This is a genomic window from Providencia huaxiensis (assembly GCF_002843235.3).
In the GTDB taxonomy this organism is placed as follows: Bacteria; Pseudomonadota; Gammaproteobacteria; order Enterobacterales; family Enterobacteriaceae; genus Providencia; species Providencia huaxiensis.
The window spans coordinates 4,266,955-4,382,297 of sequence record NZ_CP031123.2; the positions used below are offsets into that span (position 1 = coordinate 4,266,955).

84 protein-coding genes, 1 tRNA gene and 3 rRNA genes (2 of these 88 only partly in view) are annotated in these 115,343 nt (G+C 40.6%); 54 read left to right on the top strand and 34 right to left on the bottom strand.

The window, feature by feature from the left end; translation table 11 throughout:
* The 8 genes from CYG50_RS21485 to aceK all read left to right on the top strand — a co-directional run.
* Positions 1-767 (top strand): 16S ribosomal RNA (locus CYG50_RS21485) (it extends 773 nt beyond the left edge of the window).
* A gap of 133 nt (positions 768-900) precedes the next feature.
* Positions 901-976 (top strand) — tRNA-Glu (locus CYG50_RS21490).
* A 244-nt stretch (positions 977-1,220) separates the two neighbouring features.
* Positions 1,221-4,238: ribosomal RNA gene (locus tag CYG50_RS21495) — 23S ribosomal RNA — on the top strand.
* 144 nt (positions 4,239-4,382) lie between these two features.
* Positions 4,383-4,498, top strand: a 5S ribosomal RNA gene (gene rrf / locus CYG50_RS21500).
* The 16S, 23S and 5S rRNA genes sit together here with 1 tRNA gene alongside, the layout of an rRNA operon.
* 1,627 nt (positions 4,499-6,125) lie before the next feature.
* The gene (gene metA, locus CYG50_RS21505; protein WP_102140242.1) at positions 6,126-7,055 is read left to right on the top strand and encodes a homoserine O-acetyltransferase MetA; all 930 of its coding nucleotides are present in this window, start codon (positions 6,126-6,128) and stop codon (positions 7,053-7,055) included.
* Between the two features lie 365 nt (positions 7,056-7,420).
* The gene (gene aceB, locus CYG50_RS21510; protein ID WP_102140208.1) at positions 7,421-9,019 is read left to right on the top strand and encodes a malate synthase A; all 1,599 of its coding nucleotides are present in this window, start codon (positions 7,421-7,423) and stop codon (positions 9,017-9,019) included.
* Between the two features lie 56 nt (positions 9,020-9,075).
* Positions 9,076-10,383 carry an isocitrate lyase gene (gene aceA, locus CYG50_RS21515; RefSeq protein ID WP_102140209.1) on the top strand — a complete coding sequence of 436 codons (1,308 nt, stop codon included), beginning with the start codon at positions 9,076-9,078 and terminating at the stop codon, positions 10,381-10,383.
* Positions 10,384-10,510: 127 nt separating this feature from the next.
* Positions 10,511-12,244: a bifunctional isocitrate dehydrogenase kinase/phosphatase gene (aceK, locus tag CYG50_RS21520; protein ID WP_102140210.1), complete on the top strand. Its 1,734-nt coding sequence runs from the start codon at positions 10,511-10,513 to the stop codon at positions 12,242-12,244.
* 82 nt (positions 12,245-12,326) lie between these two features.
* Here the strand turns inward: aceK and CYG50_RS21525 are convergent, their stop codons facing one another.
* The gene (locus CYG50_RS21525) at positions 12,327-12,968 is read right to left on the bottom strand and encodes a bifunctional 4-hydroxy-2-oxoglutarate aldolase/2-dehydro-3-deoxy-phosphogluconate aldolase (protein ID WP_102140211.1); all 642 of its coding nucleotides are present in this window, start codon (positions 12,966-12,968) and stop codon (positions 12,327-12,329) included.
* Positions 12,969-12,995: 27 nt separating this feature from the next.
* Positions 12,996-14,840, bottom strand: a complete 1,845-nt coding sequence (gene edd / locus CYG50_RS21530) for a phosphogluconate dehydratase (protein WP_375373128.1) — start codon at positions 14,838-14,840, stop codon at positions 12,996-12,998.
* A gap of 318 nt (positions 14,841-15,158) precedes the next feature.
* On the opposite strand from edd, the gene CYG50_RS21535 reads away from it, so the two are divergent.
* From CYG50_RS21535 to CYG50_RS21545, 3 genes are all read left to right on the top strand, one after another.
* Positions 15,159-15,950: an N-acetylmuramoyl-L-alanine amidase-like domain-containing protein gene (locus CYG50_RS21535; protein WP_102140212.1), complete on the top strand. Its 792-nt coding sequence runs from the start codon at positions 15,159-15,161 to the stop codon at positions 15,948-15,950.
* 421 nt (positions 15,951-16,371) lie between these two features.
* On the top strand, positions 16,372-16,629 hold the full coding sequence (locus CYG50_RS21540; protein ID WP_232368222.1) for a helix-turn-helix domain-containing protein: 258 nt from the start codon (positions 16,372-16,374) through the stop codon (positions 16,627-16,629).
* 538 nt (positions 16,630-17,167) lie between these two features.
* Positions 17,168-18,055, top strand: a complete 888-nt coding sequence (locus CYG50_RS21545; protein WP_102140213.1) for an N-acetylmuramoyl-L-alanine amidase — start codon at positions 17,168-17,170, stop codon at positions 18,053-18,055.
* Positions 18,056-18,131: 76 nt separating this feature from the next.
* On the opposite strand, the gene iclR is transcribed toward CYG50_RS21545, so the two are convergent.
* Positions 18,132-18,962, bottom strand: coding sequence for a glyoxylate bypass operon transcriptional repressor IclR (iclR, locus tag CYG50_RS21550; protein ID WP_102140214.1), 831 nt, complete (start codon positions 18,960-18,962; stop codon positions 18,132-18,134).
* Between the two features lie 203 nt (positions 18,963-19,165).
* Here iclR and metH point away from each other — a divergent pair, with 203 nt between their 5' ends.
* From metH to CYG50_RS21565, 3 genes are all read left to right on the top strand, one after another.
* Positions 19,166-22,849, top strand: a complete 3,684-nt coding sequence (gene metH / locus CYG50_RS21555) for a methionine synthase (protein WP_102140215.1) — start codon at positions 19,166-19,168, stop codon at positions 22,847-22,849.
* 72 nt (positions 22,850-22,921) lie between these two features.
* Positions 22,922-23,509 carry a hypothetical protein gene (locus CYG50_RS21560; protein ID WP_102140216.1) on the top strand — a complete coding sequence of 196 codons (588 nt, stop codon included), beginning with the start codon at positions 22,922-22,924 and terminating at the stop codon, positions 23,507-23,509.
* Positions 23,510-23,673: 164 nt separating this feature from the next.
* Positions 23,674-25,149, top strand: a complete 1,476-nt coding sequence (locus CYG50_RS21565; RefSeq protein WP_102140217.1) for an SEL1-like repeat protein — start codon at positions 23,674-23,676, stop codon at positions 25,147-25,149.
* Between the two features lie 61 nt (positions 25,150-25,210).
* Here the strand turns inward: CYG50_RS21565 and lysC are convergent, their stop codons facing one another.
* Positions 25,211-26,587 (bottom strand): lysine-sensitive aspartokinase 3, encoded by a 1,377-nt coding sequence (gene lysC, locus CYG50_RS21570; protein WP_102140218.1) that lies wholly within the window; start codon positions 26,585-26,587, stop codon positions 25,211-25,213.
* 495 nt (positions 26,588-27,082) lie between these two features.
* Between lysC and pgi the strand changes: the two genes are divergently transcribed.
* The 3 genes from pgi to ubiA all read left to right on the top strand — a co-directional run bounded on the left by pgi (position 27,083) and on the right by ubiA (position 30,566).
* On the top strand, positions 27,083-28,729 hold the full coding sequence (gene pgi, locus CYG50_RS21575) for a glucose-6-phosphate isomerase (RefSeq protein WP_102140219.1): 1,647 nt from the start codon (positions 27,083-27,085) through the stop codon (positions 28,727-28,729).
* Positions 28,730-29,047: 318 nt separating this feature from the next.
* Complete coding sequence (ubiC, locus tag CYG50_RS21580; protein WP_102140220.1) at positions 29,048-29,560, top strand: chorismate lyase; 513 nt, start codon at positions 29,048-29,050, stop codon at positions 29,558-29,560.
* A 151-nt stretch (positions 29,561-29,711) separates the two neighbouring features.
* Positions 29,712-30,566: a 4-hydroxybenzoate octaprenyltransferase gene (ubiA, locus tag CYG50_RS21585; protein ID WP_102140221.1), complete on the top strand. Its 855-nt coding sequence runs from the start codon at positions 29,712-29,714 to the stop codon at positions 30,564-30,566.
* Positions 30,567-30,647: 81 nt separating this feature from the next.
* Here ubiA and plsB read toward each other — a convergent pair whose 3' ends face one another.
* The gene (gene plsB, locus CYG50_RS21590) at positions 30,648-33,137 is read right to left on the bottom strand and encodes a glycerol-3-phosphate 1-O-acyltransferase PlsB (RefSeq protein ID WP_102140222.1); all 2,490 of its coding nucleotides are present in this window, start codon (positions 33,135-33,137) and stop codon (positions 30,648-30,650) included.
* A 126-nt stretch (positions 33,138-33,263) separates the two neighbouring features.
* On the opposite strand from plsB, the gene CYG50_RS21595 reads away from it, so the two are divergent.
* Together CYG50_RS21595 and lexA are read left to right on the top strand one after the other, a co-directional pair.
* The gene (locus tag CYG50_RS21595) at positions 33,264-33,638 is read left to right on the top strand and encodes a diacylglycerol kinase (RefSeq protein WP_102140223.1); all 375 of its coding nucleotides are present in this window, start codon (positions 33,264-33,266) and stop codon (positions 33,636-33,638) included.
* Between the two features lie 136 nt (positions 33,639-33,774).
* Positions 33,775-34,392: a transcriptional repressor LexA gene (gene lexA, locus CYG50_RS21600; protein WP_004915217.1), complete on the top strand. Its 618-nt coding sequence runs from the start codon at positions 33,775-33,777 to the stop codon at positions 34,390-34,392.
* Positions 34,393-34,566: 174 nt separating this feature from the next.
* Here the strand turns inward: lexA and zur are convergent, their stop codons facing one another.
* A complete protein-coding gene (zur, locus tag CYG50_RS21605; protein WP_102140224.1) occupies positions 34,567-35,082 on the bottom strand; it encodes a zinc uptake transcriptional repressor Zur in 516 nt (171 codons plus the stop codon).
* Positions 35,083-36,034: 952 nt separating this feature from the next.
* Here zur and CYG50_RS21610 point away from each other — a divergent pair.
* The 7 genes from CYG50_RS21610 (at position 36,035) to CYG50_RS21640 (ending at position 42,478) form a co-directional block, all read left to right on the top strand.
* Positions 36,035-36,628, top strand: coding sequence for a fimbrial protein (locus CYG50_RS21610; protein WP_102140225.1), 594 nt, complete (start codon positions 36,035-36,037; stop codon positions 36,626-36,628).
* Positions 36,629-36,724: 96 nt separating this feature from the next.
* A complete protein-coding gene (locus CYG50_RS21615; RefSeq protein ID WP_102140226.1) occupies positions 36,725-39,214 on the top strand; it encodes a fimbria/pilus outer membrane usher protein in 2,490 nt (829 codons plus the stop codon).
* A 33-nt stretch (positions 39,215-39,247) separates the two neighbouring features.
* Complete coding sequence (locus CYG50_RS21620) at positions 39,248-39,985, top strand: fimbria/pilus periplasmic chaperone (protein WP_102140227.1); 738 nt, start codon at positions 39,248-39,250, stop codon at positions 39,983-39,985.
* 11 nt (positions 39,986-39,996) lie between these two features.
* Positions 39,997-40,488 carry a fimbrial protein gene (locus CYG50_RS21625; protein ID WP_102140228.1) on the top strand — a complete coding sequence of 164 codons (492 nt, stop codon included), beginning with the start codon at positions 39,997-39,999 and terminating at the stop codon, positions 40,486-40,488.
* Positions 40,489-40,499: 11 nt separating this feature from the next.
* Positions 40,500-40,994 carry a fimbrial protein gene (locus tag CYG50_RS21630; RefSeq protein WP_102140229.1) on the top strand — a complete coding sequence of 165 codons (495 nt, stop codon included), beginning with the start codon at positions 40,500-40,502 and terminating at the stop codon, positions 40,992-40,994.
* Positions 40,994-41,548: a fimbrial protein gene (locus tag CYG50_RS21635; protein WP_102140230.1), complete on the top strand. Its 555-nt coding sequence runs from the start codon at positions 40,994-40,996 to the stop codon at positions 41,546-41,548. Before CYG50_RS21630 ends, CYG50_RS21635 begins: the two co-directional genes overlap by 1 nt.
* 66 nt (positions 41,549-41,614) lie before the next feature.
* A complete protein-coding gene (locus tag CYG50_RS21640; protein WP_102140231.1) occupies positions 41,615-42,478 on the top strand; it encodes an MrpH family fimbial adhesin in 864 nt (287 codons plus the stop codon).
* 79 nt (positions 42,479-42,557) lie between these two features.
* Here CYG50_RS21640 and CYG50_RS21645 read toward each other — a convergent pair whose 3' ends face one another.
* The 8 genes from CYG50_RS21645 to CYG50_RS21680 all read right to left on the bottom strand — a co-directional run bounded on the left by CYG50_RS21645 (position 42,558) and on the right by CYG50_RS21680 (position 51,041).
* The gene (locus CYG50_RS21645; protein ID WP_102140232.1) at positions 42,558-43,034 is read right to left on the bottom strand and encodes a FidL-like protein; all 477 of its coding nucleotides are present in this window, start codon (positions 43,032-43,034) and stop codon (positions 42,558-42,560) included.
* On the bottom strand, positions 43,035-44,003 hold the full coding sequence (locus CYG50_RS21650) for a winged helix-turn-helix domain-containing protein (protein ID WP_102140233.1): 969 nt from the start codon (positions 44,001-44,003) through the stop codon (positions 43,035-43,037).
* A 424-nt stretch (positions 44,004-44,427) separates the two neighbouring features.
* Positions 44,428-46,422 carry a TonB-dependent receptor plug domain-containing protein gene (locus CYG50_RS21655; protein ID WP_102140234.1) on the bottom strand — a complete coding sequence of 665 codons (1,995 nt, stop codon included), beginning with the start codon at positions 46,420-46,422 and terminating at the stop codon, positions 44,428-44,430.
* A 132-nt stretch (positions 46,423-46,554) separates the two neighbouring features.
* Positions 46,555-47,400 carry a ModD protein gene (gene modD, locus CYG50_RS21660; protein WP_102140235.1) on the bottom strand — a complete coding sequence of 282 codons (846 nt, stop codon included), beginning with the start codon at positions 47,398-47,400 and terminating at the stop codon, positions 46,555-46,557.
* Entirely contained in the window at positions 47,397-48,215 is an 819-nt protein-coding gene (locus CYG50_RS21665; RefSeq protein ID WP_102140236.1) for a class I SAM-dependent methyltransferase, read from the bottom strand. The genes modD and CYG50_RS21665 overlap by 4 nt, the downstream gene beginning before the upstream one ends.
* 11 nt (positions 48,216-48,226) lie before the next feature.
* Complete coding sequence (locus CYG50_RS21670; protein ID WP_102140237.1) at positions 48,227-48,994, bottom strand: ABC transporter ATP-binding protein; 768 nt, start codon at positions 48,992-48,994, stop codon at positions 48,227-48,229.
* A complete protein-coding gene (locus CYG50_RS21675; protein WP_231068852.1) occupies positions 48,991-50,007 on the bottom strand; it encodes a FecCD family ABC transporter permease in 1,017 nt (338 codons plus the stop codon). The genes CYG50_RS21670 and CYG50_RS21675 overlap by 4 nt, the downstream gene beginning before the upstream one ends.
* Positions 50,004-51,041: an ABC transporter substrate-binding protein gene (locus CYG50_RS21680; protein WP_102140238.1), complete on the bottom strand. Its 1,038-nt coding sequence runs from the start codon at positions 51,039-51,041 to the stop codon at positions 50,004-50,006. Before CYG50_RS21680 ends, CYG50_RS21675 begins: the two co-directional genes overlap by 4 nt.
* Positions 51,042-51,241: 200 nt before the next feature.
* Between CYG50_RS21680 and gntR the strand changes: the two genes are divergently transcribed.
* The 4 genes from gntR to tnpA all read left to right on the top strand — a co-directional run bounded on the left by gntR (position 51,242) and on the right by tnpA (position 55,279).
* The gene (gene gntR, locus CYG50_RS21685) at positions 51,242-52,237 is read left to right on the top strand and encodes a gluconate operon transcriptional repressor GntR (protein ID WP_102140239.1); all 996 of its coding nucleotides are present in this window, start codon (positions 51,242-51,244) and stop codon (positions 52,235-52,237) included.
* 491 nt (positions 52,238-52,728) lie between these two features.
* Entirely contained in the window at positions 52,729-53,268 is a 540-nt protein-coding gene (gene gntK, locus CYG50_RS21690) for a gluconokinase (protein WP_102140240.1), read from the top strand.
* Positions 53,268-54,623 (top strand): gluconate transporter, encoded by a 1,356-nt coding sequence (gene gntU / locus CYG50_RS21695; protein ID WP_102140241.1) that lies wholly within the window; start codon positions 53,268-53,270, stop codon positions 54,621-54,623. Before gntK ends, gntU begins: the two co-directional genes overlap by 1 nt.
* A gap of 197 nt (positions 54,624-54,820) precedes the next feature.
* Complete coding sequence (gene tnpA / locus CYG50_RS21700; protein ID WP_114365413.1) at positions 54,821-55,279, top strand: IS200/IS605 family transposase; 459 nt, start codon at positions 54,821-54,823, stop codon at positions 55,277-55,279.
* A 108-nt stretch (positions 55,280-55,387) separates the two neighbouring features.
* On the opposite strand, the gene CYG50_RS21705 is transcribed toward tnpA, so the two are convergent.
* From CYG50_RS21705 to CYG50_RS21730, 6 genes are read right to left on the bottom strand one after another with little or no spacing between them, the layout of a single operon-like run.
* The gene (locus CYG50_RS21705) at positions 55,388-57,373 is read right to left on the bottom strand and encodes an ATP-binding cassette domain-containing protein (protein ID WP_102139187.1); all 1,986 of its coding nucleotides are present in this window, start codon (positions 57,371-57,373) and stop codon (positions 55,388-55,390) included.
* Complete coding sequence (locus CYG50_RS23585; RefSeq protein WP_102139186.1) at positions 57,360-57,812, bottom strand: hypothetical protein; 453 nt, start codon at positions 57,810-57,812, stop codon at positions 57,360-57,362. The genes CYG50_RS21705 and CYG50_RS23585 overlap by 14 nt, the downstream gene beginning before the upstream one ends.
* Positions 57,813-57,815: 3 nt before the next feature.
* Positions 57,816-59,066 carry an HlyD family secretion protein gene (locus CYG50_RS23590; RefSeq protein ID WP_102139185.1) on the bottom strand — a complete coding sequence of 417 codons (1,251 nt, stop codon included), beginning with the start codon at positions 59,064-59,066 and terminating at the stop codon, positions 57,816-57,818.
* A complete protein-coding gene (locus tag CYG50_RS21720) occupies positions 59,047-60,273 on the bottom strand; it encodes a TolC family protein (RefSeq protein WP_102139184.1) in 1,227 nt (408 codons plus the stop codon). Before CYG50_RS21720 ends, CYG50_RS23590 begins: the two co-directional genes overlap by 20 nt.
* Before the next feature lie 5 nt (positions 60,274-60,278).
* On the bottom strand, positions 60,279-61,199 hold the full coding sequence (locus CYG50_RS21725) for a hypothetical protein (RefSeq protein WP_232368223.1): 921 nt from the start codon (positions 61,197-61,199) through the stop codon (positions 60,279-60,281).
* Positions 61,156-61,605 (bottom strand): hypothetical protein, encoded by a 450-nt coding sequence (locus CYG50_RS21730; RefSeq protein WP_102139182.1) that lies wholly within the window; start codon positions 61,603-61,605, stop codon positions 61,156-61,158. Before CYG50_RS21730 ends, CYG50_RS21725 begins: the two co-directional genes overlap by 44 nt.
* A 264-nt stretch (positions 61,606-61,869) precedes the next feature.
* Between CYG50_RS21730 and CYG50_RS21735 the strand changes: the two genes are divergently transcribed.
* Positions 61,870-68,526: an Ig-like domain-containing protein gene (locus CYG50_RS21735; protein WP_102139181.1), complete on the top strand. Its 6,657-nt coding sequence runs from the start codon at positions 61,870-61,872 to the stop codon at positions 68,524-68,526.
* Positions 68,527-68,600: 74 nt separating this feature from the next.
* Here the strand turns inward: CYG50_RS21735 and CYG50_RS21740 are convergent, their stop codons facing one another.
* The 9 genes from CYG50_RS21740 to CYG50_RS21780 all read right to left on the bottom strand — a co-directional run bounded on the left by CYG50_RS21740 (position 68,601) and on the right by CYG50_RS21780 (position 79,067).
* Positions 68,601-69,311: a helix-turn-helix domain-containing protein gene (locus CYG50_RS21740; RefSeq protein ID WP_229597518.1), complete on the bottom strand. Its 711-nt coding sequence runs from the start codon at positions 69,309-69,311 to the stop codon at positions 68,601-68,603.
* Positions 69,312-69,938: 627 nt separating this feature from the next.
* Entirely contained in the window at positions 69,939-71,165 is a 1,227-nt protein-coding gene (locus CYG50_RS21745; protein ID WP_102139179.1) for an SGNH/GDSL hydrolase family protein, read from the bottom strand.
* Positions 71,137-72,306 carry an SGNH/GDSL hydrolase family protein gene (locus tag CYG50_RS21750; protein ID WP_102139178.1) on the bottom strand — a complete coding sequence of 390 codons (1,170 nt, stop codon included), beginning with the start codon at positions 72,304-72,306 and terminating at the stop codon, positions 71,137-71,139. Before CYG50_RS21750 ends, CYG50_RS21745 begins: the two co-directional genes overlap by 29 nt.
* A complete protein-coding gene (locus tag CYG50_RS21755) occupies positions 72,293-73,711 on the bottom strand; it encodes an MBOAT family O-acyltransferase (RefSeq protein WP_102139195.1) in 1,419 nt (472 codons plus the stop codon). Before CYG50_RS21755 ends, CYG50_RS21750 begins: the two co-directional genes overlap by 14 nt.
* Before the next feature lie 342 nt (positions 73,712-74,053).
* Positions 74,054-74,863, bottom strand: coding sequence for a protein bax (locus tag CYG50_RS21760; protein ID WP_102139177.1), 810 nt, complete (start codon positions 74,861-74,863; stop codon positions 74,054-74,056).
* A gap of 492 nt (positions 74,864-75,355) precedes the next feature.
* Positions 75,356-76,501 (bottom strand): DUF4056 domain-containing protein, encoded by a 1,146-nt coding sequence (locus CYG50_RS21765; RefSeq protein WP_102139176.1) that lies wholly within the window; start codon positions 76,499-76,501, stop codon positions 75,356-75,358.
* Positions 76,501-77,646: a BamA/TamA family outer membrane protein gene (locus CYG50_RS21770; protein WP_102139175.1), complete on the bottom strand. Its 1,146-nt coding sequence runs from the start codon at positions 77,644-77,646 to the stop codon at positions 76,501-76,503. Before CYG50_RS21770 ends, CYG50_RS21765 begins: the two co-directional genes overlap by 1 nt.
* On the bottom strand, positions 77,646-78,647 hold the full coding sequence (locus tag CYG50_RS21775) for a hypothetical protein (RefSeq protein ID WP_102139174.1): 1,002 nt from the start codon (positions 78,645-78,647) through the stop codon (positions 77,646-77,648). The genes CYG50_RS21770 and CYG50_RS21775 overlap by 1 nt, the downstream gene beginning before the upstream one ends.
* Positions 78,648-78,884: 237 nt before the next feature.
* The gene (locus tag CYG50_RS21780; RefSeq protein WP_102139173.1) at positions 78,885-79,067 is read right to left on the bottom strand and encodes a hypothetical protein; all 183 of its coding nucleotides are present in this window, start codon (positions 79,065-79,067) and stop codon (positions 78,885-78,887) included.
* A 253-nt stretch (positions 79,068-79,320) separates the two neighbouring features.
* Here CYG50_RS21780 and CYG50_RS21785 point away from each other — a divergent pair, with 253 nt between their 5' ends.
* The 6 genes from CYG50_RS21785 to arnT all read left to right on the top strand — a co-directional run bounded on the left by CYG50_RS21785 (position 79,321) and on the right by arnT (position 88,597).
* Complete coding sequence (locus CYG50_RS21785) at positions 79,321-80,778, top strand: DUF4026 domain-containing protein (protein ID WP_102139172.1); 1,458 nt, start codon at positions 79,321-79,323, stop codon at positions 80,776-80,778.
* 645 nt (positions 80,779-81,423) lie between these two features.
* Positions 81,424-81,879, top strand: a complete 456-nt coding sequence (locus CYG50_RS21790; protein ID WP_102139171.1) for a regulatory protein RecX — start codon at positions 81,424-81,426, stop codon at positions 81,877-81,879.
* Between the two features lie 251 nt (positions 81,880-82,130).
* Positions 82,131-83,489, top strand: coding sequence for an anaerobic C4-dicarboxylate transporter DcuC (gene dcuC, locus CYG50_RS21795; protein ID WP_102139170.1), 1,359 nt, complete (start codon positions 82,131-82,133; stop codon positions 83,487-83,489).
* 276 nt (positions 83,490-83,765) lie between these two features.
* Positions 83,766-85,025 carry an aromatic amino acid transport family protein gene (locus tag CYG50_RS21800; RefSeq protein ID WP_102139169.1) on the top strand — a complete coding sequence of 420 codons (1,260 nt, stop codon included), beginning with the start codon at positions 83,766-83,768 and terminating at the stop codon, positions 85,023-85,025.
* A gap of 286 nt (positions 85,026-85,311) precedes the next feature.
* The gene (locus CYG50_RS21805) at positions 85,312-86,586 is read left to right on the top strand and encodes a bifunctional O-acetylhomoserine aminocarboxypropyltransferase/cysteine synthase (RefSeq protein WP_102139168.1); all 1,275 of its coding nucleotides are present in this window, start codon (positions 85,312-85,314) and stop codon (positions 86,584-86,586) included.
* Between the two features lie 364 nt (positions 86,587-86,950).
* Positions 86,951-88,597, top strand: coding sequence for a lipid IV(A) 4-amino-4-deoxy-L-arabinosyltransferase (gene arnT, locus CYG50_RS21810; RefSeq protein WP_102139167.1), 1,647 nt, complete (start codon positions 86,951-86,953; stop codon positions 88,595-88,597).
* Between the two features lie 67 nt (positions 88,598-88,664).
* Here the strand turns inward: arnT and CYG50_RS22945 are convergent, their stop codons facing one another.
* Genes CYG50_RS22945 through CYG50_RS21825 form a run of 4 tightly spaced genes read right to left on the bottom strand, consistent with a single transcriptional unit; the run spans position 88,665 to position 93,503 of the window.
* Positions 88,665-88,841: a hypothetical protein gene (locus tag CYG50_RS22945; RefSeq protein ID WP_166267225.1), complete on the bottom strand. Its 177-nt coding sequence runs from the start codon at positions 88,839-88,841 to the stop codon at positions 88,665-88,667.
* On the bottom strand, positions 88,838-91,942 hold the full coding sequence (locus CYG50_RS21815; protein ID WP_102139166.1) for a MexW/MexI family multidrug efflux RND transporter permease subunit: 3,105 nt from the start codon (positions 91,940-91,942) through the stop codon (positions 88,838-88,840). The genes CYG50_RS22945 and CYG50_RS21815 overlap by 4 nt, the downstream gene beginning before the upstream one ends.
* 10 nt (positions 91,943-91,952) lie before the next feature.
* Complete coding sequence (locus CYG50_RS21820; RefSeq protein ID WP_102139165.1) at positions 91,953-93,062, bottom strand: efflux RND transporter periplasmic adaptor subunit; 1,110 nt, start codon at positions 93,060-93,062, stop codon at positions 91,953-91,955.
* Positions 93,063-93,074: 12 nt separating this feature from the next.
* Positions 93,075-93,503 carry a DoxX family protein gene (locus CYG50_RS21825; protein WP_102139164.1) on the bottom strand — a complete coding sequence of 143 codons (429 nt, stop codon included), beginning with the start codon at positions 93,501-93,503 and terminating at the stop codon, positions 93,075-93,077.
* A 98-nt stretch (positions 93,504-93,601) separates the two neighbouring features.
* On the opposite strand from CYG50_RS21825, the gene soxR reads away from it, so the two are divergent.
* From soxR to CYG50_RS21885, 12 genes are all read left to right on the top strand, one after another.
* Entirely contained in the window at positions 93,602-94,099 is a 498-nt protein-coding gene (gene soxR, locus CYG50_RS21830; protein ID WP_102139163.1) for a redox-sensitive transcriptional activator SoxR, read from the top strand.
* Between the two features lie 232 nt (positions 94,100-94,331).
* Positions 94,332-95,117: an SDR family oxidoreductase gene (locus CYG50_RS21835; protein WP_102139162.1), complete on the top strand. Its 786-nt coding sequence runs from the start codon at positions 94,332-94,334 to the stop codon at positions 95,115-95,117.
* A 35-nt stretch (positions 95,118-95,152) separates the two neighbouring features.
* Entirely contained in the window at positions 95,153-96,397 is a 1,245-nt protein-coding gene (locus CYG50_RS21840; protein ID WP_102139161.1) for a styrene monooxygenase/indole monooxygenase family protein, read from the top strand.
* A gap of 14 nt (positions 96,398-96,411) precedes the next feature.
* Positions 96,412-96,948 (top strand): flavin reductase family protein, encoded by a 537-nt coding sequence (locus tag CYG50_RS21845; RefSeq protein WP_229597520.1) that lies wholly within the window; start codon positions 96,412-96,414, stop codon positions 96,946-96,948.
* Positions 96,949-96,962: 14 nt separating this feature from the next.
* Positions 96,963-97,745, top strand: a complete 783-nt coding sequence (locus CYG50_RS21850) for a cyclase family protein (protein ID WP_102139160.1) — start codon at positions 96,963-96,965, stop codon at positions 97,743-97,745.
* A 3-nt stretch (positions 97,746-97,748) separates the two neighbouring features.
* Positions 97,749-99,362, top strand: coding sequence for a phytoene desaturase family protein (locus CYG50_RS21855; RefSeq protein ID WP_102139159.1), 1,614 nt, complete (start codon positions 97,749-97,751; stop codon positions 99,360-99,362).
* 74 nt (positions 99,363-99,436) lie between these two features.
* Positions 99,437-100,330, top strand: a complete 894-nt coding sequence (locus CYG50_RS21860; RefSeq protein WP_231068994.1) for a SphA family protein — start codon at positions 99,437-99,439, stop codon at positions 100,328-100,330.
* A 536-nt stretch (positions 100,331-100,866) separates the two neighbouring features.
* On the top strand, positions 100,867-101,493 hold the full coding sequence (locus tag CYG50_RS21865; RefSeq protein WP_102139157.1) for a fimbrial protein: 627 nt from the start codon (positions 100,867-100,869) through the stop codon (positions 101,491-101,493).
* 68 nt (positions 101,494-101,561) lie between these two features.
* Positions 101,562-102,257, top strand: a complete 696-nt coding sequence (locus CYG50_RS21870; protein WP_181490137.1) for a fimbrial biogenesis chaperone — start codon at positions 101,562-101,564, stop codon at positions 102,255-102,257.
* Between the two features lie 18 nt (positions 102,258-102,275).
* Positions 102,276-104,759 (top strand): fimbria/pilus outer membrane usher protein, encoded by a 2,484-nt coding sequence (locus CYG50_RS21875; RefSeq protein WP_102139155.1) that lies wholly within the window; start codon positions 102,276-102,278, stop codon positions 104,757-104,759.
* Entirely contained in the window at positions 104,750-105,745 is a 996-nt protein-coding gene (locus CYG50_RS21880; protein ID WP_102139154.1) for a fimbrial protein, read from the top strand. Before CYG50_RS21875 ends, CYG50_RS21880 begins: the two co-directional genes overlap by 10 nt.
* A 425-nt stretch (positions 105,746-106,170) precedes the next feature.
* Positions 106,171-106,467, top strand: a complete 297-nt coding sequence (locus CYG50_RS21885) for a YmdA family protein (RefSeq protein WP_102139153.1) — start codon at positions 106,171-106,173, stop codon at positions 106,465-106,467.
* A 193-nt stretch (positions 106,468-106,660) separates the two neighbouring features.
* Here the strand turns inward: CYG50_RS21885 and CYG50_RS21890 are convergent, their stop codons facing one another.
* Positions 106,661-107,668, bottom strand: a complete 1,008-nt coding sequence (locus CYG50_RS21890; protein WP_102139152.1) for an AraC family transcriptional regulator — start codon at positions 107,666-107,668, stop codon at positions 106,661-106,663.
* A gap of 747 nt (positions 107,669-108,415) precedes the next feature.
* On the opposite strand from CYG50_RS21890, the gene CYG50_RS21895 reads away from it, so the two are divergent.
* The 5 genes in view from CYG50_RS21895 to CYG50_RS21915 are tightly spaced (at most 29 nt apart) and all read left to right on the top strand, a layout consistent with a single transcriptional unit that may run on beyond the window.
* A complete protein-coding gene (locus CYG50_RS21895; RefSeq protein WP_102139193.1) occupies positions 108,416-110,614 on the top strand; it encodes a thiamine pyrophosphate-dependent enzyme in 2,199 nt (732 codons plus the stop codon).
* A gap of 9 nt (positions 110,615-110,623) precedes the next feature.
* The gene (locus tag CYG50_RS21900; RefSeq protein WP_102139151.1) at positions 110,624-112,153 is read left to right on the top strand and encodes an indolepyruvate oxidoreductase subunit beta family protein; all 1,530 of its coding nucleotides are present in this window, start codon (positions 110,624-110,626) and stop codon (positions 112,151-112,153) included.
* A 10-nt stretch (positions 112,154-112,163) separates the two neighbouring features.
* Positions 112,164-112,586: an acyl-CoA thioesterase gene (locus tag CYG50_RS21905; protein WP_102139150.1), complete on the top strand. Its 423-nt coding sequence runs from the start codon at positions 112,164-112,166 to the stop codon at positions 112,584-112,586.
* A gap of 16 nt (positions 112,587-112,602) precedes the next feature.
* Entirely contained in the window at positions 112,603-114,900 is a 2,298-nt protein-coding gene (locus CYG50_RS21910) for a bifunctional salicylyl-CoA 5-hydroxylase/oxidoreductase (protein WP_102139149.1), read from the top strand.
* A gap of 29 nt (positions 114,901-114,929) precedes the next feature.
* Positions 114,930-115,343 carry the 5' portion of a cupin domain-containing protein gene (locus CYG50_RS21915; RefSeq protein ID WP_102139148.1) on the top strand. It continues 714 nt past the right edge of the window, so 414 of the gene's 1,128 nt are visible here — the first part of the coding sequence; its start codon is at positions 114,930-114,932; the stop codon falls past the right edge of the window.

Here is a 115,343-nt window from a genome sequence, read left to right on the forward strand (position 1 = left end):
GAGCAAACAGGATTAGATACCCTGGTAGTCCACGCTGTAAACGATGTCGATTTGAAGGTTGTTCCCTAGAGGAGTGGCTTTCGGAGCTAACGCGTTAAATCGACCGCCTGGGGAGTACGGCCGCAAGGTTAAAACTCAAATGAATTGACGGGGGCCCGCACAAGCGGTGGAGCATGTGGTTTAATTCGATGCAACGCGAAGAACCTTACCTACTCTTGACATCCAGAGAACTTAGCAGAGATGCTTTGGTGCCTTCGGGAACTCTGAGACAGGTGCTGCATGGCTGTCGTCAGCTCGTGTTGTGAAATGTTGGGTTAAGTCCCGCAACGAGCGCAACCCTTATCCTTTGTTGCCAGCGATTCGGTCGGGAACTCAAAGGAGACTGCCGGTGATAAACCGGAGGAAGGTGGGGATGACGTCAAGTCATCATGGCCCTTACGAGTAGGGCTACACACGTGCTACAATGGCGTATACAAAGAGAAGCGACCTCGCGAGAGCAAGCGGAACTCATAAAGTACGTCGTAGTCCGGATTGGAGTCTGCAACTCGACTCCATGAAGTCGGAATCGCTAGTAATCGTAGATCAGAATGCTACGGTGAATACGTTCCCGGGCCTTGTACACACCGCCCGTCACACCATGGGAGTGGGTTGCAAAAGAAGTAGGTAGCTTAACCTTCGGGAGGGCGCTTACCACTTTGTGATTCATGACTGGGGTGAAGTCGTAACAAGGTAACCGTAGGGGAACCTGCGGTTGGATCACCTCCTTACCATTGAAGTGTTTTTGTGAAGTGCTCACACAGATTGTCTGATAGAAAGTAGAGCAATAGGCTATACGTGGGAGACTTATTCGAGAGAATAGGACTTACATGAGATACCGCAGCAGTATGTGCAATATCTTGTGTCCCCTTCGTCTAGAGGCCTAGGACACCGCCCTTTCACGGCGGTAACAGGGGTTCGAATCCCCTAGGGGACGCCAATTGCGCCGATATCGAGTGAAAGACGATGTCCCCAATAATGATTAAGCCAATTATTTCGATAGTTGGTTTAACAATTATGCTCTTTAACAATCTGGAACAAGCTGAAAATTGAAAACAACGCACATTGTTTATCGCTTAAACAATGTGAGAGTCTCTCAAAAATCTCAACTTGAAGATGTCGTCAACAGACAGAAGCCGTCGGGTTTTGTGTCGAGTGACAAAAAAGACACCTTCGGGTTGTGAGGTTAAGCGACTAAGCGTACACGGTGGATGCCTAGGCAATCAGAGGCGATGAAGGACGTGCTAATCTGCGATAAGCGTCGGTAAGGTGATATGAACCGTTACAACCGACGATTTCCGAATGGGGAAACCCAGTGCAATTCGTTGCACTATCGTTTGATGAATACATAGTCAAACGAAGCGAACCGGGGGAACTGAAACATCTCAGTACCCCGAGGAAAAGAAATCAACCGAGATTCCCCTAGTAGCGGCGAGCGAACGGGGAGCAGCCCAGAGTCTTAATCAGCATTAGCATCAGGAGAACGGTCTGGAAAGTCCGGCAGTAAAGGGTGATAGCCCCGTATCCGAAGGTGTTAGTGTTGTGAACTCGACGAGTAGGGCGGGACACGTGTTATCCTGTCTGAATATGGGGGGACCATCCTCCAAGGCTAAATACTCCTGATTGACCGATAGTGAACCAGTACCGTGAGGGAAAGGCGAAAAGAACCCCGGCGAGGGGAGTGAAATAGAACCTGAAACCGTGTACGTACAAGCAGTGGGAGCCCCACCACCAAAGCATTTTCTGGTGTTGAGGACAACTTTGAAGTGGCATTCAACACGCGTTGACGGAGCGCTTTTTGCGACGTCCAACACACAAAACAAGCAGTGAATGTGCTTTGGGGTGGGGTGACTGCGTACCTTTTGTATAATGGGTCAGCGACTTATATTCTGTAGCAAGGTTAACCGTATAGGGGAGCCGTAGGGAAACCGAGTCTTAACTGGGCGAATGAGTTGCAGGGTATAGACCCGAAACCCGGTGATCTAGCCATGGGCAGGTTGAAGGTTGGGTAACACTAACTGGAGGACCGAACCGACTAATGTTGAAAAATTAGCGGATGACTTGTGGCTGGGGGTGAAAGGCCAATCAAACCGGGAGATAGCTGGTTCTCCCCGAAAGCTATTTAGGTAGCGCCTCGTGAACTCATCTTCGGGGGTAGAGCACTGTTTCGACTAGGGGGTCATCCCGACTTACCAACTCGATGCAAACTACGAATACCGAAGAATGTTATCACGGGAGACACACGGCGGGTGCTAACGTTCGTCGTGAAGAGGGAAACAACCCAGACCGCCAGCTAAGGTCCCAAAGTCATAGTTAAGTGGGAAACGAAGTGGGAAGGCTCAGACAGCCAGGATGTTGGCTTAGAAGCAGCCATCATTTAAAGAAAGCGTAATAGCTCACTGGTCGAGTCGGCCTGCGCGGAAGATGTAACGGGGCTAAACTATGCACCGAAGCTGCGGCAGCGATATTTAGATATTGTTGGGTAGGGGAGCGTTCTGTAAGCCTGTGAAGGTGTACTGTGAGGTATGCTGGAGGTATCAGAAGTGCGAATGCTGACATAAGTAACGATAATGCGGGTGAAAAACCCGCACGCCGGAAGACCAAGGGTTCCTGTCCAACGTTAATCGGGGCAGGGTGAGTCGACCCCTAAGGCGAGGCAGAAATGCGTAGTCGATGGGAAACGGGTTAATATTCCCGTACTGGTGATAATTGCGATGGGGGGACGGAGAAGGCTAGGCTATCCGGGCGACGGTTGTCCCGGTTTAAGAATGTAGGCAGGTGAATTAGGCAAATCCGGTTCACTACATGCTGAGGTTCGATGACGAGTCACTACGGTGATGAAGTAGCTCATGCCCCGCTTCCAGGAAAAGCCTCTAAGCTCTAGATTATCATTAATCGTACCCCAAACCGACACAGGTGGTCAGGTAGAGAATACTCAGGCGCTTGAGAGAACTCGGGTGAAGGAACTAGGCAAAATGGTGCCGTAACTTCGGGAGAAGGCACGCTGGCGCTAGGTGAAGTCCCTCGCGGATGGAGCTGAAGCCAGTCGCAGATACCAGCTGGCTGCAACTGTTTATTAAAAACACAGCACTGTGCAAACACGAAAGTGGACGTATACGGTGTGACGCCTGCCCGGTGCTGGAAGGTTAATTGATGGGGTTATCCGTAAGGAGAAGCTCTTGATCGAAGCCCCAGTAAACGGCGGCCGTAACTATAACGGTCCTAAGGTAGCGAAATTCCTTGTCGGGTAAGTTCCGACCTGCACGAATGGCGTAATGATGGCCAGGCTGTCTCCACCCGAGACTCAGTGAAATTGAACTCGCTGTGAAGATGCAGTGTACCCGCGGCAAGACGGAAAGACCCCGTGAACCTTTACTATAGCTTGACACTGAACATTGAGCCTTGATGTGTAGGATAGGTGGGAGGCTTCGAAGCGTGGACGCCAGTCTGCGTGGAGCCAACCTTGAAATACCACCCTTTAATGTTTGATGTTCTAACGTTGCCCCATTATCTGGGGTGCGGACAGTGTCTGGTGGGTAGTTTGACTGGGGCGGTCTCCTCCCAAAGAGTAACGGAGGAGCACGAAGGTTGGCTAAGCATGGTCGGACATCATGCGGTTAGTGCAAAGGCATAAGCCAGCTTGACTGCGAGAGTGACGGCTCGAGCAGGTACGAAAGTAGGTCTTAGTGATCCGGTGGTTCTGAATGGAAGGGCCATCGCTCAACGGATAAAAGGTACTCCGGGGATAACAGGCTGATACCGCCCAAGAGTTCATATCGACGGCGGTGTTTGGCACCTCGATGTCGGCTCATCACATCCTGGGGCTGAAGTAGGTCCCAAGGGTACGGCTGTTCGCCGTTTAAAGTGGTACGCGAGCTGGGTTTAGAACGTCGTGAGACAGTTCGGTCCCTATCTGCCGTGGGCGTTGGAAGATTGAAAGGGGCTGCTCCTAGTACGAGAGGACCGGAGTGGACGCACCACTGGTGTTCGGGTTGTCATGCCAATGGCATTGCCCGGTAGCTAAGTGCGGAAGAGATAACCGCTGAAAGCATCTAAGCGGGAAACTTGCCTTGAGATGAGTCTTCCCTGACCCTTTAAGGGTCCTAAAGGAACGTTTAAGACTAAGACGTTGATAGGTTGGGTGTGTAAGCATAGCGATATGTTGAGCTAACCAATACTAATGAACCGTGAGGCTTAACCTGACAACACCGAAGGTGTTTTAGAGAGATTAAGTTGTTTTCGATAGAGAGTGAGAAGCCGAGAGGTGAAGGACACACAGCTTGTTTGAGATTGATGTTCTGGTTTAGTGCACGAAAGTGACATTAAACGGGAACAAATAGAATTTGTCTGGCGGCAATAGCGCGGTGGTCCCACCTGACCCCATGCCGAACTCAGCAGTGAAACGCCGTAGCGCCGATGGTAGTGTGGGGTCTCCCCATGTGAGAGTAGGGAACTGCCAGACATTAAATTAGTGAAGAAGCCACCCATTGGGTGGCTTTTTTGCGTTTAGGGATATCCTCGGTATTGTGCTAATGTGTTAACTATCTTATGTTTTTTCTCTTTTCTCTTTTCTCTTTTCTCTTTTCTCTTTTCTCTTTTCTCTTTTCTCTTTTTTATTTCTTTATTCCTGTATTTCTTACGCTATTCCTCCCATTTTCATCTCTTTGGCTTATGGGAAGCCATTAATATATCTTTACCGCTGATCGTGGTGAATAGAATTGTTGGAACTAAAGTAGTGAGTAACAGCTCACGTATTTTTTAATTAAGTGCAGGTAAGTCAATAAAATCAAATGGATATAGTTTGTTGATAATTATCTATTACTCCAGAGAATGTAACTGCTTGAGCTAAAGTAGTAAGTAACAGCTCACGTATTTCTTAATTAAGCGTGAGTAAGTTAATAAAATCAAATGGGTATAGTGAGTTGATAATTATTTATTACTCCAGAGAATGTAATCACTTGAGCCAAAGTAGTAAGTAACAGCTCACGTATTTCTTAATTAAGCGTAAGTAAGTCAATAAAATTAGATGGATATAGTGAGTTGATAATTATCTATTACTCCAGGGAATGTAATCACTTGAGCTAAAGTAGTAAGTAACAGCTCACGTGTTGAAGAGCGCGCGGAGATATAAGTGATGGCTGTGGGGTAAAAAGAGTTAAGAGAGTTAGGTTAGGCAATCGATAGGTGACTCTTAGTGGCATTGGCTCTGTGAATGAAAATTTTGGATATAAAGTAGTGTGTAACAGCTCACATGTTGAAGGGGATAGTGGTTGCTGTTGATGGTGATGGGTTGACGGGAGTTAGGAGGAGCAATGGAAGAAAAGCGTTTGTATTGGCGTGATGAATGGATGTTTTAGATACAAAGTAGTAAGTAACAACTCACTTGTTGAGGTGGGACTGTGACTGCCGGTGATGGTCGTGGGGTGACGGGAGCTAGGAGGAGCAATGGAAGAAAAGCGGTTGTATTGGCGCGATGAATGGATGTTTTAGATACAAAGTAGTAAGTAACAACTCACTTGTTGAGGTGGGACTGTGGTTGCTGGTGATGGTGGTGGGTTGACGGGAGTTAGGAAGAGCAATGGAAGAAAAGCGGTTGTATTGGCGTGATGAATGGATGTTTTAGATACAAAGTAGTAAGTAACAACTCACTTGTTGAGGTGGGACTGTGACTGCCGGTGATGGTCGTGGGGTGACGGGAGCTAGGAGGAGCAATGGAAGAAAAGCGGTTGTATTGGCGCGATGAATGGATGTTTTAGATGCAAAGTAGTGAGTAACAACTTACTGGCACTACAGAATGAATTGAAATAATTGGGATAATGTAGAGATAGATTTTAAAGCTAATTATTGAGTATAAATTATGTAAAAGCCTTCTTATTATTTGTAGATAATAAAAATGAGTAACTCTCAATATAAAATATGGGAAATCAATGAGTTGATTGTTGGATATACTCATTGAGAATAAGTAATAAGTTCTAGTGCTTGAAATTATTTCATTTAACCTTGAAACACTCGACAAGACGAATAACATTAGTTAGATTATTTAGCATTCTAGAAGTCTAAACGTATAAACGGAAAAAGGGGGATGAATGATGCCTATTCGTTTACCAGATGAACTACCGGCAGTTAATTTCTTGAAAGAAGAAAATGTTTTTGTTATGACAACAACAAGAGCTAGTCATCAAGAGATCCGCCCCTTGAAAGTGTTGATACTCAATTTGATGCCGAAAAAGATAGAAACTGAAAATCAGTTTCTTCGTTTACTGTCAAACACACCATTACAGGTTGATATTCAACTATTACGAATTGATCAACGAGAGTCAAAAAATACTCCGACAGAGCACTTGAATACCTTTTATTGTGATTTTGAAGACATACAGGATCAGAATTTTGATGGCTTAATTGTAACGGGTGCTCCGCTAGGACTGGTTGAGTTTGATGACGTACTATACTGGCAGCAAATAGAAAAGGTGATAGCTTGGGCAAAGCAACATGTAACATCAACCCTTTTTGTTTGTTGGGCTGTACAAGCCGCTTTAAAGGTGCTGTATGACTTACCAAAATGGACTAGAGAAGAAAAATTATCTGGTATTTACCAGCATGATACATTAGAGCCATATGCTTTGCTGACAAGAGGGTTTGATGGATCATTTTATGCGCCTCACTCTCGTTATGCCGATTTTCCTGAAGATCTTATCCGTCAGCATACGGATCTGGAGATTTTAGCAAGTTCACAGGAGGCAGGTGCTTATTTATTTGGGTCAAAAGACAAGCGCTTAGCATTTGTGACAGGCCATCCAGAATATGATGGAGATACGCTTGCACAAGAATATTGGCGTGACCTAGATGCTGGAATTTCGCCTCAGATCCCATGCAATTACTTCAAAAATGATGATCCCAATAATCCCCCAATGGTGAGTTGGCGTAGCCATGGTCACTTGTTGTTTTCAAATTGGTTGAATTATTATGTGTATCAGATCACACCTTTTGATCTTACTAATATGGAACCAACACTAGATTAAAAAAAGAAATATAAATTTAGTAATGACAATAAAATAAGTGTTTTCACTGGTTATACCAGTTTAAATTAGGCTTATATCGTAGAAACAGGTGTCACAGTTAGTCTGAAAGCAGCTATTTATTAGCTGCTTTTTTTATTTCCAACGAAAAATTTCAAAAGTACAGCTTTCTATAATTAGTTGATTTAACGACTATTTAACATTTTATTTAAGGTAAAGGAATGGATGGTCAATTCATTAATTCTTTAAAAATATATTATTATTAATAAGTTACATGTTTATTTTAATAAAATGGAAATCGTTTTTGATTTATTTTTGTTTTGATCTTATGCTTAATTCATAGTCAACGATGAATGAGGGATTGGTCGATGGAGCAGCAACTACCTGTATCGGAATTAACATTCACAAAGAATATTGAACAGCTAGAAAATCAAGTTTTATCTATTGATTCTATTGTATTTCTTTCTAAGTTAGTTGAAGAGTTTCTTCCTCGTAGAGAGAGATTATTAAAAGATAGGGTGCTCAGACAGCAAAAGATCGATGCTGGCTCTTTGCCTAATTTTATTTCGGAATTTGATTCCATAAAAAAATCGAATTGGAAGATTCAAAGTATCCCAGCAGATTTGCAAGATCGCCGTGTCGAAATTACTGGTCCGGTCGAGCGTAAAATGGTGATTAATGCTTTGAATGCTAATGTGAAAGTATTTATGGCGGATTTTGAGGATTCTCTGTCTCCTTCATGGGAAAAATTGATCGATGGTCAAGTCAACTTAGGGGATGCGATTCGTGGTGATATTTCTTATACCAATGAAAGTGGAAAGGTCTACCAATTAAAATCTAATCCTGCTGTTTTGATTGCTCGTGTTCGTGGCCTTCATTTAGATGAAAAACACGTTTTATCAGGAGAGAAGCCGATCCCTGGTGGCCTATTTGATTTCGCTATTTACTTCTTTAATAACTATCAAGCGTTATTAAAAAAAGGGAGTGGCCCTTATTTTTACATCCCAAAACTTGAATCTTGGGAGGAAGCAAAATGGTGGAGCGATGTCTTTAGTATGGCTGAAGATTTGGTGGGGATACCTCGGGGCACGATCAAAGCAACCGTACTGATTGAAACATTACCCGCAGTATTCCAAATGGATGAAATCTTGTACCACATGCGCCACCATATCGTGGGGCTGAATTGCGGGCGCTGGGACTACATATTTAGTTATATCAAAACTCTGAAGGAGCACGCAGATCGCGTCTTGCCAGACCGCCAAGTTGTCACAATGACACAATCATTTTTAAGTGCTTATTCGCGCTTATTAATTAAAACGTGTCATCGCCGTGGTGCATTTGCGATGGGGGGAATGTCTGCTTTTATACCGAGTAAAGATCCTCAAGAAAATGAAACTATTTTAGCGAAAGTAAAAGCAGACAAAGAGTTAGAAGCGAAAAATGGGCACGATGGCTCTTGGATTGCACATCCGGGCTTAGCGGATACCGTTATGAGCGTGTTTAATCAAGCTCTTGGTGGGCAGCAAAACCAGCTACATGTATCCCGTGATTTCGACGAAGAAATCTTGGCTGACCAGCTATTAGAGCCTTGTGCCGGTGAGCGAACAGAAGCAGGCATGCGAGCTAATATTCGTGTTGCGGTTCAATACATTGAAGCATGGATCTCAGGGAATGGCTGTGTACCCATCTATGGTTTGATGGAAGATGCTGCGACAGCAGAAATTTCACGGACTTCAATTTGGCAGTGGATCCGTCACGGTAAAACATTGTCCACCGGTGAGAAAGTCACTAAGGCTTTATTTGAAGAAATGCTGGATGAGGAATTACAAGTTATTCAAAAAGAACTTGGTGATAAGCGTTTTCAAAGCGGTCGTTTTCGTGAGGCTGCAGAACTGATGAGGCGCATTACAACACAGGATGAACTTATAGAATTCCTAACTATCCCCGGATACCAATTATTAGATTAAGCATAGTAAATAAAAAATTCGATAAACCCTACATATTCTTATAAAGGAAGTGGATCATGACAACATCGCGCTTAGAACAAATTGCCGAATTAGAAAATGAGTGGAAAAAACCACGTTGGAAAGGCATTACTCGCCCATATACAGCCGAAGAAGTGGTGAAATTACGTGGTTCTGTGAATATTGAACACTCTTTAGCGCGCAAAGGTGCAGAGCGTTTTTGGGATCAGTTACATGGTGGTTCAAAGAAAGGCTATGTAAATGCACTGGGCGCTTTAACGGGTGGGCAAGCGCTACAACAAGCGAAAGCAGGTATTGAAGCTATTTATTTATCAGGTTGGCAGGTTGCTGCGGATGCAAATACGTCATCGAGTATGTATCCAGACCAATCACTTTACCCTGTTGATTCAGTGCCATCAGTAGTTAAGAAAATTAATAATACATTTCGTCGTGCAGACCAAATTCAGTGGGCGAATGGTATTGGCCCTGACAACAAAGAGTATATTGATTATTTTTTACCTATTGTCGCAGATGCGGAGGCGGGTTTTGGTGGTGTATTAAATGCCTTCGAACTCATGAAAAATATGATAGAAGCGGGGGCCGCAGCTGTCCATTTTGAAGACCAATTAGCCGCGGTTAAAAAATGCGGTCATATGGGTGGGAAAGTTCTTGTTCCTACTCAAGAAGCGATTCAAAAACTGGTTGCAGCTCGTTTAGCGGCGGATGTTTCAGGTGTACCAACTATTTTGGTTGCTAGAACGGATGCCGATGCAGCAGACCTTTTAACATCTGACTGCGATGATTATGATGCGGCATTTGTTACTGGGGAACGCACCTCTGAAGGTTTTTTCCGTACTAAAGCAGGAATTGAGCAAGCGATTAGCCGCGGGCTCGCTTATGCACCATATGCAGATCTTGTTTGGTGCGAAACGTCAAAACCTGACCTTGAAGCAGCAAGACAGTTCGCTGAGGCTATTCATGCTAAATATCCAGGTAAGCTATTGGCTTATAACTGTTCTCCATCTTTCAATTGGAAAAAGAATTTAGATGACAGCACGATCGCGCGTTTCCAAGACGAACTTTCAGCGATGGGCTATCGCTTCCAATTCATTACGTTAGCAGGTATTCACAGCATGTGGTTCAACATGTTTGATTTGGCTCACTCTTATGCACAAGGTGAGGGCATGAAACATTATGTTGAAAAAGTTCAAGAATGTGAGTTTGCTGCAATGAATAAAGGTTATACCTTCTCTTCACATCAGCAAGAGGTAGGAACCGGCTATTTTGATAAAGTGACAACCGTTATTCAAGGTGGGGCTTCATCAGTAACGGCTTTAACTGGTTCAACTGAAGAAGAGCAATTTTAGTTAGATTATTTTCCTTTCAATCGGTGTTTCTGGTGTCTTTATTGGTTAGCTATATCTGTTAATTTTTCAGGCACGTTTAGTGCCTGTTTTTTATTCAAAGTGAGTCTGTATTCTTATAGGAGTGGTTATGATATTGACGACAGAACAGATAATAGCGCAAACCATTTTACAGGGTTTTGATGCGCAATATGGCCGCTTCCTTGAAATAACCTCAGGCGCACAAGAAAGGTTTGAACAGGCAGATTGGCATGCCATTCAGCATGCGATGAAAAGACGAATTCAATTGTATGACCATCATGTTGGCTTAGTTGTCGCTCAGCTACAGTTTATGGGGTTAGTGCAATCTTTAACCCCTGATAAATTGGCACAAATAAAAAATATTTATAAAACCTTATTACCGGATTACCCAAGGTTTGAAATAGCAGAAAGCTTTTTTAATTCCGTTTATTGTCGGCTATTTCAGCATCGGGAGCTGACACAAGATAACCTATTTATTTTTACGTCTCAGCCTGCGAGGCGCTTTTCTATTTCGCCTAGGCCGTTATCTCGCGAATATGTTGTTAATAATAATTTAGAGGGATTATTGTTTACAATGTTAAGTGGATTACCACTAAGGCTAAAGTGGCGGAATCTGGATTTCGATATTCATTGTATTATCAATGTATTGGAAACAAGATTTCCCGATATTGAAAACCAAAAAGTCAGCTTCCATATCGCAAATGAGCTATTTTATCGTAATAAGGCAGCTTGGTTGGTCGGTAAAATTTATATTAATGATGAGGTTTATCCATTCTTACTCCCTATTCATCATGATGATTGTCAGTACATTTATATCGATACCTGTTTAACTGAGTTTGATGAAGCCAGTATTGTGTTTGGTTTTGCTCGGTCCTATTTTATGGTGTATGCCCCTTTTCCAGCAGCTCTGGTTTTTTGGTTGAGGGAGATTTTACCCAGTAAGTCAATTGCTGAATTATATATGGCAATTGGCTGTCAAAAACATGGAAAAACAGAGTATTACAGAGAGTATCTCGCCTATATTAATTTTTCACGAGAGCAATTTACTGTCGCTCCAGGCGTGAAAGGAATGGTGATGTTAGTCTTTACATCGCCTTCGTTCGACCGTGTTTTTAAAATTATTAAGGACCAATTTGCCCCACAAAAACAGGTGACACGAGAACGGGTTTTAGAATGCTATCGTTTGGTTAAAGAGCACGATAGAGTTGGTCGCATGGCTGACACCCAAGAGTTTGAAAATTTTGTGATTAGCAAATCTGCTATCAGCGATGAACTAATGACGGAGTTATTGAAAGAAGCTCCATCTCAAATTGAAGATTTAGGCGATAACATATTGATTCGTCATCTGTATATGGAAAGAAAGATGATCCCATTGAATATCTATATGGATAATGCCACTGATGCGCAATTACATCATTCATTGAATGAATATGGTTTGGCGATTAAGCAATTAGCGGCTGCAAATATTTTCCCCGGAGATATGTTGTTTAAAAATTTTGGCGTAACGCGTCATGGCCGTGTTGTCTTTTATGATTATGATGAAATCTGTTATATGACAGAGGTGAATTTTCGTAAAATTCCTGAGCCATTATACCCTGAGCAAGAGTTATCGAGTGAGCCATGGTATAGCATTGGTGAGCAAGATGTTTTTCCTGAAGAGTTTGCTTCTTTTATTTGCCAAAATGAGAAAATTCGTCATTACTTGCAACAATATCATGCAGATTTATTTTCCGCAGATTATTGGCAAAAGTTACAAAATAGGATTTTGGCGGGGTACGTAGAAGATGTTTATGCTTATCGTGAGGAATTACGTTTTTGTCATAAACTCAATGAGGTTGCATAATTTTAATCGTATTAATTAAAGAGGGACAAAAACGACCCAGCAAGTGACTGAGCCGTTTTTCGGGGCACTATCTTTTGGCGCACTATCTTTTGGCGCCTTGTACAGCCTCTTGTGCAAGTTGGGTAATTTTTTCGTAATTACCTGAATTCAGTGCTTCTTCAGGAACGAGCCAAGAACCACCAATGCACAGAACACTATCTAATTCTAAATAGCTAAGGTAATTAGCTAGCGATATTCCACCCGTTGGACAAAATTTGACTTGTGAGAAAGGGCCGGCAATGGCTTTTAACGCTTTAACCCCACCGTTGGCTTCTGCTGGAAAAAATTTAAACGCTTTCAAGCCATATTGCATACCAAGCATAAGTTCAGAAACGGTTGAAATACCTGGAATTAAAGGAATATTTCCTTTAGTGGCGGCATTGAGCAATTCATCCGTCAAGCCGGGGCTGATTGCAAATTGTGCTCCAGCTTCAGTGACTTCAGCAAGTTGTTTTGCATTGATAACAGTGCCTGCGCCAATAATCGCTTCAGGTACTTCTTTCGCAATGAGGCGAATAGCATCAATAGCACATTCAGTGCGTAAAGTGACTTCTAAAACGTTAACACCACCTTTGACTAATGCTTTTGCAAGAGGAACCGCTTGTTCTAATTTTTTAATAACAATAACAGGGACGACAGGGCCTTGTTTTAATACGCTTTCAGCGGTCATTTTCCAATTATTCATTTTCTATTCCTATTCAATGAAAATAGATTAAAAATCAATGCTACAAGCGCCTTCTTCGGCACCTGATAAGTGTCTTCTTAATGCACCGAAAAGTTCCCTTCCACAACCACTACGCTCAGCAGTTAAATCAGCCTCAAAGGGTTGGCGTTTATTGAGTTCTTCTTCTTCAACCAGTAATTGTAGTTCTCCGGTCAATGCATTTACCCTAATAATATCGCCATTTTTTACTTTTGCTAACAGTCCACCATTGTAAGCTTCAGGCGTGACATGAATTGCGGAGGGTACTTTGCCAGACGCTCCAGATAAGCGGCCATCAGTAACGAGTGCGACTTTGTAGCCTTTATCCATAAGTACACCAAGAGGCGGCATTAGCTTATGAAGTTCAGGCATGCCATTTGCAGATGGCCCTTGGAAGCGGACAACGATGATACAATCTTTATTGAGTTCACCTGCTTCAAAGTGTGCGGCAATCTCATTTTGATTGTTAAATACGACTGCTGGAGCCTCAATAATTTGATTTTCTTCAGGAACAGCTGATGTTTTCATCACTGCGCGTCCTAAATTACCAGACAGTAATTTTGTGCCTCCATGAGGAGAGAAAGGGCGGTCTATATCAGCAATAACATCCAGATTGAATGAGGACTCTGGTCCTTCTCGCCATGCAAGTTGGCCATTGTTTAACCAAGGCTCCAAGGTGTAATTTGTTAGACCAAATCCTGCGACGGTATGGACATCGTTGTGCAATAAACCTTTTTGTAATAGCTGGCGGATAAGTAAAGCTACACCACCCGCAGCTTGGAATTGGTTGATATCTGCTTGGCCATTAGGATAGATACGGCAAATGAGTGGAACAATGGCAGAAATATCAGAAAAATCATCCCAATTGATAATGATCCCTGCGGCTCTTGCTATAGCCACAAGATGCATGGTTAAGTTAGTTGAGCCTCCCGTCGCGAGTAATGCGACGATACCGTTAACAATCACTTTTTCGTCAACCAGTTGACCAATAGGTAAATACTGGCCTGACTGCTCAGTTAAACGTGTAATTTGTCGTGCGGCGGCTTCTGTTAATGCATCTCGTAGTGGAGAATCGGGCGGTACAAATGACGCACCGGGTAGATGTAACCCCATCACTTCCATCATCATTTGATTTGAGTTAGCCGTACCATAGAAAGTACAGGTACCTATCCCATGGTAAGACGCAGCCTCAGCCTCTAATAAAGCGAGTCTATCAACCTTGCCTTCAGCATACAGCTGGCGAATGCGAACTTTTTCTTTATTTGGTAAACCCGTAGCCATTGGGCCTGCTGGAACAAATATTGCGGGAAGGTGGCCGAATGAAAGTGCACCAAGCATTAAACCAGGAACAATTTTGTCGCAAATGCCTAAATAGAGTGCGCCATCAAACATATTGTGGGATAGACCAATGGCGGTTGACATGGCAATGACATCTCGACTTAACATCGATAACTCCATCCCATCTTGACCTTGGGTTACACCATCGCACATTGCGGGAACACCTGCAGCGACTTGGCCAATCGAGCCGGCTTCTAATAATGCTTTTTTGAGTTGCTCTGGATACTTATCGTATGGACGATGCGCTGAAAGCATATCATTGTAGGAATTGATGATAGCAATATCAGAGCGAGTCATGCTTTTAAGAATTTGTTTTTCTTCGCTTTGACAGGCTGCAAAACCATGGGCAAGGTTACCACAAGCTAATGATGCTCGATGGACAGTCATACTACGAGCCTGCTCTATTTTCTTGAGGTAAGCGGCTCGAGTTTTCACGGAACGAGAAATGATACGTTGAGTGATGCGATCAAGTTCTTTATTGATCACCGAAGGATTTGTCACTTTAGAGGTGGTCATGCTCATGATAATTGCTCCATAGCGCAGTAAAATGATGAATCAAACTGCAAGTCAATTTGGGGTGTACCTATCGTTATTTGCTCGAGTACTATAGCATCAATGTTACCGGTAACATTGTTCAATGAAAATGGAGGCGTTGCAATATGGAAAATGAATATTCGAAGCTATCTGTGATCTGAATCAAATTTATATTATGGTATGGACAGGGTAGAAAATAGACAAATAAGCATGCTATAGTGGCTTTATTGATGATTTTATCATCAAATTCAATTAGATAATTACAGAAGGTTAGGTCGTATCAATGAGAAGAGCGCAAGAATGTTAAGGCTAGCTATAGCGGCATGTATATTGCTATTGGCAAATTTTGTAAGGGCTGAAGTGATTTTAGTTTCGGGCTCATATAAAGTCTTAAATGAAGTTTTTAATGAGCAAGCAGCAATGCAATTACATAATGCGTCACAAGCAGACAAAATTGATGCAATGACTCAACGTTTTTTAACGACGCCTTATAATAAGCAAACATTGAATATGAGTCCGTTATCAGCCGAAGAATTAGTCATTAATTTGAAAGAAATGGACTGTATGACATTTATAGAGTACACCGAAGCTTTTAAGCGTTCTAAAAACTATGAACAGTTTGTTTTAAATTTAATCAATATTCGTTATATCAGTCAAAATATTACATTTAAACATCGTCGGCATTTTTTTTCTGATTGGGCACAAGAACCTGAAGCAATTGTGGTCGATATTACCAATGAAATAAGTTCACATGCAGTTAAGGTAAATAAACGACTTAATTTTAAAAACCATAATCAGATGTATATATCGGGATTGCCGGTTAAAAATAGGTTAATAACCTATATTCCAACAGAATATGTAGATGATGACTTGGTGTTGAGGTTGAATGCAGGGGATTACATTGGTATTTATTCAAAGGATAATGGGTTAGATGTCAGCCATGTGGGGGTTGTAATACGTAGGGGGAACAAGACAATATTTAGAAATGCTTCTTCACTACGTGGAAATCTTCAGGTCATTGATATTGAATTGAGTGATTATTTAAAAGGAAAGTCTGGTATTGTTGTTTTTAGACCTAAATCAGATAATTAGTCTATTTATTTTTGATATAAAAAATAAGTAAACTCAAGTTTATGTATGCATAAAATCAATACATAAAATAAAATCAATACATGCAATAAAATAGTTTAATAATGAAAATTATACAATTGTTTTTATTGGTTGCTAATCATTGCTAGTTACATTTAAAATGTAAAAATATATTAAAATATCGATTTGATCAAAAAAAATATATATAAATATTATTTTATACCAAAAAGAGAAAAACTTTTATAAAGCAATGGATTACTTTGTAAATATGACTGGGGTCTCTTTTTTTTGTATATAAAGATGATGTTTACCTATTGTTCTTGCCATCTTTGATTGTTCATAACTATTTTAAAAGGTGATAATTAATTTTATAATGAGTAATACTAGCTAAATTATTTGTCTTATTTAAATTTAGGAGATGGTTATGCATATCGCTAAAAATAAAAATGTTTATGCATTATTAGGTAATCATTTACGTAAGGCTAGAGTAAGTAAAGGATTATCAGGGAATGAGTTAGGCGAAATTATTCATTTGAGTCAACAGCAAGTATCACGATATGAGTTAGGTATTAATAAGTTGAGTTTAGATAAACTGATTGAAATTGTGATTTTTTTAGACATCGATATTAATGAAATTACTAAAATTATTGCTAAGCAGGTTGAATATGAAAAAATGAGTTAGTGGTAACCAAAGTAAAATGCTTTTTATTTTCTATTTATGAAATTATTATAAATAATTTATTTTCTTTAAAGGTTTTTAGTATAAGAATGGGGTGTCACTTATACGTATAGGGAACTAGATGATTAATTTTTCAGAACGCTAGAAAAATAAATTTTATGGTAAGTATTTAAAATTGAAAATAATTTGGAATTAAATTATAGAAATAAGAATAATCAATTTCATGTTTTTTTATTTTTAAAGTGAATTTATTAGTGTTCATAATGACAAGTTTTCTGGAGTTTATCTCTGTTTCTTCCAATGTTTCCTACCATTTTAGGTAAGGAGACCGTTCTAGTAAATATTAAAGCCTTTTTTGTTTCTAATATGAGCTAAAAAGGTTTTAACATGATGTATTTAAAGATTTATTTTATTGTCTCTTATCTATATTCTTATGAATAAAAGGCGTCGCAGTGCTGTTGATGCATGAAAATTGATAGTATTGCTGACGACACAATGCTTAAATAAAGCTTAATGAATAATAGATGAAGGTTATGGTTCGATGTTCAAGTATATAGGGATATTATTTGCCTTTTTGCTATTAGGCTGTTCGGCTTCGAACAACGGTTACTATCTTGATAACCGTTACCCATCAAAAAATAGTAGTCAACGTATTCAATATATCATTATTCACTATACAGTCTCTGATGATGCGCATTCTATAACTCTGCTAACACAAGGCAAAGTGAGTTCCCATTACCTTGTTCCGAGTGTACCTGAAACTAAAAATGGTCTGCCTGTTGTGTTACAGCTCGTTCCTGAATCGTTAAAATCATGGCATGCAGGTGAAAGCTATTGGCGACAGCATAATGGTCTGAATGATACTTCTATTGGAATTGAAATCGTCAATGCAGGATTGCAAAAGGATGTAAAAGGAAAACTGCATTGGGCCCCTTATAATGAAGCGCAAATTGTTGCCTTGATCCCTCTCGTCAAAGATATTATGCAGCGGTATAATATTCCCCCAGAGAATATTATTGGCCACAGTGATATTGCTCCACTGCGCAAGCAAGATCCGGGTAAGGCATTTCCATGGCAACGTCTTGCTCAAAATGGAATAGGCGCTTGGCCAGACCCTAACACAGTGACTAAATTTCTAGCGGGGCGTAATGCCAATGAGCCTGCAAACGTGCTACGCGTTCAAAAAGCGCTTAATTATTATGGTTACTCAACAATTCCGTTATCAGGTAAGTTAGATCCACAGACGAAAAAAATATTACGTGCTTTCCAATTGCATTTCCGCCCGCGGGATATTGAAGGACAAGCGGACGCTGAAACAGAGGCTATCGCGTTGGCACTCATTGAAAAGTATCGTGATATGCAAAAATTTAAGTTATTTGAGAAGACCTCGCAGTTGCCTAATGTTTCGACAAATCAGCAAGGCGACTAGCAGGAAGTGAAAATGCTCTATTAGGTTGATTCAAAGTGAAATACAAGTTGTTTCGTATTTCACTTTTACTGTTTGGTTAGCGGTTTGCGCCATATTCATGGCTTATTTCTTTTGCAGCTTTGATAACCATGGCGCCTAATTCAGTAATGCGGTCATCGGTGATACGAGATAATGGGCCTGAAATAGAAATGGCTGCAAAAGCGTCTTTGTGCTCATCATAAATACAAGCTCCAATACAGCGTAACCCTAAAGCATGCTCTTCGTCATCATAAGAAAAGCCTTGTTTTTTAGCCTGTTGTAAATTCTCTTTTAAGGCTGATGGGTTAGTTAATGTATAAGGCGTATAAGCATGTAAACCTTTACGGCTTAAAAGTGGAATTAGTTTATCTTCCGGTAAGTTAGCAATGAATGCTTTACCTGCCCCCGAGGCGTGTAATGGCAGTTTTCCACCGATCGGTGCTGACATTCTCATTAGCGCATTACATTGTACTTGGTCAACAATAACGGCATCGTACTCGGTATGGTCTAGGATCGCTAAGTTGACGGTTTCCCCTGATTCATCCATTAAGCGGCGCAGTATCGGGTGAACAAGGGCTAATAAATTGCGACTTTCTAAGAAGCTACTACCAATGATAAAAGCATGAGAAGCAATAACCCATAGGCCTAAATCACCCGTTTGACGAACAAAACCATGTTGTTCTAATGTCATTAATAGGCGGTGTGTTGTTGAGTTTGGTAAGCCAGCTTGCATCGCAAGGTCTGTGAGGGCGATCCCCCCTGTTGATTCGGAAATATATTCCAACAGTGTTAAGCCACGACTTAATGACTGTACTTGTCCTGCTGCAGCTGCGCCACTCGCCGGCCCTTTTGCTTTTTTAAGTTTCTTAGTAATTGGTGCCGTTGCCATTAAGTCTCTCCTGACTGTCATTTTGCTTCTATTATGAACTATTTCACCTGAAAATACTCATCGGATCAGTGAAAAGTGTGCTCTTGTGCAACCTTGAAAAACTCTCATCATAACAGCGAATTTTCGCATGAGAAGTTGTGATAGGATGTTAAAAGTAAAAATTTGACTTATTTCTCAGTGTTCCATTTCAGGAGGGCAGTGCAGTGTCCGCAAAAGTTAATCAATTAGAACAAGAATTAAAAAAACGTATATTGGTATTAGATGGTGCAATGGGAACAATGATCCAACAACATAAGTTGTCGGAAGCCCAGTTTCGCGGTGAACGATTTGCGGATTGGCCGAGTGATCTAAAGGGAAATAACGACCTATTAGTCTTAACTCAACCAGATATCATTCGTGATATTCATTCTCAATATTTTGAAGCTGGGGCGGATATTGTTGAAACCAATACCTTTAACTCAACATCCATTGCGATGGCTGATTATAAAATGGAATCGCTTTCCGCTGAAATTAACGAAGTTGCTGCGCGCCTTGCCCGTGAGTGTGCCGACGAGTGGACACATAGAGCCCCTGAAAAGCCGCGTTATGTCGCTGGCGTATTAGGCCCGACAAACCGTACCGCGTCTATTTCTCCTGATGTAAATGATCCGGCTTATCGCAATATTACCTTTGATCAACTCGTTGAAGCTTATCGCGAATCTACACGATCCTTAGTGAAAGGCGGTGTGGATCTGATCATGATCGAAACCATTTTTGACACATTGAATGCGAAAGCCGCGATCTTTGCGGTAGAAACCGAACTGGAAGCTTTGGGTGTTTCTCTGCCAATTATGATCTCGGGTACGATCACGGATGCCTCTGGCCGTACATTATCAGGACAAACAACAGAAGCATTTTATAACTCATTGCGCCATGCGCAGCCGATATCATTTGGCTTGAACTGTGCATTAGGCCCTGATGAACTTCGTCAGTACATTTCTGAATTATCGAGGATTGCTGAATGTTATGTTAGCGCGCACCCTAATGCGGGGCTACCAAATGCGTTTGGAGAGTATGACCTTGATGCACAAAATATGGCTGAACAAATTCATGAATGGGCAACCGCAGGGTTCTTGAATATTGTTGGTGGATGTTGTGGAACGACGCCATTACATATCAAAAAAATGGCAGAAGCAGTAAAAGGCATCACGCCACGTCAATTACCGTCACTCCCTGTTGAATGCCGCTTATCCGGTTTAGAACCACTAAATATTGGCGAAAAATCATTATTTGTGAACGTTGGGGAAAGAACCAACGTGACTGGTTCGGCAAAATTTAAGCGGCTGATTAAAGAAGAAAATTACCAAGAAGCCTTAGATGTAGCGCGTCAGCAAGTTGAAAATGGCGCACAAATCATCGACATCAATATGGATGAAGGAATGCTGGACTCCCATGCAGCGATGGTACGTTTCTTGAATCTAATTGCTGGCGAGCCAGATATTGCACGCGTGCCGATTATGATTGACTCCTCAAAATGGGAAGTGATCGAGGCGGGGCTTAAGTGTATACAAGGTAAGGGGATAGTTAACTCAATCTCAATGAAAGAGGGGGTTGAGGCGTTTATTGAGCACGCTAAATTATTGCGTAAATATGGTGCTGCCGTGGTCGTCATGGCATTTGATGAAGTTGGCCAAGCAGATACACGTGAGCGGAAAATTGAAATTTGCCGCCGTGCTTATCAGATCCTTACCGAAGAGGTGGGCTTCCCACCTGAAGATATCATTTTTGACCCGAATATTTTTGCCGTAGCCACCGGAATCGAAGAGCATAATAACTATGCAGTTGATTTTATTGAAGTCTGTAAGGATATCAAGGCTCAGTTACCTCATGCGATGATTTCTGGTGGGGTTTCCAACGTCTCCTTTTCATTTAGAGGGAACGACCCTGTCCGTGAAGCAATTCATGCTGTTTTCTTGTATTACGCCATTCGTAATGGAATGGATATGGGGATCGTTAATGCAGGGCAGCTTGCCATCTATGATGATTTACCCGCGGAATTAAAAGATGCTGTTGAAGATGTGATTTTAAACCGCCGTGATGACAGCACTGAACGCTTACTTGAGCTGGCGGAAAAATACCGTGGAGCAGGGGCTGGAGAGCAACAAGTTCAACAAGCAGAATGGCGTAGTTGGGAAGTGGAAAAGCGCCTTGAGTATGCACTAGTGAAAGGGATTACCGAATTTATCATTGAAGATACGGAAGAAACTCGCCAACGTGCTTCCAGCCCAATCGAAGTGATTGAAGGCCCTTTAATGAACGGTATGAATGTGGTTGGTGACCTATTTGGGGAAGGCAAAATGTTCTTACCTCAAGTGGTGAAATCTGCTCGGGTGATGAAACAAGCTGTAGCCTATTTAGAACCCTATATTCAAGAGCTTAAGCAATCAGGTAGTAGTGCAGGAAAAATCTTGCTTGCTACCGTAAAAGGCGATGTTCATGATATTGGTAAAAATATTGTTGGGGTTGTATTGCAATGTAATAACTATGAAATCATTGACTTAGGTGTGATGGTTCCGTGTGAAACTATTCTAAAAACAGCACGTGAAGAGAACGTTGATATCATTGGTTTGTCTGGGTTGATCACGCCATCGCTTGATGAAATGGTGCATGTGGCAAAAGAGATGGAAAGACAAGGGTTTACCTTGCCATTATTGATAGGTGGAGCAACAACATCAAAGGCACATACCGCTGTAAAAATTGAGCAGAACTATAGTGGGCCAACGACTTATGTGCAAAATGCTTCACGCACCGTGGGAGTGGTGGCTGCATTATTATCAGAAACACAAAAAGCAGATTTTGTGGCGCGAACTCGCCGTGAATATGAAACCGTTCGTCAGCAACATGGCCGTAGAAGGCCAAAAACCCCCCCTGTAGCATTGGATGTGGCGCGAGCGAATGCAGTGAAGATTGATTGGCAAAATTACCAACCTCCGGTACCAAAATTCCTTGGTATTCAAGAAGTCACAGCACCTATTTCAACCTTGAGAGGCTATATAGACTGGACGCCATTTTTTATGACATGGTCTTTAGCAGGTAAATATCCGCGAATTTTAGAAGATGAAGTGGTGGGTTCTGAAGCTCGTAAGCTATTGAAAGACGCTAATAATATGTTAGATAAGCTAGATAAAGACGGCTTATTAACACCAAAAGGTATTTTTGGCTTATTCCCTGCAAACCGGGTTGGGGATGATGTGGAAATTTATACCGATGAGTCGCGAAACCAGGTGCAAGTGATGGGGCTGAATTTACGCCAACAAACCTTAAAAACGGAATTTCCAAACTATTGTTTATCTGACTTTGTCGCGCCAAAGGATAGCGGTAAAGCTGACTATATTGGGGCTTTCGCTGTGACTGGGGGCTTAGAAGAAGATGCGCTTGCTGATGAATATGAACAACAGCATGATGATTATAATAAAATCATGGTTAAAGCGCTGGCGGATAGACTAGCGGAAGCGTTTGCTGAATATCTACACCAACAAGTCCGTATGCGTTATTGGGGTTATGCGGCTGATGAAAACTTGAGTAATGAAGAGCTTATTCGTGAAAATTACCAAGGAACCCGTCCTGCACCGGGGTACCCGGCTTGCCCTGAGCATACAGAAAAGGCAAAAATTTGGCAGTTACTTGATGTGGAAGCAAAAATTGGTATGCAGCTCACCAGTTCTTATGCGATGTGGCCAGGCGCCTCAGTGTCAGGCTGGTATTTTAGTCATCCAGAAAGTAAATATTTTGCGGTAGCTCAGCTACAAAAAGACCAAATTGAGGATTACGCAAAACGCAAAGGGATGTCAGTGACAGAGTTAGAACGTTGGTTAGCGCCAAACTTAGCTTATGATCCTGAAGATTAAAACAAGATCAATATATTGATTTTTCATGTATTCGGCACCATCTTATAGGTAATACATTAGAGGGGTCCAATGATGAGCTATGAATTTATTATTGAAGAAGAACTGCCACGCTCGGCAGTTTTTCCTTATCAGATCCAAAACAGCGCGGCGCCTGAAACCTTTATGATGAGTGAAGATGCGGTGAGTGCCATGATGAGTGTGTTACAGATCATGGACAAGCTTGATACCGATGATTCACTGGGTGAGCACTGTTTTAATCAGATTTGGTTAAGAAGTGAGCTAACGCCTGCGAGAGCAGAAGAGATTTATCTGTTTTTAGAAGAAAATTTAGCGGTGGAACCTATCCCTTCAGAGGAGGAAATCACGGCTTTTCATCAAGCCCAACTCGATGAAAATAAGCTGTTATCCCAAGAAAGCCCTAAAGACGGTATGGTACCCGTGCATAAATTTTCGACCAATGATGGTTGGCTGGTGACTACGAAAGAGTGTGAATGGATTGCCGAAGTCTTTTCACCAGAGCTGGTTAGCGAAAACCACTTTGTGGTTTCTCAGATCTCTGAGCTGTGTAAGATTAGCTATCGCACATTGGAAGCTCTGCTAATTGAGTGGGGTAAATTTAATTTATTTGCCAGCAAACACGGTGGTTACCGCGTTAATTAAGAACTGTAGCTTATTAAGGAGACAAAAGTTTCAGCAAGAAACTGGCGTCTCCTCCGTTTTCTGAATAATTCCTTTGTAATTCTACTTTTTCAGCCAACATCCCTTATGAATTTTTTATTGGAATGATATGTTAATGACATAACGCCAATAAATGGGTCATGGTGATGAAATTACGTTCTTTTCTGTTAGTTCTCTATGTTAGCGGTATTTCCCTTGCGCAAGCTGGCAATATCGTTGAAGCGCCTTCGACGAAAAATAAACCGGATACGCTACAGGCACAGCCTAAAAGTACGCCTATGCCTGATGAGTTCAAAGCCAAATTAAAGCTAGCGAATGCTGGTGATGAAGAGGCGATGGTAGATGTTGGGCTTGCTTATATGGATGGGACTGAATTTCTAGCGGTCAATGAGAAAGAGGCTTACCGCTGGTTTAAAAAAGTGGCTGACCGAGATAATACGGATGGAGACTATTATTTAGGGATGTTGCTGCAAAATCAGGAAAAATACCAACAAGCGGAAAAGTGGTATCGCCGAGGTGCCGAAAAAGGCGATGCTTATTGCCAATATGCGATGGGTTACTTATATGAACATGGTATTGGTGTTGAGCAAAATTTAAAGCAAGCGAAAGCATGGTATGCAGAAGCCGCAGAGCAAGAACACGCTAACGCACAGTTTGCCATGGGGCTATTTTATCATGATGGTTTAGGTGGTGGTATTGACTACCAAAAGGCGCGTGAGTGGTATGAAAGAAGTGCGGGCAATAATATTGCAGCCGCAGTGAATAACTTAGCGGTGATGTATGAAAATGGTGAAGGCGTAGAACTGGATGATGAAATGGCGATTTACTTATATCGCCAAGCCGCCAATATGGGCTCTGCAACAGCGCAAGTAAATATGGGGGACTTTTATCAAGAAGGCCATAGCGCAATAGAAAAAAATAGCTACCAAGCAATGTACTGGTATAAACGCGCGGCGCAACAGAACAATATTGCGGCTCAATTGGCGATTGCGAAAGCCTATGAACAAGGCAATGGCGTTGGCAAAGACCTTGCTGAAGCCTTTATCTGGTATGAACGTGCTGCACAAAATGAATCCCAAGATGCAGGAATGAAGGTAGCTGAATTCTATGAAAAAGGGTTAGGCGGGGTTAAAAAAGACCCCAAAAAGGCTGTTGAGTGGTATATATCACTCGCCAACAGTGATGGTAAAGAGGCTCAAATTAAGTTAGCAGAACTGTATGTGTCTGGAGAGCTGAAAAATGTTGATGTGAATGACATTTTGAGTTGGTTGCTGATTGCTCAAGAAAATAGCATTGAGGCTCAAAACCAGTTAGCTATCTTTTATTTAACGGGAACAGGTGTGGCGAAAAACACACACAGAGCACGGCAATTGCTGGAAAAAGCGGCATTTAAAAAGAATAGCGATGCTCAAAATAACCTTGCGGTGATGTATGCACGAGGCGAGGGCGGTGAAAAAAATATTTTCCGTTCGGTAATGTGGTTTGAACGAGCAGTAGAACTCGGTAATGAAACTGCAAAAGGGAACTTGGCGCTTTTAAAACAGAATAACGGTGTGACGGGCAAGATGCTGCAATACACCAGCAATGTTACACAACCCAGCAAACAGGCTGGAGGGGATTAACTGCATAATATAGAAGGCGATCGTCACGATCGCCTTCTGGTATTTTGATCAAACTTCCACACTATTCAAATAAATTACTGTGCAAGGTACGAACAATCTCTTCAGCATCATTTCCGGGTACCAATAAACAAATATTGTGGCTACTCGCGCCATAGCTGATCATGCGAATATTGAATGACTCAAGTGCGCCAAAAATTTGTCTTCCTAGGCCATTCACTTGCGACAGCTCATTACCAATGATTGCGACGAGCGCTAAATCCTCTTCCACTTCGACACGACATAATGCGGATAACTCAGTCATTAGCGCATTGGTGAGTAAACTGCCGTTAGTTCCTGTTGAGCCTGTTGTGTCTAAGGTTAGTGCCACACTGACTTCTGAAGTCGTAATTAAATCCACTGAAATATTGTGGCGCAGTAAAATGGTGAAAATTTCCGCTAAGAAACCGCGTGCGTGCAGCATTTTTAGGCTGTGCAAGGTGAGTAGCGTTTGTTTACGGCGCAGTGCTAATGCCCTAAATTGCGGTGGATTAGTGGTTTTATCACACACAATGGTGCCGCCAGCTTCGGGCGCTTTACTTGAACCAACAAAAACAGGGATCCCTGCGCGTACTGCAGGAAGGAGTGTCGCAGGATGCAAAATTTTTGCGCCAAAGGTCGCCATTTCAGCCGCTTCATCGAAAGCAATTTCATCAATGCGTTGGGCACTCGGTACGACGCGAGGGTCAGTGGTGTAAATTCCAGGAACATCAGTCCAAATATCGACACGTGATAAATTAAGAACCTCGGCTAACAGGGCAGCGGTGTAGTCACTTCCACCACGACCAAGAGTTGTTGTGCGGCCTTTTTCATCACGGCCAATAAACCCTTGGGTGATCACAACTGACTCGGCAAGGCGTGGCATGAGTTGCTGCTCTGACAATGCTTTTAGCTGAGCAAGTTCTGGTTCAGCACGGCCAAAGCTGTCATTGGTTCTCATTACTTTGCGTACATCAAACCATTGGGAGTTAGCGTTGCGTTGGCGTAGTACTTCAACAAATAGCAAGGTTGACATTAATTCGCCGTGACTCACCATTTCATCGGTTAATGCGTCAGAAGTGGCTAAAGCAGCCGAATCAGCTAAATGAGCAATATTATCGAGTAAGCGATTGATTTCTTCACGAATAACATCAGCAGTTTGTAGGTTATCAATAATTGAGTATTGAATATCCTTCACTTTTTTCAGTAGTTCATTGCGTTTATCTGCATCGCAGCCTTCGGCCAGCTCGATTAATAAATTGGTAATGCCAGCAGAAGCTGAAAGTACCACAACTCGTACATTTGGGTTGGAAAGTACGATATTGGCGCTGTTATTCATTGCTTCAAAGTTAGCAACGCTGGTACCGCCAAATTTGGCGATAACATACTGATGGTTGTCTGCTGAAGACGCTGCGATATTCATGGTGTCAATCCCTTTGGTTAAACCTAATCTTTATATAGATTTATCGGGTAAATAGGATGGCGTCAATCAGGAATCGAAGGAAATCAGTAATTCTAATGATAGGTAATTTATTATCGCTTTTCTCAATGTACCCGTCATACTCGTCATACTTCAAGCTGCATGGGTGTTGACTGCGCTCAGATAACCGAATCACATACTTTTGTATGCTCATCGGTCTATCTTCGCTTGTCGCCTACATGCAACTTGAATTATTTAGGGTATATACTCGCCATACTTCAAGCTGTATGGGTGTTGATTAGCGTTCAGCTAGCTGAATCACATACTTTTGTATGCTCATTGGTCTAGAAAGTGCGTATTTCAATAAAAGGGGCAATTAAGTCTGGAAAAGTGCGGCAGAATTGGGGAATATCAATATAACGCAGAAAACCGATAAGTCTCGTTTTCGTGACGGGGTACAATCTATTTCTATTTAAAATTATTTGGAGAGTGTTATCCATGAGAAGTATTAATCCAAGCCAAACGGCTGCATGGCGGGCGCTAGAGCAACATTTTGCGCAAATGAAAAATGTCCATATGCGTGATTTGTTTGCACAGGATAAAGACCGCTTTACTCATTTTTCGGCGACGTTCGATGGTCAAATCTTAGTGGATTTCTCCAAAAATAGAATTACTCAAGAAACATTGGAACATTTATTGGCTTTAGCAAAAGAAACAGAGCTAGAAAGCGCTATTAACAGTATGTTCCAAGGTGAGAAAATTAACCGTACTGAAGACCGTGCAGTACTACATACCGCTTTGCGTAACCGTGATAACACGCCTATTTATGTTGATGGCAAAGATGTCATGCCAGAAGTGAACGCGGTATTGGATAAAATGCAGCAATTTAGCCAGCGCATTATTAGTGGTGATTGGAAAGGTTATACCGGTAAAGCGATTACGGATGTGGTGAACATCGGTATTGGTGGTTCAGACCTTGGTCCATTCATGGTGACAGAAGCACTGCGTCCATACAAGAACCATCTAAACATGCACTTTGTATCGAACGTGGATGGTACGCAAATTGCGGAAACACTGAAAAAGCTGAACCCAGAAACAACCCTGTTTTTAATTGCGTCAAAAACCTTTACAACCCAAGAAACCATGACTAATGCGCATTCTGCTCGCGATTGGTTCTTGGCTGCGGCAAAAGATGAAAGCCAAGTGGCTAAGCATTTTGTGGCACTTTCCACAAATGGCGAAGAAGTCGCGAAGTTTGGTATTGATACCAACAATATGTTTGAATTTTGGGATTGGGTTGGTGGCCGTTATTCATTATGGTCAGCGATTGGTTTATCCATTATTTTATCGGTCGGCTTTGATAATTTCGTTCAATTATTGAACGGTGCCCATGCGATGGATAAACATTTTACCCAAACGCCGCTAGAAAAGAACATCCCTGTGTTGTTAGGTTTGATTGGCATTTGGTACAACAATTTTTTTGAAGCGGAAACTGAAGCGATTCTGCCATACGACCAATACATGCATCGTTTTGCCGCTTACTTCCAACAAGGCAATATGGAATCGAACGGTAAATATATTGATCGTGATGGAAAACCTGTTACTTATCAAACAGGCCCGATTATTTGGGGGGAGCCGGGAACCAACGGTCAACATGCGTTTTATCAGTTGATCCACCAAGGAACGAAGATGATCCCATGTGATTTTATCGCACCTGCGGTAACCCATAACCCGTTAGGGGATCATCACGAAAAATTATTATCTAATTTCTTTGCGCAAACGGAAGCATTAGCATTTGGTAAAACTCGTGAAGTGGTTGATGCCGAGTTTGCTGCGCAAGGGAAGAATGTCGCAGATATGGAATATGTTGCGCCTTATAAGGTGTTTGAAGGTAACCGCCCAACTAACTCCATCTTATTGAAATCAATCACACCTTATTCGTTAGGTGCATTGATTGCGATGTATGAGCACAAAATTTTCACCCAAGGGGCGATTTTAAACATTTTCACTTTCGACCAATGGGGTGTGGAATTAGGCAAACAGCTCGCAAGCCGTATTCTGCCTGAATTAGAAAATAGTGATACGGTGAGTAGCCATGATAGTTCGACCAATGGTCTGATTAACAGCTATAAAGCTTGGCGATAAGTTAACAACGTATTATTTAAATACTTCAATATAAGGTAGGGAGCTCCTGCCTTATATTGTTCAACTGACTATTGTTAAATTGTTCGTTTTTCAAGCAATTAAATAAAATTTATTATGATATTAATAAATTTTATTATTATCGATAACTCGCTAGTAATTAAAATATTTTTCACTATATTTTTACATTTTGTGTTGAAAATGTGACTTTTTATATAAATTTTTAGCTAACTTTAACCTTGTCGTAAAACAACGTGATATCCTATTGCGTAAGAAATACAGTAAATCATAACCATGTTATTCATGGTGGAATTTTAAGTAATGGATGAAACGCTTTTTACTTCTCAGCCGATTCATTGGCTGGCGGAGAACGATAAAAACGATAAAATAGTGCCTGCTAATATATTAGATTGGCTATTAGAGCTTGGCTCAATGACAAAGCGTTTTGAGCAGCATAGCCAGCAAGTGACCGTGATACCTTATTTAGAGTGCTATGTATCGCAAGATAAGCTGAGTGCAGATGAAGTGCAGTCTTTACCTAAAAGCCAGCGCTATTGGGTCAGAGAAGTTGTCATGTATGGTGATGGTATCCCTTGGTTACTGGGCCGAACTGTAATCCCTGAAGAGACACTGACCGATGATGACCAGCAATTGGTGGATATTGGGAGAATGCCATTAGGACGTTATTTATTTAGCCGCGATAGTTTAACTCGAGATTATATCCATATTGGTTCTTGCGCAAATCGTTGGGTGCGTTGTTCTCGGTTAAGGTTATCGGATAAACCCTTATTATTAACAGAAATATTTTTACCTGAATCACCTGCATATCGTTAACTATCCTAAGTATTTTGAATTTTCAGGTCTCTGCAATGACACTATGCCAACAAATATAAATCAGTAAGTTGTAGAGTTTGGTGGTATTAAAATATACCCAATTTGAAGTATGATGGAATTCGAAAAGGAGCACGACAAAGTGGAGGGAAGTATGACGCTAAGTAAATGGCATGCATACAGCCGTTTAATGCGTATTGATAGACCCATTGGTTCACTGTTGCTACTGTGGCCGACGTATTGGGCATTATGGATTGCGGCTCAAGGTACGCCAAGTTTACATCTTTTAATTGTCTTTACTGCTGGCGTATTTTTTATGCGTGCCGCTGGCTGTGTCATTAATGACTTTGCTGACCGCCATTTTGATGGCCACGTAGAGCGGACTAAACACCGCCCTCTCCCGAGTGGTGACGTGACAGAAAAAGAAGCAAAAATATTGTTTGCAAGCCTTGTTGGCCTTTCTTTCCTGCTGGTTTTAACACTCAATTCAATGACTATTTGGTTGTCAGTTGCCGGTTTGGCCTTGGCATGGGTTTATCCCTTTGTTAAGAGGGTCAGTAACTTACCTCAAGTGGTATTAGGCGCGGCTTTTGGTTGGTCAATCCCAATGTCTTTCTCTGCTGTTGGCGAAACTTTACCTGTTGTTTGTTGGTTACTGTTTTTAGTTAATATTATTTGGTCTGTGATCTACGATACTCAGTATGCGATGGTAGACCGTGATGATGATTTAAAAATTGGTGTGAAATCAACCGCTATTTTATTCGGGCAGTATGACAAATTAATTATTGGGTTACTGCAATTCCTGATGGTTGGCTTCTTATTGGTGATAGGCTCACTGGCGGGTTTAGGTACTCTTTATTATATTTCATTGGTGCTCGTAGCGGGTCTATTTATCTATCAGCAGCAATTAATGGCTAATCGTGAACGTGCGCCTTGCTTTAAAGCTTTTATGAATAATAACTTTGTTGGCTTAATTTTGTTCATTGGTATTCTTGTCAGTTATTTTTAAATTGCCTTTATTGAGCCAAAGTAAAAGGTCATGTTATTTCTAACATGACCTTTTTTGTTTTATTGAGCTGAGAAAACGCGATTAGCTTTTCTCTTGTTCCTGAGACTGCGCGCTTTCACTTGGCTTTTCTTCAGAAAACTCATCATCTTGGCTAACACTTTCAATGGTCAAACGGATTTCCGGTGACATCAAGCGGGCCAGAACGGCATACAGTTTTTGTGCATTGGTAACAAAAATATCATTTTCATTATTATCAATGTAGCCTTCTTCTCTGAGGGTATCGACTAATGTCGAGAATACCGCTTTATCAAAGAATTCAGGTGCGTTAATACCATGCAAGACAGAAAGACGTTGCGCAAGGATACGGCTTTCTTTTTCCAACGTATTACGGCTGATTTCAGGGCTCGCGTTGAGTAATGATAATGTGATTGCATAACGTTGCAAGGTTTCACGTACACCAGCGGCTAAAAGCTGTAATGGACGAATACGGCGAGGATTTAACACCACAATATCGTCTTCTCTTAAGCAAATTAGTTTTTGGTTATTCAGTTCATCGATCAGCGTATCTACCGCTTCATGTAGCTCATCACTGTTATAACGCATAAACAGTTCTGCTTTTAAGAACGGATAAATTTGACCGACTTGATAGTGAATATCTTGGCGACTAATGCGCTCATGGTGTAACACAATGCTAGTTATTAGAGATGGTAATACCAATAAATGATGGATATTGTTGCGGTAATAGGTCATTAAGACGGCATTTTCACGAGGAAGGATAATAATATCCCCCATGCTGTCTTTTTCGACTTCGAATTTATCCATTTGCAAAGCATGTTCTAACAATTGCTCTGCTGTTTTATTTGGGGTTGTTGCATCTGCGGTGTATGGCACGTTGCGTAATAATTGCAGGTAACATTCGACTTGTTCAATCAGTTGCTCACGAGTGAGCGAGCGTTGACGAGATGCCAGCAATGCGGTCGCACAGAGGTTAATCGCATTGGCTGCGGCTGCATTATTAATATTAACCATAATGTTATCAGCTAACGAACTGACCGTTGGGTTTAACCAGGTCGGCCTTTGTGGTTCGATAGGATCGATAGAGTCGCGCCAATCAGGTACACGCTGATTGAGGTAATGAGGTAAAGAAATAGGTTGACCGAAGTTAACATACCCTTGACCTAAGTTGCGCAATTTACGTAACCCGCGAACCATGGAGAAAAAGCCTTCTTTCTCTTTTTCTGCACCACGAAGTTCTTTGGCGTAAGTTCCTACTTCCATGACATGTTCATACCCAATATAGATAGGAACAATAGTGATAGGGCGTGAGTCACCGCGCAACATCGCTTGCAATGTCATTGAGAGAGTACCTGTCTTCGGTTGTAATAAACGACCGGTACGTGAGCGCCCACCTTCCACAAAGTATTCGATGGAGTAACCACGTGCAAACAGTTCACTTAAATATTCGCGGAAAACGGTCGAATACAGTTTATTGCCTTTGAACGTTCGGCGAATAAAAAAGGCCCCTAAGCGACGGAAAATTGGCCCTGCTGGCCAGAAATTAAGATTGATCCCCGCTGCGATATGAGGCGGCACTAGCCCTTGATGGTATAGCACATATGAGAGCAGTAAGTAGTCCATATGGCTGCGGTGAGAGGGGACATAAACGATTTCATGGCCGTCTTGTGCGAGTTGGCGAACCCGTTCAGCGTGCTGAACATTGATACCTTGATAAAGGCGGTTCCAAGTCCAACTAAGAACTCTATCGGTTAAACGTACGGCTTCATAAGAGAAATTGGCCGCAATTTCTTCCATCATCCCAACGGCATTTTGCTGGGCTTTTTTGAGTGGGATTTTTTTACTGCGCGCTTCGTCTTCAACGGCTTTTTCAATCGCTTTTGACGTCAATAGCTTATTAAACAGTTCATAACGTGCAGGAAGTTTTGGCCCAACTGCTGCTAAGCGTTGGCGCGAATAGTGAATACGCGCGACACGAGCGAGTTTGTTGGCAATAATAGTGTCTGTACCGTGGTCTTGTGCCATTTTCCCAATTGAGACAATCGGTGATAAACGCACAAAGCTGTCACGCCCTAACCATAAAACTGCAAAGAACTTTTGGATACCGTTTAACAGCTTCAGTGGCGGTGCTGGAGTATGGCCTTCACGCCCAGGTGAACGCCCAAACATCACGGATGCAGGTAGCATTTGAATATCTAGATTTGGATTGTTTTTGTGCAAATCTAAATAAGCATGGAATGTTTTTACTGAATCCTTACGTGGATTCGGTGAATAATAGCGAAAAACACGTGGGCCATCATCGATAAAAACGTAAGCCGGAAGCTTCGTTCCATTGATATCATTGTCGACTAGCGGGTCTGGCAGACCGATAGCTAAGCATTGATGCCGTAGCGTCAGGAGGTCAGACTTCGAATGATAAGGTAATACGTACAGAGTTGGCCTGTTGACATCAAGCTGCAACTCAGTGACGGGATCCGAAGGAATTAGTTTACTTTTTACCAATAATTTAAGTGGCAAATTCAACGTGTTGTAATATATTTTACGCCATAGTGACATAAATGATTATAGCCTCTTGTTAACAATGCTGTGCAATCATACCAGAAATACCTGGTTAGATCTGTTACTGACAATTCACTTTGACCGTAAAAATCGATTATTGTTTGTATTTTTTAAGGAATAAATATGGCGAGTCAAGTTAAGGGGTTCACGCGAGTGATTAAAGCGGCAGGATATTCCCTTAAAGGTTTGAAAGCTGCTTGGGTTAATGAGGCAGCATTTAGGCAGGAATCAGTTGCAGCAATCATCGCAATTTTTATCGCATTTTATTTAGATATCAGCTATATAGATAGGATTTTGTTAGTGAGCTCAGTTGTGCTGGTGGCAATAGTCGAATTATTGAATAGCGCGGTAGAGGCTGTAGTTGATCGTATTGGTAGTGAGTATCATGAACTTTCAGGAAGAGCTAAAGATATTGGTTCTGCTGCAGTATTTGTGAGTATCGGTTTAGCGCTGTTCATTTGGGCGCTGGTATTATGGCAGCGTTATTTTTCTGGTTAAGGTGTTTGGTTACTTAATCGGGCAAAAAGAGAGTAAATCGATAACAAATGCTTAAATTGCGCGATTTAACTGTTTCAAATCTTCATTTACCTGTATATACTCACAGCTTGACTGTATAAACAAACAGGGGAACGGAATGAAAGCACTGACGGCTCGACAACAGCAGGTTTACGATCTGGTGCGAGATCACATTTCGCAGACAGGTATGCCACCTACACGTGCTGAGATAGCAGCAAGCCTTGGTTTTCGTTCGCCTAATGCGGCAGAAGAACATTTAAAGGCCTTAGCACGTAAAGGGGTTATTGAAATCGTTTCAGGCGCATCCCGAGGTATTCGTCTGCTTCTTGAAGAAGAAACCGAAGATCAGGGGTTACCTCTGATTGGGCGTGTTGCCGCTGGCGAACCATTATTAGCGCAGGAACATATTGAGAGCCACTATCAAGTTGACCCGGAGCTGTTTAAACCACATGCAGATTTTTTATTGCGTGTGAACGGGATGTCCATGAAAGATATTGGCATTATGGATGGCGATCTATTAGCTGTGCATAAAACGCAAAATGTACATAACGGGCAAGTTGTTGTCGCTCGTATCGAAGATGAAGTTACGGTTAAACGTTTTAAGCAACAGGGTAACCGCGTTGAATTAATAGCAGAAAACCCAGAATTCGAACCTATTGTTGTTGATTTACGTCAGCAAAACTTCACTATTGAAGGTTTAGCTGTTGGGGTTATCCGTAACAGTGATTGGTATTAATTTCCGCTAGTAGCCAGCTGTCATGGTAGGTTACACCCGGGAATGACTATTGCAGGCAGATTTCATTGCTTTATTTTGAGGTCTGCCTGTTTTGTTTCCTTCCTTATATTTTTTCTCTTCTCTCTTCTCTCTTCTCTCTTTTGTATTCATCAAACTATTTAGCAATACAGTAATTTATTTCTTTTTTGATGCTATAGGTTGTTCGTGGTTATGATGACAATGTTCATGATCTTGGCAGCTATTCACTTCGTCACAACTTCTGCATAAGCCATGGTTTTCCACCACGGTATGTCTTAAGCGGAATTGGTGTTCGTCGGCTAAATTAATAATGGCAGCTTCTATTGTTGTACAGTCACTTTCCGTTACGCTTCCGCAATGGTCGCAAATCAACATAACAGAGATATGGCTTGGGTTATCAAAATGATGGCAGACGACATAGCTGTTTGTTGATTCAATTTTATGGATAAAACCTTGCTCCATTAAAAACTCAAGGCCACGATAAACCGTAGGGGGTTTAGCTTGAGGTTCAATTTCACGTAGTAAGTCGAGTAAATCATAAGCGCTGATTGCACCATGTTGTTGTGCTATCAAGCGCAATACCGTTTCTCTTTGTGGTGTCAACCTGACGCCTCTTGACTGGCAAATATGTTCAGCCATCGCAAGAACTTTTTTTTCACTCATCTTTTCCATTTTACTGACCCACCCGTTGAAAAATGCAAATGTTTACTGTTCACAAGTTTATCACAGTTTCTTGAACTATAGAGAATCAAGAAATGAAAGCATTACCATCAAAAAATTTTAACCTTGCTAAGTATTTTTTTGATTAATAAAGAAAGTAAATGAGGGTAATAAAAAATATAAAAAATGATATTTAAAATTAAACAGGAAAAATAGAAACAAATATTAAACAAATGCATGATAAAAGCGCAACGCATTGCGAACAATTAATTGAAATATTCCGTTTCAATTTGATGCAATTTCAATTAAGACTTATCTTAACCTCACTTTTCAATATTCTTTTTGTCGCTTCTTTTCTGTCTTGTTTGGATTTTAATTGCGGTTTTTCTGTTATTGTTTGGTTTTAATATCTATCTTTGTCGATAAGTATAGATTTAAATTCCGATATAAATCTATCTGTAATTTGACATATTTTGAGATATTTGTAAGTGAAAAATGAGGGTTTTATATAAGTTTTTCTAAGTAATAAATTTGAAATGTATATTTTGATAGCGTTTTGATTTTATATTTTGTTGCTTTTGAATTTACTAGTTGTTTATTCTTTGTTAACTCTAATTATGTGTCTGTTTTGACAATAAATATCGGTTATGTAGAATTGACATCAGAAAGTATCGGAAGGCATGTGTAAAAAGTCATTTTCTATTTCTATGTCAATTTTAGCGAATTACCCCTCATGGGAATAATTAATATTGAATAGAAAATAAAGAATTAAAAATTTAGGTATTTTAAAAATTATAGATGAAAGGGATCTTATTTATATATTCACCTCTAATCTGAATGAAATTAATGATGTTGGATGACTGAAGAATTTCACTGTTAAGTAATCAAAAAAATAAAACTGATTCCTTATCAATAAAAATCAGAAAAGAGGCAGCTACTTCCTACTCATTTAAAGGAAATGTTTATGAAACTGAATAAATTAGCGTTAACTCTGGCTTTAGGTTTAGGTGTTGGAATTTCTGGTGTTGCAGTGGCTGAAGATCCAGTAACGCCACCAACAGTTGAAAGTTCACAAGGTGAAGTCCGCTTCACTGGTTTCATTAACGATGTTCCATGTTCAATTGATGCAAACAACTTAAAACAATTAGTTGAGTTTGGTGAAATTGCATTACATGAACTGACATCTAACCAATATCGTTCAGATAACAGAGATTTCGATATCGTATTGAAAAACTGTTCAACAGAAACGTATAAAAACGCAAAAATCACCTTTACTGGCCAAACTATTAATGGTTTCCAAGGTTTTGCCGGTGACTTACTTGGCTTAGGTGGAAAAGTTAAAAATGCCGGTATTGTAATCACTAATGGTGCTGACAAAGTTGTTGAATTTGGTAAAGCATTCCCAGGTACAGGTGATGGATACGCATTAAATGCTGGTGATGGAAAACAAACTACACTGCACTTCTCTGCATACGTTAAAGGTAACGAAGCAGCGGATGCGAAAGCAACAACAGGTAGCTTTAACACTGTTGCTAACTTCAAAATTATTTACCAATAAGTTCAAGCTTAGTTAAGTAAAAACATGTGGCGTATTCATGACGCCATATGTTTCTACCTTCTTTTTCATTTTTAGTCTGATAGGCGGCATAGTTGAATGAAAAGCATGAAACTCAATTTAATTACAAAATTAATGCTTTTAATATTAACGCCGATGATTGCATTTTCTGAGGAGGCAGTTGATTTCAATACTGATTTTTTAGAGGCAGACAGCACTGAAAATGTCGATTTTAGTAAGTTTTCTCATGCTAATTATATTCCACCTGGAAATTACTCTTTAGCTATTGCTGTAAATAAAGTCAAAATTTCCATGGAGCAGTCCATTATATTCTTTACGCCTAATTATGATGAAAAAATATCATTAGCTTGCATTACACCTGAGTTATATGGGCAACTAGGATTAAAGCCAGAATGGAGTAATAAAGTAACTTGGTTACTTGATGGAAAATGTTTAGATATTCGCTCTGTACCAGAAATGCGGACTCAAGGTGATCTTGCAAAAAATATTGTCGAAATCAGTATCCCACAAGCTTATATGGAATATGAAGACCCAAATTGGGATCCTCCGTCACGTTGGGATGATGGCATTCTAGGTGCATTTATCGACTATAATGCGACGGGTCGGGTTGTTAAAAAAGAAACGGGTGACAAAGGAACGGATTCAGGTATTACAGCGACAGGGACAATGGGGACAAATATTGGTGCTTGGCGTTTTAGAGGTGATTGGCAAACGCAAAAAGGCCAATTAAATAAAGGCGGCCAATCATGGTCATGGAATCAGTTATATGCGTATCGCGCCATACGTTCTTTAAATTCAAGGTTAACGTTTGGTGAACAATATCTGTCTTCAACGCTATTTGACAGTATTCGTTATATTGGTGCTAGTTTAGAAACCAATGAATCTATGTTACCACCGCGTTTACAAGGTTATGCACCTGAAATTGCGGGGGTTGCCAAAACCAATGCGACCGTCATTGTGAAGCAAGATGGCCGTATTATTTATCAAAAAGAAGTTAGTCCTGGGCCATTTCGTATTCAGGATGTGAACTCTTTTGGTGGCGGTACGTTAGATGTTTCTATTCAAGAACAAGATGGTAGTGTGACTAACTATAAAGTGGAAACATCTCGTTTAGGGACATTGACTCGACCGGGTCAGCTGATTTACCAGTTTGTCGTTGGTAAACCGACTAAAAATGAACATGATACTCAAGGTCCTGCATTTAGTTTGGGCTCCTTATCATGGGGGGTAACTAATAATACAACCGTTTATGGTGGTATGCTTGGTTCATCAGAATATCAAAACATTGCGATTGGTTTAGGGCGTGATTTAGCACCATTTGGCGTATTGTCAGGGAACTTAAGTATCTCTCGTGCTGAAATGGGCAGAACCGAAAATAACCAAACTTTGACGGGTAATTCATATAACGTCACTTATTCCAAACAATTTGATGATATTAACAGCCAAATTACATTCGCAGGCTATCGTTTTTCTGAAAAAAATTATATGAGCATGAGCCAATTTATCGACCGTCGCTATAATGAAAGTACGGTTGATAGTGGTAAAGAGCTTTATACTATTATATTTGGTACTGCATTCCCTGAATATAATACTAATATGTATTTAAATTACTCACATCAAACTTATTGGAATAGGTCATCATCGGATCAATATAATCTAACAGTTTCTAATTATTTTGATTTGGGGAAAATAAAAAATTTAAGTCTTAGCTTAACAGCTTACAAAACAAAATCAGACCAAAATGATGATGACGGAGTTTATCTAAATTTAAATGTACCATTGGATAATAACCAAGCAAGTATTAGTTATTCAGGTTCTTATTCAGGAAATACGAACGGTCATAATGTTAACTATTATGACCGTATAAATGAACGTAGTACTTATTCTATTTCAGCGGGTACATGGGATAAAGACAAGGTAACAACATCAGGTATGTATAACTATGATGGTGATACCGCACAACTTAATTTGAGTGGAACTTATATTCAAGATAATCAATCTACTCTTTCAATGCAGTTGAAAGGGGGACTGACCATGACCCAAGAAGGTGGTGCTTTACACCGTAATACCTCAATCAATGGTGGGTCAAGGATACTGTTAGATACGAGTGGTGTTGCTGATATTCCTGTGCAAACAGGGGTAACGCCGATACGCACGAATCGATATGGTAAAGCCGTTATTACCAGTGTTATGGATTATAACCGCAATAATATTCGAATAGATTTAAATAGAGTGCCAGATAATGCGGAAGCAGTTCAATCGACACAGCATGCGACATTAACGGAAGGGGCTATTGGATACCGGAAGTTTAATGTCATTCAAGGTGAAAAAATATTGGGAACAATTCATCTTGCAAATAATAGTTATCCACCATTTGGTGCATCCGTCAAAAATGAAAATAATGTTGAAGTTGGCATCGTTTCAGATAACGGATTTATTTACTTAGCGGGTATTAACCCATCAGATGTTCTTGAAGTGACTTGGGGAAATAATTCATCTTGTCACATTCAATTACCTGAAAAAATAGAAAGTGGCATGGAACATACAATGTTATTACCATGCAAATAATTATAAATATGTTTTAACGTCAACGGTGAAAATATGAAATTTATAAATAAAGTTCAAATTGTAACAGCGATAAGTCTTTCTTTATTAGCACAATCGGCTTATTCAGCGATTGCACTAGATAGAACTCGTATTATTTATAATGAACAAGACAAAACAGTCGGTATGGGACTGACTAACGAACATTTAACTAGCCCGTATTTAGCTCAGGCATGGATAGAAAATGACAAAGATGAAAAAGTAAATTCACCTTTTATTGTGACTCCTCCGGTGCATCGTATTGAAGCTAATTCAAAAAGCCAAATTAAAATACAGACAATCCCTGCAGTAGCGCAGTTACCTAAAGATAGGGAAAGTGTTTACTACTTAAATGTGAGAGAGATTCCACCTCGTAGTGAGAAAGTGAATGTATTGCAAATTGCATTACAGACAAAAATTAAGCTTTTTTACCGCCCAGCAGCAATTGTAATTAAAGATAGAATGGAAGTGATCCCTCAAGAAAATGATATGAAAATTCTTAAACAGGGGGCGAATTATATTGTGAAAAACCCGTCACCTTACTTTTTATCCATTACAAAACTGAAAAAAGGCAATACTGAAGTTCAAAATTTTGAACCTGTAATGGTTGCTCCATTTAGTGAAGCGGGTTTAGGCAAAGTTACTGGAGATTTAGGTTCATCTCCAACTTTGGTTTATCTCAATGACTTCGGTGGAACTATGGATTTGAAATTTAGCTGTCAGTCAGCTGAATGCTCAGTGCTGCCAAGAAAATAAGGTTTGACGCCATGATGTCTATTAAAACATTAACAAAGGTATTTGTGTTATTGCTCACTTTACAGATATCGAGTGTATTTGGTTTTTCAGGATTCCTATACATTGATATTAAAGGAGAAGTACTATCAAAGCCTTGTTCAATTAATAATGGGCAAACAATAGAAATTGATTTTGGCGATGTATTAACAACACGTGTCCAAGATGAGGTTTATAAAGCACCCATTGACTACACGGTGACGTGTAAAGATGGCGTCCAACCTAAACTGAACATTTTTATTGAGGGAATATCGGCAAGTTTTGATCAGCGCCTATTAAAAACGGATATTGATAACCTTGCGGTGTTATTTAAAGCAGACACCAGCGATTTCCCGCTGAAAAAGAAACTTGCTTTTAACTTTGCAAATCCATTGAAATTGTATGCCGTATTAGTGAAAAAAAGCGGTACAGATTTACCCGCAAAAAGTTTTACGGCAAATGCAACGTTGAAAGTGGTGTATCAATAAGGGGCTGAGATGTGAAGACTGTTAATAACATAATCGGTTTGGTGTTCCTCAGTGCCATTTTATCTTTTACATCAACCGCAAAAGACTATGAAACAGGGATTAATATTAAAGGTAATTTAATTACACCACCGCCTTGTCATATTGATGATGGTAAAGATATTGAAGTTGATTTTGGTAATGTATCAATAAAATCAATCCAAGGTAATGACCAAAAAAGGCAAGTTAATTACCAGATCCAATGTGGTGAAAATAAAAATAACTGGTCTATGTATCTGATGTTAGATGGAATAAAAAGTGATTTTGATATAAATGGGTTAAATACTGGAGTTAATAATCTAGCAGTAAAATTTCAGCTTGCGGATACCGAATTGGAGCTAGGTAAGAAATACCTTATTAACCCTAGCTCTCCCGGTGTACTTTGGGCCGTATTAGTCAGGAATGGCGATAATGAACTAAAGACGGGTGATTTTATTGCTAATGGCACCATGGTTGTGGAGTATCAATAATGAAAAATACGACCTCACTATTAATAGGGACACTGTTTACTTTGATAAGTACGGCATTTTTAAGTAGCAATATTGTCTTTGCCGCTAAAAATAATGTCAAAGTGAAAGGGACACTGGTGAATTCACCTTGTGTTGTTCTGCCGGAAAATAAAATGATGGAAGTAGATTTTGGCGATATTCGGTTATTAGATATTTACGACCCGACTTACGAGTTGCCTCGCAGAGAGTTAACGTTGGTATTATCTAATTGCGACTTAACTATTGCGAAAAAAATGAAAGTGAAGTTTACCGGAGCTGAACATAGGCAAATGTCAGGATATTTGGCATTAACAGATACGGAACACAACCCTGGATTAGGGATTGGCATTGAGCTAGCTAGCGGTGAAGAAATTAAAGTGAATAAGTTTTCTTCGCTAGTACCAATCATTCAAGCTGGGAAAAATGAACTTAAATTTAATACTTTTCTCAAGGCAACCCCTGAAGCAATCAACAATAAACAAATTAAAACAGGGCAGATTGCTGCAATAGCCACTTTTTTATTTGAGTACGAGTAATTTCATTCTCAGAACCTTATCCGGTACTGATATCAAAACATTAAAATGAATATAAAGAGATATGAAATGGGAAAACGAATTCAGCAATTATTATTAGCCATACCATTTTTGTTCTTTGGTTTGGGAAGTTATGGTTCAACCTATTTTTCGTATGTGGAAGAAGTTGAATCACTATCGAAGCATGAAAATATTTATCATTTTGTTATCGAATATTGGAAAGAAAACTCTCCTTATGAAGGGAATCCATGTCAATCCGTACTTGGCAGTAAAGGGGCAAAACGGTGTTATTTTACGATTAATCACCTACATTCAGGGAAAGAGACTGGGGGGATAGCTTCTCGTGCAGATTGGTCGTGTGATGTCAATTTTGCAACTTACACGACAATGGCCGCAATTATCAGAGATGCCAATGCGATTTGTGGCCTTTCTTTTCCTCGAACAGGGAGTAGTCAACATAGTGGAGCAATCACAACGGATGAATGTGTAGGGATCTTTCTAGCTACATCAAAAGGAGCTCAAGGTAAAATGTTACCAGGCGGAATTTGCGGGATAGCGCCTCCTCCAGCAGGAAAATGTTACTTTACTTCTCCGACTGGTAATGCGAATTCTCTCGAATTAGATCACGGTCCTTTAAATGCGGATGAGCTCAATGGCGATGTAGAGACGGGGTTATTTTATATTCAATGTAATAAAGATATGAGTGTGAAGGTTTCTTCAAACTTGCAGCAAGATAATGTTTATCTGCGTCCGAATGGAGAATTGCAGTCCCATGTTACATTAAATAATCAGTCGGCAGCAAAAGGGGTGGTTCAGTCAGTAAGAGCAAATCAAGTATGGCCTGTGCAGGTGGCGTCAACCTTAAAAACTAATGGCGCTGTTGCACCGGGGAAATTTAGTGGTCGCATTACCCTCGTTTTAACTATTCCATGATTTAAATAGATATTTGGATTCGTCATTTCCCATGTTGACGGTTTTGCCTACTTAAACGTAATTGTTGGTAGGCTTTTTTTTATTGAACTTGACAAGTAAAAGCGGAATAGGATTCATCTTTGATAATATAAATATTGTCTTCCATTTTAGTAATGTTGACATAATATTTTATTTTATCTTCTTCTAATTGAATAAAGTTAGAAAATAATTTCTCTGGTATATTATCTGAATTGGTTACAGATGATGAAGTAAAGGTGACGGCATAGTTACCTTTATGGTCAACATCTTGATAATCAAAGTAAAGAGCTCTATCTAGTCGGTAAATCTGACTATTATCTTTTAAGTAACCATACATATTCATTCGCCCTTGTTGGCCTGCAGAAAGTTGGACATTAACTTTTGATTTTAAACTCAGGCCATCTTGAGTATTATTATCTTTAATCCATAATATTTCGGAATGGCAAATTTGGACATCATGGCTACTTTTTTTGATCATCAGTGATGCAGTTGATGCAGTTGCAATTAAAAACAGTGAAGTTAAAATATATTTTTTCATTTAAATCCTCTGATCATTGATTGAGATACAATCAAATTTTTTATTGATTTCTTTGCAAATACTAATAGATATGTTTTTGTCGATAGAGTAGGATTTATTTAAATCCGATAAAAGAATAATTCTTTTTGGCTCATCACATGGGATGTTGTATTTATTCAGCTTTTTATTTACGGTAGCAATATTATCGCTGGAAATTTTACCGACCATATCAACCGGTGTTTGTATTACACAGTTTTCATTTGTACTTACAGTCAGATAATTATTGATTGGATTTGGATTATCCATTGGGTGCTGAATAAATAAATAGATTAAATAACATATTGTAAACGTTGAAATAGCTAGGAATAATATCTTTAAGGGTTTTTTACCACTTTTTTCTATTACCTCATCCTTCCGGTGTTGAAGCGATAAGGCTTCATTAATATCCATATTATAAATATGGTTATTTTTCGTTTCATCAATAGGGGATGATGGTTCATCAATAGTAGTGATGAGCGGGGGCTGGGTCGTTAATTGGCTATCAATTGGCTGAGGGAAATATTCTGGGTTTTCAATATAATCATATTTATCATTGAGATAAATAACATCTTCCTTCACATTACTATCTTCAGTTTCTATATTTTCATGTATAGATATATGATTATCGAGTCGAAAGCCTTTTTTAGGTACGGTAACGATCGATTTAGGGTCGATACCAATTTGTTCAAGTTTTTTTCTTATTTCACTAATATAAGTATTTAAATTATTATTAGAACCAACCAGCCCATATTCCTCCCATACACTAGTTAAGAGTTCATCTCGCGTTGCAATTCCTTTTTTTAAATTTAATAAAATAATTTCATTTAATAACCTTGCCGCAGGCTTAGATAATTCAATATTTTGATTTCGATCATATTTTAGGTATATTAAACTTGTTTTCTGCTCGAAAATATATTTTTCATCAATAGTATAATCATGCATTTCGATCATAAATACTGTTTGCTCTCTCTAATTAAAATGACTAATAGGAAATTTAAATTAAGGGAATTAATTTTGGATAAAGTATGTTGTTTTGACTTTTATTATTATGCTTATAGTCTAAATACGGAATCAATTAACTGCAAGTATTGTGAGGTGAGCTTTTTTGTAATGAATTAGCAAATTTATTGAATTGACAGCTTAAATGTTATTAAAAACTATTTAATGGTATATTTAAAGCCTTAATGGTGGTGGGTTAATCACATTTGTAGTTAAAAAGATATAATAATCTATATAAATCAGTTCATGTAGAAATACATTTTTTTATAGGAAATATCTTAAGTGTTATTACTTAATCGTTTCAATGTTAACTAATTTAAGTCTATATAATAAATATTAGGCAAAGAACTTAATTCTCTGCCTAATATATTAATGATTAATATTTATATTCAATACCTAGCCAATAGTTACGGCCTTCTTCAATATAGCCATTAGTATATTCATATGATTTATCGAATAAGTTGTTCACTGAGGTGTTAACAGAAACACCTTGGCCAAAATCATAATCTAAGCGCAGGTCAGTTTTAGCATAGCCACGTACTTTGCTATCGGTATCAACATAGTTGAAGGCCCAACTTCTGGCTTCTTCTGTTACTGTGATACTGAATGGCTCATAAGGGGTAAATTTCACCCAAGCAAAGGCTTTGTGAGTCGGTAATTCGGTGACGTGTTTTACACTGTAATGTTTTGGATCCGCATGAATATAGCCGTAGCTTAAACCGGCTTCCATCCAATCCGTAATTTGACCCGTGGTGCCTAAATCAATGCCAAAGTAATCGACTTTTCCGCTATTACGATTTTCGAGTATATAGCCTCCATTCTTATTTGTGCCAACACGATGCGCCATAATGGCATCAGAGACATGGTTATAATAGAGACTTGAAGTATATGACCAAGTGGGTGAGATATGTCCCTTGTAAGTCAAATCATAGGTAAGTGCCCGTTCTGTATCGATATGTGGGTTAATGACGAAAGTGTCGTCACTTTTCATTTTTTCTTTGGTATAGCGCTCTTTTTGCGTTGGGAAACGACTTCTTTCTGATATCGAGAATTGTACTGTATCTTCATTTTCTAAGTGGTAGCGAGCCATCACTTCCCAGTTGAAGGCATGTTGGCTGTTACCATCGTATTTCTCAAAATCCCCTGATTTATAGTCATAGCGTTTGCCGTCAGCACTCTTGCGCCAGTCATAGCCGATACCCCCGATAATATCAAGGTTATCCATGGCAACCCATTGATATTCTGTAGCAATAGAATAGGTATTGTCTTTATAACGGTCGAATGGGACATCTCTTTTTGCACGCGCACGGTGAACATCTTCTTTCCAGTGGGCAGCAAATGACAGCATATCTAATTCACGCACGGTGAAGTCAACACGCATATCAGCCCCGTTGCTGTAGTCGTCATAACGGCTGTAGTTATAGATACCTTTTTCATAATCTTTGATAGACTTATATTGATGAAGGGTATTCTTAAATGTGTCGTGGTACAGACGGCTCTGTAACGCGATATCATTGGTTATTTGGGTTGTGCCATTGAAATAAAAACTTTCTTTGTCATAAGCCGGCCATTGCCATATTTGAGGCTTGGTATTTGTCACACTCGGGGGGCTATTTTTATCTCCATCTTGTTTGAGATAGGTAATGACATATTCGTCGGCTTCACGAGGTGTCCAGCCCACTTTCACCATCATGCGCTTGTCGTCAGTAGCTGAATTCGGGCGACGGCCATTATTTCCTGCTAATGGATTGTTATTTTCAGACCCCGGTATTCCCATAAAACGTTGTTTATATTGGCTGCCACTCACTTGGATAAAGCCTAGATCATTACGTCCACCTAAGCGCGCACTGATATTGTGGGCATTATCGGCACCGCGAGCAAAACCTTGATTCAAACTAATATTGGCTTCAAAGGGTTTTTTAGGCGTGGCGGTGGTTAGGTTAATAGCTCCGCCCATTAGGTTTGGGCCTTGTAATAGAGAGGTATAGCCAGTCGATAACTCAACACTGGCCAGCTCGCTAGTCATAAAGCGCCCGAGGTCTAATGTGCCGTCGTAAGGTACGTAGGTTGGAATACCATCAAAGAAAATAGGCACTTGGCGGCTATCAAAACCACGTACATTGACTTGGGTTTCATTGCGGTTACCTGACTTTTGAATGGAAACTCCTGGCATTGTGCTCAGCGCCTGTGCGACGTTGGTTTTATTCAACTGTTTCATTTGACTCTCTGTGATGATGCTTGCATCAGCCGCAAGTGGGGTACTCCAAACGGACATCACATCGGTATTTTTTTCGGTGTTAGGTGAGGCGGCGTATCCTTGTGCTGTGAATAAAGCCATCCCGACTAAATAGGTAATTTGTTTTATTTTCATTATCTCTTTCCAGTTTCATAAATAACGATATATTATTTTTTATATAACGATGTGCGTCATTAACCATAAGTGGATACAGCCTACGGGGTAGGCTGTTTTTGCAAATGGTTTTTTTGACGCTAACTTCTTTGGTTACTGCTTAAAAATCTTCACTTTGATATCTCGTGGTGCTGCGTAGTAAGGGGCTGACGTAACCAATAATGGCACCCCTGTTTGTGCGAATGTTTCTATTGTTTTTAAATTAATTCCACCAGCAATGGATAGTCGACAAGGCCGGCTTTGTTGCTTGGCGAGTTCTTGTAGTCGCTGAATTTGCTCAATGGGCAATTTATCCAGCTGAATAATATCGGCTTGTGCATTGATGGCGAGAATGGCTTGCTCGTAGTCATCAGCCTCAACAATAATCATTTTTTCAGGGGCGGCTTGGCGTAGTGTTTTAATATGGGCCGCCCAATCATCTGGCTTTTCAAGACATTGGCGATGATTGGTGAACAGTAGGATACTTTCTGCACTGCCTGCACGATGAATAATAGCGCCCCCAGCCAAAATCGCAGTTAAGGCAAGGGGCTTTGTCTGTGGAATGGTTTTTCGGGTGCAAGCAAGCTGCCCATCTGGTTGATATTGATGCAAAATACTGACCATTTGCTGGGTGTAGTGACTTACACCTCCACACCATTCAAGCACGTTTTGCACCGCTTTCCAGCCTTGATGTAAGGCTTCAATAGGCCCAGTCGCACGAATTAAAATACTTTGTGGTTCAACCTGTTGGCCATCTTGGCAGTGGCACTCGCAAGTGATGCCGAGTTTTTCTAACATGCGTCTGGCGATAGCTATTCCACTGACACAGCCGCCAAATTTGGATGCAAAGGTCATGACACCCAGTTGGGATTGTAGGCCAAGTGCCCGTGTGGTGAGGTCCCCATATTGGATGTCATCTAGCAGCAGTTGGTCGATCAATGCATCGGGCACGTAAATCATAACGTCAGTTCCGATTCATCTACCACATCCCAAGATACCATCGCCCAATCTCTGGAAGGATAAGGGACTGTTTTGCCTAAAGCGGTTTGTTCATCATAGTATTGACGTAAGACGGAGGTTTCTTCTGGCGTGATATTTTTAAGGGACCAATTGACACTATCAGCGAAAGCCTCAAAGTTATCAAATCCACCTTTATTGGGGTTTTTAATGAAATCAACACGCGCATTAATACCCATTTGATGCAAAATATTCACTGCATAAATATAGGTAGGTAAACGAACAACTTCACGGCCTATTTTGCGAATTATTTTCTCATCAATAAATGTGGGGTTGACGGTATGGGTTGTGTACACCCGTAACTTTGTTTGGCTATTAAGTTTCAATAAAGCAGCTTTTAAATCATCAACCAGCGTTGAACGCGATGCCACAGAAATATCCACTTTTGGCAATGAATGCCAATCATCTTCCCATGCGAGCTGTTCAAAGCGTGCATGTGGGATAGCGAGCTCTTTAGCCCGTAGTTCAGCCATTTCGAGCATGCCACGGCTATAATCAATTCCAATCACATCTTTAAATTCATTCGCTAGGCAAAGGCTTATGGAACCGGGGCCGCAACCGACATCAAGTAAGGTTTCAGCACCTGTTAAATCCATTAATTCACGAAACCGTACTAAGTATGGGTCATGAGGATTAGCACAGTTTTGTGCCATTTGTTGTGCTTTTTTATCCCAATGCTCTGGTTCTTTGCGGCTACGTTGTGCCTGTTGCATGTGCTGTTGGTACATTTTTGAAAAATCGATTTGATTGATTAACATGATCCCTGACCTTAACAAGAAAACGTTGATGGAAGCTGGAAGTGAGCTTGAATGCTGCGCTCATCCACATTATAAAGTGCTGCCAAGTTAGTAAGTGTTAACATACATTTGGATAACCCTTGCCTCGCTTTGTGGTGCTTATCAAGCAAAATGACGTTATCAGCGATAGCTGCGGCATGCTGTGGATGATGGGTTGACATCAATATCGTCATACCATGGGATTTAAGCTTTTCGATTTGCTCAAGTAAGCGAATTTGGTTACCAAAATCAAGGCTAGCGGCCGGCTCATCCATAATTAGAAGTAATGGTTTTTGTATTAAAGCCCTTGCTATCAATACTAATTGTTTCTCTCCGCCACTAAGTGTGCTGTATAGGCGTGTCGCTAAGTGTGAAATTCCCAGATGCTTTAGTTGTTGATATGCCAAATTTTTTTCGGCCTCTTTAGGGACTGAAAATATTGAAATATGGGGTGTTAAACCCATCATCACCATATCAAGTACAGTGAAAGTAAAGGGGGTATCATGGGCTTGGGGAACATAAGCGACAGTTTTGGCTATTTCGCGGGGTTTAAGACCTTGAATGTCTTGCCCATTGAGTAGGATCTCACCTTTAATTGCGGGTAATAACCCCAGTAATGTTTTCATCAAGGTGGTTTTACCGCAGCCATTTGCGCCTAACAAGCAACTAATCTCCCCCTTAGGTAATGAAAGGTTAATACCATCAATGATGGCAGTGCCATGATAACCAATTGCGACCTTTTGCAAAGACAGAATGCTCATTTCACCCGCCTTGTCTGCAATAAGATAGCCAGAAAGAAGGGGGCACCAATTGCGGAGGTTAAAATGCCTATTGGTAATTCAATTGCAGCAATAGTCCGTGCTAAGGTGTCAGTAACTAGCAATAAGATGGCACCAATTGCTAGTGATGCCGGGAGCTGATAGCGAAAGTTAGCACCCACTATCATTCTAGTGATGTGTGGAACAATTAACCCCACCCAACCAATAATTCCTGCGATCGACACCGCGCTTGCTGTAAGTAATGTGGCACAAACAATGAAAACAGCGCGGGTTAAACTGACATTGATCCCAAGGCTTTTGGCTTCTTCATCCGATAAGCTGAGTAAATTCATACGCCAGCGCAATAATAATAGTGGAATAATACCGATAATCATCAGCGGTAATACTGACACTAAGTCTGCTTGGGTAATCGATGACAATCCACCTAATAACCAAAAAGTGATGGAAGGCAACTGGGTGTAGGGGTCTGCAAGGATCTTCATTAAGGAGATGGCGGAACCACATAACGCACTGATAGCGACACCGACAAGAACCAAAGATAAAATAGGGTCATGTTGCCGTGCTAGGCGGGCAATAAAACACACTAAAGTCACGGTAATTAGCCCACCAATAAATGCACTTAATTGAATGTAAAACAAAGATTGGCCGAAGAAAATACCAATGACAGCTCCCACGCCCGCACCAGCAGAAACACCTAAAATATCAGGCGAAACTAGTGGGTTACGAAACATCCCTTGGTAAGCTGCGCCTGCAATCGCTAGCCCTCCGCCAATAATAATAGCGGCTAATGTGCGTGGAAAGCGTATTTGCCAGAAAACGGTTTCATGGCGTGGGTTACTCAATTCACTGTGAGATGATAATTGGCTGGCAAATAGTCGATAAAGTTCATTAAGTGTAAGTGAGTACTTACCACTTGTTAACGCAATAACAAAGCTAATCAGTAATATGATGACCAATAAAAGGAATTTTCCCTTTTTGTTCAAAACATCATTCATGACTTTTCCATGAGCAAATCAATTTGCTGTGTCGTTAATGATGAATGGTAGAAACGAGTAAAAAACTCAGCAATATCATGTTTAATATTCATGGCAATGTTTTTATCAAAATGGCTTTGTAGCCGCCTCATTCCTAGTAGGCGGTTAACGCCTGGAGGCCCATCTAACCAACCAAATGGCATGCCACTAAATACAAGTAATTTGCGATTAGCAATAGCATCAAGCCCTTGCCATAATGCAGAACTTGTCATCAGTTCAATGGCTTCGTCATATTGCGTTATAATGATGTCAGGGTTCCATTGGTAGAGCTGCTCCATAGAAACCGTAGTAAGGCCATGAAAATTAGGGATATCCACTACATTGCGTAAGCCTAGCATTTCAATCGCTTCAGTATGAATTGAGCCTTTAGCGCCAGTTTCTAAACCTTTTGCCCCTCTCGCGAGGTAAAAACTCAGTGATTTCTGTTGGTTTTGATGAGCAAATAAGGCAGCATCATCAATATAGCGTTGAGCAAGTTGGCTCAATTGTTGTGCTTGTGGTAAAACCCCTAAGATTTCACCCAGTTGCATTAGTTGCTGCGGTGAGTCTTTTAGGCCACCTGCGATTAACAAATAAGGAACATGGGTTTGTTTGGCGACTTTTTCTGCTTGTGAGCGATAAGTTTCATCAATGTTTCCTGTGTCAATAATTAAGTCAGGGTTATAAGACAACAGTTGTTCAAGGGAAAGGGTACTACCACGGCCTGCCAAGCGGCCATAAACCGGTAATTCAAGCCATTGTGGTGCAAAAAGGCCCGTTTGCCCTTTTTTCAATGAAATAGAGGCGAAACCCACCATTTTTTCTGGGGCTAAGGCAAACATCAGTAAATCGGAAGGGGGCCCCGAGCTGATGACGCGATGAATATCCTTGGGTGTTGGGAGTTTACCGAATATCGCGGCTTCAACTTCTGGGCGAGTTTGTGCGAAGCTTGGTAAGCAGTAAAAAGCAGTGAGGACGGCACTGGATTTAAGAAACTGTCTACGATTGATAGCCATAGTCTAATTTCATCTATTCGTTATGATAATAATTATATAGCGCGAAAATTAGCGGAGTCATGATAGAGAGTCAACTACAAAAGTGGGTTGGTTAAGAAAAATCAACGTTTATGTGATGTAAATCAGTAACAAAGATTGCTATCTATTGATGGATAGCAGAACATTGTTATCGTTAACGAATTGAATATGACTTTGGACTTATGAAGAAAAGAAGACCTTCTTTGCAGGATGTTGCCGACCAAGTTGGCGTCACGAAAATGACGGTGAGCCGTTTTTTACGAAACCCAGAGCAGGTTTCAGAAGCTCTGCGTGATAAAATTGCTCAGGCGGTGGAGGCTTCCGGGTATATTCCGAATAAAGCTCCCGATATTTTATCGAATGCAACCAGCCATGCCATCGGGGTGTTGCTTCCTTCATTAACTAACCAAGTTTTCGCCGAAGTGATCCGTGGAATTGAAGCCGTGACAGACCGCCATGGCTACCAAACCATGCTCGCTCACTATGGCTATTTGCCCGAAAAAGAAGAGGAGCGGCTGACTTCGCTACTTTCTTATAATATTGATGGTGTGATTTTAGCTGAACGAACCCATACAGAGAGAACGCTGCGTATGCTTAAAACTGCGGGGATCCCTGTGGTTGAAATTATGGATAGCGTTTCTCCTTGCCTAGATATTGCAGTGGGTATTGATAACTTTGAAGCGTCCCGCCAAATGACTCGGGCGATGATTGAGCGCGGCTGCCGTAAGGTTGTGTATTTAGGCGCAAGGCATGATGAGCGTACTTTTATCCGCCTGAAAGGTTATGAGCAGGCCATGCTCGATGCCAATCTTGAACCACGTAATGTGATGACACAGGCTAGCTCATCGTATTCGTTAGGCGCTCAATTGTTGCACGATTGCCGTGATAAGTATCCAGATACTGACGGCTTATTTTGTACCAATGATGACTTAGCAATAGGGGCTATTTTTGAATGCCAACGTTTAGGTATTCAAATTCCACAAGATCTCGCTATTTCAGGTTTCCACGGCCATGATGTAGGGCAAGTGATGACTCCAAAACTGGCGAGTATTTTGACGCCAAGGGACCAAATGGGGCGTAAGGCGGCAGAAGTCTTGTTGGCGAGAATGTCTGGTAAGAAGCTAACGGATACGCATTTTGATGTGGGGTTTTCTGTTCTCACTGGCGAAAGTATCTAATCTCCCGTCATACTTCAAATTATAGGGGTGTTGGCTGCTCTCGGCTACTCAGGTCACATACTTATGTATGCTCCCTGAGATATCCTCGCTTTGCCGCCTACCTATAATTCGAATTATTTAGGGAGATGCAGAGAGAAAATAGACTTTTCGTCCTCCACTTTATTTAATTTTTTGAAAAATAAAGTTTAAATATACTTTTTTGTTTTTTGTTTTTTGTTTTTTGTTTTTTGTTTTTTGTTTTTTGTTTTTTGTTTTTTGTTTTTTGTTTTTTGCTATTGCTGTTTTTTTTTATTTGCGAGTTTTGCTTTGTTCTTCACCTGCCTCTTCTGAAGTCAGATTGAGAGTATCATCACAGATCTGTTCTCTTCTTCACCAATTTGATTGCCAAATAAATCCGCACTGATGATAATGTTACCCGTAACTTGTTACCGGTAACAAATGCCGGTTTTTAACTAAAGCCAGGACAATAGTGAATATCTGAGGAGTTTCCTATGAATGATACCCAAAAACAAAACTATACATTTGTACTAATGGGGGTATCGGGTAGTGGTAAGTCTGCTGTTGCTACCGGTGTTGCACAGCAACTACAAGCTGCCTTCCTTGATGGTGACTTTCTTCACCCTAAATCAAATATTTTAAAAATGGCATCGGGTCACGCATTAAATGATGACGACCGTAAACCTTGGTTAGTCGCATTAAATAATGCCATTTTTGCAATGCAAAGAACCAATAAGGTATCGCTGGTGGTTAGCTCCGCACTGAAAAAAAGCTATCGCGATATCTTAAGAGAGGGGAACCATAACCTCTATTTTATTTACCTAAAAGGTGATGCGGTTGTTATTGAAGAGAGATTGAAAGCACGTAAAGGGCATTTCTTTAAGCCTGAAATGCTGAAATCGCAATTTGATGCTTTACAAGAACCTGGTGCGGATGAACCTGATGTGCAGGTTGTTGATATTCGACCATCCTTAGAGAACGTGATTGAAAATACGTGTTCTACTATTCGTAAGATTGTCGCTGGAGATAACTAATGAATACCCCAGAAACATTAAGCACGTTAACGCTCGTGCTAACGGCAGTTGGCTCTGTCGTTTTACTGCTCTTTTTAGTGATGTATGCTCGTTTACACGCATTTGTCGCGCTAATGATCGTTTCTATTGGCGCGGGTTTATTCTCCGGCATGCCAGTACAACAGATCACTGAAACCATGCAAAAAGGTATGGCGGGAACCTTAGGTTTCCTTGCTATTGTGGTGGCGCTTGGGGCAATGTTCGGTAAAATTTTACATGAAACAGGTGCGTTAGACCAAATAGCGAATAAGCTACTTAATCTGTTCGGTGAAAAGAATGCTCACTATGCAGTGGGTGTCGCAGGGTTGATTTGTGCGCTACCGCTTTTCTTTGATGTGGCTATTGTCTTGTTAATTGGCGTGGTGTTTGCGGTAGCGAACCGTACTGGCCATAACGTTGTCCGCCTTGCTATCCCTCTATTTGCTGGTGTTGCCGCCGCGGCAGCGTTCTTATTACCGGGACCAACACCGATGTTGGTTGCATCACAAATGGGCGCGGATTATGGCTGGATGATTTTAATTGGCCTGTGTGCTGCTATCCCTGGCATGATTTTGGCAGGCCCTTTATTTGGTAAATTTATCAGTAATTATGTTCATATTGATATCCCTGCGGATTATCAAGCGCCAAATACAGAACATGGCAAAATGCCAAGCTTTGGATTTAGCTTGTGTTTAGTGCTTTTCCCATTGGTATTAGTGGGTTTAAAAACAATCGGGACTCATTTAGTTGAAAAAGGAACTACTCTTGAGCATTGGTTAGAGTTTATCGGTCACCCTTTCACTGCCTTATTGTTAGCGTGTTTACTGGCGATTTATGGCCTAGGCTTCCGTTATGGTATGGATAAAGAAAAAGTCATGGCGATTTGTTCTGCTGCGATCCAACCTGCTGGGATCATTTTACTTGTGACCGGTGCTGGTGGCGTATTCAAACAAATTTTGGTGGACTCAGGTGTCGGTCCCGCGCTAGGTGACTCTTTAATTGGTGCAGGTTTACCTATTGCGGTTGCTTGTTTTGTATTAGCGGGGGCGGTACGTGTTATTCAAGGGTCAGCAACCGTTGCATGTTTAACTGCTGTAGGTTTAGTGTTACCTGTTATCAGTGAGTTAGGCTACTCAGGCGCACAGCTGGCAGCATTAGCCGTTTGCATCTCTGGTGGGTCATTAATCTTAAGCCATGTGAATGACTCTGGCTTCTGGCTATATGGGAAATTTACTGGTGCAACTGAAGCACAAACGCTAAAAACGTGGACGGTAATGGAAACTATCCTTGGTACGACAGGGGCAATTGTCGGCATGGTGTTCTTTATGTTCTTGTAATGTGCTTCATAAAAAGGTAATCAAAGCGCCCACAATCAAGTGGGCGTTTTTGTTGTGTATAGAAAACCCCCAGCTAGGCTGGGGGTTCCGTAAAGCTTTCAGCTTTGAATAAGATATTAAAACCCCTTTTGATTTGTTAAAACACCTTGCGGTCTGGCAACTGCAAGAGTCAAACAAAAAATCAAAAGGGGGTCCCAATGGGGGACGAAAAGAGCTTAGCGCATACACGATGGAATTGTAAATATCACATTGTTTTTGCCCCAAAGTATAGAAGGCAAGTTTTCTACGGTGAAAAACGTAGGGCGATAGGTAGTATTTTAAGGAAATTGTGTGAGTGGAAAAATGTCAGGATAGTGGAGGCAGAATGTTGTGTTGACCACATACACATGCTTCTAGAAATCCCACCCAAGATGAGTGTTTCGAGCTTTATGGGGTATTTAAAAGGAAAAAGCAGTCTAATGCTTTATGAGCAATTTGGGGATTTAAAGTTTAAATATCGAAATAGAGAGTTTTGGTGCAGAGGGTACTATGTTGATACGGTAGGAAAGAATACGAAACGAATACAAGAATATATAAAACATCAGTTAGAACAGGATAAATTGGGAGAGCAATTGTCGCTCCCCTATCCGGGCAGCCCGTTTACGGGCCGTAAGTAATCCATAGATGCAAATGTCAGAGCCGTTATGCGCCTGTTAGGGCGCGGCTGGTAACAAAGCCTTATAGGCGCATATTAAAAACCTCCGGCTATGCCGGAGGATATTTATTTAGCTTAAGCTAATTTTAGGAATGATAATTTCATTGTGGGGTTGTGGGGCGTTAATGTGTTTAACATGGCCCGGTGATAGCGCAATATGCTTCGTAAAAAATGAGGTCAGCCCTAAGTCGTGAGTAGAAAAGAAAATAATTGATTTATCTAATTCAAACTCTTGTTTTATTAATTGTAAAAATGAGAGCGCATCAGAGGTTGCCATAAATGATGTTGATTCGTCTAAGAATATCATTTCAGGTTGTTTTATCAGTGCAAGAACGAGCTGTAACTTTTGTTTTTCCCCTGTAGAGGCAGCGATGTCGGTGACGAGTGTGTCGTCTAAGGTTTCTTTGCTAATCAGTAAGGTTGGGCAACATAATTTGGTCAGGCGAACAATCGTATTGTTATCGAAAACACCGTAGAAATTAAAATTGTCACGTATGCTGCCATGAATAAATGTTGAAATACCATTATGGTAGGCAATTTTTTCTGTTAAAAAGGATTGGGAAATTTCATCAATTCCAATACTATTGATTGTAATATCCCCTGAAGAGTATTCCGAAGTCCCACATAATGCTTTCATTAAAGATGTCTTTCCTACCCCTGAAATACCAGTAATACCGATAACATCACCGGGTTTGGCTTCAATATTGAGCTGGTTAATAATGGTTTTACCATTAATATTAACGCTAAGATTTTTTGCACTAAAATGCTTTATCGAATCTGTTGCTATGCCATCTACTTTGAAATGGATAAGTGGATTGTTTTTTAGCTGATCAATACTGGATTTGATATGAAATAGATGTGTTTTCACCATAAATAAGCGATTAATTGCACTTGTAATTGCACCTGAAAGTCGGCCATTAATGATCATTACAGCGATAACGGAGGCCAAACTTAAACTCCCTTCACCAATAGCTAAATAGCTAGCCACGTACATGATAATCATGGATAGAAACGTATTTACTTTGATGATTTCCATCCAATGGTGGTTTGCCTCATTCAGTTTTAATTTTATTTTTTCATCTTCATTGGTTTTTGTACTGATGTACTGCTTAAAGTGGTTATCTCTGGCGAAATACAGCTCATGTTTTTTCTGTTCTAACGAGTAGTACATGGCTGATTTTTCATAGTTTAAGGTATTCGCTCGAAGCATATTTTTATAGGAAAGGAAGCGGACATGTAGACATAAAAAGATAAGCCCAGCGTAATAGCTCAATAGCAATAATGAATAAAAACCTAGCATGCCAAAAATACAAAATGAAAATAAAATGGCTAAACCGATATCATAAATAATTTGTGGTTTGATTTCCCATACCTGTAAAATCGATGCTTCGGCAGTTCTCACTTTAATCGAGGCACTTTTACAACTAGACTGCTTTAATAAATTAACAAAGTAACGATTAAAAATGCTGATGTTAAGCTTTGTTTTTTTTATATTCTGTTCATGAATAATGTGTTTAATAAAGAACTCTAAGCCAATAACAACAATGAAAATAAAACTAATATATAAGATTGAGCTTATGGACTCACTGTAAACTAATCGTGAGTTAAAAAGATTTGAATATAAAGGTAATAACAGTGCAAATACAATTAAAGGTAATGAAAATAAACTGGATTTTGGGGTTAACTTAATTAGTGATGTGTATATACTCTCTTCATTCAATGTGTTTTCACTCGCAGAGAATGAAAATAAGTTTTTACTTTCAATTAGTTGTTGCGTTATTGTGGTGTCAGTTGTGAGGTTGGTTAGCTGGCCCTTATGATTTTTAATGATAATGTACTTTCCATTTTCTATTTCCATAATGAAGAGAGCGGGCAGATTTTTTTCACTAAAATCAGAAATGGAAACATATTGATAAGTGAAAAAATCATTATTAATAAATTCATTTATATTATTTAATATATATTTATTATCATACGATAGGGCGGGAGAGATAAATGACTCCCCTAATATCTTAAAATATTGGTTAATGACATCATGGAAACTACTTTCTTTCATTTTCTTCACTCTTCAGGAAGCAAGCGTTAACACCTTGATTATCTTCAATAGGTTTCAATGCTTTAATGTGTACATTAGGCGTGCTTTTCTTAATTAATACGGTGTTATAAATGGTGTAGGTCATTGCCACATCAAAAGAGATGTTATTTCCATAACTGCAATAGATATCAATAGATTTAACCTTTTTATGGTCAATGAATTTGATGGTGTCATGGCTAAATATTAACGACTTCATGATGTTCTTGCCATTGCCATTATTACTATCGGTATTTATAGATGCAGAAGCTTCAGTGTTGCTGTTATCAATTCCTATCAATGCTGCTTTACCTTTATTTTCTTCAGCGGCCATCGTACTTGATAACACATTTGCTAAAAGTACGGCCATAAGTAATGTCATGGTTGCTACAGCAGCAGATAATGCAGAAATAAAACCTAACATAGGTCACCAAACGTTAAATGTAATGTTATCGCTAATTAATGCGGTTAAATAATGAAGCACTGAAATCTCTTTACTCGAGATATAGAGCATCACCGGTAGGCCATCATGCTCTGGAAGGAGCACAGTATTTTGTTCCGGTGTAATTTGTACGGAATAATAGCGCTCTTGGTTGGCTCGTTCCCTATCACTAAAGGAGTCAGCACTGATTTTTGTGACTTTTCCGTTAATGATTTTTTTAAATCCAGGGGAGTTCACCACAATTTTTGCTGGCAACTGTTGCGTTATAAAAGGACGATATTTCGCTAATACTTTACCTTCAATGACCCGTGTATTTTGCTGTTTTTTAATTACCATGACTAAATTTGAGGCTTCAACGTAAGAGCCTTTTTCTAAATCTTTTTCGATACTTAATACAACCCCATCTGCTGGCGATAGTACGCTATTTGCTCTTATTTTATTGCGAAGTAATTCCATCTGGCCGCTGTTTTCTAATTTCTCTTTTTTTAGCCGATTAAGTAGAGTTTCATTTTCTTGGATTTCACCGATAAGCCGTGCAGTATATTTCTTTTCTAGCAGTGAGATTTCTCGCAATAGCCCTTGAGCATTTAATTCACCTGATGTCATCAATGCGGTGGTACGGCTAATTTCAGCATTATTATTGAGTTTTTCAATTTCAGGAGCTCTTGCATTCTTTAATAATAAGTCCTTTTTTTTCAATATGTTAATCTGATTCTCTAATTCACTAGACTCTTTAACTTGTGAGATATATTTATCTCTTAAGTTGCTTATCTCCATGCGTAAGAGAACGTGACCGTAAAGCTCTCTATAAGCACTTAACGTTTGACTCTGTAAGCCCTTTGCAAAGAAAAAATATTCAGATTCTGTACTTATGCTTCCATCAAGGATTTTATTTAATAGCTTTTTATTTTCTTCTAATTCATCAATGCGTTCATTAGCAAAAGTAACGAGGTTGGTTAAGGTTTTTTCTTGATGAAACGCATCTAGATTCGTATAGGAAAATAAAATCTGATCTTTCTCTACCTTATCGCCGGTTTTAATCGCGAATTGATTAATAAATCCAGATGCAGGACTTACTATTTCTAGCCGATTGGAGACCCCTGAGATGATACCCTCTCCAGGAGAGGATATTTCTATTTCAGCTAATAAAATATATCCGATGAACAATGATGTGATACCTAGGAATATTTTTAATTTTTTAGGGATTTGGTTCAGTTTATTTAGATAACGTTTCAATTTCAGCTAACTTCCCTGTTAATTGTATGTATTCCATTTTGTTTTTCATATCAGCAATCATTAGTTCAGCTATGCGCCTTTCCATTGTTAACATATCAAATAATGTGTTAACCATTTCATAGAAAGAAGACTGTGATATTTCATATTCCCTTTGTTGGCTCTTAACTATCGAACGCATGGTCTTACGTTGTGCATGTAACCCTGCAAGTTCAGTCGCATTTGAATTAGCAATTAATTTTAAATTTTTAATTTTAGCGGTTGATTCTTTATATTTATAATCAGCCTTTCCCTTTGTTGCTTCATACAGTTTTAGCTGAGATTTTTCATTCAGTATTTTATCAAGGTCAAAGATATTTAGTTTTACCTCCATTCCCATGTAAGACTCGTTACGACTTCGAACTTGGTCAACAAATCGTTCTTCGGCGATAACATTAACATTCAAGAATGGGTTTTGTTGATAAGCATTTTCCTTCATTGCATCAGCTTGCATGCGGAGCAAGTTATATTCGCTATTTTGTTGCGCGTTTTCACTATCAATAATAGTTTTTTGCAATTTTTTTAGTAAGTTTTTGGGAACCTGTACGCCTTTAGATGGAAAGGTGATCCCCGATAAAAGCTCAATATTTGACTTATATTGTTCAATTTCTTTTTCTATATTCTGTAGCTCTGTTTCAATCCTCTGCATCAATAAGGACGCTTGTTCAACATCGCTGTATTTCGCTATACCACTTTTATAGCGGTGGGTAATAAGTTTGAAAATATTTTTAGCGTTTTTATTTAAATCATCTGTCGTTTTTGTTAACTCATTGAGATAATAGATGCCAATTAAGTTATTAGTTGTTGAGGTGTAAAGCTCTTCTTTTTCTTTGTTTAGTGAGAGCGTTGATATTTTTAATTTTAAATTTTTTTCGTTAAATTTATGAGTTAGCGTCGTATCATAGACTAATGAACTGGCAGTAATATTACTGCTGGTACTGCCATCATGGCTTTTTATTTTTCCTGATGCTGATATTTTTGGTAGATAATAATAGTTTGTTTGCTTTGCTCTGAGCTTTTCAGCTTCTAATTCTAATGACTTTATTTGAACCGGATTGGAATTTTCTAATACTCGGTTAATAAAGGCTTGGAAATTTTCTACATCTTGGCTAGCCAAGCTATAAGATGGTGATAATAGTGTTAATAAAAAACCAAAGGTGATGAGGCGCACGTTTTTTACTCCATTGATAGTAATGTTAATAATTTTTTTCTGCTCTCAATGGTGTTTTCTTTTAGCCATTGTGTAGTTTGATCTATTTTTAAAATTTCTTCTGATATTTTTTCATTTTCATTTCTTTTATTTATTTTTTCTTCTAATAAGTAGACCGCTAATTTTCTTTTCCAGTCGTCATCAGCTTCTCTTATTGATTGTAAAACTGCTAAGTGATCTTGTGCAGTGGTAGATAAGGCCTGAAGGTATGAAGAAATATCAGTCGCAAGTTCATTGCTTTCAGTCACGGAAACCATTTTTTGCGCTATACTGATATTCACTTCTTGTAATGAATTCAGGGTTTCTTGAATGTGATTAAGTTCTTCTGAGTCGTTTTTAGATAGTTGCTGTTTAGTTTTTTTATTTTCTTTTTGATAAAAGAAGTGAAAGAAATTCAAACTAACTAACAATAAAACTGAAATAGACACTCCCAGAATGGAGGTTAAGAATGCAAAAGACATTGAATTAAGTGCCATTGAAATGGATGAAATCATGGCATTCATTTTTTCTGAGATATCACCTTCTCCCCCAAGCGATGCTGAGATCGCGGTGATCATCCCTGTTAACCCAATAAATGTTCCGATTAACCCTAATGATACAGTGACGGATGCAGATAATTTAGTTTGGTTTGAAAGCAATGTATAGTTGCTTTGTTTGTTTTTATTAAATACTCGGTGAAATAAAAATATAATTAAAGGATAAATATAAATCCCAATCATGGTGTAGCTGATTTCAGGAGCAAGCAATAGACATTGCTGAACCATTTCACGTACCGATTGTAATAAAAAACAAGCGATAAACGTTGCTGCATAAAAAAATAATCCAATATAATACATGTTATTTTTAATCCCAATAAATACATGAGTTCCAACCTGGGCAATGTTCACTTGTCCCTTGTTTTAGAACAATCTCTTTATTAATGCCCATATTCTTAATTAGTGATGCCATATAAAGAAGGTTATAGGTGTTTTTTTCTTTACTGTGGCTGACCTTATCATTAATGTAACCACTGATAATGATTTTATTACTCTCGTTTTTAATGATTTCTTTCTTTATTAAAGAAATTTCATTGTTTGATAAATGAATGCCACCTTTAAAGAAAAGACGTTTGTTTGGTATATCCATCTTTATTTTTTCAAAGTTTAACTGGCCATAATTGATATGGGTTTCTGCGGCTTTCATACCACTAAAAATAAATACCATAGAAACTAAAATAATTATGCATAGTGTTCCACTTAACCCATCAACCATTGGGGCTAGTTCTTCATCAGAGTTATCATCATCTTCTTCCATTATTTTATTCTTTCATTTTAGAAACATCTTTGTTAATTCATTATTTTATTCTTTCATTTTAGAAACATCTTTGTTAATTCATTCTTTTATTATAATCGCTATTGAAATGAACTCACTTGAATTTGAGCTCAAAAAAAAAGGTTGTCAGACCACATTATATTAAATGACGTTTTATTTTTAATTAAATGGATATAATTGTTTTTATTGACGGCAGCGCGTGAGTATTAGCTGATAAATCCATTTATTAATATAATGACATAGAATATGACCGATAAAACTATCACCGATAAATTAAAAAGCATAGAAATTCAAAAGTTTAAAGTTCAAGGGTTTGATTTAATTGTAACTAAACCCGATGGTTCTATTGAGAACATTAAAAATGGGTTGTCTGAAGTTATCTTAGGAAACATGACATTATTGACTGAGCAAGGAACGATTATTTCACAAGATGAAATCCTATCATCAATAACCTTAAACGTGGGAGCCGATGCCGTTTATATCAAAGAGCAATTAACGAGTGATATCGTCGAATATACTGATAACCAAGCCTCAAAAAATAATAGTGAGCAAATCGAAGGTGAGGAACAGCAAGATGGTAATCGGCAAGACGATGAGCAAAGTTTCAACAAAAAACTAGCGGAGTTAAATCAAAAAAATCAGCAACTAGAAAAGACGCTTCAGACTTTGTCTTCTGAAAAAGACGAAAAGGAAGCATTACTAAGCTCGTCTTTAACAAAGCTTACAGAAGCGAAAAAACAGCTAAATCAGAAAAATAAATCAGAGAAAGCACCGGTAGAAGATAATGACTTAAGTTTTTCTCCGCCACCCGCACCTGTGGCTATGCCAATAAGCGTCTCGTCATCATCTACTCAGTCTGCAAATAAGCCACCCGCAGCTTCCCAAATAGATAAACCGATAACACAGGTTTTTATTCAGGGGAAACTAAGCGAAGAGTCTGACTCAGGGAAAAAGGGCGATAATATTACCCATATTAATACACCGACATTTACTGGGGTTGTTTCTCCTGATAGTCAGGCTTATCTGACGATTAATGATAAAAAATATCCGATCACCGCAGATAAAGACGGGAAGTGGTTATTAAAAATCACAGAACCGCTAGACGATAAAATATATGAATATTCATTAGTGGCTTCCTCCGTTGGCGGTAAGCCAGTGATGGTGAATGGTCAATTTGAAGTGGACACTCAGCTTGATAACCTCTCTGTTAGCCTTGATGGGCATTCGGATATCGAAACATTGGGTGGGAGACAAACGAATAATCAGGTTCCTACTTTTGCTGGGAAAGCCGAAGCCGGTAGTTCAGTCACGCTAACAATTGCAGGACAAATTTTATCGACAGTTGCTGATGATAAAGGCGGGTGGCGAATTACTGTCGAGAAACCATTGGCTGATGGGGTATCTGACTATCAAGTCACTGCAGTGGATGCAGCGGGTAATCAAAAAACCATCACTGAGACCGTGACTATTAAAACCTCCCTGCCCGATGCAATCGTACTGCTTGATAACTCGGCAGTTTTTTTGACCAATAAAGTGACGCCAACGCTTACTGGGAAAACAGATCCTAATGCCAGTATCATCGTTAAGGTCGCTGAAAAAGAGTACTTCACCAAAGCTAATGCGCAAGGTGATTGGTCACTCACCATCAATAATAATCTAACGGATGGCTCATATGTATTAAAGGTTAAGGTCACAGACAGTGTAGGGAATCAGGGCATATTTATCCAAAGCCTATTAGTAGACACCACTCCACCCCCTGCACAAGCTAAGCTCAGAGAGAGCTGCGATTCGGGTGTCAAAGGTGACAATATCACCCAACAAGAAGCTGTAATATTGGAAGGCGAAACCAAACCGCAATCGACGGTCGTGGTCCAGTTTGCGGGGCAGGAATATAGCGTTATTGCGGATAAAGACGGGCACTGGCAAGTACCATTACCCGCAGTGAAGCAAGATGGTGTATATGATTTCCACGTGAAAGTGATAGACACCCTCGGAAACATTGGGGCGTCTGAAGGGCAGTTCACCGTAGATACTAAGGTTGATCGCTTATCTGTTTACCTTGAAGCGCAGTCTGATAGTGGCAATATCGGTGATAATATCACCAAAGAGACGCGTCCACACTTTACTGGCAAAGCAGAAGTGGGTAGCCGTATTGAGTTGACGATTGATGGGCAACAGTTAAAAACCTTTGCTGACAGCCATGGGGATTGGGCCGTGGCGGCTCAAAAAGCATTAGCCGACGGTATCTATCATTACGAAGTAGCGGTAATGGATGTGGCAGGCAACACCACTATAGTTACTGAGTCCGTGCAGATCAAAACCACATTGCAGCCGACAATTTTGCAACTTAATAATCAGTCTGATTTTGTCACTAACCAATTGACTCCCACCCTGTTAGGGCAATCTGAGCCCCATGCAAAGATAGAGATTTCTCTGAGCGGACAAAAATACTCAATGGTGGCCGATGAACAGGGTGCTTGGTCATTTATGGCCACCTCATTAGTCACGTCGGGAAGTTACCCACTCAAAGTGCTCGTTACCGATATTGCAGGAAATAGCGAGAAAATCAGCGAGACGGTGTGGGTAGACACCACGCCACCTGTTGCGCAAGCGAATCTGAACGAGAGTTGTGATTCAGGTATCAAAGGTGACAATATCACCCAACAAAAAACTGTAACATTGGAAGGCAAAACCAAATCTAAATCGACGGTCGCGGTCCAGTTTGCGGGGCTGGAGTACAGCGCTACTGCGGATAAAGACGGGTATTGGCAAATACCACTACCCGCAGTGAAGCAAGACGGTGTGTATGATTATCAGGTGAAAGTGACAGATATCATTGGAAATGTCGAGACGTCTAAAGGGCAATTCACTGTAGATAGCCATATTATCCTGACCGCAGGCTTAGATCCTGCAAGCCAAGAGAATTCGAATGCTTTAATAACTTATCTAAAACGCCCTCAAATCAGTGGCACATCGGATCCTGAAAGTAAAATCACTGCGGAATTTAAAGGACAAACTAAAATAGTTTATGCGGATCACCAAGGAAAATGGTCTCTGATTTTTGATGTCGATGCGAATGTCGGTAAGGATAACCACTATAAGGTTGTCGCAGAAGATACCGCGGGTAATCAAAATACCATTAGTCAGAGCTTTACGTACCTGCCCCCATCATTAGAGGGTGGGAATGCGGAGCTTCCGGCGCTTATAGTCACATTAGACGCGGCATGTGATAGTGGAAATAAAGGTGATTATATCACCAATATCAAAGCGCCTAAGTTTACTGGGATTGCGACTCCAGGGGCTAAAATTACACTGGTAATCGGGAATGAAAGTTTTCCTACTGTGGCAGATAAAGTGACTGGAAACTGGGAAGTTAAAGTTAAAGAACTCGAGGAAGGAAATAGCCAGTACCTTGTGACGGCTGAGCACCCGGTAAATGGACAAACAACGGATGTTTCTGGAAATATATTTATTGATACCACCGCCCCTGTATCCACGATTGAATTAAGTGCAGAAACGGATACAGGAACCAAAGGAAATTTTATTACCGCACATCGCAACCCTGTATTTACGGGAAGAGGGGAGCCGGGGTGTAAAGTTATATTGCAATTAAATAATGAGTTAGTTCCAACGACTGCCGATAATAATGGCAAGTGGAGCTTAAAGCTTTCCAATGAATTACCGAAAAACTTTATTGGTGATTATAAAATTACTGTTACGGATGCGGCAGATAATCAATTTGAAAAAATAGATACACTGATAATTAATTCTAATCCCCCAGAGATAACCGATGCTGCTCTGGCTTCACCTTGGACGAAAGGTAAATTCCATGATGATAAATCGACTAATGACTTAGAGGCAACTTTTACAGGCAAGGTAACCCCTGGTTCAAGTTTACAATTTAAATTTAGATTGAGTAATACAGATGAGCATGCGTTTTCCATTACCGACATTGATAAAGATGGGAATTGGTCTTTTAGTTTGCCTTCAGGTCTTCTTCGAGTAGACTGCCGTTATGACCTTGATAATATGTCATTAATTGCCACGTCCCCTGCTGGGTTGAAGACAGAAAAGGTGATTGAAGAAAAAGGTATTCAAATAAAGGATTGTGTTTTAAATGTAACATTTGAAGTGGCGGCAGAGTCGAGTAGTACGGGGGAAATTGATAACTCATTGAGTTCAAGTCGTTCACCGAAGTTACAGGGCGTGATTTCAGGAGCGACGGATAGAGATGAACTCAGTGCAACTATACTGATATGTGGTAAAACGTATTCGGTTAATTTGACTAATGGTCGAAAAAATTGGGATTTTAAGGTTCCAGCAGATATTCAACTCCCTCTAGGGGAAGTCCCCTATACTCTTACATTTAAAGACGTTTATGGCTCGGTAAGGGAGTTTTCTTCTTCCGTAATAATCAGTGATTTTAAATTTTACCTTGACCCCGATACGGATTCAGGTGAAATCGGTAACCACTATACCAATCATAAAAAACCCGTTTATAAAGGACAAATAACAGCCGGTGGTACGATTTCAGCGAAAGTAAATGGTCATAATTATCCTATACAAGCAAATGATAAGGGAGAGTGGCGTTTCGAAGTTCCTATTAAAGGGGATGGAGCCTACCATATTAGCTTTATCCAAGATGACGGTACAGTTTCAGTAGGGCAAACAACACTCAATATCCTTACCACAGAACCGGTGTTTAATGGCTTTGGTTTTGTTGATAAGCAATTTCATGCAGGTACGCAAGTTGCGAATGTAACCAATCCTAAACTGGTTTTCACTTATCGTGGAAACATGGATTATTACCTAATAAACGTGAATGGGAAAACCACTCGACATAATAAGCTACAAACTAAATATAATGGTTCTAAAACGGTGTTTGCTAATGGGCTCGCCTTACCTGACGGTGAGCATGTAGCAAAGATAACTGCATTTGATATTGCTGGAAATAAAACAGAGCATGAAGTGGTTATTAAAGTGCTCAGTGACGAGTCCGGTAAGACCGCTCCAAGTATTGAATTTGGTGTGAATGATAAACAATTAATTTCTGAAAAGGACGGTAAATTACTTTTCAACCAAAATGACTTAACACTCACGGGGACGACGAGTGTCGCAAGCCTAGTTACCATCAAAGACATAAATGGAAAAATACTGGGTGCGGCAAAAGCAAATAATCAGGGGATTTGGCAAATACAATTACCCAATGACATCGTCCCTGTCGGTATTCAGGATGGTGAAAATATTAAATTATCAGTTACAGCAAAGGATTTAGTTAATCGTGAAACGCAGTTTGAGTTTGATTTAGTCTATGACATCTCTCCTCCTGAATTAACTGCGGAATTAGATGATCCGCTATCGAGTGGAGGTATTATCCATGTTAGCCAACCAACATTTAGTGGAACAACCAAAGTTAATTCGGAAGTACGCTTGACGATAAATGGAAAGACTTATCATACAACTGCGGGTCACGATGGTAACTGGCAAATTAAATTATCTGATACAGAGGCACTTGCTGAGGGGGCTTACTCTTATGAAATCGAAGCCCGAGACATTTTGGGCCAAATTAGTTTGCAACCCATATTGGGCGATTTTACAGTAAAAACCATCGCTTTAGCGGCGGGAGGGTTAACATCAGATTCAGATTCGGGGATTCAGGACGATAACCACACAAATGTAAATACGCCGACATTTAGCGGAATTACTGAACCAAATGCGGAAATTCGATTGGTTTTTGATAACAAAGTCTCTTCAACTTTTGAAACTATCGCCAATGAGAAAGGCGAATGGACGCTCCCTGTTGATATTGAATTGAGTGATGGTCTTCATGACTATGTGATTTTTGCAAATGATAAGATTCAGGGGATTAAAGGCCAAGTTTCAGGGCAATTGGTGATTGATACATTAGCGCCTGACTACCTTCTTGGTGGTGTTGTGGACCCTGTAAGCTTTACCACTCAACAGGATATTTTAACCGATGTTTCTGTCCTGACTTTTGCAGGAATTGCAGAGCCTGAAACTTATGTACGGCTAACGATTGGCCAACAGGTTTATAAAGATATTAAGGTGAATGAAGGTGGTGAGTGGGCGTTTACTTTACCTCATTCACTTAAAGACGCTGATTATAACTATCTAATTGAGGCAATTGATATTGCGGGTAACATAGGAGTACAACGTTTAACCGGAACAGTGACCGTTGACGCGACACCCCCTGAAATTACGGAATGCAGCCTAGATGTGATGACTGACTCCGGTCTATTAAATGATGCCGTGACTAACCATAATCACCCAACATTCAGTGGAGTAACAGAACCGAATGCATTGGTTGAGTTCACTATCAATCAAAAAACGTACCAAGAGAGCGCCAATGAAAAAGGAGTATGGACAATTCCTGTAACAGAAGCTCTGAACGATGGTTCCTATGATTATCTTATTAAGGTAAAGGATAAAGTAGGCCATAGCGCGGAAAAGACAGGGAAAGTCATGATAGATACTAAGGCAGCTGAATTGAGTGGGAATTTAGATGACTCAACGAATACAGCGGATAAACAGGATGAGATCACCAGTATCAATACGCCAAAGTTCAGTGGTGTAACAGAGGCTGACACCATGGTATTTTTGACTATTGATAATCAAACCTATAAGCAAAAATCAAATGAAGTGGGCCAATGGGAAATCTCTATGAATAACCCCTTAAAAGATGGCATTTATGACTATGAAGTCAATGTATATGATCAGGCAGGAAATCAGGCACAGGTTAAAAGTCGTATTACTATTTATTCCGATTTACCCGATGCGACCGTAACCCCAAAACCAGTAGATAATATCGAAGTGAATCAGGTTGATATTCCTCCAATAGATTCTACGTTGATACCAATAGATATTGATAATCACTATTTTTAGTTAAATAAGAGCCCTACCATGAAAATGGTGAGGCTCAAGTATTTATAGAAGATGATTAAAAGGGATATCGCGTATTAAAACAGAGGGTAGGTGAGATTTGGCTGGGAATGAAAACTTTTAAATGCCAGTAAAAAATAAGGAACATCATCATAGCCGACTTCTTGAGCAATACGCGTCATCGGCATATTCTCTGTTCTCGATAATATCATCGCTTTATTCATTCGGGACATTAAGCTAATTTTGGAAAAACTCGTATATTCACTGGCAAGTCTCCGTTTAAGGGTTGAGGAACTCATATGGAGCTTTTTCGCAATAGTATCTAGGGTATGGCACTGTTTTCCAGCGCTATGAAAAATTAAGTCATACACTTTGTCTTTTATCGAGATATTGATTGATGCATATAGTGTAGAGGTAAATTCATTCACTAATAAAAAAAAGGACAGAATAAAACTTAAATGAATATGAATAACATTATGGCTGGAAGGGGCGTTAACTTCTTTAATTGCAGCGTGAAATACATCTTCAATAATCGGGTTTTCTTGTAAGCTAGTACAGCAAATTTGACTTATTGAGGGAGTTTTTTTCTTATTAACAATTTTCTTATCAACAAATAATGCAGCATGTTGTTGGTAAAAGGATTTTAACATATCTGAGGTCATGGGAAGTACATCTGCAGCCAGCGGGTTGTGACTATCACGATTAATTATCTCAATTGAAGATCCTTTAGGAAGCAAACAGATATCTGATGTTGTCAGCTTTTGCCATTGGCCTTCTTCTATCCGCATTTCAATTTCACCTGAGCTCACTTTAAACAGTAGAGAGTGAGTTAGATAAAAGCTATTTTTTATTTTATTGGATAGGTTTTCAATATAAGAATGAAACGATTTTACACAGAAATTAGTCGACATTTTTTGAACCTAAATAAATATTACCTACGATTGCTACCGTAAAATTATTCTGGTTGTGTCAAAGAATTGTTCACGGTTTCCATATTTTTAACAACAAACCATGTGCTTGGATAAGCTGAAAAACGATTTGTTATTACCTCCTTACTTAATAAACTTCAACGTACAGCGATGTGGTTTACTAAAAGGAACGTAGGGATACTAATTTTATGTGGGGTATATTGATTTAATTAATGGTCACGATTTTTTATATTTTTTAGAGGGAGCAATAAATTCGCAATTAGTCCGTATTATTCCAAATTTAGTGTTCTTAATGTATTGTTTTTATTTGAAATAATTATTTTAACTTTAATGTTGGAATTGAATTTCTAGGGTGACAAAAAGATAAGTAAGAAAAAAGCCAAAGTGAAATGGCAAAGCTCAGGCGCTAAATATTAAAAATAGTCACAAATCAAAAGGCAGAGGATATTGAAAATACCTCTGCCTCATTGTGTGTTAAGTCCGTAATTAATTTAATACTTGGCTTAACTGGTTATATAGCCCTTGTGCACTCTTCTTATAACCCTCGACGGAGAGATGCACATTGTCAGGTCGTGCTAAATCTTGTGCTGCCCATGTACGAATTGAACAAGGGCCTCCCATAAAGGCTTGCCAGTCCCAAAATAGCGTATTTTCCTGAGCGGCCACCGCCTTTTGAATTTGAATCACACTCGTTAAATTCACTGGCATTTGAGCTTGGCAACTCGCCGCATCATTAAATTTAAGTGAATCATTCGGGCCGATAAGTAAAATAACGCTATTTGGCATTTGTTGGCGAATTAAGCGAATTTTAGCGCGCAAATTTTGCTCGTAAGCGGCTAAATCTAACGTATCGTTAAAAGCCTCATTGGTACCATAGGCTAAAATCACCATATCAGGGGACATTTGCGCTAAGGTTTCGCTCCATTGTGGCTGCCATTTATCTGTCATACTCAATGTTGCACCATTGAGCCCAAGAGCTGAAAGCATGACTCCTGACTTTTGCGAACGCACTAACCACCCGCCAATTTTTAACCCATTACCTTTATTAACAGTAACCTGAGCCGGAAGTTGGGTATTGACAGGGGACGAAAATACCCACTGGTTGCCTGTGGCTGGCAATGCAACATTGGGGGAAACCGCAGGAGCAACACGCATTTGTGAATCACCTGTGCTTTGGTATAGAGTTTGTAACTGATAAGCCCCTAGCGCAGGCTGTAAAGGCTTGAGCACCACTTTACTGTTGGCTGCTTGCGGCTCAGCGATTAGCCCACCAAGTGGGTAATCAAAGCGTTCATCTTTACGACTTGAAGCCAGCGACCACTCTTTCTTCTCGCTCGTGCGGTTAATGGTTGCTGTTCGTTGCCCCGGCACTGATATAGGTGGAATGAAACCTGGGCCTGCATCCCCATAGCGTTGCTGAAATAATGTTCTTAAATTGCCGCTGAAAAAGTCAGCAGCGGTGTGTGAGTCGCCAATTTGGACAATGTGTACTTGCTGGTTGCCTTGGCGTAACTTATTCGCCAACTGTGGCAAATTAGGCTCTGCGTTATTGACCAGCTGCCCTTGTGCAACCGCAGGCTGGTTTTTAGGCAAGCTAGTTGTGCGAGTTTTGTCTGATGTGTTCTGGCAAGACAATAATCCCAGCGACAAAAGCGCAATCACGCTACCCGCTAATATTTTGGACTTAGCTTGACACAGTTTGTTCAGTTTCATGAGGTTCCTTTTCTTCCTCTTCTTCGAAATGAATGAGTGAGAATACTTTTTCAGCAATCAGTTGTTGGCCTTTTCCGCTGAAATGGATCCCGTCACCACTTCGCAATTTAATGGTACTGCTTGCATCACCGATATAGTCAGAATAGGTATCGCCTTGATATTTAAAGACGTCATTGACCGAAAAGTAAATTTCACCGTTATCCTCAATTTCAGATTGATAGAGGCTACTTAAGAATTTCATACCATCGGAGAGCGTATTTTTACGCATATTAGGTGGGCCAACCCAAATAACATCAACATTGTGCTGGCGAGCGGTCGATATTATATCACTAATCCGCTCACGGTACACTTTTTCCCAATCTTCACTTTTAAATTTGACGTATTTATAACCCGTTTGTGGTGGCATGTCCCAAGGGTCGTTAGGCCCTAAAAAAATCACTAAAACCTTAATGTTGGGGTTATCATTCAATGCCTTGGCAATGGTTTGGGGCCAATTAAAAAAGCGTGGATATGCCAGCCCTGTGCTTTGCTTACTTAGATTAATGCTATCGATATTATATTTTTTCAAGAGCATGTTTTTAACATGTGGAGCGACGCCTTGCATCATGGAGTCCCCCGCAAACAGAACTTGTTGGCCTTTTTCGATATTGGCAATATGTTTTGCCACGATTGGCTGATCTTTCTTGATTGTGAAACCGCCAAAGCTAATTTTCTGGTTTTTCTCCCAAGCTTGTGGTCGTTTCAGCCGTTCAGGGAAGGTAACCGATAAGCTTTCAGCCGGATAAATGTAGCCATTTACGAAGTGAAGACCAATTTGAAACTCTTTGGGGAAATTGAGTTTTTTATCTTTATTGGCCAGTGCGAGCGCCGCGGCCTGTTTGTCTTCCTGCGCTTTTTGTCCTGATGCGTAGTAAGTGAATAGGCTTCCTGCCTCAAGCGCGCCATCATGTAAGTAAGCGCCATAATCCCAGATAGGATTACCTGCCATTTTCGCCCATGGGGTATCTTGGTGATATTTCTGTTGCCAAAATCGTTCTAGCGAGCTTTGATTCAACCAAATTAATAATAGGCCAGCAATTAGGACAATAAATAAAATCTGTCCAACTTTGATTAGGGTATTTTTAAACTCAGAAGTTAGCATAAATAAACCCCGGCATACCTGAAGGAGAAAGCATAAACATAATGGTTAGAATAATCGCGAGCGGAATAGGATAATAATACCAAGGAATGGTTTGGTATTTTTTTGCCACATAATGGTAGCCTTGTACAAAATAAGGGTAGGCAATCAACAGTAGCCAAAACGCGACTAATAACCCTAAGCTTGCATTAATAGAAGCGATAAAACCAGGGGCAATGATTTGATTGACCATTAACAGTGCATCATCAAATGAGGCACTACGGAAGAAAATCCACGCAAAACAAACGAAATGGAAAGTTATAATTCGTGATACCCAAACTGATAATGTCTTATTTGGGATTACTTGGGTCCACCCTAGTTTCTCCATGCATAAACTCTTAAGATTGAGTAGCACAATTCCTAGTCCATGAATGGCTCCCCAAACGACAAATGTCATTGCTGCGCCGTGCCATAATCCTGAAATGACCATCGCAAGGAATACATTGGTGTTCATACGGCTAAAACCTTTACGGTTACCGCCAAGAGGAATATAAACATAGTCGCGAATAAAGGTCGATAAGCTGATATGCCAACGGGCCCAAAACTCTTTTAAATTTGCAGCTAAATAAGGCGCATTAAAGTTAACAGGGACTCTAAATCCTAATAATAACGCGATGCCCGTCACCAGATTGGTATAACCTGAGAAGTTAAAGTAAATATTCCAAGCATAGGCATAGGTTGCTACTAGGATCTCCCCTGCACTGTAACCCACGGGAGTGTCAAAGACTGGATTGACAAAATTTTCAGACAAGTATGAGCTAAATAAAAACAATTTCACTAGTGCTAATGAAATAAGCAATATGGCTTTTCGAGGATCTAAAATCTCACGGCTTTCCGCTTGTATTTGGGGAAGAAAGTTCTTTGCGCGGTTGATTGGCCCTGCGACGATGCTCGGAAAAAATGCAAGATACAGTGTTACATCAAAGAAATCGGCTTTAGGAATTTCTTTGCGACAAACCGATACTGTATAGCTAACCGAGTGGAATACATAAAAGGACAGCCCAAGTGGTGCGAGTATTTCCAATATAGGAAGACCAACACTAAAACCAAATTTATCGAGAGTTTGCTGAATGGTCTCTTGGAAGAATGAATAATATTTAAAGGTGGTAAAGAATCCAACAATGACCGCGGTAAGAATACCGTATATCCATCTACTCGAAAGCCAATTAGTTGCCACATTGGTAAGCAAATAAATAATCAGTGTGTAGCTAAATAAGATATAAGCAAAGTCAGGGCTAAATGAATAAACAAAAAAATAGCTAGCAGTGATTAATAAGCCATTTTGTAACTTTGCACTGGGCTGACAACCCCAATAAATAAGAAAAAAAATCAAGAAAGAGCCAAGAAACTCAAAAGAGAAGAAATTCATATTAGACTCAAAGATGTTAATTATTTTGTTAGAAGGTTAGGGTATATGATATTTGATCTCTTTTTCTATGCAATCAGAATATTGCTTGTCATATTGCTCGTCATATTTCGAGCGGTGACTTTGTTGGCTACGTTCAGCTACCCTAGTCACATACTTATGTATGCTCCTAGGGATATCCTCTCTTGCCGCCTCGCCACCACTCGAACTATTTAGAGCAATAGAGTAAATCTAAAAAACTGAATTGGTTGAATGAGTAAAATAAGTTCAATGCGGTTTGTGAGGGATAAAAAAAATCCACTTAGTTAAGTGGATTTTTCATGTCTTGTACCTGGTGATACAACATTAAATGCGAGTGGCTGCTCTTTGTTGAGCTTGTGTAATCAATTCTTCATTACTCGCGTACATCTCTTGTAAATAGCGGTTATAGGTTGAACCTAACTCTGAGTACCCCTTCATATCATTGATTAGCTTTTTCGTATCCAGCTCATCTTTTGATAAGCGCTGCTTTGCTCGTGAAGTTCGTAGAGATTCATAAGCGTTATGGGTATTCATGTTTTTCATATAAGCAGTAACGGTATCTTCTACAGAAGAATATGTAGAATAGCCTTTAATCTTTCCTTGTTTGGTCTGGCAGCCACTACCGCAGCGCATACCAAATAAGTTACCGTTTTGCAGAGCGAGTTGTGATGTACCCCAACCAGACTCTGTTGCTGCTTGTGTTGCAACTAAGTGTGTTGGCATGATGTCGACTCGACTCAATAGTTTGTTCCAATTTAAACGTTTTGGATTACTACATTTCATACCATAGCTATTACAGATTTGTTCAAGACGGCGCAACTCTTGGGCGCTCCACTTCTTGTTAGCTCGTACTGATAACAACCAAGTACGTTCAGCCATAATCTGCTTATTCACTTTTTCTATAACAGGGACAACCGTTTTCAAAAATGCTTTCTTTCGAGGCGTACCAGAAGGGTATTTACGTAAATCAGGGAGTGAGGTTTTAGCCTGACTTACATTCTGCTGCACAGTTTTATTAGTATACTCTTTATTGAGCATTGTGCTGGTACTGGTGGAGCCCATACTCAGGCTCGAAAATAAAAGTAAAAATAAGAAAGCGAAGACGGCGTTTGTCCTCATCGTTCGAGAGGGCATTTGCTTCTCCTAAGTATCTCTGAACAAAATTCGAGCGAATATTAGCAGATTAATTTTTTACGAGCTACATTTATCCGGGTGACATTAGGGAAATTTCTGTATTATTTTGTAGACTTTTTTCAATTATTATGATCTTGCTGTTTTTGCATGGTTGAATGTTTCTATTGGTATATTTTCATGTGATGAATGATAAATTAAACTGTTTATTCTCGTGGCGCTTAGCGTTAACTTAAGTTAAATTTGATTAAAATTCATACTATTCATTCAGTTATTATAGGGTTATTTTGTCTGAAAAATAAGCGATTGAATGTCTATTTTTTAACCAAAATGAGATCTTCATCGTTTTATTAAAGTCTATCGAGGCGGTAAAAGTGAAATAACATTATTATCTGCAAATGAGTAAAAAGTGACATTTAACTTAAAATTCTAAGTGCGGTAATGACAGGACAAAGTCCGATAAAGCGGTTTACATGAATATCACAAATCTGCTGATTAAGGTTTTAAAACTTGTTGCAGTAAATCTTGTTGCTTCGCATCTTCCGCCAACTTTGGAAAATCGGCCACCGTCCAATAAGAGACAGGCTTGGGAAGTTGCTTCATATTGTCAGTAGGGAGCAAGCGCAGTTGCGCGAGTAATGACAAATCATATTTGAGGTAGCGTTCGGGCAAGGTTAAAAGTAAACCTTCAGATGGCATAATTTGTGGGGGCATCAAAGGATAACGTTGGTCATTTGTATGGTAATCTCTTGTTAAAACAAGAAATTTCTCCGGTACTCTACGGTAACTGTTCCACCACAAACCATCAACGCTATCAAATGTTTTCCGTGTGGTTTTTCTATCTTTGCTGCCTAGCTGGTGAAGAGCCAGTGGAAGAATTTTTTCCATTGATTGAGAGTAAGTGGCTAAAGAGCCAGCTCGGCCTTGTAGTATCAGGGTTAAGGCCAGACGAGAACCGAGTAAATTGGAGTACAGGTCTTCAGGGGAAAATGCGGAAATCCCTTCAGAAAACCCTGGTACAGATTGGTAACCATACCACTGCGCAATTTCATGCCATACAGCGAGTTGAAAAGCTAATTTTGCGGCTAAATAGGCACTAAGGGTATAGCGCTGCTCAGCAGACTGTGGCGGTTCAAATGCGCTGAAATGTATTTGTCTATCCGCTAGCTCCTCACTAAGAGATAGCGACCATTGTTGACCAAGGCGTGGATAAATTTGGCTAAATAAGTAAAAAGTATAATCTGCAGTATCTCTGACATGGGAAATATCAATAAACCCGCTTTTATCCGTATAGAGTAAGCCTATTTTTTCATTACTGAGCCCCATTAATGCCGCAGAGGTACCTAAAAAGCTGTCATTATAATGATGTTCACCGAGGCTATCTGCTTCAACGATATTATCGATAGTGTAAAACGGGACAGGTAGTCCCCATAGTTCAGCTTGCAAGTTGTAGCCGAAAGCGCAGCAAGCCCGTAAACCTTGTGGAGGGGCTAAAGAAGCAATAACAGGCCAAGCTTGTGAGGCCTCCTCAACGGTATAAGGGGTAACGACTGGCTCAATAGTGGGCAATTCTAGTTTGTCATGGTTTTGGCAGGCGGCTAATAAAAGCGCAATCCCTATTGGTGTAACCCATTTGGACATTAGAATGCCTCCCCAACCTGAAAATAGATCCCTGTACTGTTGCGGCCGACACCTAAATCCAAACGGACATTCATTCTTGGTTTAAATTCAAAACGATAGCCTACACCTACGGTGGGTAACCAATGCCCTTGGCCTAATTCGGACGCCGTATCACTCATGGTTCCTGTTCCTAACCAACCCACAATACCATGGCGCCAATCGAGTTTATGGCGAAGTTCAATTTGGCTGGTGAATATATTGTTATCACGATAGCGGCCTTCGTAATACCCGCGCATACGGTTACCATTACCGAGTAATGATAGCTGGTTCCACGGTACATTTCCGCTTGAAAACCTTGCATAATTGTCGAACGCAATAACAGTCTCTTCGGCTAACTGATGATAGTACGCATATTGCAATTGGGTGGTTTGAAAACGAGTGTCACTCCCTAGATTTGGGGCAAAATAGGTATAAACCACTTCGAAAGCTTGTCCTTGGTAGGCATTAGGCAAAAAATCACGAGTATCATAACTGTAATATGCACTGATGCCTGAATTTAATACCGAGCGACCCCCAATTGAATTGGAGAAATAGTGTTTGGCGCCATCATCAGGATCGCTGGCGTTGATTGACGAAAAGTTCCAACCGAGCCCAACATAAGTAGAATCAGCCAGTTGGTATAAGGCTCTTGGGGTTATTTGGAACTCTTGGGAATGGTACTTTTCTTTATTGTGATCGTTTTTCCCTGCAGAATATCCCTTACCCCAATAATAAGTGGGAATATTGTTAATTGTGCCGGAAATAAATAATCTCCACTGGTCGTTATCAATAAAATTATAATTGGTAAAATTTAAGCCAAATGCACCTGTAGACGACGCAAAACCGCTTAAGCCAATAGACGATGGCTGGGTTTGTTTATCTTCTTTATCTATTCGATATAAACCAACCAGAGCGGTACCAATACCAATGCCCATTTCGGGGGTATAAAATGGCCCTGGCAATATGCCCCAATCAACAGTTTTACTTTCATCAAAGCTATTTTCCCCCCCGAGATCGTTTAGCCAGCCATCGATTTGCTGGCGATCGGGAAGGAAATCAGCTTTAGCGGGAAAAATAATAAAAAGGCTGAGCAAGGCCAGCCTTTGAATAATTGCGGAATGCCACATTAAAAACGGAATTCCCCAGAAATAAAGAAGCTGTTACGGTTGTTAAAGCCGATTTCGGTTAATACATTAAAATTTCGAGTCAGTTCAACTCGAGCACCAACGGTATTATTCCATTTATGGGCAAGATGCTGTTTAACATCGAATTTAACATTGCCTACTATGGGTTTCATTGCAGGATCATTCATGAAGAAATCAAGTTCTTCGGGAAGGTTCAATTTACTAACGTCACCTTTAAAACGCTGAGTGATATCTTGGTACATGGCACCAGTCCAAATTTGAACTTTGGTATTCCCTTGACCACTAATCAATGGCTCGAACACAAATTCGTATCCAATACGGGGTGTCATAACAAAAGCGGTAATATCACCATCTAAGATATCAAGGTTTGTTTTAGTGTAGTTTAGGTCTAATGTTCCAAAAAATTGGTTATATCCACCAGCAAAGGTTACCCCACCTCCGTATGTTTTTCCTTTAAAATCCAATGAAAAAGGTAAGTTCTCCCACATTGGGTTAGGTTGCCCTTTCATATATATACCAGAGATATTAGTTTTAGATGAACCTTTTGTTTTTCCATAAACACCGTAAATATTCATGAATGGTAGAACCCAAGCATCCAGCTTTAGCATATGTGATTCATTTTTTTCTCGGGTATGACCTGTTTCAACTAAAATGTTAGAAAGAAGGCCTTGTCCTAATCGTGTATCAGAGTTAAAGCCAATCTTATCGACGATAATGTCTTGGCGGAGATTCATATAACCATAACTTGCCCCAAATGGTTCCGGTAAATCATACCCTCGAGCACGGGCTTCATCGCCCCAAATCGGCAGTACTCGTGACTCTGAGGTAGAAGAACGAGTAATGCCGCCTTCGCTGTTATTTTGGGGGACTCCAGATTCACTTACAGAGACTGAAAATAATGGGCGATCGCTATCAGCAAAGCTCACAGACATGCTCATAATAGAAGAAAGGATCAGTGCAGTACTGAATTGAATGCGTTTCATAAAATTGGCTCAATATTTGGACAAAAAAGAAGTGTAATAGATAAATTGTTATTAGTCGTACAGTGATGATGATAATTCTATCATTAGAGGCCCATTTTTAGATGGCGCTTAATGCTTTTTTGTTGATAAATAGAACCAAATAAATATGCGTTTATTGTTTATTTAAGAATAGCCGCTCAAAAGGGGCAAAACAGGTGCCGATATCATAAACAGCATCGGCACTGAGCGGGGAAAAGGCTATTTTTTAGTTTGCTGATGAAACTTAACACGCTCATGAAAATAGGCTTTCAAATGGTCTTCCATTTGGTGAATTTTTTGTTCTAAGGCGTTGACCAACACTTCATCGCTGTTCATATCGAAAACACGTTGCATTGCGAGGTCATCGACATATTCTTTTTGTGCTTTGGTTAAATCAGCCATATTTGAATTACCTTTATTGAAATAGAACTTTTTGCTTTATCAATTTAAAGCAAACTAAAGAAAGAGCATTATTGTGCCTCAGTCAATACAGTATGAAAAGTAGAATAACTGATTGTCGAATAATGATTATTTATTAACTTAGTTACAATATGAAGGATCAAATCACAATCTCTGTTTGTTAAGAATAATCACAATATTCTTAATGAATATAAGCTGATATCCTCGCCAGAGTCACTTATTAATAGGTCTGAAAATGAATAATAAACAATATTACCTTGATTCCGCAGCAGGTGAGGGCGAGAAAGAAGCATCTATGATGGTTGCTGTCCCAGGCTCTGAGCTGACGTCTTTATTACTTGAGCAGCGTTTAGAAGAGCAAACGTATTTTACTGATGGTGAAATAGATTATATTCCAGAGGACGGCGGCTTTTTCTTTAGCTGCAAAAAAGATGAAGAAGAATTACGTTTTTATATCGCTTTAGTGGATAGCGACCCGGAATATACTATCAATCCTTATTTTGCCACTGACCCAATCAGCCCTGAACTGTACGCAGAGGCAAGCGCAGCCCCTCAAGCGGTGATTGTTGAGTGCTTATTTCAAGGGCAACCATTAGTTAATTACCTTCAGCAACTGAAGGTCATTCAAATCTTGGTACCCGATTTATTACTGGGCCTGGATATTTCTGCCGCAGGGAAAGTGTTTACTCGTGAGTGGCTTAATTTCCAACTCATTGATGATTTAATGCCAAGTATTGATTCTTTGTATGTTGTTCATGCCATTTATGACCAAGAAGATAATGAAGACAAGCCAGAAGAAGAGCGCGCCCCGACCATGTATTGGTTCCATACGCACGGTTTGGCTCGCTGTGGTTTATCTGAAGCGGAAATTATTATACCTCACCCGATCGCTTCTTATTATGGTATTCCCGAACTGTTTTGGAGCTTCGTAAATAACAGTATTACTCACGGAAAAATCGTGTTTAATGAACCTATTTTTATTGGTCAAACCCAAGCAGGCTATGAGTATTTAGTTGCAGTACCGTTCGAAGAAGGTCTGTTGCACGTGGGTAAATCAACGCCAATTGATGACTTGAAGCCACTTGAAGAGATGAATTTCGAGTTTGGAGATGCGTCATCAGAGCGCTTTATGGGAGATTGGCATGATAGAGATGAATCTCATCAGCACCCATCCGCGATGTTGTTCCGTGTGACACAAGAAAACCCTGTATTAGAAAGTTTCTTTGAAGGCTTTGAAGACCAAAACGCGATGATGTTTATGCGTACAGATGAAGAAACCGCTGATATGTCCCGTAAAGCCAAATTACGTTGGGAATATTTCACGCATATGTTAGATAACTACGGGCCAAAACCAGTGGCTCAGAAGAAAGGTTTCTTTGCCAAATTCCTCGGTAAAAACGAGGAAGCTGAAGATTCAGAATGGCGCTTTTTGGTGAAATGCGGTATTGGCTATCATGACGCAGAAGAAGACTTCGATGGTCATGAACATATGTGGTTTGAACCCGTTTCTTGGAATGGTGACCAGTTTGAAGGGCGTTTAATTAACCATCCTTTTTATGTGAAAAATATGCAAGAAGGGGAAGTTTATCCATTAACGCGCGACGATATTACGGATTGGACAATTTATTTCCAAGATGGCAGTTATACTCCTGATACGATATATAAGTTGTTGAGTGGTGCTCAAGTTCACTAACGCGTCATACTCGTCATACTTCAAGCCGCATGGGTGTTGACTGCGCTCAGCCAGCCGAATCACATACTTATGTATGCTCATCGGTCTGTCTTCGTTTGTCGCCTACATGCAACTTGAATTATTTAGAGTATATATGCGTCACTATTCAAACCGCATGGGTATTGACTGCGCTCAGCCAGCCGAATCACATACTTATGTATGCTCATCGGTCTGTCTTCGTTTGTCGCCTACATGCAACTTGAATTATTTAGAGTATATACGCGTCACGATTCAAACCGCATGGGTATTGACTGCGCTCAGCCAGCCGAATCACATACTTATGTATGCTCATCGGTCTGTCTTCGTCTGTCGCCTACATGCAACTTGAATTATTTAGAGTATATATGCGTCACGATTCAAACCGCATGGGTATTGACTGCGCTCAGCCAGCCGAATCACATACTTATGTATGCTCATCGGTCTGTCTTCGTCTGTCGCCTGCATGCAACTTGAATTATTTAGAGTATATATGCGTCACGATTCAAACCGCATGGGTGTTGACTGCGCTCCGCCAGCCGAATCACATACTTATTCAAGCTAGAGTACAAAGGTTTATGTTAGACTGGGCGCGCAATGCGCCCAATTTAATGATGAAAGTTTAACGCCATGAATGAAACCGAGCTTTACCAATATGCCTTGTTTATGCTTTCCCGCCGTGATTATGGGAAAGCTGAGCTATTTGCGCGTATGAAACGGCGTATGTATGAGAAAAATGAAGGTATTATTGATGAGCCTTTAATTGAATTGGTGCTTGAAAGATTAAGTGAGCAACATTTTCTTGATGACGACCGTGTCGCAGGGCTATTAATGCAAGGTTATCTGCGCAAGGGATATGGGCCATTGCGGATAAAACAAGAAATGCGACAGAAAGGTTTTACTGAAACGATTGTGGAAAAACATTTTGCCACTATAGATGTAGATTGGTTTGAAAAGGCCGCACTGGTACGCAGTAAGAAATTTGGGGATAGTATTCCTAAAGACTTTAAAGAAAAAAGTAAGCAAATTCGTTATCTGCAATATCGCGGTTTTTTTGGTGATATGATTTATGAGTTATTTAGTTAATCAATTTCCCTCCTTAATGTGAAAAACATGACATAGCTAAACTAAGCTGATCTTCCTATTCTTTATTAATATATGGGGATATCGACTGTAAACTGCCGCCTAAAAAAGATTTTTTATTTATTCCTCTTGTGTTTTAACGTATTTCTATATTAAAAATCATCTGTTGATATGATCATAGTCAGTGAATTTTGCTTAATGATTAGGCAGAGTGATTTTTTATAATTACAAAATAAGACAGGCAGGAGAAATAAATGATTGAGCTCTTAATCGGCGTTATTGTCGCCATTGGAGTTGGGCGTTATATCATAAAAGGATATTCCGCAACGGGTGTGCTAATGACAGGGGGTATTTTACTTCTGATCATTACTGCGATTATGGGCAAAAGTATTTTACCAGGTTCTGTTCCGACGACGGGGTGGCGCGTAACAGATATTCTGGAATACATAAAATTCCTATTAATGAGCCGAGGTGGCGACCTTGGTATGATGATCATGGTGTTATGTGGGTTTGCATCTTATATGACTCACATTGGGGCAAATGATGTTGTGGTGAAAATCGCCTCTAAGCCATTAAAAATGATCAACTCCCCCTATTTGTTGATGGTTGCCGCTTATATTGTGGCATGCTTGATGTCGTTAGCGGTTTCCTCTGCGACAGGCCTTGGTGTATTACTGATGGCGACGTTATTCCCTGTCATGGTGAATGTTGGGATCAGTCGTGGTGCAGCAGCGGCAATTTGTGCATCGCCAGCGGCAATTATTTTAGCGCCAACATCCGGTGACGTTATTTTGGCGGCAAAAGCAGCTGAAATGCCATTAATTGATTTTGCGTTTAAAACAACCTTACCGATTTCTATTGCGGCAATTGTGGCAATGTCAATTGCACACTTCTTCTGGCAACGTTATTTAGACAGAAAAGAGAACGTCAAAACAGAAATGTTAGACGTCAATGAAATCAAAACACACGCACCTGCTTTTTACGCTATCTTACCTTTTACGCCAATTATCGGTGTTTTAGTGTTTGATGGTAAATGGGCGCCTGAATTGCATATTGTAACTATTATTGTTGGCTGCATTATTTTAGCGGCAGTCATTGAGTTCTTACGCAGCTTCAGCGCTAAACACGTCTATGGTGGTTTAGAAGTTTGTTATAGAGGAATGGCCGATGCATTTGCAACGGTTGTGATGTTGTTAGTCGCCGCTGGGGTCTTTGCTCAGGGTTTAAGCACCATTGGTTTCATCAAAGGGCTAATTGACCTCGCACAATCATTTGGTTCAGGTGCAATTGTGATGATGATTGCCTTGGTCGTGATTACGATGTTAGCTGCGATGACAACGGGCTCGGGGAATGCACCGTTCTATGCGTTTGTTGAGCTAATCCCTCATTTAGCAAAACAAATGGGCGTCAATCCTGCTTATTTAGTGATCCCAATGTTGCAAGCCTCTAACTTAGGACGGACTTTATCGCCTGTATCAGGTGTGGTCGTGGCCGTATCTGGTATGGCAAAAATCTCTCCTTTTGAAGTGGTAAAAAGAACGTCAATTCCAGTATTAGTTGGATTGGTTGTGGTGGTGATTGCGACAGAAATATTAGTTCCAGTCTACCTATAAAACTTCAGTTTTTCAGGTAAAAAAATGGCTGAGCAAATGGCTCAGCCATTTTTCAAATTAAAAATTAAATACTTTATATCTAAAATTTACTTTTTTAATTAATTGCGAAATTATTTATTCACAGAATAATTACGTGGTATTTATTTTTTTTACGTTATTAACGAGATCTACGCCAAAAAGTTGAAAAAAATAGCGTAATTAAATTAGGCACTGTTGCTTATTTAATGCAAAATCTGCACATCTTATTTTAATAACGTTAATGATGAAGAACACAAGATGAGCACAATTGAAAAAACAGTAGATACAGCAGATAAACCTGTTAGTAAGTGGACCTATAAGGATTTTACTTGGGTACTTTCTTTATTCGGTACCGCAGTGGGGGCTGGTGTTTTATTTCTACCAATTAAAGCAGGGGCCGGGGGGTTTTGGCCATTAGTAATATTGGCAATAATTGCAACTCCAATGATTTGGTTAGCTCATAAAGGGCTAGCACGCTTTGTTTTATCTTCAAAAAATCCAAATGCTGATATTACAGATACGGTAGAAGAGCACTTTGGTAAAGTAGGCGCAAATATTATTACGTTTGCTTATTTCTTCGCTATTTACCCTATCGTATTGATTTACGGTGTAGGTATCACAAATACCGTTGATTCGTTCTTGGTAAATCAACTCGAAATAGAACCACTGCCACGATGGTTGCTGTCTGGGGTCCTGATTGCTGCAATGACTGCTGGGGTGGTGTTTGGTCGTGAGCTTATGTTAAAGCTTACTTCTCTAATGGTTTATCCTTTGGTGTTCATTTTATTAGCTTTATCATTATATTTAATTCCTGAATGGAATACGTCAATGTTAGAGGTGGCTCCTGATTGGAGTGCAATGCCTGTGGTTGTTTGGATGGCGATCCCACTAATCGTATTCTCATTTAACCATAGCCCAATCATCAGTCAATTTACTAAAGACCAACGTCAGCAGTTTGGTAATAATGCTATTGTGAAAACAGATATGATCACGGGTGGTGCTGCATTAATGCTGACAGGCTTTGTGATGTTTTTCGTTTTCTCTGTGGTGTTATCACTAAGCCCAGCAGAGCTGGCCGTTGCGAAAGAACAAAATATCAGTGTGCTATCACATATCGCGAATATCAATCCATCGCCAATCTTGTCTTATTTAGGGCCAATTGTTGCTTTTGCTGCGATTGTATCGAGTTACTTTGGTCACTTCTTAGGGGCTCACGAAGGTTTAGTTGGGTTAATTAAATCTCGTTCTTCTTTCTCTGTGAAGAAAATTGAAATGGCATCCATGTTGTTTATTGTGATTACAACCTGGATTGTGACTATTCGTAACCCAAGTATTTTAGGCATGATTGAAACGATGGGAGCACCAATGATTGCCGCTATCCTATTCATTCTACCTGTTGTGTCGATGAATATTGTTCCTGCAATGAAGAAATACAGTACGTCAAAGCCTGCCCAAATATTCACCTTTATTTGTGGGCTAGCTTCTATTACTTCAGTTATTTATGGTGCTTTTCTATAATTATAAATAAAGTTTTATAAGACGCAGAGCCATGACCTGTAAAGGTTGTGGCTTTTTTTATATCAATATGAAATAGGTTATAAGGATAGACATTGATATAACTAATTTTTAAGCTGAAGAGTGTGATAATCACCCTCACCACATCTATCAATGTGAAATAATTTCAAGTGCAAGTAGTTGCTCGGTGTAGCGGCTTAGGTAATATCTAAGGTTATCACAGCATCATAATAACGTAATCACTACCTCTGGCTGTACCTATTCCAGTGCGTCGTAACAAGGATAACTAATGAAATTAGAAACATTATCGATTCACGCCGGTTACTCTCCTGACCCTACCACTAAGTCCGTTGCCGTGCCAATCTACCAAACCACCTCTTATGCTTTTGACGATACTCAGCACGGTGCCGATCTCTTTGATTTAAAAGTCGCGGGTAATATTTACACGCGAATTATGAACCCAACGAATGATGTTCTAGAGCAACGTGTTGCTGCGCTTGAAGGTGGTGTCGCTGGTTTAGCTGTTGCTTCCGGTATGGCGGCAATTACTTATGCGATTCAAACTATCGCACAAGCAGGGGACAACATTGTTTCTGTCGCTAAATTGTATGGTGGAACCTATAACTTATTTGCCCATGCTCTGCCGCGCTTAGGCATTGAAACACGGTTTGCGGAGCATGACGATCTCGCTGCATTTGATGCGCTGATTGATGATAAGACGCGGGCTATTTTTTGTGAGTCGATTTCAAACCCTGCGGGCTTTATTGTTGATATTGCAGCACTCGCTGAAGTTGCGCACCGCCATGGTATTCCTTTGATTGTCGATAACACGGTGGCGACACCGTATTTATGTCGTCCATTTGAACATGGCGCAGATATCGTGGTTCATTCATTGACCAAATATATCGGTGGTCACGGCACATCACTTGGTGGAATGGTTATTGATTCAGGTAAGTTCCCATGGACAAAATACCCGAATCGCTTTTCGTTATTGATAGAGCCGGATGTGGCTTATCATGGCGTCAGTTATACCGAACATTTTGGCGCAGCGGCCTTTATTGCTCGTTGCCGTGTTGCGCCATTGCGCGGAACGGGTGCTGCATTATCACCGTTTAATGCATTCCTGATTTTACAAGGTTTAGAAACCCTCGCGCTAAGAATGGATAGGCATACCGAAAATGCGCTAAAAGTGGCGAACTACCTCGAAAATCATCCACAAGTAGAGTGGGTAAAATATGCAGGGCTACCGAGTAACCCTGAACATGGTTTGGCGCAAAAATATATGAACGGTAAACCAGCCAGTATTATGTCGTTCGGTATTAAAGGTGGACAAGAAGCGGGGGCGCGCTTTATTGATGCTTTGAAACTGATTGTGCGGTTGGTGAATATTGGTGATGCTAAATCACTCGCTTGCCACCCTGCATCAACGACGCATCGTCAACTTAATGATGCAGAGTTAGCACAAGCAGGGGTTTCCCGAGACATGATCCGCTTATCAATTGGGATAGAGCATATCGATGATATTCTAGCCGACCTTGAACAAGCACTCGTCGCGGCTAAATAGAACTATTTGGTATGAATAATAACCGGTTATGGTGAATGCCCTGGCCGGTTTTGTTGTTTATAGACCGCGGTACACGTTTCTGTATTAATGGTTAATATTAAGAACACATTAATGTTTACCTTATTTTTAAAGACTGAACTATTCTTTATATATTTAGTCTTAATCTGCAATTCTTATCTCTTTATCGATAAAATGGAGTTTCCATTTATTAATTGTTTATATACAGCGATATTTATACCAATCAACTTTTGACTTGTTTAAATGGGGTTTAATTGGCATAACGATAATAGCTACATAAAAAGAGTATGTTTGTTCAGATGAAATAAAATTATTAAATATCAATAACAAGAATGGTTGAGATGAGATGATTATGGCAAACAATAAAGTTGCCTACCTAAAATGGTGTCTGTTATTTGGTTTTGTTCTAGTAACCTATTTTTTACCGTTAAACGGTAGGTTATTGTGGCAACCGGATGAACTACGGTATGCAGAAATTAGCCGGGAATTGATTATTAGTTATAATTGGAGCGTTCCTGAACTTTTAGATATCCGCTATTTTGAAAAACCTATTTTTGGTTATTGGGTCGGGGCTATTTTCCAAATGTTATTTGGTGAAAACAACGTTTCGGTTCGCCTTGGCGTGGTATTTAGCACATTAGTCAGTGGGCTATTTGTTTACCTCAGTGCCAAAATGGCTTGGAAAAACTCACGGCTCGCTTTCAATGCGGTGTTTATTTATCTTTCCATGTTGATGGTTTTTACTATCGGCACCTACAATATTCTTGACCCCATCGTGACAGCATTTATCACAATGGTAATTTTCTTTTTCCAATGGGGGTTAACAACAAAATCCTTCTCTCATCAATTGCTCGCTTTTATCATGATGGGGGTAGCTTGTGGGTTAGGGGTATTAACAAAAGGCTTTCTTGTGTTAGTGCTGCCTGTGCTTGTTTGTTCGGTTGCCGCTATTTACTTTAAGCAATTCAAAGAAGTGTTTATTTTTTCATTTGTCTCGCTATTTACTGCTTTTGTCGTGTGCTTGCCTTGGGCTTTTGTTATTGCCAGCCGTGAGCCTGATTTCTGGAATTATTTCTTCTGGGTTGAGCATATTCAACGTTTTATGGCGAATAATGCGCAAAATAAATCCCCATTTTGGTTTTATATTCCTATTTTGCTCGCCGCGGTATTACCTTGGTTAGGTTACCTTTTTGGTGCGCTACGCCATGCATGGCAACAAAAAGGGTTACATATTTATTTTCTATTGTGGTTTATTGTGCCATTTGTTTTCTTCAGTATTACTAAAGGGAAATTACTGACCTATATTTTGCCATGTATTGCACCAATTGCGGTTCTTATGGCTGCCTACATTGAAAAAATACTTACGGAGAAAAAAACACGGCCTATTCGTTTGAATGCATTGATTAACACACTGATAGGTGGCGTTATTGCTGGGGGAATTATTGCTTCTGCTTATTACCCTAAATTGAGCGTGTTTCAGGCCGATGAAAGTGGGAAGTTATGGTTAGCCGCGGGCGCGTTTATTTTTTGGTTATTGGTTGCCTTGGTCTCTTTCAAACAACGGTTTTGGTATTTAGCTGCAATGTGTACGGTGGCAATTAGTTTAACGGTGGGTCATATCATCCCATCGCGTATTGCCAGTAATAATACCCCGCAAGAGGTGATTGCGAAGTATCATCGTCAGTTAGCGGATAAACCTATACTGTTAACCAATAATGTCGGGTTAGGTACGGCATTAGCATGGGTACTTAAACGCAGTGATATTACGATGCTTCACCAAACTGGGGAGTTAGGCTACGGGTTAAAATACCCAGATGCCGCTAATCGGTTTTATAGCTTAAAACAGCTACCTGATTTATTAAAAAATTATCATTATAAAGATGTGGCGGTTGTCGTAGAAAATTCCCAACGTGAATTGTTGGACGCATTACCCGGCAACCCAATTATTATTCGGGAAGGTAATCTTGTTTTAGCCTTTTATGAAGGCCAATAGCGATAGTAGGTTGGGATGTTGTTTGATAATAGCCGCCATACCATTTAGGTTTGGCGGCTATTTACATTTAGCGCGTAGGCTTATTTAAGGTGTTCGAGTTTGAGGTGGAATGGGGTTTTCCCAGACCCGCGGGGAGACCATGATAAATTAATAGCATCGCCATGCTATTGCTCATCGCATTCACTTCCACTTCGTCGATTGTACGGTTGTTACGTTGATGACGGCTAGTTAACGTATTTCTCATTGGGACGTCTCCTCAGTTTCTTTGATTAGGCGATTCGCTTCGGCAAGCTCATAGCGCCTTGGTGTTAGCGCGGTTGCACTGTGATTACGGGCGAGTAAGGTATAAATGGTCGGTAAAACAAACAGGGTAAATAGTGTGCCAACTAACATCCCGGTGACTATTACTAAGCCTAAACCAAAGCGGCTATTCGCTCCCGCTCCAGTGGCGAAGAGTAGTGGAACTAAACCTATCACCATTGCTGCGGTTGTCATTAATATTGGGCGTAAACGAATTTGTGCCGCTTTGAGAATGGCATGTCGCCTGTCTAATCCTTCATTGGTTTGTAATTCATTGGCAAATTCAACCATCAATATCCCATGTTTACTGATTAAGCCAATCAATGTGACTAAGCCGATTTGGGTGTAAATATTCAATGTCGCATAGCCAAGTGCCAATGGAATTAACGCACCACAAATTGAAAGTGGAACAGTAATCAAGATAATCAATGGGTCGACTAAACTTTCATACTGTGCGGCTAAGACTAAGTAAATAATGATGAGCGCCGCCATAAAGGCAAAGGCGAGGGTGTTTCCTTCTTGTTTATATTGGCGCGAATCTGATTGCCAGTCATGGCTAAAACCGGCGGGTAGCTCATTGGCTATCTCGTCTAAGTAGGCAACAGCTTGGCCTAACGTGACGCCAGGAGCCGGTATTGCTTGGAAAATGGCAGCATTTTGCTGATTAAATTGTGTGAGTTTATTTGGCTCCACTTGGGTGTTGATATCGACCACGGTTGAGAGTGGGATCATCGTTCCCGCTTCCGATTTTACATAATGGCGAGAAAGGGCTTCCGGTGTCAGGCGTTGGCTACGGATACTTTGCGGGATCACATCATAGGAACGGCCATCCATCCCAAAGCGGTTAATATAGTTTTCTCCCACTAATAAGGTCAGCGATTCACCGACATCTTGCATACGAATGCCTAAGCTATTCGCTTTTGAACGGTTGATGCGGATTTCTACTACTGGGTTGTTGTAGTCAAGATCACTATCTACCACCATAAACAGGCCACTTTCACGTGCTTGTTGCTTGATCTCTTCCATGGTTTTATAGAGTACGGAATAGTCCTGCGGGCTTCTGAGAACCATTTGGATTGGTAAGCCACCGGTTGAACCAGGTAATGCGGGCAATTGGAAAACGAAAATGCTGTTCCCTTCGACATCACCAACACGCCCTTGTAAGTCGCCTTGGATCTCAGACGCGACGCGGTCGCGTTGCTCCCATGATGTCAAGTTAGTTCCCCCAAAGCTGGCGGAAGGGCCATCGGTTCCGTTAATAATCCAAGTACTCTCGGTTTCCGGTAACTCCATGAAAACATCATGTAATTTACGTGAAAAACGTTCTACGTACTCGAGGTTAGCGTGCTGAGGCGATTTGATAGCGGTTAATACGCTAGATTGGTCTTCTACAGGGGCTAATTCACGAGGAGCAGATTGATAAAGCAGTGGTAAACTAATGAATACACCAATGGCAATAACACCTGTTAACCAACGGTTTTTCAAAGAGAAATTCAATACAATGGTATAGTAGTGGGCTAAGGTAGAAAAGAAAGTTTCTGCCATACGCGCCATACGTCCTTCATTCTGTTTTGAGTTCAACATGAAGGAACTCATAACAGGGGAGAGGGTTAACGCTACAATACCGGAAACAATCACCGCACCAGCCAACGTGAGCGCAAATTCTTTAAATAAAGCACCCGTTAACCCAGACATTAGCCCTATTGGGGCATATACCGCTGCCAAGGTGATCGTCATAGCGATAACGGGACCTGCCACTTCACGAGCGCCAATTAAAGCCGCTAAAACCGGTGATTTCCCTTCTTCAATATGGCGATGGACGTTTTCAACCACCACGATAGCATCATCGACGACGAGACCAATCGCTAATACCATGGCGAGTAACGTGAGTAAGTTAATACTAAACCCAAATGCCATCATCAAGGCTGCGGCACCTAACATTGATAGGGGAATAGCTAAAATTGGGATGATCACGCTGCGAATTGACCCTAAACACAGGTAAATAACGGCAATAACAATCAGTAACGCTTCAACTAAGGTGTTAATAACTTGGTCAATAGACGCTTTAATAAAGCGCGAAGTTTCAAATGCCATTTCGACTTTAACACCGGGAGGTAATGTTTTGGTGATGTCTGGCATTAATTGATTCATGCCGTCAACGATTACCAGTGGGTTACCGGTTGGTGTGGCAAATAAACCAAGGTAAATTGCGGGTTCACCATTCATTAAACCGCTGGTTTCTGTGGAAGCGGCTCCTAATTCAATGGTTCCCACATCTTTTAAACGTACTAACCCGTTACCGTCATTGCGGATCACTAAATCACGAAACTCATCGACATTAGTGAGGTCGGTATTGACATAAACATTAGAAATTACGAACTCGCCTTTGACTTTACCGGGAGCTGCTTGGTAGTTGTTTTGGCGAACCGCTTGCGCAACATCTGCCGCAGTTAGCCCCCGGCCGGCTAATTTATCAGCATCCAGCCATAAACGCATTGCTAACTGTTGGCCACCAAAGACTTGAACTTTAGCGACACCGTCAATTGAGGAATACATTGGTTCAATAACGCGAGAAATATAGTCTGTCAGGGCTGGAATGGATAAATTGGTACTGGAAAAACCGATATAAGCAACCGCAGTGGATTCCCCAGAGGAAAGCTCAATCACAGGGTCATAAGCTTCTTTCGGTAATTTATAACGAACTTGGTTCACCTTCGCCATGACTTGCGCAAGGGCTTGGGTTGAGTCTCGGTTAAGTTCCATTCGTACCGTGACAAGGCTGCTTCCTTGTACTGAAGAAGAGGACAGATAATCGACGCCTTCCACTGAGGAAACCGCTTGTGCGATGGGTTGCGTCACAAAACCTTGCATCAATTTAGCCGATGCGCCAGGGTATTGCGTAGCAATGGTGATCGTCGAGCTTTCTAGCTGTGGATATTGGCGAATAGGCAACTTACTCAACGCAAATAAACCAATTAACACAATCAGCGCACTGACTACGAGGGCCAGAACAGGCCGGCGAACAAAAATATCAGTAAATTTCATTGCGCCTTCCTTATGAACCTTGAGCCATGTTAGCGATAGGTTCAGACAATGTATCTTGAGCAACTGGGGTGACAGCAGAGCCGTCATTTAAGCGTAATTGCCCAGAGGTGACGACTTTATCGTTAGCACTCAAGCCATGCTCTATCTCAATTTTGCCATCCCAACGTTGCCCTGTTTTCACAGATACGCGCTTGACGGTCATCGCATCCCCTTCACCTTGTGTAATAAACACGGTATCGCCATAGGCGGTATATGTAACAGCGGTTTCTGGGATCGTAATGACTTCATTACTGGCTTGGCGAACCACATTCACATTGGCGTACATCCCGGCTTTTAATGTGCCATCACTATTTTCTAGAGTGGCTTGCAGGGCGATAGTGCGTGACTTACCGATGAGTGGGTCAATGGCCGTAATACGGGCTGGGAATGTTTTATTGGGATAAGCATCCACAGTAATATCAACAATTTGGCCTTGATGCAGTTCCGGAGAGGCCTGTTCATCTAAAGAGAAATTGAGCTTTAAGGTTTGGGTATCCACCAAGCTGGCGATGGCTTCACCGGGGTTTAAATATTGCCCTTCATGAACTTGGCGAATACCGATTGTCCCATCGAACGGGGCGCGGATTGTTTTTTGCGCAATCAATGCTTGGGTTTGGCGGATCAGGCCTTGGGCAATATCACGTTCAGCACGCGTGCTATCTACTTGAGCCTCTGCCACTAAATGTTGCGCAGATAATGAACGGGTTCTTTCGTATAAGCGAGCCGCATTACGCAACTGTGCTTGGTAGCGTGATAAATCAGCTTGTTCAACAGCATCATTGAGTTGCACTAATAATTGGCCTTTTTTGACTTGTTGGCCAGATTCAAATGCAATTTTCGTAATACGGCCATTGGTTTCCGCCGCGACTAAGACTTGGCTGCCAGCTTCTAATTCACCCACACCGTAAAAAGTGCGAGGTGCGGTATCTAAGCTAACAGGTGCCAACGCCACTTTTACGGGTGGATACTGGTAGGCTGCTTGTTCGTCTTCTTCATTTTGGGCATAGGTCGAATAAATCGCGCTACCCGCCCCAACAGCAACTAAAACGGAACAAAGTGTCATTATTGTTTTTTTATTCATTAAATTTTCCTTCTATTTCTGCGCTTTTAGCGCGAAATAAAGACCTCTAAAATGCCCTGCAATGGCGATAGCGATTAAGCCCCCAATAACGGCGATATGTTCAACAGCCCAAAACATCGCGATTTGAGCTTGTTCTCCCGTGTAGCTCCAAAAGGTGTGGACAACCACAATAGTGAGGAACAAAAACACGGCTAATGCCCCAGTACCAAGCCATAAAAGACGATTAAATAGCACAAGAACGGAGCCAACTAACATGACAGCAGCAGAAGCAATATTGAAAAACCAATCTGGGTGAAGACCTGCAGCACGCATTTCAGCCAGACTATTTTCATAATCAAAAACTTTGGCTAAACCAGATGAAATAAATAAAACCAAGATTAGTAAGCGAGCAATAAGCCATAAGCTATTGCTTTCTAACATTTTGGTAATCACCGATGGCATAAACCTATCCCCTTTAAAAAATAACCTCAATTGACAAACTAGCAGGGTCGCACTATAAAACCTTAAGTTAAGTTGAGGTCAAGCAAAGGTGAGCTAAAATGGCGGATAAAGACACAAAAACGATAAAACCTCAGAAAAATGAGGGGAGAAAAATTGATTTTACGCGGGCATTAACGGTGGGTGAGGTGGCAAAACGCGCTGGAGTGCCTGTCTCCACAGTCCATTTTTATGAGTCAAAGGGACTAATTCAAAGTACTCGTACTCAAGGGAATCAGCGACGATTTCATTCTGTTGTCCTTCGTTATATCGCCATTATTAAAGTTGCACAAAGTACGGGGATCCCATTACATGAAATTCAAGAGGCATTAGGGCGTTTCCCTGCAAATAGCGCACTAACTTCAGAGCAATGGAAGGAGATGTCGACACAGTGGCGTAAGTCTTTAGATAAGCGTATTCGGCAATTGACTCGTTTACGTAATGAATTGGATAACTGTATTGGTTGTGGTTGCTTATCACTCAGTGACTGCCCGTTGCGTAACCCTGATGATGTACTTGGTAGGAGAGGACCCGGTGCCCGTATTTTAGAGCGTCCATGAGTTACTTTATTAATTTCTGCGATTAATCATACTTTTCATTATTTGGATAGCCACTGCTGAAAGTGGCTATTTAACGATTTATATCATCACCTTGCTATTTAAATTACCGCACATAGTGGATATTTTTTGCGTCCATCGGCTACCCCTTTCCAACATATTTGCGTAACTATTCGTTATGTTAATTTTTTGTGAACTCATTGTAACTAAGTGAGAAGAAAAGAGGGTAGCAAAGATGAAAGGCTTGAATAATAAGATTGCCATTGTGACTGGGGGAGCGACCAAAATTGGTGCAACCGTTGCGAAGGTATTAAGTGACTACGGCGTTAAAGTCACGATTTTTGATATTGATACCTTGAATGGTGAAAAGGTAGCTCAAAGTGAGCCCAATATTGATTTTCTTCCTGTCGATATCACTGACGACCAACAACTTAAACAAGGCATTGATCGTGTTGCGCAAAAATATGGCCAACTCGATTTTTTAGTTAATCTGGCAGCCACTTATCTTGATGAAGGCCAGTTATCTACAAGGCAGGATTGGCTTACTGCGTTGAATATCAATGTGGTGAGTGCGGTGATGGCAGCGCAGTTTGCCAAAGTGCATTTCGCAAAATCAGGCAAAGGCGCCATCGTCAATTTTACCAGTATTTCTTCTTCTGTCGCCCAAACAGGCCGCTGGCTCTATCCCGCCTCTAAAGCCACTATGTTGGAGGTAACTCGCAGCCAAGCAATGGATTATGCGGCTGAAGGAATTCGTGTGAATTCCGTTTCTCCGGGGTGGACTTGGTCCCGAGTTATGGATGAAATCACGGGGGGTGACCGTCAAAAAACAGACCGTGTTGCCGCTGATTACCACTTATTAAAACGCGTCGGTGACCCGGAAGAAGTCGCTCAAGTTGTCGCGTTCCTGCTATCTGATTTGGCCAGTTTTGTTACAGGTGCAGATTACGCTGTCGATGGCGGTTATTCCGCTATGGGGCCTGAACAGGCTAAACCCGCAATTCCCCGTCTTGCACAGTAAGACACCACTTTAACTATTTTGTAGAGGAAAATACTATGCGTCGTATTGCTATCGTCGGTGGTGGTCAAGCGGGTATGCCATTAGCTTTAGGCCTACTCAATAAAGGTTATGAAGTCACGGTTGCAACAAACCGCACTCCAGATGACGTTAAAAATGGCCGAGTGATGTCGAGCCAGTGCATGTTCGATATTTCACTGCAATTTGAACGCGATTTAGGTATTAATTTTTGGGAAGAACAGTGTCCGCCGGTTGAAGGAATTGGCTTTACGGTTCCTCATCCCGAAAAAGCGGGGGAAAAAGTAATTTCTTGGCGTTCACGTCTCGATAATTATGCCCAAGCTGTCGACCAACGTATCAAAATGCCTTACTGGATGGAGTTATTTGCAGCTCGTGGCGGTAATTTACGCATTGAAGATGTTGGTATTGCAGAACTGGAACGCTTAGCGCAAACACACGATTTAGTCGTGTTAGCGGGTGGAAAAGGGGAAATTGTTAAACTGCTTGAGCGCGATGCTAGCCGCTCACCTTATGACAAACCACAACGCGCCTTGGCATTGACTTATGTGCATGGCATGTTACCAACGCCAGAGTTCTCACAAGTTTCTTTCAACTTGATCCCCGGTGTTGGTGAGTATTTTGTATTCCCATCACTGACGAATAGCGGTGATTGCCACATTATGGTGTTTGAAGGGATCCCCGGAGGGCCGATGGATCAGTGGAATGACGCACGTACTCCACAGGAACACTTGGCTTACAGTAAAAAAATTCTCAATACCTATTTACCTTGGGAAGCAGAGCGTTGTCATCATGTTGAGTTAACTGATGATAATGGCATTTTAGCCGGAAGATTTGCACCAACAGTGAGAAAACCGGTGTTAACTCTACCATCAGGCAACATTGTGTTTGGTCTAGGAGACGCATTAGTAACTAATGACCCACTAACGGGGCAAGGTTCAAATAATGCCACCAAGGCTTGTAAAGTCTATTATGACGCTATTTTAGCCCATGGTGATAAGCCTTACACTGCCGAGTGGATGAATGACACATTTGAGCAGTTCTGGAAGTATGGCCGCCATGTTGTGGAATGGACCAATTCCTTACTCGCCCCTCCTGAGCCCCATATTTTACACTTATTAGATGCAGCCCAGCAGTTGCCATCCTTAGCACACACCATCGCCAATGCCTTTAATTACCCGCCCGTATTATTCCCTTGGTGGAAAGATGGGGCTGCCTGTGAGGCCTATATTCAATCGCAAATGATGGAAGAAGCTCGAGCTTAATGGGGGATATCAGTATGTCTATGATTGCAGAGGATACACTCATGTGTGATAGGGAATGGGGCGATACCGAATTTGAATCAAAAATATTGCGTAATCTGCTGGGGTGCTATCCAACAGGGGTTGCGATTGTTACCACTCGAACTGCAGATGGCCGTGATGTTGGGTTGACTATCAACTCGTTTGCATCGCTATCACTTGACCCACCGCTAGTGTTATGGAGCTTAGTGAACCATTCACCAAACTTATCCGTATTTCGTGATTGCTCTCATTTCACTATCAATATCTTAGGTCACGGGCACCAAGAACTTGCAATGCGTTTTGCGAACCCGCGTATCGAAAATAAATTTGAAGATGTGGCGATTCACCTTACACCAGAAGGTATTCCCGCATTGCACGGAGCGATAGCGACATTGGTATGTGAAAACCATAAACAAGACACGATTGGCGACCACTTATTGATGGTGGGGCATGTTCGCCGTATCGGCAGTGAAACGGGTAAGCCACTAGTGTTCCATGGCGGTAGTTTTACTGCATTACATGACGCGCCTTAAGTGAGGAAGAGACTATGAACCAGCAAGTATTAATGACATTCGCAACACAATTGCAGGAAGGGAACATTCAAGTTATTGACCTGACACAAACGTTATCGCCTTCATTTCCAGCTCTGCAATTGCCTGAACAGTTCGGGCAAGTCTGGTCATTTAGCATGGAACAGATTTCTCGCTACGATGATAACGGCCCTGCATGGTATTGGAATAATTTTAGTTGCGGAGAACATACCGGGACGCATTTTGATGCGCCAATTCATTGGATTAGCGGTAAAGACCAAATCAATAATACGGTGGACACCATTCCAGTGGAAAACTTTGTGGCGCCAGCCGTTGTGGTAGATGCCAGTGCGGAAGTGGCTCAAAACCCTGACTGGGTATTAACTGTCGAGTTTCTGCAAAAGTGGGAAGAAAAGCACGGCACAATTCCTAAAGCCGCTTGGGTACTTTTTAGAACTGATTGGTCGAAAAAGGCGAATGACCCAGTTGCCTACGTCAGTATGCGTGAAGATGGTGCGCACACGCCGGGGCCATCTCAAGAAGCGGTAGAATGGCTTATTCACCAGCGTGATGTTAAAGGGTTTGGTGTTGAAACTATAAATACGGATGCAGGGCAGTCATATAGTTGGCCGGTTCCTTACCCTTGCCATACTTTAATGCATGGTCACAATAAATATGGCCTGCAATGTTTGACGAACCTCGACAAACTGCCTGCGACTGGTGTCGTGATTGTTGCTGCGCCACTTAAAATTGAAGGTGGCTCAGGCAGCCCATTACGTGTACTCGCACTTGTGGGGTGAGGTATGACAACAAACTCAACCCCTCAGGTCATTGTGGTGGGCAGTGGGATGAACTCCTTGATGTGTGCTGCCTTGTTGGCAGTACGTGGAAAATCCGTCCTCGTTCTTGAGCGAAATGATCGCTTAGGGGGCTGCATTCGCACTGAAAATTTATTTGAGGGCTATACCCACGATCTCCTTTCTTGTTGGTACTCCTTATTTGTTGGTAGCCCTGGCTACCAAGAGCTCGAACCCTATTTAAAGCAGTATGGATTAGAATTTGCACAATGTGATTATTCAACGGGTCTAGTGCAACCGGATGGCCAATCAATAGCACTAAAACGCGATATTTCTGAAGCGGCCAAGCAGCTCGACCAGTTGGCTCCGGGGGATGGCCTTGCATTTCGTAAGATGGCGGAACAACTATTTACACAAGATGCAGCGCTCACATTTGGCCTATTGGGACAAAACCCATACAGCGCCAATATGCTGAAATTATTATTTTCAGAATGGCGAAAACGTGGGGTCGATGGCTTGCTTGATTTTGCAAAAGCTGGAATAGAAAGCTTTCGCCGTTGGTCAGAACGTGAATTGCAGCACGATTTTAGCCGAGCTTTGATGGCGCCATGGGTATTACATACCGGACTTGGGCCGGATGAAGCCAGTTCTGCATTAATTGGCAAATTGACTTTTGCCGCGGTGGTCGCTGGTGGCATGCCTGTGGTGAAAGGCGGTAGCGCTCGTATCGTGGAAGCGTTTGCAAAGGTTATTGAAGCGCACGGCGGTCAGTTAAAAACGGGTATGCACGTTGAAAAAATCATCACCACAGGTGAGGGGAAAAACCAACGGGCAACAGGTGTGAAGGTGAATGGGCAAGTCATTGCAGCCTCTGAAAGCGTGGTTTGTAACGTTACCCCAACGCAGTTGTATGGTTCATTACTCGAAAATATTTCGCCACAAGTGAGGGAAAAAGCGAGAGGTTACCGTTATGGGCGTGCAGGTATGCAAATTCATTTTGCTTTAAGCGCCCCTCCCCCTTGGTGCAATCCTGAGCTGTTAAATGTACCACTGGTGCATTTCACTGAAAGCATGGAGCAGGTGTGTTTGTCGGTGACACAGGCAAATAATGGTTATTTACCCGATAAACCGACATTTGGTATTGGCCAACCTACTGCACTTGATCCCAGTCGAGCCCCCGATGGTGGGTGGATCTTATGGATCCAGATGCAAGAGTTACCTCGAATTTTAAAAGGGGATTCTGCTGGTGAAATTTCAATACCCGATGATGGACGTTGGAATGAGCAAGTGCGAGAGGCTGTTGCCGATCGAATTCAACAGCGTTTAGAGCTGGTAATGCCTGGCTTTTCTCATTTGATAGTGGGACGTAAGGCAATCTCTCCCGCTGACTTAGAAAACGACAACTGTAACCTTGTTGGTGGCGATCCTTATTCAGGGACGTGCTCCCCCGATCAGTTCTTCTGGTTGCGGCCTTTCGCAGCGACTGGCCAGACAAAAACACATCAAACTGCAGTCAAAAACCTTTTTCATATTGGCGCTTCAACGCACCCCGGCCCCGGTTTGGGTGGCGGTTCAGGTTACCTTGTTGCCCAAAAATTAGCAGTCAAACGCAGGACATAATAAATCGACAAAGGATTTGCGACATAACAGGTAAAGCACACACAGTAAGACAACCCACTATGGCAGGAAATATGATGAAAAAAATAACAATCAGTAAGCTTGTAGCAGGTTCGTGTCTCAGCGTACTTTCGTTTGGTGCGATTGCCACTGAAGGTGGCGGTTTAGGGGTATATCCCGATGGGCTAGAAAACTTTATGTCAGGGGCACTGCCACCGCAAGGGGTACATGTACTGATGTATGGGGGAAATGCACATTATGACAGCGTTCGTGATAATAAAGGGGATAAAATACCGGTTCCAGGTTTTAGTGTGAATGTTAACGTATTGGCACCGCGTTTTATTTGGGTGACTGATCAAAAAGTTTTCGGTGGTGATCTGGCTTTCCATACCATTGTGCCGTTGCTAGATGTAACCGCAAAAGCAGCAGGCCAAAAAGAGACCAGTCGGGGTCTCGGCGATGTCACATTTGGTCCTGCATTAGGGTTTCATCCATCGGCGGATTTACACTATGTGGTTGGGCTAGATGCGTATGCCCCAACAGGTAAATACAGCAAGACAGACCCATCAAGTTTAGGTAAAAATTATTGGGCGCTGCAACCGGTTTGGGCAATCAGTTATATACCGCCTGTTGGTGTAAATGCAGATTTGAAAATGATGTATGACTTTAACTTCCGTAATAACGATACGAAAACCCGCTCAGGGCAAGCATTTCACGCTGATTATGCACTAGGGTGGGGGTTTGGAAATGGTTGGGTGGCAGGTATTGGTGGCTATGCATTTTTGCAAATGACCGATGATAGCGGCCCGAATTCAGCTCAAGGCAAAGCTCGCGCATACTCAGTAGGGCCTTCGATTCGTTATGCAAACCCTCAGGGGTGGTTATTTACTGCAAAATGGGAAAAAGATTTTGAAGTTAGAAACCGGCCTGAAGGTTCACAAATTTATTTGAAAGCATCAATTCCATTCTAACTAATTATAGACATTCCTTTTTTCTATAACGCCTTATAGTTTTAATATTATACGGCGTTATGCTTATTAATACTTAAATTTATAGTAATTCTACGCATTTTAAATCCCCTTTATTCTTATTTTAAATATAAAGTATATATACGTGTTTTATATGTATAAAAACTTAAATGATATATTAAACTTATACCCGTTTTTAGTGTATTTATTGTCTGGGTTTTTCTCCGCTATTTAATTTTCTTAAATAATTAAGTTTTTATCTTTATGTTTATTCTGGTTATTTTTTAAATTCTATTAAATAAATATTAAATATCAAATAAAACATTTTATTTGATGTAATTTTATGTATTATGATTAATGTCATCCAGACGCTGGTTATTTTAAATCTGGTTTTTTATCATGAAGTAATATCTAGTATTAGTTTTCAAAGTATTAATAAAGAAACATTTGCTAACATTTATTAATAATTAAACACCCTGCTTCAGTTTGTTTAATTAAAATCTAATGTAAATACTGCTCTTTAATTAGAGGAACATATCATGAAAAAACTATTATTAGCTGCGATGATTACAACAAGTTGTTTTTCATTAAATTCATTTGCCGCAACAGATACTGTTGGTGGTGGTCAGGTGAATTTCTTTGGTAAAGTCACTGATATTTCTTGTACTATTTCAGTCGATGGTCAAGGAAGTAACGCTAGCGTATATTTAGCGCCAGTTTCAATTAAAGAAGTGAAAGCAGCCGCAGCTTTGACATATTTAAAACCGAAATCATTTGTTATTGATGTAACAAACTGTACTCAAACAGCAACATCAACACGTGCAGACGTTGATGTTAAATTAGATATGAAACGAATTGGTGTATATTGGAATGGCGGTAATATATTACAGAATCCGCCTACAGGAGCTGAAGGGTATTTAGCAAATACAGAGTCAACAGGAGCTAAAAATATCCAGCTTGTGTTAGCAACAAAAGGTGATTCTTCTTTATCCAGCACTAAAATTATCCCTGGTGATCCAAATCAAGCAAAAGTTGTTACAGACTTAACATCGATTAAAGATGGTGCTCGATTTACTTATTTCATTGGTTATTCGGCACCAAACCCTGCGATTGTGACAACGGGTTTAGTTAATAGCTATGCAACTTATGAAATAACGTATAAGTAATTTTTGCATTTTTGTTATAACAAGCGGTAGTTTTACTACCGCCTTTAAAAGAGGTGAAAATGAAAGTACTGAGTTTATTAAATATTTTTTTGTTATTTATTTGTCACTTTTCTTTTGCCAATAATATTATTGTTAATGGTACTCGGTTTATTTACGCTGAAAATGACAAAGAAATTACGGTCCAGCTAAATAATACAGCAAATAGACCTGCGGTTGCTCAAGTTTGGCTTGATGAAGGTGACCCAAAGGCCCTTCCTGAAACAATTAAAACTCCTTTTCAAATAACACCGCCAATATCAAAAATCTCTGCAAGTGGCGGGCAAACAATTCGAATAAAATTGGTTGATAGAACATTATTGTCGACAGATAAGGAGACTTTATATTGGCTGAATTTATTGGATATTCCACCAATTACAAAATCAGAAAAAAACGCTGAACAAAATATGCTGCAACTAGCAATCCGCTCTCGCTTTAAATTTATGTATCGCCCAAAAAATTTGGGTAGTAGAGAGTTAGCTCCTGAACAGTTACAGATTTTTGCAGGTAAACAAAATATCCAAGTTAAAAACCCCACTCCCTTTTTTATTACAATCACTGCTATCAATGACGAAAAGACAACACTTAATAGCGAAGCATTTATGTTAGCACCGGGAGAATCTCAAACTATCAAGATTAATGGAGTCGTAAATCCAGGAGATAATATAATAATCAATAATATCAATGATTATGGTGCAGAGGTTCCAGCAAAAATAAAAGTGAAATGATCGGATGCAAGGATGAATATGCGATTTAAAAAAAATAAAACTATTTTTTTCACATTGTCGATTATACCTATATTGGTTGTAACCAGTGAGGCTCATGCTGAAGAGCAAAGTTCAGATGAAATATATGAGTTCAATAGTGGTTTTATTGTAGGCAGCCAGGAAAGTATCGATCTTACCCATTTTAATGAAAATGAATTAAGGGAAGGGGTTTACTCGATTGATTTCTATGTTAATGGCTATTGGAAAGGTCGACATGAAATTCAATTAAGCAAAAGAGGTAAGCAAAATATAGCAGCATGTTATTCAAATACTTTGCTAATGAGCTTGTCAATTAACACTGCCGCATTGAACCCAACACTTAGTCGTAGCGAACAGTCGTGTGGTTTTCTGAAGGAATGGAACAACGATAGAAATATTAAGGAAACGTTCGACCCGACCAGCCTCAGGTTAGATTTAACGCTACCTCAACTCTATATTATACAGTCGCAAGCTGGCTATGTGCCGCCTGAATTCTGGGATAAAGGAATTCCTGCATTAAATACAGCATATCAAGCTAACTTTTATAGTAATAACCTTTCAGACTCATCCATTGAACGCTATTCCACGATGTATCTTGGCATTAATTCGGGTTTTTCATATAACGGTTGGCAATTAAAACACATCGGTAATGCCGCGTGGCAGGAAGGTGACAGTTTTCGATGGGATAGCAATCAAACTTATCTCCAAGCGCCATTAGTTTCTATGAAATCAACCATGACGGTGGGGCAATTTTATACCGAAGGTAACTTATTTGATAGTGTGAGTTTACGGGGGGTGAAAATAACAACGGATGACAGTATGTACCTTGATGGTGTTACAAATTATACACCGGAAATACGTGGAATAGCCCAAAGTAATGCACTAGTCACCGTTCGACAAAATAACACCGTTATCTATCAAACTACTGTTCCTCCCGGGCCATTTAATTTACAAGATGTGACACCGTCAGGCTATGGTAATGACCTTGAAGTGACTATCAAAGAAGCGGATGGAAGTGAAAGCTCTTTCTTTGTTCCGTATTCCTCATTACCCCAACTCTTAAGACCTAAGTTTACCCGCTACCAAGTTGCAACAGGTAAGTTAGATCAAAATAGTTATCGCCATCGCCCCTATATTATTCAAGGGACATTACAGCATGGCTACAATAATTATTTCACATTCTATACGGGTGTTAATGCGTATGATGATTATCAAGCATACATGCTGGGTACTGCTATTAATACACAAGTCGGGGCTTTGGCTTACGACATTACGAGTGCAAGAGTGAAAACACAAAACCATCGAGAAAATGGTTTTAAGCATCAATTAACACTGAATAAATTATTTTCAGATACAAAAACCAATTTTATTGTTAGCGGTAATATTCGCTCAAATGAGTCTTACTATGATCTGAATGAATCACTTTACCTTATTGATAATGAAAAGCGCCAAACAACTAGCCAACTACGGCATGAAAAGAAAAGTCTCAATTACACAATTAACCAAGAACTTCCCGAAAGCTATGGCGGTTTTTATTTTACCGGGCGGATAGTTGATTATTGGGATGATAGGAACACTGAAAAACAATACCAATTTAACTATTATAATCATTTTGATAAGTTATCTTACTCCGTTTCTTTTATACGGCTTTATTCCGACAATTATAAAAACAGTAAAGACGACAGGATAAGTATTAACCTTAGTTATCCATTATATTTTGGTGATAACCAACATATCTCATTGACATCAAATACTATATTCAATAACTCATCATTCGATGCAACCCAACTAGGTATTAATGGCTCTCTCGATGAAGATAACAATTGGGTTTATGGTATAAACTCTTCTTTCTCAAATAATAGTAATAATAACATTGCATTAAATACTGCTTATCGAACCCCTTACTCTTCTTTAAATGCAAGTTATAGCCATGGAAAACGTTATCGTCAGTATGCCCTAGGGGCTAATGGTTCAATGGTGTTTCATGCTGATGGCGTAACTTTTTCGCCAAATACATCCCAAACGATGGCTTTGATAGAAGCGAAAGATGCTCAGGGAGCTTCAATTGTAGGATCTCCGGGGACTCATATCGATAGTCAAGGCTATGCACTCGCATCTTATATGCGCCCATATCGCGTCAATACTATTGAACTCGATCCTAAAGGAAGCTCAGAAGATATTGTTTTTCAAAATACACTTAAAAACGTAGTTCCTTATGAAGGGAGTATCGTTAAAGTCAGCTTTGGTACGAAAGTTGAAAAGAGCAAAGTATTTGAAGTTAAACGCATTAACAATCAACCACTTCCATTTGGTGCTGAAATCAAAGGGGACTCGGGTGCATCGATAGGCAGTGTTGGGCAAGGTAGTAATATATTTGTTAATGATGAATATGAAGGTAAGGCAACGGTTGTTTGGCATGAGGGGGAGTGTTCATTCTTGCTTAACAAACAAATTGAATTGAATAGGAACATAGTATGCGAATAGTTTATTTATATTATTTTTCCGCTATTTTTTGCATTAGCTCTCCTGTGATGGCTGACTGTGTTCGTACCTCAGTGCCTCCCGTAGATATTAACATGGAATTAGGTCGAGTGGTCGTGAGCCCTGAATTACCCGTTGGTACTATAATTCGGGAGCGAACATGGAATATGGATATGGCAACAGCTGTATGGGCCGAATGTAGCGGCGGTACGGTATTAGATGCGAAAGTTGTCGCAAGTAAGCCTATGTCTGGGGATAATATTATCGAAACGAATGTTCCTGGAATTGGCTTACGGTTTATTCGTGATGCTGATGGCGGGAAGATAAAAATCACTTATCCCGGCCATTATACCGTGCCTGGGGAAGGTACAAAAAATGTTGTACTAGCGGGATCTACGTTTACTATTCAAGTGATTAAAATTGCAGATGTCACTGGCTCGGGGTCAATCCATCAAGGAGAGTACACCCGCTATGGTTATTTACCTGATTCGATATCTCCTGCATTGATTACACGTTTGAATGCCGATGCTATCACGATTGTTTCTCCTTCCTGCAAAATAACCTCTGGCGTAAACCAAAATGTAATAATGAAATCAGTGAAAAAAAGTGAGTTTACAGGTTTAGGATCAACCGCAGGTTTAACACCATTTGCGATTACTATGTTATGTAGTGGTGGTGTTAATGCGTCCAATACATCTAATATTTATATGTCATTTAATGGGGAACTTGCACCAGATACAAATAAAACTCAAGGTGTACTTGAAAATAGTTCAACAGAGCTTCAAGCTGCGGATGGGGTCGGGGTACAGGTTCTGACTAAAGAAGATAAACCATTGGAATGGGATAAAAAATATTTGGTAGGAAGCGTGGGAATACTTCAAGAAAAAGTAATAAATCTTAATTACATAGCTAAATATTATCAATATAAAAAAGAAATAACACCAGGGAAAATACAAGCTAAGATGATTTTTAATATTTCTTACGATTAGTAAATATATCTATAGTAAATATATCTATATTAATTAAATGAGAGTGGTTCTCTAGCTTTTTATTAGAGAGCCATTTTTCAATTATTTTTAGGCATGTTTTTTTGTCTAGTAATTTGAATGTAAATGTATTTTTTACTTCTGAAAAATAAATTAAATCGACAGAGTGTAATTATTTATTAAAAAGTGTGTTGACATGAAAATTTAACTTAGTATCATTCCACTCGCCTTAACTAAGGTCAAATATAATCTATTTTAAAGCGTATTATTACTTAGTTTTTAAATGCGTTTTTGGTTGTTGGTTAATTTAATTTCACAGCAATGTTTTTTTCAAACCATTGAATTTTATTTTTTAATTTTATATGTGATTGTATACGGCCTTTATAAACTAATTTTTAAAATTAATTCAGTGAATAGAGTGAGTTACAATGAAAGTTATCGTTATATTATTCTCTTTTTTGTTTTCTTTTTTTACATGCAGCATGGAAAGTAGTGGAGGGAAGGTTTATTTCGGTGGGTATGTCTTTGAAGAACCTTGTAATTATAAAAAAACAGTTAGCCATATAGTATTAACTTGTAATGAGAGGGATAATAATAAAAAACATTATTATCAAATTTCTTCATTAAATGAAAATGAAACTAAGATTGATTCAGTTAAAATCTCTGATATTAATTTATCTAAGATATCAATGAATTCTGCAATTACGACTATTTCATATAGGTAATAATACCAGTAAATAAAGAATATACGTTGTCCTTTTCCATTTTTGGCCTTCGATCACCCCCTTAATCTATAAATTAGAAAGGGGGGATATTTTTTAAATTAATATTATAAATAGAAAATAATATATGGTATTTTTGATATTAATAATTTTATGTTGTTAACTGACTGTTATATCTAATTAAGCTTATAGCTAATTAGGCTTTTTTCATGCTTTTACTCGGCGTTTCACCATAACGTTGTTTATATTCAGCACTAAAACGCCCCATATGTGTAAAGCCCCAACGTAGTGCAACGCCAGTGACACTGGTAGCTTCTCCTGAAAGTAACTCAGCACGGACTCGCTCCATCCGTAAATCACGTAAATATTGCATTGGGCTAATATCTAAAAACTCTTTAAATCCTGCATATAAACTACGCAAGCTGACACCAGCAATAAGGGCTAACTGCTCTACAGTGATAGGTTCATGTGCGTGAGCTTCTAAATACTCTTGAACTCGTCGAACATGGCGAGGTCGGATAGTAGCTCTCCTCAAACTGGGATTTTCAGTATAATTATGACCTTGAGTAGAAAGAAGTGTCACCGAGACCAGTTGCTCTACTTGTGTGGCGATCAATTTATGCTGTAAAAGATCTGGGGTTCGAGTAGCACATTCAATGAGGTAATTCATCAATGTTCGCCACGCAATACAAGATTGCCATGCAAATCCAAGTTCAAAAACCAATGGTTTATCTAAAGTATGACCAAGCTGGCCAACTAAAGATCTCTCTAATAATGATCGAGAGATGCGTAACATCAACTGATCATTATCGCTATTCCAACGCATCGTAGTTGGCTCTTCAGGGCTGAGTAATGAAGCCATTTGTGGGGTGGATTCTATGCATTTTCCACCACTTTCTATGATTGCGCTACCTGAAAGCGGCATTTGAACTAGAAAGAAATCTTGTAATTGCCCCGGAGCAATAGAGACATCAGCACCGTATCGTAAACGGCTTAGAGAAATATCCCCCATAGGAATATAGTGCATCCGAGCATCGAGACGTTGGTGTGGATTGAGTAAGTTAAACTGATGTGGTTTCATCACTCGGCCAACCATTGATTTTATCTCTTCAGGATCGGCCGGTGTAAATAGTAAACGCTCTGAAGAACAGAGCTGATTTTCAATCTGAGGTGCAGCTGAATGGGACCACGAGTTGCTCAACATCGGAGATACCTCCAAAATTATTTGCCAGCCCTATTTCATAGAAGATCATGTATTGGCCTGACTTTATTGCTTATTATATGTTTTCTCAATGAATTCAAATAATTATTATATGTAGAAAAGAATTTAGTGACTGATTATGTTAGAGGTAAGGGGATGCCTAAATAATCTAAGAACCCTCTTTGTTTTTTAACATTTTGTTAATTATTGTGTAACCTAATGTGAGGTGAACATAACATAAACAACTTTTGTTACCTAGCTAAAAGTGTGCAGAAACTATCCAAATAATGCAAAAAAATAGAAACTGTATGGTTATTGTGACATTGATAACAATATAAAAAATAAAGTTATTTTATTTTTTGAATAGTAAAATATTCATGATTTATCATATTGTTACTTCTATTTGCCTAGTCACTCGCCTATATTTTGAATCAATAATTTATTTAATTTGCTTATGTAGGTTTTAATAACTGAAACCTTTATTTTTGTAGGGTATAGCCCTTACTATTTTATAATTTTGAATGCTTTTCACTTATTTTCTATGGGTAACTTTTCTTCTCTATTTTTGTGAAAGAGATTACCTTCTAGCTGTTTCAATTCGTTTTGTCCCCAATCTGCAAGCCTTATCCACTCTCTGCATAAATCTAATTTCCATGATTAATCATGGATTGACCTTGTGTTAACAAAAGATATACAAATAAGAAACACAAAAAAGATAAAAACGTTCTGATGTTGATTGGTGAGGTTAAAATGGCTGAGCGATCGTTTGTACAAGAAGTTCAAAAATTACGGCAAGGGCAAGGTGAAACCTTCAGCGGTGAAGGGATCCTTGCTGTCACAAAAGCGCTGTTAGAGTCTGGTGTATCTTACGTTGCGGGATATCAAGGTGCTCCTATCTCCCATTTGATGGATGTCCTTGCTGATGCACAAGATATTTTATCCGAATATGGTATTCGTTTTGAAAATAGCGCAAGTGAAGCAACTGCAGCGGCAACTTTGGCTGCCTCAGTTAATTATCCACTACGTGGCGCTGTGACGTTTAAAGCAACCGTGGGAACGAATGTCGCATCTGATGCCTTAGCTAACTTAGCTTCTGGTGGCGTGTTAGGTGGGGCTTTAATTATTGTTGGTGAAGACTATGGTGAAGGCTCTTCTATTATGCAGGAGCGCAGCCATGCTTTCGCAATGAAATCGCAGATGTGGTTACTCGACCCTCGGCCTAACTTGCCGTCCATTGTTCAAGCGGTGAAAGACGGCTTTGAACTCTCTGAAGCCAGTAATACACCTGTTATGTTACAAATGCGTATTCGTTCTTGTCATGTTCACGGACAATTTGTTTGCGCAGATAATCAACCCCCTAAATTTACAGTGAAAGATGCACTCGAGAACCCAACTCGAGACGTCAGTCGCATAGTATTACCCCCCGCTAGTTTCTTACATGAAAAAGAAAAAATTGAAGCTCGCTGGCCCGCTGCAATTAAATTTATTCAACAACATAAGTTAAATGAATTTTTTGCAGAAGACTCGGATGATGTTGGAATTGCGCTACAAGGCGGTTGTTACAACACGTTGATCCGCGCATTAAATCAGCTAGGGCTAGCGGATGTTTTTGGTAATAGCCAAATTCCTTTATATGTGATGAATGTGGCTTATCCATTGATTGATGATGAATTTGAACGTTTTTGTCGCCACAAAAAAGCCATTTTAGTCTTGGAAGAAGGCCAGCCAAATTTTGTTGAGCAAAATGTGGCGAATATTTTACGTCAACGCAAGATTAATATTGCCCTACATGGCAAAGATATGCTGCCAATGGCGGGGGAATATAATACTGCAACAGTGCTTGCGGGTTTACGTTCGTTTTTTGAATGCTATGGAAAGATAGCTCCACAAGTCAAGGCGGCTGCAAAACAGATCCGTATTCCAACGATTAATATTGCCACTCAAAAATCTGAAGGATCCTTACCTGAATATGTGAATGCAGCTGAGCCAACGCTAGACGAGTCTGTCCATGCGCGCCCACCAGGGTTTTGCACAGGTTGCCCCGAAAGGCCTATTTTCACTGCGATGAAGTTGGTGGAGCGTGAATTAGGTGAACACCATGTCAGTGCAGATATCGGCTGTCATTTATTCTCTATTCTACCGCCCTTTAATTTGGGGAATACCACCATGGGTTATGGGCTAGGAGGCGCAGGGGCTGCGGCTTTGAATGCAAAGGCTGGGAAACGCGCGATTTCAGTGATGGGAGATGGTGGTTTTTGGCATAACGGTTTAACCAGTGGTATTGCCAATAGTGTTTTTAACCGCAGTGATAACTTAACTATTGTGGTTGATAACAGCTATACCTCTGCGACAGGAGGGCAAGATATTCTCTCTTCGACGGCGTTGAATCCAACCCGTAGTACTGGTCATGAAATTGAAAAAGCAGTGAAAGGCGTGGGTGTTAATTGGGTGAAAACCATTAAACACACCTATGACTTAAAAACCATGACAAATACGTTACGTGAAGCTTTAACAACCGATGAGCAAGGGCCCAAGGTTCTGATTGCGCAAAGCGAATGTATGTTGAACAAACAACGCCGCGAAAAGAAAAAAGTGCGTAGTGATGTTGCCGCAGGCAAACGAGTGGTACGTGAGCGTTTTGGTGTCGACCCTGACACCTGTACGGGCGATCACTCTTGTATTCGCTTATCTGGTTGCCCGTCTTTATCAATTAAACCCAGCCAAGACCCATTAAGAACAGACCCGGTTGCAACAGTGATGGATAGCTGTGTCGGCTGTGGGCTATGTGGTGAAGTCTCTCACGCTGCTGTTTTGTGCCCTTCTTTTTTTAAGGCTCAAATTATTACTAACCCTAATGGTTGGGACAAATTGCGCCATCGTGTACGCGGTTGGTTTATTGGCTATTTACAGCGTCGTGACGCACGTCGTCGTGAACAATTTAGTTTCTAAGGGGGATGCATGAATTCGTTATCAACTGCATTACCATCAACAAAAGTCGCATTACAGCCGATTAAAATTGCCATTTTAGCCATGGGCGGCGAAGGCGGTGGAGTACTTGCCGACTGGGTTGTCAACCTAGGTGAAGAAAACGGTTATTTTGCTCAAACGACTTCAGTACCTGGCGTGGCACAGCGCACGGGGGCCACAATTTATTATGTGGAATTATTCCCAGGTGCTGACAACCCACAAACGCCTTCTCCTGTATTAGCGCTTATGCCGATGCCCGGTGATGTTGATGTCGTTTTGGCCTCTGAGTTAATGGAAGCAGGCAGAGCAGTACAGCGCGGTTTTGTTACCCCAGAGCGCACAACATTGATTAGTTCAACACACCGCGTTTACTCCATCGCGGAAAAATCCGCTATGGGCGATGGGCGAGTCGATAGCCAAGCATTAATTCGCCACACTGCGGCATCTGCGCGTCAGTTTATTCACTTTGATATGGCTCAAGCAGCACAAGAAAGTGGCAGTGTGATTAGTGCTGTTTTATTTGGTGCGCTGTTTGGTTCCGGTGTTTTACCATTTAGCCGCGCACAATTTGAAGAAACGATTGTACGTGGAGGCGTTGGCGTAAAACCAAGTTTGCGAGCTTTTACATTAGGAGCAGAAAAAGCAGCTAAACCCGAAGATGCATATCAGCCGGAATCCACAAAGAACATCATATATTCACCAAAAAATAAACAGGTATCGCAATTATTAGCTCGTATCCAACATGAATTCTCTCCTCATGTGCAGTATCTCGTGATTGAAGGGACTCGACGACTTATCGATTACCAAGACCCTGCTTATGCCACTTTGTATTTGGAACGCCTCAATAACCTCTTTGCCCAAAAAGGTGGGCAAGATGAGCGTTTGCAACGTGCGCTTGCGCGCCACTTAGCCCTTTGGATGTCCTATGAAGACACTATCCGAGTGGCTGATCTTAAAATTCGTGATAGCCGTTTTGCTCGCGTTCGTAATGAAGTACAGGCAAAAGATAACCAATTGTTGGATATCAATGAATTCATGCATCCAAGAATTGAAGAGATTTGCGAAACGCTTCCCAAAAATTTAGGTCGTTGGTTAATGCGTCCACATTGGTTACACAAAGCGCTTCGCAAAATGACCGAAAAAGGGCGCACGATCACTACCAGTTCTTTATTTGGTTTTTTACAGTTGTATGTATTAGCCACATGGCGAAAAGGTCGGCGTTCGACATTACGTTATCAACTAGAAACGCAGCGTATCGAAAAGTGGCTAGCGGCTGTAATTGAAGCAGCGAAAGCTAACCCTGCACTTGCAACCGAAATTACCCAATGCCAACGCGTGGTTAAGGGGTATAGCGACACTCATGCGAGAGGGTTGCGTAATTTTAAAATCTTAATGGACATCGTTGCGCAGCAAGGGAACAAACTCACCCCCATTAATTTACGTGAACTACGTGAAGCCGCATTGGCCGATGAACATGGGAAAGAATTGGAAAAATGCCGTCAACGTTTAGCGATGAATTAAGGATAACATCATGAGTTTACTGACATTTACTAAGCCACATAAAATTCATTTTTCGGAGTGTGACCCCGCAGGGATTGTGTTTTACCCCCAGTATTTCGTGATGTTTAACAATTTACTTGAACGTTGGGTTGATGAATTAGTCCCTCAAGGCTTTGCGGGTTACATCATGGAACAGCGCTTTGGTTTGCCGACGGTACACCTAGAAGCGGAGTTCAAGGCCATTAGCAAAATGGGGGATAACGTGATGCTAGAGCTGCATGTACAGCGTATTGGTCGCAAGTCTCTGACGTTACATCAACGCTGTGTCGGTGTTGATGGAGTACTGCGCATGCAAGTGACGCAAACTTATGTCACGACGTCATTAGAAACGCATCAAGCCATCCCCATTCCAGACGCCTTGTATCAGGCATTAACCGCTCAGCAACCAGTGTAAGTAAAGGAGAAGTTCCATGAATATTGTGTGTATTGGCGGTGGTCCCGCAGGGCTTTATTTCGGGTTGCTGATGAAACTACAGAACCCAAAGAACCGTGTAGTGGTGGTGGAACGTAATCGTCCTTATGACACTTTTGGCTGGGGAGTGGTATTTTCTGATGCCACGCTCAGTAATTTGCGCCAAGCGGACCCAGTTTCTGCCAAAACGATTTCTGCAGAATTTAGTCACTGGGATGATATCGATGTGCACTTTAAAGGTGTATGTAACCGCAGCGGTGGTCATGGGTTTATCGGCATTGGGCGTAAAAAATTACTCAATATATTACAAGACCGTTGTGTGGAATTGGGGGTGGAGCTGGTATTCGAAACCCAAGTAACGGATGACCAAGCGATTGCTCGTGAGTACCAAGCTGATTTGCTTATCGCTTCTGATGGCATTAATAGTGCGGTACGTACGCGTTATGAAACCGTATTTAAACCCGATATTGACCAACGTCGTTGCCGTTTTGTTTGGCTAGGTACAAAGAAGATTTTTGACGCCTTTACCTTCTTATTCGCTAAAAATGAGCACGGATGGTTTCAAGTTCATGCCTATCAATTTCAAGAAGGGTTATCGACCTTTATTGTGGAGACGACGGAAGAAACCTGGCTTAAAGCTGGTATTGACCAAATGTCCCAAGAGGATGGCATCGCTTATTGTGAAAAACTATTTGCGCCGTGGCTTGATGGTGAAAAACTGATTGCTAACGCAGCGCATTTACGTGGTGCCGCAATTTGGATCCGCTTCCCTCGGGTCATTTGTGGAAATTGGGTGCATTGGACGCAGCCCACACAAGGTAAAGACGTTCCCGTAGTATTGATGGGCGATGCCGCTCATACCGCCCATTTCTCTATTGGCTCTGGAACTAAATTAGCACTAGAAGATGCTATCGAGCTGTGTGAAAGCTTGAAAACTTCAGGGGGTGATTTACGTAAAGGGCTTGAGCATTACCAGAAGGTTCGCAGTGTCGAAGTACTAAAAATTCAGAATGCGGCACGCAATTCGACAGAATGGTTTGAAAATGTCTGTCGTTATGAAAACTTAGCACCAGAGCAATTTGCTTATTCCCTCTTAACACGCTCACAGCGTATATCCCATGAGAATTTGCGTGTGCGTGATGCTGTATGGTTGGAAAACTATGAGCAGTGGTTTGCAGCACAAACCGGTGTCACTTCAACGGCAAAAACACCGCCTATGCTAACGCCTTATCACGTACGGGGTGTCACGCTTAATAACCGAGTGGTTGCATCACCGACACTATTGTATTGCGCTAGTCAGGGCGTACCCGACGATTTTCATTTGGTACATTTGGGTAGCCGTGCATTAGGCGGTGTGGGTCTAGTGATGACTGAAATGACGGCTATAGCCCCCGATGCCCGTGTGACAAAAGGCTGTGCCGGTATTTGGAATGATGAACAAGTTATTGCTTGGCAGCGAGTGACTGATTTCGTTCATCAAAAAACGGATGCCAAAATTGGCATTCAATTAGGCCATGCGGGACGTCGTGGTTCAACTCAGCGAGGGTGGGAGAAAGAAAACCACCCACTGGATGCAGATAACTGGCCGTTAGTTTCTGCTTCAGCGTTGCCTTATTTACCGAATATCTCACAAACACCGGTAGAGCTATCCGAGGCGCAAATGACTACGGTGATTGACCAATTTGTTGCTGCAGCAAAACGAGCGGAAATGGCGGGTTTTGACTGGCTTGAACTGCAAGCAGGGCATGGTTATTTACTCTCAAGCTTTATTTCGCCGTTAACTAATCAGCGTACAGATAACTACGGTGGAACGTTGGAAAACCGCTTACGTTTTCCGTTAGCCGTCATTAGTGCTGTGCGTCAAGTGTGGTCAAAACCTTTGACTGTTCGTATTTCATCGACGGACTGGGTGGATGGTGGGACGACAGTTGATGACGCAGTAGAAATTGGTCGTGCAATAAAGCAAGCGGGGGCCGATATGATTGATTGCTCTTCAGGTGAAGTGTCACCGCAACAGCAACCAGTTTATGGTCGGATGTACCAAACACCAATGGCAGACCGTATTCGTAATGAAGCTGGAATACCGGTTATTGCTGTAGGGGCTATTACTGATGCAGACCAAGTCAACAGCATTATTGCCGCTGGACGGGCGGATTTATGTGCTTTATCTCGACCATTACTTTCTGACTCTGCATGGGTCCTACATGAATGTGCGCGTTATGGGTGGGAAACTCGTTGGCCGGCATCGTATGAATATGGGCGTCAGCAACTCGTTCAATCCTTGAAATCGCGTTAAAGGCTTTGGCAAACAAAGAGGAAAACAGCATGAGTACACACTCCCATGACCAATATCGAGAAAATGTGGCAGGGCGCGCTGATGTGGCAGACACCCCTGAGCTAGTGGCGTATTACCAAGAACTAGATGCGTTGAAGACAGGTGCATTATGGACGGTTGCAAACAAGATTGAACCGTGGCAGCCCAAATCAAGCTCAGTTCCTGTGTTGTGGCGCTACCGTGATTTACGCGAACATGTGTTGCGCTCAGTTGAACTGGTGACACCAGAAAAAGCGGGGCGTCGCGTGATTTATTTAAATAACCCAGGCCGCCAAGATGTCGCTGCTGCAGTCGGTTGGTTATATTCAGGTCTACAAGTCATGCACCCAGGAGAAGCCGCTTCGGCTCATGCCCATTCGTCCTCCGCATTGCGGTTTATTATGGAAGGGCGTGGGGCATACACT

What these genes read in the sequence shown, in the direction of transcription:
- metA (WP_102140242.1), top strand. Translation starts at nt 6,126, where the DNA reads ATGCCTATTCGTTTACCAGATGAACTACCGGCAGTTAATTTCTTGAAA.
- aceB (WP_102140208.1), top strand. Translation starts at nt 7,421, where the DNA reads ATGGAGCAGCAACTACCTGTATCGGAATTAACATTCACAAAGAATATT.
- aceA (WP_102140209.1), top strand. Translation starts at nt 9,076, where the DNA reads ATGACAACATCGCGCTTAGAACAAATTGCCGAATTAGAAAATGAGTGG.
- aceK (WP_102140210.1), top strand. Translation starts at nt 10,511, where the DNA reads ATGATATTGACGACAGAACAGATAATAGCGCAAACCATTTTACAGGGT.
- CYG50_RS21525 (WP_102140211.1), bottom strand. Translation starts at nt 12,968, where the DNA reads ATGAATAATTGGAAAATGACCGCTGAAAGCGTATTAAAACAAGGCCCT.
- edd (WP_375373128.1), bottom strand. Translation starts at nt 14,840, where the DNA reads ATGACCACCTCTAAAGTGACAAATCCTTCGGTGATCAATAAAGAACTT.
- CYG50_RS21535 (WP_102140212.1), top strand. Translation starts at nt 15,159, where the DNA reads ATGTTAAGGCTAGCTATAGCGGCATGTATATTGCTATTGGCAAATTTT.
- CYG50_RS21540 (WP_232368222.1), top strand. Translation starts at nt 16,372, where the DNA reads ATGCATATCGCTAAAAATAAAAATGTTTATGCATTATTAGGTAATCAT.
- CYG50_RS21545 (WP_102140213.1), top strand. Translation starts at nt 17,168, where the DNA reads ATGTTCAAGTATATAGGGATATTATTTGCCTTTTTGCTATTAGGCTGT.
- iclR (WP_102140214.1), bottom strand. Translation starts at nt 18,962, where the DNA reads ATGGCAACGGCACCAATTACTAAGAAACTTAAAAAAGCAAAAGGGCCG.
- CYG50_RS21560 (WP_102140216.1), top strand. Translation starts at nt 22,922, where the DNA reads ATGAGCTATGAATTTATTATTGAAGAAGAACTGCCACGCTCGGCAGTT.
- CYG50_RS21565 (WP_102140217.1), top strand. Translation starts at nt 23,674, where the DNA reads ATGAAATTACGTTCTTTTCTGTTAGTTCTCTATGTTAGCGGTATTTCC.
- lysC (WP_102140218.1), bottom strand. Translation starts at nt 26,587, where the DNA reads ATGAATATCGCAGCGTCTTCAGCAGACAACCATCAGTATGTTATCGCC.
- pgi (WP_102140219.1), top strand. Translation starts at nt 27,083, where the DNA reads ATGAGAAGTATTAATCCAAGCCAAACGGCTGCATGGCGGGCGCTAGAG.
- ubiC (WP_102140220.1), top strand. Translation starts at nt 29,048, where the DNA reads ATGGATGAAACGCTTTTTACTTCTCAGCCGATTCATTGGCTGGCGGAG.
- ubiA (WP_102140221.1), top strand. Translation starts at nt 29,712, where the DNA reads ATGACGCTAAGTAAATGGCATGCATACAGCCGTTTAATGCGTATTGAT.
- plsB (WP_102140222.1), bottom strand. Translation starts at nt 33,137, where the DNA reads ATGTCACTATGGCGTAAAATATATTACAACACGTTGAATTTGCCACTT.
- CYG50_RS21595 (WP_102140223.1), top strand. Translation starts at nt 33,264, where the DNA reads ATGGCGAGTCAAGTTAAGGGGTTCACGCGAGTGATTAAAGCGGCAGGA.
- lexA (WP_004915217.1), top strand. Translation starts at nt 33,775, where the DNA reads ATGAAAGCACTGACGGCTCGACAACAGCAGGTTTACGATCTGGTGCGA.
- zur (WP_102140224.1), bottom strand. Translation starts at nt 35,082, where the DNA reads ATGGAAAAGATGAGTGAAAAAAAAGTTCTTGCGATGGCTGAACATATT.
- CYG50_RS21610 (WP_102140225.1), top strand. Translation starts at nt 36,035, where the DNA reads ATGAAACTGAATAAATTAGCGTTAACTCTGGCTTTAGGTTTAGGTGTT.
- CYG50_RS21615 (WP_102140226.1), top strand. Translation starts at nt 36,725, where the DNA reads ATGAAAAGCATGAAACTCAATTTAATTACAAAATTAATGCTTTTAATA.
- CYG50_RS21620 (WP_102140227.1), top strand. Translation starts at nt 39,248, where the DNA reads ATGAAATTTATAAATAAAGTTCAAATTGTAACAGCGATAAGTCTTTCT.
- CYG50_RS21625 (WP_102140228.1), top strand. Translation starts at nt 39,997, where the DNA reads ATGATGTCTATTAAAACATTAACAAAGGTATTTGTGTTATTGCTCACT.
- CYG50_RS21635 (WP_102140230.1), top strand. Translation starts at nt 40,994, where the DNA reads ATGAAAAATACGACCTCACTATTAATAGGGACACTGTTTACTTTGATA.
- CYG50_RS21640 (WP_102140231.1), top strand. Translation starts at nt 41,615, where the DNA reads ATGGGAAAACGAATTCAGCAATTATTATTAGCCATACCATTTTTGTTC.
- CYG50_RS21645 (WP_102140232.1), bottom strand. Translation starts at nt 43,034, where the DNA reads ATGAAAAAATATATTTTAACTTCACTGTTTTTAATTGCAACTGCATCA.
- CYG50_RS21650 (WP_102140233.1), bottom strand. Translation starts at nt 44,003, where the DNA reads ATGATCGAAATGCATGATTATACTATTGATGAAAAATATATTTTCGAG.
- CYG50_RS21655 (WP_102140234.1), bottom strand. Translation starts at nt 46,422, where the DNA reads ATGAAAATAAAACAAATTACCTATTTAGTCGGGATGGCTTTATTCACA.
- modD (WP_102140235.1), bottom strand. Translation starts at nt 47,400, where the DNA reads ATGATTTACGTGCCCGATGCATTGATCGACCAACTGCTGCTAGATGAC.
- CYG50_RS21665 (WP_102140236.1), bottom strand. Translation starts at nt 48,215, where the DNA reads ATGTTAATCAATCAAATCGATTTTTCAAAAATGTACCAACAGCACATG.
- CYG50_RS21670 (WP_102140237.1), bottom strand. Translation starts at nt 48,994, where the DNA reads ATGAGCATTCTGTCTTTGCAAAAGGTCGCAATTGGTTATCATGGCACT.
- CYG50_RS21675 (WP_231068852.1), bottom strand. Translation starts at nt 50,007, where the DNA reads ATGAATGATGTTTTGAACAAAAAGGGAAAATTCCTTTTATTGGTCATC.
- CYG50_RS21680 (WP_102140238.1), bottom strand. Translation starts at nt 51,041, where the DNA reads ATGGCTATCAATCGTAGACAGTTTCTTAAATCCAGTGCCGTCCTCACT.
- gntR (WP_102140239.1), top strand. Translation starts at nt 51,242, where the DNA reads ATGAAGAAAAGAAGACCTTCTTTGCAGGATGTTGCCGACCAAGTTGGC.
- gntK (WP_102140240.1), top strand. Translation starts at nt 52,729, where the DNA reads ATGAATGATACCCAAAAACAAAACTATACATTTGTACTAATGGGGGTA.
- gntU (WP_102140241.1), top strand. Translation starts at nt 53,268, where the DNA reads ATGAATACCCCAGAAACATTAAGCACGTTAACGCTCGTGCTAACGGCA.
- tnpA (WP_114365413.1), top strand. Translation starts at nt 54,821, where the DNA reads ATGGGGGACGAAAAGAGCTTAGCGCATACACGATGGAATTGTAAATAT.
- CYG50_RS21705 (WP_102139187.1), bottom strand. Translation starts at nt 57,373, where the DNA reads ATGAAAGAAAGTAGTTTCCATGATGTCATTAACCAATATTTTAAGATA.
- CYG50_RS23585 (WP_102139186.1), bottom strand. Translation starts at nt 57,812, where the DNA reads ATGTTAGGTTTTATTTCTGCATTATCTGCTGCTGTAGCAACCATGACA.
- CYG50_RS21730 (WP_102139182.1), bottom strand. Translation starts at nt 61,605, where the DNA reads ATGGAAGAAGATGATGATAACTCTGATGAAGAACTAGCCCCAATGGTT.
- CYG50_RS21735 (WP_102139181.1), top strand. Translation starts at nt 61,870, where the DNA reads ATGACCGATAAAACTATCACCGATAAATTAAAAAGCATAGAAATTCAA.
- CYG50_RS21740 (WP_229597518.1), bottom strand. Translation starts at nt 69,311, where the DNA reads ATGCGGATAGAAGAAGGCCAATGGCAAAAGCTGACAACATCAGATATC.
- CYG50_RS21745 (WP_102139179.1), bottom strand. Translation starts at nt 71,165, where the DNA reads ATGAAACTGAACAAACTGTGTCAAGCTAAGTCCAAAATATTAGCGGGT.
- CYG50_RS21750 (WP_102139178.1), bottom strand. Translation starts at nt 72,306, where the DNA reads ATGCTAACTTCTGAGTTTAAAAATACCCTAATCAAAGTTGGACAGATT.
- CYG50_RS21755 (WP_102139195.1), bottom strand. Translation starts at nt 73,711, where the DNA reads ATGAATTTCTTCTCTTTTGAGTTTCTTGGCTCTTTCTTGATTTTTTTT.
- CYG50_RS21760 (WP_102139177.1), bottom strand. Translation starts at nt 74,863, where the DNA reads ATGCCCTCTCGAACGATGAGGACAAACGCCGTCTTCGCTTTCTTATTT.
- CYG50_RS21765 (WP_102139176.1), bottom strand. Translation starts at nt 76,501, where the DNA reads ATGTCCAAATGGGTTACACCAATAGGGATTGCGCTTTTATTAGCCGCC.
- CYG50_RS21770 (WP_102139175.1), bottom strand. Translation starts at nt 77,646, where the DNA reads ATGTGGCATTCCGCAATTATTCAAAGGCTGGCCTTGCTCAGCCTTTTT.
- CYG50_RS21775 (WP_102139174.1), bottom strand. Translation starts at nt 78,647, where the DNA reads ATGAAACGCATTCAATTCAGTACTGCACTGATCCTTTCTTCTATTATG.
- CYG50_RS21780 (WP_102139173.1), bottom strand. Translation starts at nt 79,067, where the DNA reads ATGGCTGATTTAACCAAAGCACAAAAAGAATATGTCGATGACCTCGCA.
- CYG50_RS21785 (WP_102139172.1), top strand. Translation starts at nt 79,321, where the DNA reads ATGAATAATAAACAATATTACCTTGATTCCGCAGCAGGTGAGGGCGAG.
- CYG50_RS21790 (WP_102139171.1), top strand. Translation starts at nt 81,424, where the DNA reads ATGAATGAAACCGAGCTTTACCAATATGCCTTGTTTATGCTTTCCCGC.
- dcuC (WP_102139170.1), top strand. Translation starts at nt 82,131, where the DNA reads ATGATTGAGCTCTTAATCGGCGTTATTGTCGCCATTGGAGTTGGGCGT.
- CYG50_RS21800 (WP_102139169.1), top strand. Translation starts at nt 83,766, where the DNA reads ATGAGCACAATTGAAAAAACAGTAGATACAGCAGATAAACCTGTTAGT.
- CYG50_RS21805 (WP_102139168.1), top strand. Translation starts at nt 85,312, where the DNA reads ATGAAATTAGAAACATTATCGATTCACGCCGGTTACTCTCCTGACCCT.
- arnT (WP_102139167.1), top strand. Translation starts at nt 86,951, where the DNA reads ATGATTATGGCAAACAATAAAGTTGCCTACCTAAAATGGTGTCTGTTA.
- CYG50_RS22945 (WP_166267225.1), bottom strand. Translation starts at nt 88,841, where the DNA reads ATGAGAAATACGTTAACTAGCCGTCATCAACGTAACAACCGTACAATC.
- CYG50_RS21815 (WP_102139166.1), bottom strand. Translation starts at nt 91,942, where the DNA reads ATGAAATTTACTGATATTTTTGTTCGCCGGCCTGTTCTGGCCCTCGTA.
- CYG50_RS21820 (WP_102139165.1), bottom strand. Translation starts at nt 93,062, where the DNA reads ATGAATAAAAAAACAATAATGACACTTTGTTCCGTTTTAGTTGCTGTT.
- CYG50_RS21825 (WP_102139164.1), bottom strand. Translation starts at nt 93,503, where the DNA reads ATGCCATCGGTGATTACCAAAATGTTAGAAAGCAATAGCTTATGGCTT.
- soxR (WP_102139163.1), top strand. Translation starts at nt 93,602, where the DNA reads ATGGCGGATAAAGACACAAAAACGATAAAACCTCAGAAAAATGAGGGG.
- CYG50_RS21835 (WP_102139162.1), top strand. Translation starts at nt 94,332, where the DNA reads ATGAAAGGCTTGAATAATAAGATTGCCATTGTGACTGGGGGAGCGACC.
- CYG50_RS21840 (WP_102139161.1), top strand. Translation starts at nt 95,153, where the DNA reads ATGCGTCGTATTGCTATCGTCGGTGGTGGTCAAGCGGGTATGCCATTA.
- CYG50_RS21845 (WP_229597520.1), top strand. Translation starts at nt 96,412, where the DNA reads ATGTCTATGATTGCAGAGGATACACTCATGTGTGATAGGGAATGGGGC.
- CYG50_RS21850 (WP_102139160.1), top strand. Translation starts at nt 96,963, where the DNA reads ATGAACCAGCAAGTATTAATGACATTCGCAACACAATTGCAGGAAGGG.
- CYG50_RS21855 (WP_102139159.1), top strand. Translation starts at nt 97,749, where the DNA reads ATGACAACAAACTCAACCCCTCAGGTCATTGTGGTGGGCAGTGGGATG.
- CYG50_RS21860 (WP_231068994.1), top strand. Translation starts at nt 99,437, where the DNA reads ATGAAAAAAATAACAATCAGTAAGCTTGTAGCAGGTTCGTGTCTCAGC.
- CYG50_RS21865 (WP_102139157.1), top strand. Translation starts at nt 100,867, where the DNA reads ATGAAAAAACTATTATTAGCTGCGATGATTACAACAAGTTGTTTTTCA.
- CYG50_RS21875 (WP_102139155.1), top strand. Translation starts at nt 102,276, where the DNA reads ATGCGATTTAAAAAAAATAAAACTATTTTTTTCACATTGTCGATTATA.
- CYG50_RS21880 (WP_102139154.1), top strand. Translation starts at nt 104,750, where the DNA reads ATGCGAATAGTTTATTTATATTATTTTTCCGCTATTTTTTGCATTAGC.
- CYG50_RS21885 (WP_102139153.1), top strand. Translation starts at nt 106,171, where the DNA reads ATGAAAGTTATCGTTATATTATTCTCTTTTTTGTTTTCTTTTTTTACA.
- CYG50_RS21890 (WP_102139152.1), bottom strand. Translation starts at nt 107,668, where the DNA reads ATGTTGAGCAACTCGTGGTCCCATTCAGCTGCACCTCAGATTGAAAAT.
- CYG50_RS21895 (WP_102139193.1), top strand. Translation starts at nt 108,416, where the DNA reads ATGGCTGAGCGATCGTTTGTACAAGAAGTTCAAAAATTACGGCAAGGG.
- CYG50_RS21900 (WP_102139151.1), top strand. Translation starts at nt 110,624, where the DNA reads ATGAATTCGTTATCAACTGCATTACCATCAACAAAAGTCGCATTACAG.
- CYG50_RS21905 (WP_102139150.1), top strand. Translation starts at nt 112,164, where the DNA reads ATGAGTTTACTGACATTTACTAAGCCACATAAAATTCATTTTTCGGAG.
- CYG50_RS21910 (WP_102139149.1), top strand. Translation starts at nt 112,603, where the DNA reads ATGAATATTGTGTGTATTGGCGGTGGTCCCGCAGGGCTTTATTTCGGG.